The sequence below is a fragment of the Allochromatium humboldtianum genome, from assembly GCF_013385175.1.
Classification (GTDB): domain Bacteria; phylum Pseudomonadota; class Gammaproteobacteria; order Chromatiales; family Chromatiaceae; genus Thermochromatium; species Thermochromatium humboldtianum.
Map to the genome: position 1 here is coordinate 57672 of NZ_JABZEO010000008.1, position 113645 is coordinate 171316.

A 113645-nucleotide genomic window follows, 5' to 3' on the forward strand; every position below is an offset into this window, starting at 1 on the left:
AGGCGGTCGAGGGCACGCGGCTGCTGCGCGACGGCACCGATCTGATCAGCTTCATCGTGCGCGCGCGCGTGCCCATGCCCAAGAGCGCCCGCGAATACGTCGATCGCTGTCAGCAGTTCAGGCGCACCTATATCGAACCCTATCTGAGCCGTCCCGTCTGAGCCTGTGACCCGTAACGCTCAGGTCAACCGCCGGCATGGATCAGACGCTCGACGACGCGCAGGCCGGCGACATAGGTGCCGATTCCGGCGCCCAGGCTGCTCAGGACGAAGACGACCAGCACGCGCGAGACCCGGTTGCGCCACCAGCCGGTCCAGGTGGCCACATCGGCGCGCAGACGGCTGAAGTCCCCGACGCTCGGCTTGCGCAGATAGAGTTCGACGGCGCCCGTGATCATGCCGGCGCCGATGGCCGGATTGAGCGTGGTCAGGGGCGCGGCGAGGAAGGCCGAGAGGATGGTGAGCGGATGCCCGGCGGCGAGCAGGGTGCCGAGCGCCGAGAGTCCGCCCGTGATCAGCGCCCAGCCGATCAGCAGATCCAGCCCCAGTTCGGGACTGACAGCGAATCCATAGCCGAAACCGGCCAGGATCAGGACCAGCAGCGTCCAGCCGAACACGGCGGGCCAGCGACTCGGCGGCGGCACCCGTTCGAGCGTGCTCAACACCTCGCCCGGATCGGTGCGATCCGTCTCCAGCGCCTCGGCCACGCCCTTGAGATGACCGGCGCCGATCACGACCAGGGCGCGTTTGGCGCCCACGCGCGCCAGCTCACGCCGGAGCTTGGCGGCCATATAGCGGTCGCGTTCCTCGATCAGGGGGACATAGAGATCCCGACGCTCGGCGGCGAACTCAGCGAAGGCCGTTTCGAGCACATCGCCCTCCTTGAGCCGCTCGACCTCGTCCTCGGTCACTTCGTCGGAACTGAGCATGGCCGTCAGCAGACCGGCGAACAGCCCATAGCGCTTCCACCAGCCGAGATTGGCCGAGATGCGCTTGAGCGTGATGCCGATCTCGCGATCGACGAGCAGCAGGTTCAGGCCCTGATCCTTGGCCAACCGCAGGGCGGTGCGCTGCTCGGCGCCCGGCTCGATGCCGAACTGGTCGGCGAGCCGCTGCTGATAGGCCGCGAGCACCAGATTGGCGACGACCATATAGACGCGGTTCTGGCGGATGACCGAGAACAGATCCATCTGCGCCAGGGTGCGCGGGTCCATCAGGGCATTGAAACGGCTACGGCAGAGTTCGACGGCCACGCTGTCGTAGTCGCCGGACTGGATCAGCTTGCGGACCTGATCGGCGCTGGCGCGCGAGACGTGGGCCGTGCCGAGCACCGTCAGCTCGACCCCATCGATCACCAGATCGCGCCTTGGTTCCATCGAATCGGCCATGGTTTCTCGTGACTCGTGTTGGACAAAGGGCGGCATGATACCGAGACTTGGGGGCGTTTCCCAAACCGAGCGACCTGGCTCGGCGCCGTCGCCGAGCCTTGGTGCGTATCGCACCGATGCCGTATCATCGCGCTCGAAGCCCGCTCCCAGGGAATACCGTTCAGCCTTCTCACCAGACGCCGAGCCGCTATGAGCACCACAGCCGTTGGAGCCTCCAGGATCGCTTCGATCATTCCGCTGTCCGCCGACCGTCGTTTGAAATCCGTGGTCGCCGTCGCGCTGGCGGCCGCGATGCTGCTTGGCTGCAATCCGGTCAAACAGGATCGGATGACGGACACGCTCCAGAACGCGACCAACGGCTATCAGAACGCACTGCGCTGGGGGTACTACGAGAACGCCTACGGCTATATCCATCCCGACCGGCGCGGCGAGGCGCTCTCGCCCGAGACCCTGGAGGGACTGCGTCTGACGGGCTATGACGTGATCCAGCCGCCGCTGATGAACGCCGAGGCGGAAACCGCGACCCAGATCGTCGCCATCGACTACCTCTACGAGGATCGGCAGGTCGTCAAACAGCTCAAGGACCGTCAGCTCTGGCGCTATGACGCCGAGAAGAAGGGCTGGTGGCTCGAATCCGGCCTGCCCGCCTTCAAGCGATGAGTCATCTGCTCATCGTCTGCCTGTTGCTGCTGCTCGGCTGGTTCTGGCTCGACAGCCTGCGCGCGCGCGAGATCGCGATCGGTCTCTGTCAGGCCGCCTGCCGGCAGCGCGATCTGCAATGGCTCGATCAGACCGTGGCCCTGCGCCGGCTCGGACTGACCTGGCGTTCGGAGGGCGTGCGACTGCGGCGCGTCTATCGCTTCGACTTCAGCGAGGAAGGCATGGAGCGGCGCCAGGGCTATATCGTGATGCGCGGCCTGAATCTGGAGGAACTCAGCTTCGGGTTGCCCGATCGGGTAGCGGACGCCTGAAACGGCCACACCCTATTTGACGACCTTGAGCGTCGGAGCACCCTTCTTGCCCTTGGGGCGATCGGGTGAGGGTTTGTCGCCCGAACCGCCCGGCTTGCTGCTGGGCAACGGCGCCAGCTTGGGACCGGCGGCGGGCGCATTGGCCGCCTGGGTCGGCTCGGGATACGCCGGGTCGGGAAAGACCATGCCCTGCCCGTTCTCGCGAGTGAAGATGCCGACCACGGCCTCGGTCGGCACCAGCACCTCGCGCGCCGTGCCGCCGAAACGCGCCCCGAACTCGATCCACTCGTTGCCGATGACCAAGCCGCGCACCGCGCCAGGCGCGATGTTGAGCACGATGCGCCCGTCGGCGACGAACTCCATCGGCACGCGCGTATCGGGAAAGCCCGCGTCCACCACCAGATGGGGCGTCATCTGATTGTCCAGGATCCACTCATAGATGGCCCGGACCAGATAGGGCTTGCTGGAGGTCATGCTGTCGTCTGTGGTGTCGTTCATCGGCGGAGATCCGCGATCATCTCTTTTTCGGCCTCGGTGAGGCTGCGACGGAAGGCCTCCCAGGTGAAGATCCGTTTCATGTAGACCCGGATCGGATCGGCCTGCTTGGGCAACTCGACGCCGAGCACCGGCAGACGCCACAACAGCGGCGCGACGCAACAGTCCACCAGCGAGAACTCCTCGCTCATGAAGAATTCGTGGGCCCCGAACACGGGCGCGGTGGCGGTCAGACTCTCGCGCAGTTCCTTGCGGGCCTGCTCGACCTCGTCGCCCTCGCCGTGCAGGATGCGCCCCATGAGCGAATACCAGTCCCGATCGACGCGGTACATGAACAGCCGCGCATTGGCGCGCGAGACCGGATCGACCGGCAGCAGCGGCGGATGGGGAAAGCGCTCGTCGAGATATTCCATGATGATCCGCGACTCATAGAGACGCAGATCGCGATCGACGAAGGTCGGGACCGTCCCATAGGGGTTGAAGTCCATCACCTCATCGGGCAGGGCCTTGGCATCGACGTCCACCACGTCGACCGCGATCCCTTTTTCGGCCAGGACCATCCTGACCCGATGGCAATAGGGACAGGCAGGATCGGAATAGAGGGTCATTGCAGTACCGATTGGCAAGGCGGGAACGAAAAGCGGCGGCCTGGGATCAGGCCGCCGCCGTGGCGTCCGATCAGTGGACGTCCTTCCAGAACTCCTTCTTCAGGAGATAGGCGAGGATGAACAGGAAGCCCAGGAACAGGAGCACATAGCGACCGAGACGCTCACGTTCGAGCTGGAAGGGCTCGCCCGCGTAGGTCAGGAAGTTGGTGATGTCCCGGACCATGGTGTCGTATTCCTTCGGCGACAGTCCGCCTTCCTCGACCAGCTTCAGGCCCTTGATGGTCGGCTCGCCGCCCGGCTCGTGCGGCGGCTGCATGACGGCCTCCTGGCGTCCCTGGAGATCGCCCAGGACGTGCGGCATACCGACCAGCGGGAAGAGCACGTTGTTGACGCCATAGGGGCGCGTGTCGTCCAGATAGAAGCTCTTGAGATAGGTATAGACCCAATCCGACGAGCGCCAGCGCGTCACCAGCGTCAGATCCGGCGGAACCACGCCGAACCACTTGAGCGCATCATCGTCGGTCATGGACTTGGTGATGAGATCGCCCGGTTTGGCGTCGCCGAAGAGCAGGTTCTGACGCAGTGCGATCTCGTCGATGCCCAGATCCTTGGCGAGACGGTTGTAGCGCATGTACTGCAGCGAGTGACAACCCGTGCAGTAGTTCATGAAGTACTTGGCGCCGCGCTGCAACGAAGCCTGATCGCGCAGGTCGATGTCGGCGTGCTGCAGGGCCGGACCGCCGCCGGAGGCCAGCAGGGCCGTCGGCGCCAGCAACAACAGGGTGGCAAGGATCAGCTTTCTCATGATGTCACCCTCTCAGGAACGGGCTTGGTCTTGTCCAGCGAGCTGTAGATCGGCATCAGCAGGAAGTAGGCGAAATACAGCACGGTGAAGATCTGCGACAGCAGGGTGTAGAAATCGGACGCCGGCTGGATGCCCAACCAGGCCAAGGCCACGAAGGAGACGACGAAGATGCCGGTCGCCCACTTGAAGATCGGACCCTTGTAGCGCATCGACTTCACCGGGCTACGGTCGAGCCAGGGCAGCACGAACAGGATCAGGATGGCCGCGAACATCACCACCACACCGGGGAACTGCGAGCCATACATGGGCGGCACGGCGCGCAGCATGGCGTAGAAGGGCGTGAAGTACCAGACCGGCGCGATGTGCGCTGGGGTCTGCATGGGGTTGGCCGGCTGGAAGTTCGGCGCCTCCAGGAACAGTCCGCCCATGGTCGGATTGAAGAACATGACGTAGCTGAAGATCGCCAGGAAGACGACCACGCCCATCAGATCCTTGACGGTGTAATAGGGATGGAAGGGAATGCCGTCGGCCGGGGCCTTGTCGCTCCAGCGGTTGCCCTTGGGGCCTTCCTTGATCTCGATGCCGTCGGGGTTGTTGGAACCGACGTGATGCAGGGCGACGATGTGCAGGAACACCAGCCCGGCGAGCAGGAAGGGCAGCAGGAAGTGGAAGGCGAAGAAGCGGTTGAGGGTCGCGTCCGAGATGACGAAGTCGCCGCGCACCCAGACCGAGAGATCCTCGCCGACGACCGGGACCGCCGCGAAGAGGTTGACAATGACCTGCGCGCCCCAATAGGACATCTGCCCCCAGGGCAGCAGATAGCCGAAGAAGGCGGTGGCCATCATCACCAGATAGATGACGACGCCGATCATCCACAGCAGCTCGCGCGGCTTGCGGTACGAACCCCAGAGCAGCCCACGGAACATGTGCAGATAGATGACGATGAAGAACATCGAGGCGCCGGTCGAATGCATGTAGCGGATCAACCAGCCCCAGTCGACATCGCGCATGATGTACTCGACCGAGGCGAAGGCCAGGGTGGCGTCCGGCTTGTAGCTCATGGCCAGCCACACGCCCGTGACGATCTGGATGACCAGGGTCAGGATGGCCAGCGAGCCGAAGAACGACCAGAAGTTCAGGTTCTTCGGGGCATAGTATTCGGAGAGATGGTTACGCCAAGTCTCCGACAGCGGGAATCGCTTGTCGATCCAACTGAGGTTTTCGGTCTTTTCAGCACTCATCAGGCGCTCCCTCGATCCTCACCAATGAGGATGGTGGTGTCGTTGAGATAAACGTGCTTCGGGATCACCAGATTGGTGGGCGCCGGGACGTTCTTGAACACGCGCGCCGCCAGGTCGAACCGCGAGCCGTGACAGGGACAGTGGAAGCCGCCCTTCCAGTCGGCGCCCAGGTCATCGGGTCCGAACTCGGGGCGATAGGTCGGCGAGCAACCCAGGTGGGTGCAGATACCGATCGCGACCAGATACTCGGGCTTGATCGAGCGGGTCGGGTTCTTGCAGTAGTCCGGTTGCTGGGGCACTTCGGATGTGGGATCCACCAGCTTGGGATCGTTGGTGGGCAGGGCCGCCAGCATCTCGGGGCTGCGATGCACCACCCACACCGGCTTGCCGCGCCACTTGACGCGCAGGAGCGCACCCGGCTCCAGCTTGCTGATGTCCGCCTCGACCGGCGCACCGGCCGCCCGAGCACGGGCACTCGGATTCATGGATGCGACGAACGGGACGAGCGCGTAGCCGGCACCCACGGCACCGACCACGCCGGTCGCGGCAACGAGCACTCGTCGCCTCATTTTGTTCACGCCTTGCGCGCTCATAGGCCAATATCCCCCGGCTGATGCGAGCACCGCCCACGGCCAACCCCAGGCGGGTACCTCACGCAGCTTGGATGAAACTTCAGGTGGAAAATTTTGAGAATAGGACGATCGATGCAAAATCGACCGCGCATTCTCCGTGATTTCAGCGGGATTGGTCAAGGACGGAGCGAATACGACCATCCTCGCCGGCGCTGTGCCGGACGTCCGTCACGCTGGATTGTCGATCTCGACGAAGCGATGCCATAGCCCGAACCGGTCGGCCAGATGCTCGCCAAGCGCCTGAATGCCATAGCGTTCCGTTGCATGATGGCCGGCGGCCAGATAGCAGAGATCCAGCTCGCGCGCCTGATGCGTGGTCTGTTCGGAGAGTTCTCCGCTCAGGAAGGCGTCGACGCCGAGACCGGCGGCCTGTTCGAGATAGCCCTGACCGCCGCCCGTGCACCAGGCCACGCGCTCGATGACGCCGTTTTCGCGTCCGACCCGCTGCGCCGGACGTGCCAGCCGTTGCGAGACATGGGCGGCGAAATCCTCGGGCGTCATCGGCTGGGCCAGGCAACCGACCCACACCAGACCATTGGCCAGCGCGGTCGGTTCCATGTCGATGAAATCGAGCCGGCGACCGAGTGTGGCATTGTTGCCGAGTTCGGGATGTGCATCGAGCGGTAGATGATAGGCGATCAGACTCGCCCCCGCCCTGAGCAATGTCCTTGCGCGCCGTCCCTTGATGCCGGTCAGGCAGGGGTTCTCGCTCTTCCAGAACCAGCCGTGGTGGACCAGGATGGCGTCGGCCTGCTCAGCGATGGCCGCTTCGATCAAGGCCGCGCTGGCCGTGACGCCGGAGACGAGGCGCTGGATCGGGCGCTCGCCCTCGACCTGCAAGCCGTTCGGCGCATAGTCGGCAAAGCGCGCGGCTTCGAGCAGGTCGTCGCAATAACGGATCAGATCACGGACGTCGATCATGGCAGTGGTCATCAGGTCGGTGCGTTCGGCGTCACTGGCAGACTGGATGCGCTTGATTCTACCGAAAAAAAAGCCCGGCGGGCGCCGGGCTATAAACGTCTCATGATGAGAGAGACGAGGAGGACTCGGTGAGATCCTGAGCGGTCGGGCTTTGTAATCTGATGGTCGCGCCCGACCGGATCTGAAATCAGTGCATGAACAGACCGCCGTTGACCGGCAGATTGGCGCCCGTCATATAGGCGCTCTCGTCGCTAGCCAGGAAGGCGATGGCAGCGGCGATCTCGTCGGGCTGGGCCATGCGACGCATGGGGATGCCGCTGATGATGCCGTTACGGATTCCATCGTCCATCGCCAGGGTCATGGCGGTCTCGACATAGCCGGGCGAGATGGTGTTGACGGTCACGCCCTTGGAGGCGCCTTCCTGAGCCAGGGCCATGGTGAAGCCGTGCATACCGGCCTTGGCCGCCGAATAGTTGGCCTGACCGAACTGGCCGCGCTGACCGTTGACCGACGAGATGTTGATGATACGTCCGAAGCCGCGCTCCAGCATCCCGTCCCACACCTGACGGGTGACGTTGAAGACGCTGTTGAGGTTGACGTTGATCACGGCCTCCCAGTGCGCCAGCTCCATCTTCTTGAAGGTCTTGTCGCGGGTGATGCCGGCGCAGTTGACCAGGATATCGACCGGGCCGAACTGCTCGGTGATCTCACGGACCATGCGCGCGCTGTCGTCGAACGAAGACACGTCGGCGGTGATGACGGCAATGTCGAACCCCTCGGCCGCGCGGGCCTGCTTCCACTCCTCGGCGGCGGCCGCCTCGGACGGGTGGCAGTTCGCCACGACGGTGCAGCCATCCTTTGCCAGGCGGGTGCAGATCGAGGTGCCGATGCCGCCGATGCCGCCGGTGACGAGTGCGATACGAGCCATGGGGTTCCTCCAGGAGTCTTTGGAATTATTGAAACGTTGGACAGAAACGAACTTCAAACTTCAAGGACACTGTACTACCAAGGGGCGGGGCAGGTGAAGCTTTGGAATCCATTGGGCGTGCTCCCGGCCGGAACCGGAAGCACGCCCAATGGCGATCCATCCGTGGATCGCCGCCGCTGGCGTCGCGTGTCTTAGACGGCGACGCTCTTGCGCAGGTCTTCGCTGACGTCGTTCAGGCTCTTCTCGAACCACACGCGGTATTCGTCGCGGGCATCGCCGAAGAACTGCATGGTGGCCTTGCTCTCGGCCATGACGCGCTCGCTCAGTTCCTTGGTGGCGTCGACCTGCCCCTTGAAGAGGTCGTTGTAGCCCTTGGACTCGGTGGCCAGCTTCATCAGGCGCATGCTGTGATCCATGTACAGGTTCACGGCGTCCATCTGACGGGCGGCCAGCTTCTCGAACAGACGCACGTTCAGCTCACCGAAGCTGGTCATGCGCTCGACGTTCTTGTTGGTCCACTCGTTGACGGTCTTGAGGCTGTCGGTGGTGTTCATGGCTTGATCTCCGAAGGTTTGTGCAGTGCAGCAATGTTGCATTGCACAATAAAGCCGCGACCGATGGCCGTCAAGCGCAATTTTCGCAATCCTCAGTATTGCCAACGGCGTCGCCGCGCCATGAGGTTCCTCGCCTTGTCTTGACGCGCACCGAATCGAACACTCTCCGACCTGAACCTGCCTCATGGCGGACCCTTCTTGCGCGGCGCGACCGGAAAGCCGGCCGCGCGCATGAGTTCGTCCTGAAGATCGGCCCAGATCTCGACGTTCTTATGCGTCAGGCGTGTCACCGTCTCGAATGGATTGTCGGTGAGCGCCTTGGCCACTTCCTGCTGCTGCTTGGCGAACAGGTCGAGTGAGGATTCCAGATAGCGGGCGAAGGTGCCCTGAAGGGTGCCGCCGTAGAAGCGGATGACCTGCGCCAGCATGTTGGCGCTGAACAGCGGCTGACCGCCTGTCTCCTCCTCCAGCATGATCTGGAGCAGGATGGCGCGTGTGATGTCGCTGTCATTGGCACTGTCGAGGACGCGGAAAGGCTGCCCGCTCATCACCAGATCGCGCACATCGGCGAGGGTGATGTAGCGGCTGACCTCGGTGTCGTAGAGGCGGCGGTTCGGATACTTCTTGATGATGCGCTCGCTGTTCATGGGCACCTGGACGGGTTCGGCTGGTCGTTCGAAAAATCTACCCCAATCGCACGAACGCCCCGCCGATCCGGGACCGGCAGGGCGTTCGATGTATGGAGCGAGGCGGGAGGCTCGATCCGCCGGCGGTTCATGACCGGCGGACGACGGCTCACATCCGCTCGACCGCCAGCGCCACGCCCTGGCCGCCGCCGATGCACAGCGTCGCCAGACCCTTCTTGGCATCACGCTTCTGCATCTCATAGAGCAGGGTCACGAGCACGCGCGCACCGGAGGCGCCGATCGGATGACCGATGGCGATGGCGCCGCCGTTGACGTTGACCTTGGACAGATCCCAGCCCATGTCCTGGTTGACCGACATGGCCTGCGCGGCGAAGGCTTCGTTGGCCTCGATCAGATCCAGATCCGCCGGGGTCCAGCCGGCCTTCTCCAGGCACTTGGTCGACGCCGGGATCGGACCCGTCCCCATGATCGCCGGATCGACGCCGGCGCTGGCGAAGGCCACCAGACGCGCCATCGGCTTCAGACCCAGCTCCTTGGCCTTGGATTCCTTCATCACCACGACCATGGCCGCGCCGTCGTTGATACCGGAGGCGTTACCCGCCGTGACGCTGCCGTCTCTGGAAAACGCCGGACGCAGCTTGCCCAGACTCTCGGCCGTGGTCCCGTGACGCGGGAACTCGTCGGCATCGAACACCTTCGGATCGCCCTTGCGCTGCGGGATCTCGATCGGAATGATCTCGTCCTGGAAGCGGCCGGCCTTCTGCGCCGCCTCGGTCTTCTGCTGCGAGGCGGCGGCGAAGGCGTCCTGCTGCTCGCGCGTAAAGCCGTACTTCTGGGCGATGTTCTCGGCGGTCGTGCCCATGTGGTAGTTGTTGAAGGCATCCCAGAGACCGTCGACGATCATGGTGTCCTTCATCGACCAGTCGCCCATGCGCTGACCGTCGCGCGAACGCGGCAGGACGTGCGAGGACTGGCTCATGCTCTCCTGACCGCCGGCGATCACGATGTCGGCATCCCCGCAGGCGACGGCCTGCATCGCCAGATGCACCGCCTTCAGGCCGCTGCCGCAGACCTTGTTGATGGTCATGGCCGGCACCGAATGCGGCAGACCGGCGTTCAGGGTGGTCTGACGGGCGGGGTTCTGACCCACGCCGGCGGTCAGCACCTGGCCGAGAATCACCTCGTCGATCTGTTCCGGCGCGATCCCGGTGCGCGCCAGCAGGCCCTTGAGCACGGCGGTGCCGATCTCGGTGGCCGAGAGTGAAGACAGACTGCCGCCGAAGGTTCCGATGGCGCTGCGACCGGCGTCGACGATGACGATGTTCTCGCTCATGGCGTGGATGTCCTCTGGATTCTGTTTGGAAATGGACGAGCGTCCCCGATATGGGGTCGCGGCGAGCAGATTCTACGCATCTTTGTTGCAGTGCACAAATCCGCATGATACCGTTCGCCCAACACCACGCGCCACGAGGAGGGTACGTCCATGAGCAATACCAATTTCTTCAACGACGACTGGCTCGAACTGCAACGCAAGTACTGGGACAGCTGGACCGACATGAGCCGCAAGGCCATGGGTCTGGACACCGAGACCAAGACGACCACGCCCTGGGAAGCGGCGATGGATCAATGGTGGAAGGCGATGTCGCCCGCCGCGCCGGATCTGTCGCGCACCTTCATGGACAAGATGATGGAGCAGGGCAAGAACTTCTTCCGCCTCGCCGACACCTTCGCCAAGCGCGCCGACGAAGGCAGCGCGGCCAATGGTCTGGAACTCTGGACCAAGACGCTCGAAGACATGCAGAAGCGCTTCAGCGGTTCGCTCGACGACAACGGCAACACCATGCAGCGTCTGATGTCGTTCTGGGAACTGCCGCTCGACAACTGGCAGCGCATGATGTCCTCGCTGTCGCCGATGCCGGGCGACATGCTGCGCAACATGCCCCATGATCAGTTCAAGGACAGCCTGGATCGCGCGCTCTCCGCGCCCGGTCTCGGCTACACCCGCGAGGAACAGAGCCAGTACCAAGAGCTGATGCGCAGTGCCATGGAATACCAGGCCGCGCTCCAGGAATACACCAACGTCTACACCCAGCTCGGCGCAAAGTCGGTCGAGCGCATGGGCGCCTACATCCAGGGCGTCATCGACAGCGGCAAGACCATCGACTCGGCGCGCGCGCTCTATGACAACTGGGTCGCCTGCTGCGAAGGGGCCTATGCCGACGAGGTCGCCACTCCAGAGTACGCCCGTATCCACGGACGCCTGGTCAACGCCCAGATGGCGCTCAAGAAGCGCATGTCGATCCTGGTCGACGAGAACCTGGGCGCGATGAACATGCCGACCCGCAGCGAACTGCGCACCCTCCAGGATCGCCTCCAGGAGACACGTCGCGAGAACAAGGCCCTGCGCCACAGCCTGCACAGTCTGGAACGTCGTGTCGCGGCCCTGGCCGGCGAGGAACCGGCGAGCAAGCCCGCCACCGCGCTCAGGTCGCCCGCCCCGGCCGCCGCCAAGGCCCCGACGCGTCGTCGCACCACCAAGACCAATCCGGCCGATTGATCTTCGAGCAGTCGATCGAACAGCAGGCTCAACAGACAGAATCAGAGGACAGAGATCATGTTCCCCATCGATATCCGGCCGGACAAACTCACCCAGGAGATGCTCGACTACAGCCGCAAGCTGGGTCAGGGCATGGAGAATCTGCTCAACGCCGAGGCCATCGACACCGGCGTCAGCCCCAAGCAGGCCGTCTACAGCGAGGACAAGCTTGTCCTCTATCGCTATGACCGGCCCGAGGGCGCGCCCAAGGCTCAACCCGTGCCGCTGCTGATCGTCTATGCCCTGGTCAACCGGCCCTACATGACCGACATCCAGGAAGACCGCTCCACCATCAAGGGACTGCTGGCCACCGGCCAGGACGTCTATCTGATCGACTGGGGCTACCCGGATCAGGCCGACCGCGCCATCACGCTCGACGACTACATCAACGGCTATATCGATCGTTGCGTCGATCATCTGTGCGAGACCCACGGCGTCGACAGCGTCAACCTGCTCGGCATCTGTCAGGGCGGCGCCTTCAGCCTCATGTACAGCGCGTTGCACCCGGAGAAGGTGCGCAACCTCGTGACCATGGTCACGCCGGTCGACTTCAAGACCCCGGACAACCTGCTCTCGGCCTGGGTGCAGAACGTCGACATCGACCTGGCGGTCGACACCATGGGCAATATCCCCGGCGAGCTGCTGAACTGGACCTTCCTGTCGCTCAAGCCCTTCAGCCTGACGGGTCAGAAGTACGTCAACATGGTCGATCTGCTCGACGATCCGGACAAGGTCAAGAACTTCCTGCGTATGGAGAAGTGGATCTTCGACAGCCCGGATCAGGCCGGCGAGACCTTCCGTCAGTTCATCAAGGACTTCTACCAGAACAACGGCTTCCTCAACGGCGGCGTGGTGCTGGGCGGACAGGAAGTGAACCTGAAAGACATCACCTGCCCGGTGCTCAACATCTTCGCGCTCCAGGACCATCTGGTTCCGCCGGATGCCTCCAAGGCGCTCAAGGGTCTGACCAGCAGCAAGGATTACACTGAGCTGGCCTTCCCCGGCGGTCACATCGGCATCTATGTCAGCGGCAAGGCGCAGAAAGAGGTCACGCCGGCCATCGGCAAGTGGCTGAACGAGCGTTGAACGGCTAACCCGCTATCAGCCGCCGGGGTGATTCCGGCGGCTCAGCATGAAGCCTGGAACTCGCTTTTCCATGGAGTCCCTGGATTCTCGACCCCGAGGCAGGACTCAACCAGACAGGATTCAATCCTGGATGTAGAAATGCCGCCAGCCGATCCCACTGACCCGGATCAACTGCTCGAAGAATGCCGGCGTCGGCACGGCCTCACCGGGAAAGACCTCCTCGACACACACGAATACACGCCCGAATCCGCCTTGCTGTTTCCAGTCCCAGAGCCAGGGCGGGCGCGTCTCGGCACAGGACGGACACCGCACGCCGGCATGTGGATGCGTGGCCCAGTGATCCACCAGTTCACGCCAGCCCGACAGGGGCGCGCGACATCCGACACAGCGAGGTGAACGTGTGTTGCGGCCGACCATCAGTCTCGGGTAAGGACTGACCGGCGGGACACGAATGTGCGAAAAACGTCCAGCGTTCCGATTGTCGCGAATCTGGACGGCGCACCCGGCAAAGGTCAGCAGGCTCAGAAAGCCCGGACCAATGGCGAAGGCACGCTCGCCCCGCACCGACAATGGCTCGCCCAGGAATCCGGACTGACGCAATCCCTCGATCAGCAGATCGACGTCCGGGACGCGATGGGGATCGGCGGGTGTCAGGATCAGGCGCCCCGTATGGAGACGGGCGTCCTGTCCATGGGTGTCGAGATCTCCAGGCATCGGGGAGTCGTTCACATACAGAGGATCGGGTTTCATTGCATCAATGTTTGGAAATCGAAGTCCAGGTCCGGACTCGGCAACTGGAGATAATGTCCCTGGATGAATTCGGGTCGGCACATCCAGACACGCCGCAGATCGTCCGGACCGTCGATGCCGGGCACGATCAAGGAAATATCCTGTGAGCGAAATGCCTGAACCACGTTCGGCAGATAGGCCGGATCCGTCGCCCGCCCAGCCTCGATAGTCAACTTGGCGAGCCTGACACCCAGCTTCGCCAGCAACTGCGCCTCGTCCTCGCGACCCATGACGCCGGCGGCACAGACCTCGATGTCCTGTTCGGCCAGACGCGCAAAGATGGATTCGGCCTCGGCGCGTCGCCGCTGAATCTCCGCGATCTGGAACTCCAGCACGGTGCGCGTATGGAGCGGGGCGATATGGGTCCGTTGCTGTCTCAACCAATTCCACCAATCCGAGATCGCCAATGTGGTGAGGTTCTGATGTACCAGCAGCCGAGGCAGCGCCCCCAAGCCGGCCTGCTCGGCCAGGGTCTGCCAGGTACGTTGCAACACCCAACGGTCGATCTTCGACGTGAGTTCGGCGCGTGCGGCGACGGTCAGGAAATCCGCCGGCGAGAGTTCCTCTCCACCGATGGTCCGCAACCGGACCTGCGCCTCGTAGAGGCCCTCGGCATGGGGATCGACCGGCAGGATCGGCTGAAAGAGCAAGCGTAGTCCATCCTGCTCCAGGGCGGTCCTGACCAGACGCTTGATCACGGCCTCGGTCATGACGGTCGCGCTCTCCGTGGTGACGGGCGACCAGAAGTGCACCCGATCGCCGCCCGCCTGAGCGGCGCTCCGAACCGCCAGCTCGACGCGCGCCAGCAAGGCGGACAGATCCGCCGGCGGCGGATTGAAACAGGACACACCGATGCTCAGCGTCATCGGCTGAATGTTGGCCGAGTCGCGCGGTGCGAGGCCCTTAACATGCTCGTGCAACTGATCGGCCAGTGCCTGGAGCTTCTCGGGACCATCGCGCCTGACCAGAATGGCATAGCGGAAATCGTCCAGGCGCGTGGCCGCCTCGTTCACGTTCAGATGTCGCCCCAACACCTGCTCCAGCTCGCGCAGCCGGCGCTCGAGTCCGCCGTGGCCCAAGCGTTCGAGGAGGCGGCGGCCCGAATCCAGATCCAGCAGCAGGAGCCCTTGGCGTTCGCTGCCCGGCGCCCAGTTTTGAAGTAGATGCTCCAGATACGACATGAAGACCTCGCGCGGCAGGAAGCCGCGCGCACTCTCACGACGATTGGCCAGCCGGAACCGATCCTGGAGCCAGCGAGACAGACGCAGTTGTCGCTCGATCGCCGCGACCAGGGCGTCGCGCCCAGCCGACATCGGGACGAAGCCATCGCCGCCGGCCCTGAGCGCCCACAACTGCCGGATCGGATCTGTCTCGTCGGTCAGAAAGAGGATCGGCAGACCATGGAACTGCTCGTCGTCGCGAATGATGGCCGCCAGCTCGATGCCCGACACCTGCGAGAAGTTCATCTCCAGCAGCAGCAGGTTCGGCCTGAAGGCCGCCATGCGCGCCAGGAGCTTCATGGGGTCGCTGAGGATCAGCGTCTTCATGCCGACGGCGGCGAGCATGTGCGACAGGCGTCGACCCGCGTCGGGATTCTCCACCGCCAGGAGGATGCGATAGCGCGAGGCTTCCAGGAAGCCGCACAGGGCCAGGATCCGACTGGCGAGCCGCCGCACCGATACCAATCTGGGGACATAGCTGACGAGACCGGCCCGTCGAGCCGCGAGACGGCGCGCGAGCGTCTCCTCGCCACGCTCCTGATCGGCGGCCAGACCGATCAGACTCGGGCGCCGGCGCGTGGATTCGGCGATCCGCTCACACAGGGCCTTGAGCCGTTCCTCACCGGGAATCAGAGCGAGATCGAGCACGACGACCTCGGGGGCGCACTCGGCCAGGGTCTGCATGAGACGCTCGACATCCTCGAACACCTCGACCCGGACGCCGTGCGCTTCGAGCAGGGGGCGCAAGGATTCGGTCAGCGTGGTTTGCGTGCTCAACACATGGACGTAGCCACTGGGTCCGGTACTGGTCATCGGCGCTCTGTCACCTGCTGCGATTGGTTCGATCTGGACCGGAAATTGTAGAGAGATTCGGGCGTCTATTGAAATCGCGATCTCCTTTCGTTAGCTTGCCTGTCTGAAATGCCGCTGGGGGTGTCCGTGACGCCATCGTCGATCACGGGCTGAGAGCAGACCCTTCGAACCTGACCCGGATCATGCCGGCGCAGGAAAGCCGGCGCGAGCTTCGACCCCGTCGATCCTGGCCCCAGGCGCCTCGGCGCCCGGCCGCGCTCCACCCGCCTTCACTGTCGCCTCCAGACCGGAACCTCCAGGTCCAGGTTCGGTCATGGACACCGCCGGCGATCCCGATCCAATCCCAGACGCCCGCGCGCGTCGCCCGAGCCGGCCACCGCCGAGGATTTCCGATGAGCGCCATCCCGCACGACTTCGTCCGCAAGACCGCCCAGCTCTCCGAGGAGGTGACACGGCCGTTTCCCAACTCGCGCAAGATCCATGTCACCGGCTCGCGTCCCGACATTCGGGTGCCGATGCGCGAAGTGACCCTGACGCCGACTCAGACCAATCAGGGGCCGGAAGAGAATCCGCCGGTCCTGATCTATGACACCTCCGGTCCCTATACTGATCCGGAAGCGCGCATCGATCTGCTCGCCGGTCTGCCGGACATCCGCTCGGGCTGGATCGCGGAACGCGAGGATACCGAACAGCTCGACGGGCCGACCTCTGCCTTCGGGCGTGAGCGCCAGAACGATCCTCAGCTCGCCCATCTGCGCTTCGAGCATCTGCGCACTCCGCGCCGCGCCAAGTCCGGGCGCAACGTCACCCAGATGCACTATGCGCGTCAGGGGATCATCACGCCTGAGATGGAGTACGTCGCCATCCGCGAGAACATGCGTCTGGACGAGCTGCGTGCCGATCCGCGTTACGCCAAGCTACTGCGCCAGCATCCGGGGCAGTCCTTCGGCGCGGCCATCCCCGAGACCATCACGCCCGAGTTCGTGCGCGACGAGATCGCGTGCGGGCGCGCCATCATCCCGGCCAACATCAATCACCCCGAGCTGGAGCCGATGATCATCGGGCGCAACTTCCGGGTGAAGATCAACACCAACATCGGCAACTCGGCCCTGACCTCGTCGATCGAGGAAGAGGTCGAGAAGATGGTGTGGTCGGCGCGCTGGGGCGGCGATACGCTCATGGATCTCTCGACCGGCAAGCACATCCATGAGACGCGCGAATGGATCCTGCGCAACGCGCCCATGCCGATCGGTACCGTGCCCATCTATCAGGCGCTGGAGAAGGTCGACGGCAAGCCCGAGGAACTGAGCTGGGAGATCGTGCGCGATACGCTCATCGAGCAGGCCGAACAGGGGGTGGACTATTTCACCATCCATGCCGGCGTCCTGCTGCGCTATGTGCCGCTGACGGCCGATCGGCTCACCGGCATCGTTTCGCGCGGCGGATCGATCCTGGCCAAGTGGTGTCTGGCCCATCATCAGGAGAACTTCCTCTACACCCACTTCGAGGAGATCTGCGAGATCATGAAGGCCTATGACGTGGCCTTCAGTCTGGGCGACGGGCTGCGTCCCGGCTCGCTGGCCGATGCCAACGACGCCGCGCAGTTCGCGGAACTGGAGACGCTGGGCGAGCTGACCCAGGTCGCCTGGAAACACGACGTCCAGGTCATGATCGAGGGTCCGGGACATGTGCCCTTGCAGATGGTCCGGGAGAACATGACCAAGGAGCTGGCCGACTGCTTCGAGGCGCCCTTCTACACCCTCGGCCCGATCGTCACCGACATCGCCCCAGCCTACGACCACATCACATCCGGCATGGGCGCGGCCAACATCGGCTGGTACGGCACCGCCATGCTCTGCTATGTCACGCCCAAGGAGCATCTGGGCCTGCCCAACAAGGAGGACGTGCGCGAGGGCATCATCACCTACAAGATCGCGGCCCATGCGGCGGACCTGGCCAAGGGGTTGCCGGGCGCGCAGATCCAGGACAATGCGCTGTCGAAGGCGCGCTTCGAATTCCGCTGGGAGGATCAGTTCAATCTCTCGCTCGATCCCGAGCGCGCGCGCGAATATCACGATGCGACCCTGCCGCATCAGTCACACAAGGTCGCGCACTTCTGTTCGATGTGCGGCCCACACTTCTGCTCGATGAAGATCACCCAGGACGTGCGCGACTATGCCGCCAATCAGCGCATCGAGAACCTGGATGCCGCCGTCGCGGAAGGGATGCGCGAGAAGGCGCGCGAGTTCCGTGAGGACGGCGCGGCGATCTACAAGGCGGTCTGACCGAGGGAGGCACGCATGGACACCCAGGCCACCGATTTCCATCCCATCACCGAACCCTTCGCGGTCCATGAGCTGATCGTCGACAACGGCCATCGGCTCTATGTGGAGGAATGCGGCCGCCCCGACGGCATTCCGGCCATCTTTCTGCACGGCGGACCGGGCGCGGGGTGCGAGCCGGCGCATCGCGGTTTCTTCGATCCCGAGCGCTACCGGGCGGTGCTGTTCGATCAGCGCGGCTGCGGGCGCTCGACGCCGCACGCCTCGCTCATGGCCAATACCACCTGGGATCTGGTCTCGGACATGGAACTGATTCGTCAGCAACTCGGGATCGAGCGCTGGCTGGTGTTCGGCGGTTCCTGGGGGTCGACGCTGGCGCTGGCCTATGCCGAGACCTATCCGGAACGGGTCTCCGCTCTGATCGTGCGCGGGATCTTTCTCTGTCGTCCGCAGGAGATCCGCTGGTTCTATCAGGAGGGGGCGAACTGGGCGTTTCCCGATCTCTGGGAGGATTTCCTGGCGCCGATCCCGAAGGACGAGCGCAGCGATCTGCTCGGGGCCTATCACGCGCGGCTCACCAGCGATGACGAAGCCGTTCGGCTGGAGGCGGCGCGCGCCTGGTCGATTTGGGAGGGGCGTACCGCGACCTTGCTCGCCAATCCCAATGTCCAGGCCCATTTCGCCGATCCGCACGTGGCCCTGAGTCTGGCGCGCATCGAGAGCCATTATTTCGTCAACGGGGCTTTTCTGGCGCCGGATCAACTGCTGCGCGACGCGCATCGGCTGGCCAATATTCCCGGCGTGATCGTCCAGGGACGCTATGACCTCATCTGTCCCATGCGCTCGGCCTGGGAGCTGCATCAGGCTTGGCCGACGGCTGAATTGCAGGTCGTCCCGGATGCCGGGCACTCGGCCTTCGAGCCGGGGATTCGTCGTGCCTTGGTGGCGGCAACCAATCGCTTCGCGCGCGAGCCGGCATGATCGGTCTGCTGCAACGGGTCAGCGAGGCGCGGGTGGTGGTCGCGGGCGAGGCGGTCGGCGCCATAGAGCGCGGGTTGCTGGTGCTGGTGGGCGTGCAGCGCGGCGACGACGAGGCACGCGCCGAGCGGTTGCTGGAGCGGCTGCTCGGCTATCGGGTCTTTCCCGATGCGCAGGATCGCATGAACCTGAGTCTGCGCGACATCGACGGCGGTCTGCTGCTGGTGCCGCAGTTCACGCTCGCCGCCGACACCAAAAAGGGCACGCGCGCCAGCTTCACGTCAGCCGCGCCGCCCGACGAGGGTGAACGGCTATTCGATCATCTGGTCGAGCGCGCACGTGCCGCCCATCCCAGAGTCGCCACAGGTCGGTTCGGGGCCGACATGCAGGTCGGCCTGATCAACGACGGCCCCGTGACCTTCTGGCTCGAAACCTGACTGGAGTCCAGCAAACGTCCTTGGCGATCCGAATGCTCCGATGGTCTGTCTGGTGGCCACGTTCGTCGATGCCCCCCAGTCGATCGAAAACGCGCTTCAGACCGTACCCTCACGCCTGGACTCGGCCAACGCCCGATGCATCTGAATATTGAGCATCCGCATGGTCGCACCAATGGCGGCGAACACCTGATTGGCATGGACGCCACGGGTCCGTAGCTCACCGCGCTCGGTCTGCCAGGTGATACTGCATTCGGTGAGCGCGTCGGTCCGCCCCCCCTTGGGAATGCGAACCTCATAATCGATCAGCGGCGGCAGCCCCAGCCCCTGACGCTTGAGGATGCGCCCGAGCGCATTGGTGAAGGCATCGAAGCCGCCATTGCCCGCGCCCGTGCCGGTGAAGACCTGATCGCCGAGTCGGATCTTGATCCCGGCCATCGACTCCAGATCCAGGCTCGACGAGACCGTGCAGGACAACAGCTCGGCATGGTCGTAGTCCTTGCTCTCCAGCACCTCGGCGATGATGAAGGGCAGATCCTCAGTCGTGATGGTCTTCTTGGAATCCCCCAGCTCGACGATGCGCTGCAAGACCTTGCGCTGATTCTCCTCCGACAGCTCGATGTCGAGCCGTTCCAGATTCTTGGCCAGCGACGCCTTGCCGGCGAGCTTGCCGAGCGCATATTTACGCCGCCGCGCAAAGCGCTCGGGCGAGAGCCGGCTGTGATAGAGGCTGCCCTTCTTGTCGCCATCGGCATGGATGCCGGCGGTCTGGGTGAAGACATCCGCCCCGACGATCGGCGCATTGTCGCTGATCCGCTTGCCCGAAAAGGACTCGACCAGCTCGCTGACGCGCGCCAGATGGGTTTCGTCGATCCCGAGTGCGCAGTCGAGCTGATCGCGCAGATTGACCGCGACCTCGGCCAGCGACGCATTCCCCGCTCGCTCGCCGAGACAATTGACCGTGCAGTGGACCGCCGCCGCGCCGGCCTGGACGGCCGCCAGCACATTGGCGGTCGCCAGCCCGTAGTCGTTGTGCGGATGGAAATCGAACTGGAGCGACGGAAAACGCCCAACCATGTCCGAGATCGCGGTGAAGACCTGATCCGGCGTCATCACCCCGAGCGTGTCGGGCAGCATGAAATGTCCGATCCCGACATCGGCCAAGCGCTCGACCAACCCATAGACATAGTCCGGGTTGTCGCGATAGCCGTTCGACCAATCCTCCAGATAGAGATTGACGCACAACCCCTGCGACTGCGCCAGCGCGATGGTCGCGCGCACGTCGGCGACATGCTCATCGAGCGTCTTGCCGAGCTGACCGCGACAGTGCTTCTCGCTGCCCTTGGCCAACAGGTTGAGCACCTGACCACCGGCCCGCCGGATCCAGTCCACGCTCGCCCCGCCATCGACGAACCCCAGCACCTCGACCCGCTCGGCCAGTCCGCGCTCCCTGGCCCAGTCGATGATCTGGGCCACGGCGCTGGCCTCGCCCGAGGAGACGCGGGCCGAAGCGACCTCGATCCGGTCGACCCGCACCTGTTCGAGCAAGACCTTGGCGATGTTGAGCTTCTCGGCCGGCGCGAATGACACGCCCTGAGTCTGTTCCCCGTCGCGCAGCGTGGTGTCCATGATCAGGACACGCTGTCCGGATAGCTTCCGCGCCGGCTCGTTCACGACCGACGCCTTCAGAACCGAATCCGTCATGCCGCAGACACCGCCTCGAGCGTCGCCTCGATGTGTCCCTTCACGGCCTCAGCGGTCGCCTCCAACTCGGCACAACGCGCCTCCTTCTCCAGCAGACCCTGGAGCGAGGGCGGCGGCGGCGCCTCACACCCGATGGCCTGGACGACGGCTTCACCGAACTTGGCCGGATGCGCGGTGGCCAGACACACGGCCTCGGGCAGATCACGCGCCGCGCGCACCCCGACGGCGGTATGCGGACAGAGGATGTAACCGCTCGCCTCATAGGTCGCGCGGATCTGGTCGAGCGTCTCGGCATCGCTCACAGCCACCGCGTCGAAGTCGGCCTGGGCCTGACGATGCCGCTCGGCAGAGACTTCGAGCCGTCCGGTGCGCTTGAGATCGTCGAGCAGCGCGCACACCCGCGCCTGATCGCCGTCGTGCAGATAATAGAGATAGCGCTCGAAGTTGGAGGCGATCTGGATGTCCATCGCCGGGCTGAGCGTCTGATGCACGGCGTCCTCGACGGCATAGACGCCGCTGTGGATGAAACGGGTCAGGATGTCGTTGCGATTGGTGGCGATGACGAGGCGATCGATCGGCAGCCCCATGCGCTTGGCCAGATAGCCGGCGAAGACATCGCCGAAGTTGCCCGTCGGCACCGAGAAGCTGACCCGGCGTTCGGTATCGCCGCCCGTGATCCGGCCCCAGGCATAGAAGTAGTAGACGGTCTGCGCCAGGATGCGCGCCCAGTTGATCGAGTTGACTGCACCGAGCCGATAGGCCGACTTGAAGGGCAGGTCGTTGAACAGTGTCTTGACGATGTTTTGCGCGTCGTCGAAGGTGCCGCGCACCGCGACATTGTGGACATTGCCGTCCAGCACCGTGGTCATCTGCCGTTCCTGGATCGGCGAGACCCGGCCCTTGGGATGCAGGATGAAGATCTGGATGCGCTCCTTGCCGCGCACGCCATAGATGGCCGCCGAGCCGGTGTCGCCCGAAGTGGCGCCGACGATGTTGAGCCGACCGCCCTCGCGTTCGAGCAGATACTCGAACAGGTTGCCAAGCCATTGCAGCGCCACGTCCTTGAAGGCCGCCGTCGGACCGTGGAAGAGTTCGAGGATGCGCGTCTCGCCCGCCGCCGCCACAGGCGTGACTTCGGGATGACTGAAGGTCGCATACGAGCGATTGATCAGCGCCTTCAGATCGGCGCGCGGGATCTCGTCACCAATGAAAAGTGTCGACACTTCGAGCGCCAGATCCTGGAAGCTCAAGTCCGCCCAGGCGCGCAGTCGCGCTGGTTCCAGGACGGGTATATCGGACGGAACCAGCAAACCGCCATCGGTCGCCAGCCCCATCATCACGGCTTGCGCGAAACCGATCGGCTCGATTCCGCCGCGGGTACTGATGTAATGCATTGTGTTCTCTACAAGGTGACTAGGGTTCCGGATACGCCGCTCTCACGGCGAATATCGATGGATTGAAACGTTGACAGCACGCCAAGCGCGACCAGACAATGCCGACAATCCGATCGATAAGGCAGAACGAAACGGATGCATCATAACCAACGAGGGGGCTTCTGCCATGTTTTAAGCGCACCGATCCGCGTCCCGGCGGTCCTCGGCTGCGCGCGCCCCGTCACCCCGCCCTTTCACGGCTCATACCGCAAACCTTGAACGGAGTGACATGACATGACACCTGACAAGCGTGCGGACTATTGGAGAGCGAATCTTCGCTATCTAACAGTCCTATTGATCGTCTGGTTCATCGTTTCCTACGGCTTCGGCATTCTGCTCGTCGAACCGCTGAACGCCATCCATCTCGGCGGCTACCCGCTCGGCTTCTGGTTCGCCCAGCAGGGTTCGATCTATGTCTTCGTGGCGTTGATCTTCGTCTACGCGGCCTTGATGAATCGTCTCGACAAAGAATTCGACGTCGGCGAAGAGTGAGGAAACGACCCAATGACCCCACTTGAACTCTGGACCTATTCCATCGTCGGCCTGACCTTCGCGATCTATATCGGCATCGCGATCTGGGCACGCGCCGGCTCCACCAGTGAATTCTACGTCGCCGGCGGCGGCGTGCATCCGGTCGCCAATGGCATGGCGACGGCGGCCGACTGGATGTCGGCGGCCTCCTTCATCTCCATGGCCGGCATGCTCGCCTTCGGCGGCTACGGCGGCTCGGTGTTCCTGATGGGCTGGACCGGCGGCTATGTGCTGCTGGCCCTGCTCCTGGCGCCCTATCTGCGCAAGTTCGGCAAGTTCACGGTGCCCGAATTCATCGGCGACCGCTACTATGCCAACTCGGCGCGCGTGGTGGCCGTCATCTGTCTGATCCTGGCCTCCGTGACCTACGTCATCGGCCAGATGACGGGTATCGGCGTGGCCTTCGGACGCTTCCTCGGCATCTCCTACGAGATGGGCATCCTGGCCGGCATGGGTATCGTCGCCGTCTACGCCATCCTCGGCGGCATGAAGGGCATCACCTATACCCAGATCGCGCAGTACGTGGTGCTGATCTTCGCCTACACCATCCCGGCGATCTTCATCTCGCTGAATCTGACCGGCAACCCCATCCCGCAACTGGGTCTGGGCAGCACCTATATCGGCGACGACAGCGGTGTCTCACTGCTGGCCAAGCTCGATCAGGTCGTGAGCGACCTCGGGTTCAAGGAATATACCACCCAGGTGATGGGCAGCACGCTCAACATGTTCGTCTACACCCTGTCGCTGATGATCGGTACCGCCGGTCTGCCGCACGTCATCATCCGCTTCTTCACCGTGCCCAAGGTTGCCGATGCGCGCTATTCGGCCGGCTGGGCGCTGGTCTTCATCGCCATCCTCTACACCACGGCTCCGGCGGTCGGCGCCATGGCGCGTCTGAACCTGATGGACACCATCCAGATCGGCCCGGTCGGCGAGGAAACCGGCAATCTGGTCTACGACGAGCGTCCGGATTGGTTCAAGCGTTGGGAGACCACCGGCCTCCTGAAGTTCGAGGACAAGAACGGCGACGGTCGTATCCAGTACTACGACGACAAGAACGCCGAGTTCGCCGCCAAGGCCGAGTCCTTCGGCTGGAAAGGCAACGAGATGGTCACGGTCAACAACGATATCATGGTGTTGGCCAACCCCGAGATCGCTCAATTGCCTAACTGGGTGATCGCCCTGGTGGTCGCCGGCGGTCTGGCGGCGGCGCTCTCGACAGCCGCCGGTCTGCTGCTGGCCATCTCCTCGGCGATCTCGCACGACCTGCTCAAGGGCGTGTTCATGCCGCAGATCACCGAGAAGAACGAGCTGATGGCCGGGCGTCTGTCCATGATCGGCGCCATCATCCTCGCGGGCTATCTCGGCATGAATCCACCCGGATTCGCGGCGGGAACCGTGGCCATCGCCTTCGGTCTGGCGGCCTCCTCGATCTTCCCCGCACTCATGCTCGGCATCTTCGCCAAGCGCATGAACAAGCAGGGGGCGATCGCGGGCATGGTCGCCGGTATCACCGTGACCCTGCTCTATGTGTTCCAGCACAAGGGCATCCTCTTCATTCCGGGTACCGACTTCCTGCTGCCCGACATGGGGATGGGCGCCAACTGGTTCTTCGGCATCACGCCCGAGGCCTTCGGCGCGATTGGCGCAGTGGCGAACTTCCTGGTCGCTGCGCTGGTCGCCGCGCTCACGGCCCCGCCGCCGGAGCACATCCAGCATCTGGTCGAGGACGTGCGCATCCCGCGTGGCGCCGGCGCCGCCACGGGTCATTGATCGGCCTCGGCCGCGCTTGACCTGAAAACGAGCCCCGCTTCGGCGGGGCTTTTTCGTGGTGCGAGATCAACCGCTATCCGGGCGTGGTTGTAATCGATACGCCCGACCCAAACCTCGGACTCCGGCGCCATCCGGTGCGCCATTCATCAGGCGATCTTCAGAGAGGTGACGATCATGGCCAATGGCTCTTCCCTGGCGGCGATGGAATTGATGGTGTTCCTCGGGCTGGTCGGCTGGCTGCTCTACTATCAGTACTCGAACTCGCGCAGCGACTCCAGCCAACCCAAGTCGAGCGACGAGACACCGAAAGAATCCGACTGAGTCTCGACATTTCACGACGTTCGGAGGCCGGCTCGCTTATCATTGACGCCGAATCGGCGGCCGGCGTGACCCGCGATGTGCACACCGGCCCCTTGGTGTGTCAACACATTCTCGGCGGATCAAGCAGCGATGAACGTCAACCGGATGGATTTCAGGGACGACCTGAACACGGCCTCGGACTATCTACGCATGGCGGTGCCGCAAATGGTGCGCCGCCGCATCCCGCCGACACCCTACAACTATGCACTCTGGTACGCCCACGTCCAGAACGCCTATCCGGATCTGAGCCGCTCGCTGCTGGCCGAGTTTCCGGAAAACGGCCACTACGACCCCGAGAAGAGCGAATCGCTGTTCTTCGAATATTTCGTCAAGCATTACCTGCCGACCAGCCCCCAGGCGCGGGATCTCATCGCCGATATCGTCACCAAGCTGACCCAGGCGGTCTCACGCAGTCTGCGCGGCACTCAGGATTATGGCGCCAGTCTGCGTGAGGCGATGACGGTCTTCGAGGAGGACGCCATCGATCCGGAACGCATCCGCGCCATGGTCGGTCAGTTGCTCACCGAAACGCGCGATCTGGAGAGCCTGACCCAAGCCTTCCAGAGCGAGCTGCAATCGGCCGGCGCCCAGGTCGAGCGGCTCAAGCGCGAGCTGGAGGAGAGCGAACGGCGCGCGCGTCTGGATGCACTGACCAAGATCCCCAACCGGCGCGGCTTCGACGAGGCGCTGGCCCAGTCGCTCTCGGGCGGCGACGACGAGTCGACCTGTCTGATGCTGATGGATCTCGACCACTTCAAGCGGCTCAACGACACCTATGGTCATCCGATGGGCGATCGGGTGCTGGAGATCGTCGGCAGTGTCCTGGCAAAAGTGCAGAGTGATCGGGTATTCGTTGCGCGCTACGGCGGGGAAGAGTTCGCGGTCATCGTCCATGACGAACTGGAGGTCGCTCAGATGCTCGCCGAGCAGATCCGGCGTCAGGTCGCGGCCCTGCAGATCAAGCGCAAGAGCACCCAGGACACCATCAGCGCGATCACGGTCTCCATCGGTCTGACCCGCTTCCGGCCGGGTGAGACGGCCGAGTCCCTGATCGAGCGTGCCGACACCGGACTCTATCGCGCCAAGGAGGGCGGACGCGACCGGGTGGTGATCGCTTGAGGGTAGGCGCTCCACCTTCGCTGGCGGGAGGGGCTGAACGGTTGCCGGAAATCGATCAATAGAGCGCCGCCGCCTTGCGCGTCTGAGCCGCGACGACGCGGCGCAGATCCGGCGGGGCGATGACCTCCAGCTTGTCGCCAGCCCCCAGCAGCCAGCGCAGCAGTTGTCCGGTCGAGGGTACCCTGGCCCAGACCCTCAACTCGAACTCCGAGTCCGGCGGCTCGTCCTCCAAGCGTTGCCCGGAGGCGAGCGGACAGACCCGCAGCACCTCGGCCAGATAGCCGCGTACCCGTAGCTCCAGGTCGATCGTCTCGCCCACCCCGAAGTCGGCCCGCCCATCGGCGATGGCCGCATCCAGATCGAAGCCATCGGCGGCACGCGCCTCGACCTCTGGCAGGAGTTCGGCGCGCGTCATGCGATGCAGGGCGTAGAGACGCACCGGCGCATCTTCGTCATCCTTGAGCGCAAACAGGTATGGAATCGGGCCGCGCTGGACCAGGGCCTGTGAGTGCAGGTCGGACTCACGACGCTCGCCCGTGGGCTTGAGATAGCGCACCCGCAGCACGCGCCGCTGGATCAGCGACTGGATCACGGCGCGCAGCACACCGTCATGGAGTTCCACTGATTGCAGGCGCAGGGTATCGGGCAGGATGCGCAGACGCGAATCGTCGAGCTTGGGGCCGTCGGTGGTGGTGAGCAGATAGCGCCAGACCCGATCGAGCTGACGTCGCGGCAGGGTGGCTCCGGCCTGGGTGAGCACCTGTTTCCACAGCCAGTTCCAGACGGCCGGATCGTCGTCCGGGTCATCCATCACACGCCGGTAGCGTAGCGGCTTGCCGTTCGGATTGACGACCGCGATCCGACCATCGTGCACCAGTTCCTTCAGATCGCGTTGCAGGGCGCGACGGGTGGCCGATTCGCTCGCGCCTTCGTAGATATCGCCGATCAGGTCGAGTAGGCGGCTCACGTCCGGGCAACGCTCGGCGCGGCCCTCGACCGGCAAGCAGGCTTCGAGCTGTTTGAGCCGCTCGATGCGGCTGAGATGGGCGGCGCTCATGAGGTGCCTCGCGTGCGACAGGGTCTGACGTCTGCGTGTGATTTACTCAAGGCTAACGATACTGGATCGATCCGGCAAGCGGCTTCGGCAGTCTACCGCGATGCAGCACGGCCCGGATCATTGCTCATGGCGGAATCCACTCTATCACTGCTTGAGGTTCGGACGATGGCCCATGGATTATCGAAATCGCGTCTGATGGACTGGCGCCAGTGCCCGCGCAAGCTGTGGCTGCGCCTCAATCGGCCCGATCTGGTCGAGCATTCCGCCGACACCGAGACGCGCTTTCGACTCGGCTTCGAGGTCGGTGAAAAGGCGCGCGAGTTGTTTCCCGACGGACGGCTCATCGATTCGCCCGATCCGACCGAGGCGCTGGAGCAGACGCAGCAGGCGCTGGCGACCGATCCGGGCCAAACGCTGTTCGAAGCCGCGTTCGCGCGCGATGGGGTGCTGGTGCGTGTCGATGTCCTCCGACCGGAGGCCGGCGGGTATCGGCTCATCGAGGTCAAGGCCTCCACCCAGGTCAAGGACGCTCAACTCAGCGATATCGCCATCCAGCGCTGGGTCGTTCAGGACAGCCTGACGATGACGGCGACGACGCTGGCCCATGTCGACAATCAGTTCGTCTATCGCGGTGCCGGCGACTATCGGGGGCTGTTGCGGCTGGCGGCGGTCGAGACCGAGATCGCCGAGCGGCTGGCGGAGATCCCGGACTGGGTCGCTCAGGCCCGTGCCACGCTGTCGGGCGCCGAGCCGTCGATCAAGCCGGGCGTGCACTGTCAGGATCCCTATGACTGTCCTTTTCAGGGGCATTGCGCCCCGGTGCAACCTCAGCCCGCCTATCCGTTGAGCGATCTGCCGTATCTGAGCGGTTGGCGTTTGCAGGGTCTGGAGGCGCTGGGCATGACCGAGGTCGGCGACATCCCCGAGGACTATCCGCTCACCGAGCGTCAACGCCGGATCGCGGATGTCGTGCGCACGGGGCAGGTCTTCTGCGATCCGCAGGCGGCGCGGGTGCTGGAGCGTCTCGGCTGGCCGCGCTATTACCTGGATTTCGAGACGCTGACCTGTGCAGTGCCGCCCTGGGTCGGTACGCGACCCTATCAGCAGCTGCCGGTGCAGTGGTCCTGTCATGTGCAATGGTGGCCGGGGTCGACCGCGCCTTCGCTCTATGTGTTCGACGGCGAGGCGGAGCCGTTGCGCGCCTTTGCCGAGACGTTGATCCAGGCGGTCTGTCAGCCCATCGATCCGGCGCGGATTCGTTATCCGCTCGAATTTTCGGGTCCGGCATCGATTACATGGGAGTGTTTTCCGGAATGGGCGGCGAGCGGTTCGATCCTGGTCTACAACGCGGCTTTCGAGCAGCGCATCCTGCGTGAGCTGGCTGAGGCGCTGCCCGATCTGGCGCCGGAACTCGAAGCCATTGGCGCGCGTATCGTCGATCTGCTGCCGATCGTGCGGGAGTACTACTATCATCCGGATCAGCATGGTTCCTGGTCGCTGAAGGCGGTGCTGCCGACCATGGCGCCTGAACTGAACTATGATGCTCTTGTGATCGGTAATGGGAGCGAGGCCAGCGACGCTTGGCGCGAGATCCTGCATCCGGAGACGCCAGAGTCACGCCGGGAGGAATTGCGTCGGGCGCTGATCGATTACTGTTTGATGGATACCTGGGCGTTGATTGCGATTGAGCACTATTTGATGCGAGCAAGTGTTCAATCGTGCTGTAATGACAAATAGCAAGTCACAATCATTCGAAGAGAGAAAACCATGACAATCTGGAGAATGGCTATTGATACGGACTACTCAAGCTATGCGGAAATTTACAACCGTCATGTCGTCGCGGCGGGATGGTCAGGACTGGGAGATATTTCTTGCTTATATCATTCCTGTCGAGCTGGCAATCTAGATTGGGATCAAGCGCATAGCATTTTGACTCATCTCGCAGGAGTTCAAGTAGGACACGACCCTAACGAGACCAAGTTTTGCAATACTTTTTCTCGATTGCTTTTTGAAATTCAGGCTGGAGACATCATTATTGCCTATGAAGGAACTCAAGCTTGCGGAATTTGCCAGATATGCGATTGTTTTACCTATATTTACGACGGCCAATTTGAATATGCGCAATGTTTGTATGGTGTAAATTGGTTAGACTGGAATGATTTTAATCAATTTATAATCGACTTAGGTAGCAATCCAATTCCCGACCGCGGAGGAGCTTACGGTCCAATAGGAATTGATCGCAGGAAGCAGGATATTCATGAAATCCAACGTCATTGGGCTAATTATTTCATAGCACATGCTGAACAGACATGCTCACGAGAAATATTACAACACTGCGAGGAAAGCCAAGCAAAGCTTGAAAAGCTTACAAATCAATGCGCTAAAAAAATCGCATACTGGAGAACCATGCTGATGCACGCAAAAATTGAAATCATACTCAAGCTGGCGAAGCAGATTATTTTATATGGCCCACCTGGAACAGGAAAAACATATCTTGCCAAGCAGTTTGTCGAACGACACTGGAATCTGTCTTCTGACCGATATAAAATCGTTCAATTTCATCCGGCCTACAACTACGAAGACTTTGTTCGTGGCATTCAAGTCAGCACGGAAGATGGGCAGGTTCAATACAATACTGTCCACCGCGTCTTTAGCAATCTATGCAACCTTGCTTTGCATGACCCGAAAAGCAAATTTGTTCTGATTATCGACGAAATCAACCGCGCCAATCTCGCTGCTGTTCTGGGCGAGCTAATTTACGGACTCGAATACCGTAACCAGGCAGTGCATACGCCTTATGAAGTCGGTGGCAGCTTCGATTTGATTATCCCGAAAAATCTCTACATCATCGGCACCATGAATACCGCAGACCGCTCGATCGGCCATATCGATTATGCAGTGCGGCGGCGGTTTGCTTTCGTGCCAATGACGCCTGATCGAAAAGTCATTGGGCAAACCGTTGCAACACATGGAGATCTTCAAACATCTGCACTGCAACTCTATGATGCGGTTGCATTGTTGTTCTCAGGAGACAACGCAAAATTGACGTCCGACTTCTTCGTCGATGATGTCCAACCGGGGCATACTTATTTTTTAGCCGAATCTTGCGATGAGTTGCTGACCAAATTCGTTTATCAAGTTCTGCCCTTGCTGCATGAATATGTGAAGGATGGCGTCTTGGATCCGGATGCAAATCTAACGATTGCGGATCTTGCAATAGAGCTTAAGCAACCGATTCGCCCAATGCAAATCGCAAAACAACTGCGTAGCACCCTCCCCTGCTTCCAAAATCAACCTCAAGCAGATGTCGCCAACGGTGCAGAATGATGCGCTATCCGGTCGATCCAGCAGCACTCAAAAACGCGCATGAGTGGAAACCACTAGAACTCCTTGAACAAGGGGGCGTCGATTTGGCGAATGTTGTCGGCCTGCAAACGGATCATGCCTGGCGTCAAGTTTATGCTAAAGCCGATGACCCGGTTTATACCGATAATCCCTGCACTCTGGGCCTGCATTGGAGCTATGATGGAAAGATCAAACCATCACATTTTATCGGCGCGGTCAATCTGTCATTCGGCGTTGAACAGCATCCCTTCGTGGTGAAACCGCGCACCTTACTGGAAAATCAAGCACCAGTCGACTACGGCGCGATGTTCGCATCTGTTCTCGCTACCCCAAGCCACGTCACCGGCATGGAACTGAATTGGCTGTTTGGCTGCGATCCGGATGCTCGGCCGATTCGGGCTGTCGGTCTGCCACAGCTCACGCTACTGGAGGTCACAGCCTTTCTAGCCACAACCGCCCGCTTTGTGAAACGGCATCTGCGCCAAGGATTCGTGCAGGTGCGCGAAAATCTAACGGGACGCGCACGCGGACGGATTCTAATCGCCGACCAAATCCGGGAAAATCTGGTACGCGCACGACCTGATCGAATGGTCTGCGCCTATCAGCAATTCAATCTGGATACGCTGGAGAACCGATTGCTGAAGGCCGCGCTCGAAGTTTGTACTCGCTGGATTGCCTCCAACCCGCATTACCCGCCTCAATTGCAACACTGGGTCTGGGCAATTCGCGCAGCACTGGCTTCAGTACCTGAATATCGCCCCCATCCGAGCGACTGGTCGCGCGTTCGCAAAAAAGGATTGATGGCTACCTATGAGCAACCGCTGGCCATGGCACGCCTGGTGCTCACGCGGCTGCATCTGCGGCCGAATGGTCAAGCTGAAGAATCTGAGCGGACGCTGCCGTTTTTTCTCGATGCCAATCGTCTCTTCGAAGGCTGGGTTGGGGTATGCTTGAATAAAGTTTGCAATTTAGTACAGGCACAGGAATGGAAAACGCTGAATATTTACGGACATTCTTACAATTTTAGACCGGATTTCATTATCAAATATAATGAACAGCAGATCGTCGTCGATAGCAAATATAAACCTGGTGGTCCCGAATTACAGGATCTGTACCAAGTTATCGGTTACGCGCGACTGCTTGCCAACCCCGAGCCCATAGGTGGAGACTGCAATCAGCGCATAGAGGGATTGCGCGAAGCCTGTCTGGCGATTCCAGGACAACCGGCTAACGACGCTAACCAAGCCTTGGAGCAATTTGCTGAAGCTTGGCCTGAACGATTCAATAAAGGGCGCTGTTGGCCTGATGGGTTTCAATTGACCCTAGTCGAAGTACCGCTTCCCCAAACCTGAAAAGCTGATTGCAACGATAGAACAGCGTCACGATCGGCTTGGAAGAGGATCCGCGACTTGAAACACACCACGATTGATGAAGACACCTCGGACTTAAAACAATCCGAGCACTCACCCTCGTCGCCACTGGTGGTGATCGCCGATCTGCACGGTCATCTGGATCTGTTGGAACGCCTGCTGGCAACAATCGATCAATACGATCCCCAAGCGCGGATCGTCACGCTTGGCGATTATGTCGACAACGGCCCTCAGACCCTTGTTCATGCCCGACGCGCTTCGCGACAAGCAATTGGCCATGGTAGACGACCCAACCTGGGAGCGAACCGTAGTCAGCGCCCATACGCACTTGCCCGGACATTCAGTCTGGTTCGGCGAGCGGCGTGTCACTGTTTCGGCGACGTCGGACCATGGCGGCGGTCTCCTCGCCGTCGCCTTGGCCGAGCGACGGTGCTGGCGGGCGACGGAGGATGGAGTTCGGGAAATAGTACTCACATGACAGCTAGTTTCACGCCTTTAGCCAGCACTTTTTGTGCTTTTCAAGGGCATGGAGATCAAGCCGCATGCATCGCCGAACCTTCTTAAAAACCTGTGGCGTGGGGGCATTGCTCGCTTCGGGCGCGGGTCGCGTGTTCGCCCTCGACATCCCAGGCACGTGTTCAACCGAGACGACAACCGGATCATCAATCACCAGAGTGGCAACCGGCTTTGCCGAACTCGACCGGATGACCATGGGACTGCACTCTTCGGAACTCACACTCGTTGCAGGACGCCCTGGCATGGGCACTGGGAGCTTCGTTCAATGCGTCGCTGAGGAAGTCGCGGTTCAGGCACAGCGTCCCGTCGCCTTCTTCAGCCTGCGGTTGCCACGGGAGACGCTCTTCGAGCGCCTGTCGGCCTCACGAGCCCACGTCCTTCTCGGGGACGGGCGCGCGCATCCGTTCCAGACCGATGAGCGTGAACGACTCATCGCCGCCAAACACCGTCTGCTCAGCGCTCCCCTGTACATCGATGATACCCCGGCAATATCGCCCTCGGAGGTACGCGAGCGCGCGACGGCGCTCAAAGACAGGCACAACGACCTCGGGCTGATCGTGGTGGATTATCTGCAACTGATGTCGGGCGCCAACGCCCTGAAGGAGCACGCCGCCACCGAGACCGTGGGTAGCCGCGCCCTGGAACTGTCGGATATCGCCCAAGCACTACAGGCAGTGGCACGCGAACTCGAGGCGCCGGTACTCGTGCGTGCCCTGCTGGCTCGCCATATCGAATACCGTTCAGACAGACGCCCAAGACTGACGGATCTGAGCCGATCCGGCCCCATCGCACCACACGCGGATCTGGTAATCTTCCTCTACCGCGACGAGGTCTATGAACAGGACAGTCCGGACGCCGGACTCGCCGAGATCACCGTCGCCAAAACGCACCACGGCACGACCGGCACCGTGCGTCTGGCTTGTTCGAGCCTCCGATGCCGGACATCCTGAACGTCTGTCGCCCACGCGCCCGGAGGGAGGTATTAGCCGCTTCAGTCCACACGCGCGAAAAGCGCGTGCGCCCCCTTCTCCGAATCCAGGACAGGAACCGCCGATGACGCCCGCCCATGCGCTCGTGTTGAGCTTGGCCAAACGCTGGCTGAGCGATGTGCTGCCACCCTCCGTCAAGCAGGAGCTGGACGCGGACTTCTCCATTGCCGAGGACGTTCTGGCCAACCATCCCGCTGCCTCGGCCTGGCTGGAGAACACCCGGCTCCAGCAACACTGGGACGAGATCCTCGAAGAGCCGCCCGCCGATCCCGCCCAGGCCGATGCGTTGCGCCAAGCCCTGTTCGAAGACCGTCAGATCGAGGTCGATTACCGCAAGCAGGGCACGACCCAGCGGGCGCGGCTGCATCCCTTCGGCTGGACCCAACGCAATGGCGTGCACTATCTGGCCTGCACCTTCTGGAACTTTGGCAATCCGCGCTGGCTGGCCGTGCATCGGGTGCAGTCCGTGACGCCCCTTGATGCACCCGCACGCCCGCCGCTCACCCCGGAACAGCGGGCGGCGTTTCTCGACCGCTCACCGGTTCCGGCGACCGCCGCGCACGGCGCCGTGATCGCGCTGGACGTCGAGTTCCAGTCCGCGCTCTATGACGCCATTCGTGAGCGCCCGCCGCGCGGTACTCAGAAGATCGATCCGCCCGCCGACGGCTGGTTTCGTCTGCGGGCCGAGGTGCCGGATACGCTCGGGCTACGCTGGTGGCTGCTCGGGTTCAACGCCCAGGTGCGGATCCTGCAACCGGAGTCGCTCCAACGCGAATTACAGGGGCTGCTGTTCGACCGGCTGACCGGGCTGGTCAACCGTCACGAAGGCGAGCGCGTCCTGCAGCGGCGTCTGGCTGAGACCCAACGCACCCATCAGCCGCTGTCGCTGGTGCTGCTGGATCTCGATCACTTCAAACAGGTCAACGACGGCTTCGGGCACGACTTCGGTGATCGGGCGCTGCAGCATGTCGCGCAATGCCTGAGCCGGACCTGTCGCGCGATGGATCTGGCGGTGCGCTATGGCGGCGAGGAGTTCCTGATTCTGCTCCCCAACACCACGGGGGCAGACGCGGTCGTGATCGCCGAGCGCCTGCGCGGCACACTGGAACAAACGCCCCTGACGCTGACGCCGGAGGCTATCGAGCACCACGCCCGTCTCGGACCGGACCGGCTGAGCGAGATGCGCCTGAAACGGGAAGGCGACGCCCTGTACCTGACCGCCAGTCTGGGCGTGGCGAGCGAGACGGGGCAATCGGATGAGTCGCTCGATGACCTGGCCAAACAGCTGCTCGATCGCGTCGACCAGGCCCTGTATCGGGCCAAGCATGAAGGGCGCAATCGCGTCTGCGCCGATCCGGCTTGAGCGCCCGTCGGCGCTCCTCCGCGTCCCCTTCCCCACGTTTGAGCCGCTCAGTGCGGCGCGAATGGTTGGCGCTGAAAGGTCGTATGCGACAGGGTCTGACGTTGGGGTGTGCTTTACTGGTGGCTGATGCTCAACCCACTGAGGATGGACCATGTCAGACTCCAATCCGCGCGATCTCATCCGGCAGGACATCGACGACAGTCGCCGCGATGGTCTCAGTCTCGCTACCGCAATCGTGATCCGGGCGGAAGACTCCTGGATCGGGGTCGGGATGGAGTACGAGGCGATCCGGGCGCGGCATGGCCGGATGCATGAAGACTGGACGCCGACGTCGCAGCGGCTGTTGTCCAGGGACGAGAACGGACGGTCTTACGATCAGGTGAACATCGTGCTGAGCGACGGGCGGGAGTTGTCGTATTTCTTTGATATCACGGATTTTTATGGTCGAGAGGTGTCGATGACTGACGACATCAGGGCGATCCTGGAGGATGAGGGCGCTGAGCCGGGCAGTCGGAGCCTGGGTAATGAAGAGGCGTGCTTTGAGACAGCGGTGGTCATCCGGGCCGATACGATCTGGAGCAGTCTGTGTGAGGAGTACGAGTATCTGAGTCGCCTGCATCCGCTCAAGCATCGTCAACACTGGAAAGACTGGACGGTGCGGGTAGAGGCCTGCCTGTGCAGAAACGGTCGGTATTACGACCGGATCGCGGTTGTCTCGGCGTCTGGAGCGTCGCAAACCTATTGCTTCGATATGACCAACGGCTACGAAGACGGTCTGCACACGGTTGACGTCAAGCAAGGGCTGATGGAAACGATCCGGAATCCATCGTCCTATTTCCGGGTCAAGCTCGACATGGCCGCGACGGCGCGTTTGATGCGCTACCCCGAGGCTGAGGTCATGTGGGCCGAGGTCGTGGCGCTGGCGCATCAGTATTTCGAGCGCAAGAAGGCCCGAGCGGTGTTGGCGGAGGCGCTGGTGCGGGAGCGGGCGTTTTTGCGCGAGTGGAACGATTCCGATTAGGACGTGAGCCGTTTTTCGGCGGACGAGTCCGGGTCGACGGCGCGGGAGAGGTCGTCGTTCTCGGTCCCGCGGCGGTTCGTGAGGTGAGCGGCGTTTTCTGCGATGTCCATGTACCAAAACGGCCATGAAACCAGCGACAAACAGTTCAGGGAGCAGCGTCAACCAGGGTCAAGCAGGCCTCTTTTGGTTTTACAAACATCGGCTCATGGCCAGTCCGATTCCGCTGGATCAGGCGGAAGCGCGTGGCGCCAAGCGTGATAGTCCCGAGGCGCATATCGCTGTCTGGCCGAGCATGGTGGCACGGTACAAGGCCGAGTGGCCGATCCTGAGCATCCTGGAATACGACGAGGTGCCGCGCGGGCGGGTGATCTTCGACACGGCGACGCAGACGTTCATCGTCTACATGGATGCGACTCTGTTCGCCGAGCCACGCCTGAGCCTAAACGTAGTTCGGGAGGCGCTCAGCGCGGCGTTTCAACTGCATGGACAGCGCGTCTGTTTTGCGACCGATCCGCATTATTGCGTCGATTTCTGGGAGGAGTATGATCAAGCCGTTTTTCCACACGGGCGATGAAGTCGCGCGCGGATGTTCGGTGCCAGAATGAAGATCCGCGCCTTGAAAAGGCAATGATCATCCAGGCCGATATGGTGTCATCAAAAAGTGACGCATGTCGCGTTTCGTTTCAACCACTATTCCCTTAAGTCATATTGTTGCTACACTTCTGACGCAGTGTGCGGCATCGACTTGGCCGTGACGTGTCTGCGGCCTTGCTGACTTCAGTCTGTTGCGGCAGATATGAACTTGTAAGCCAACATCTTTTGAGATTAGGAGGAACCGTGTTCAGCAAAAAATTTTTGTTTTTTATTGCATTTTTACTAGTAGCGCCACAGGCTAATGCTTTTTGGGGGTTCGCAACAAAATCAATAGCTGCAATTGCAAAAAATACAAAAGTGCTGGATGAAAGTGAAATTATCAGGCTTTCAGCGCTTTCAGATGAAATACAGGGGACCGCTAAAGTTGGGAAAGAGTTAGGCAAATTGAATTTGCCTGACGAAGTTCTTGAAGATACATTTTTAAGAATTGCTATTCATCAGAACAAAATCAGCAGGGAAGCAGCGGAAGAGATGTTCCCAAGATTAAGTGGCGTGCCAGGGTTTCGCTCAACCTTAAGAAAGATAATAGGCAATAGTGATGCAGGGACGGCCGGGCATTTAAACGAGATTCAAATCGCGGATTCTGCTTTAACCAATGGATTCAAGGCTTTAGGAATAGGAGAGAAATTTATTGACGGATTAAAAAAAGGGCCTACAGATATTGATGTATTGCTTGGAAAAGAAGGCAAGATATTCGCTATTGAGGCAAAAAACTATGCTGCAACAACAAAAATACCAATGGATAAATTTAGAGCCGATTTAGACAGCTTGGTTATGTACAAAAAAACGGATAAAAATATTATCCCAATATTTACCATAACCAATAAACCAAACGATCTAGGTTATTTGAGAATGTTACAGCACGAGGCTGATAAGCGAGGGGTTCAGATTTTATTTGGCTCGCCTCAAGAACAAGTTGAACAAATTAGAATGCTTGGGGAAATATTATGAGATCATCTATTTTCTTAGTAATTTTGATATACGCTCTTCCAGATATAGCAAGCGCTGCAACCGAATATGCTACTTTCGGAGCTTTTTATAAGGAGTCTTCTGCGATAGGTTGGGTTTTAGCTGCTGTAGTAGCATTGTTTATCGGCGCTATAATATTTTTTACAGGTGGCACGGCAAGCCCCATTGTTCTGAGTATTGGATCATGGATTGGCGGAATGATGGGGCTATCGGGCATTGCTGCTACTAACGCAGGTCTCGCTTTACTTGGCGGTGGCTCAATCGCATCTGGTGGTTTTGGCATTATTGGTGGGACAGCATTGTTGACTGCTGCCTTATCTTTTGGAACCGATGTTGTAATTGACTACACTATAGGAAAAGCCGTTAGTGAGTATAAATACAGCAATCTTGTTGAAAACAGTAAAAACATGCCTACCCTTCCATTGCCTATGAATGATTCTGGGCCAAAGGCATATAAAAATGCGATTAAAATATTAGATAAATCAAACGAAGAATCGCCAATATTTTCTAGTGAAAATCAAGATTTGATAAAAAAATCTATAGCAATGCTTGAAGAAAGCGCTAGAGATTCACCAGACACAGATGATCTATCAAAAAATCTTTCCCTTTTATCTTTGCTTTATTTTGTTTCAAATGACTATATTGAAGCAAAAAAATATTCAAATTTGGCAATAGATTCCGCCAGAAAATCCAACATCAGGAGGACTCTTCCGGCATTTGTTTATGCAACAAGCACGTTGTACGAAAACGAATTTGATTTTAGCGCGACAACAAATAATTACTTCAGGTACTCAGTCCTTGCTGAACCGGATAACCCATTAGTTCCGCTGCTTTTTTCTATATATTTAGATAGATTACTGCTTAGGTTCAATGACGGGTACTTAGATGAAAAATCTTTAAATGAGATTTTCGAAATAATGAAATCGCCCGCACTTGAGGATGTAAGGGTGCTAAATTATACCGCATTGATTTCGAGGTACTTTATTCGCTTAAAGCTAGAGCAGCAAAAAATAACATCTTTAGCGTCTACAGCCAATGAAACGATAAAAAACAATCCAAAAACATTGGCAGTCGTGATTGATTCACTAAATCGATACACCATCCTTGCACAAGATTCAAGCAGCATTATGAGTCATTTTCTGGCATTGGATTTAGGCGAAGAAGATAGACTAAAGGCGTCCGAATTCCATAATTTGATAGTAAATTATATTCAAGACAAGGAAAGGCTTGCGTCGCTTGTTGATAATTTAAAAAATCATCAGGAAAATCTGCTAAAAAACAAACATTGGTGGTCAAGATAAATCTGTGCATAATTCTGCGCTTGTCGTAGCGATCTGGACAGCGGCTTCTCTAGCTCCTACGCTTCGGCGTGGGAGCAAAGCCCCGACGCTCCAGCGTCGCGGCGTCAATACGCACCGCCAGCGCGAGGCTAATCATGCAATCCATCGAATTCGAGACCCGGTTGCAAGACGGCGTGATTCATCTGCCCGCCCTTTATCGGAATTGGCGGGATAATCGCCCCGTCAAGGTCATTCTTCTCGCCGCCGATCATGAATCACAGACAACGCCGCTCGATGCGACTCAACGGCTTTGCGCCATTCTGGAGATCGGCCGGCTCTGCGCCGCTGCGCCGGAGCTTGATCCGCGCAGCACGGATGAAATCATTGGCTATGACGCCAATGGCCTGCCGACCTGAAAGTTGCTTGCATGGTCATCGATACATCAGCGCTGATCTGCATCCTGCTCGACGAGCCGGAAGCCGAACGCTATGCAGGTTGTTTGGCGGAGACGGATGCGCCGTTTGTCATGTCGGCGGCAACCTGGCTGGAAACCATGCTTGTCATGAGCGGGCGGCGGGGTGAGGTGGGCGTGCAAAGTCTCGACGCATTGCTCAAACTCGCATCGATCGAAATTGTCCCCGTGGATGCCGCGCTAGCGGGCATCGCCTATCAGGCTTGGCTGCAATACGGTAAGGGTCGGCATCCCGCCGGTTTGAATTTTGGCGACTGTTTTTCTTATGCCCTGGCTAAGCAACGTCAGGAATCTCTGCTGTTTAAGGGCGAGGACTTTTCCAAGACTGATATCAGCAGAGTGCCGTCGATTCCGTAGAGCGGCATCCCCACCTTCCGTGACGCCCTGACGGGCCTCTGGTCGCAGTTCGAGGCCGAACGGCTGGCCACTGGATCGCCTGGCCGCCGTCAATCTTCGTGACACAGCGGCGCAGATCCTGCCTGAGCTGGTCGCGCGGGCTTTCCAAAAACACGCAAGCGCCCACCTCTCCTAATGCCCACTTCAAAGCCGCTTGGCCATCTCACTGAGCGGAACGATCCGAATCCCGGCGGCAGTCACGGGCGCGGCTCGGTCAAGCGACGATAGCGCTCGATGGCGCGCTCCATGGAAGGCGTCAGCGGCTCGGGATCGAGCACGGATTCGGCAAAGCGGCGCTGATCTTCCACCGACAGGCGAATCAGGCCGACTTCCTCAATGGTCCGATAGGCCATCTCTTGCGCCGCCGCCACAACGAAGTCACTGACACTGCGTCCCTGGAGTTCGGCGGCACGCTTGAGCACGGCCAGCACTTCGGGGGTCATCCGAGCCTCGAAGCGGGCGGTGCGGATCGACTCTCTGGGCATCTCGATATCCTCGTGTTGTTCTCACTGAAAGTACGTAATCGAGCCGTACCTTTCAAGCGAATTGCTCCTTTACGACAAGGTCTGACGTCGGACTGTGATGTACTGAAGGCTCGCGACCCCGAACCGATTCAGCCGACCGCGTTGCCCGAAAACCGGACAAATAGGGTTCCGTCACTGAACGCGGCTCGCTCGCCGGCGGCCGTGCTCGCGCTCCACCCGCTCCAGGCTCTTTGACAATACGGATCCATACTGCGCGCCCGCCCCACGGACAGGCCGGACGCGCCACGGTGTTTTCCATCTCCAAACGTACAACCCGGAGGTCTCCGCGATGAAACAGCGTCCCAACCACCTCTCCTCGCGCGAATTGCTCGCACGCATCGGACTGAACGAAGACGACCCGCGCTCCCTGCTCGACGACGACGAACCTCTGGAGGATCTCAACGGCGATCTCGGCGCCGCGTTGCGCGATCGCTACCGGCTCCTGACCACGGCGCATCGCTTCGCCCCCGGCGATCTCGTGACCTGGAAGCCGGGACTCAAGAACAAGCGTCATCCCCACTACGGTCAACCGGCGGTGGTGATCGAGGTGCTCGACACCCCGGTCCTCGACCGCGAGGACGAAGCCGGCAGCACCTATTTCCGCGAACCGCTCGATCTGGTGCTCGGCCTGATCTGGGACTCCGATCCCGGACGCGGCGAGCTGATCAGCTTCCATTACGACAGCCGCCGGTTCCAACCCTGGCAGGAGTAACGATGAACCCGAATACCAGACCCCATCGCACCCTGTGGCGCCGTGATTTCAGCCCCGTGCCCGCCGCTGAGCGCCGGTTGGCGCATCTGGCGCTGAACTGGCTGCGCGTCGAGTCGCCTCTGGCCGACCAGCCCTCTCCGCATCTGGCCGACCAACTCTCCGAGGATCACAACCTCACCGCCCTCTGGCAACTGACGCGCCCGCTGCTCGACGCCGAGGCGGTCAAACACTGGATGCTGGGTGTGGTGTTCGAGCAGCACGCGGCCAATGAAGCGGAAGCGGAAGAGGAGAATCAGGAATCCTGGCTTCGTGAGCTGCAACGCCAACGCCACGAGACGGAGTGCGCCGACTTCGATCCCAACGCCGATCCGATCCAATACTCGGGCATGTCACGCGCCTTGCGCGAGTTCTTCAAGACCGTGCCGAGCTGGGTGTATCAACGCCTCGCCGCACTCGACACCGAACCGGCCCTGTCGCCGACGCTGATCCTGCTCGGGGAGGCGCTGGAAGTGGAGGCCACCAGTCTGCGCGTGCTCGATTTCCTGGAGCTGCGCGAGCAGTCCGAACCCCTGCGCATCCTGCTCGGGCGCTCGCGGCGTCACGGATTGCGGCTCAATCTGGAGCGTCTGTCTCGACTGCTGGGTCTAGAGCTGAGCCTGATCCGCAGCGCGCTGTCCCGCCGCGCCCCGCTACGCGCCCTGGGGCTGCTCGAACGCGAACGCCATCCGACCGACCTGGACGACTTCCTCTCGCCCAGCCCGCTGTTGCGCGAGGTGCTGGAGGCGGCGCCGACCGATATCGAGGGTCTGCTGGCGTTGCTGATCGAACCGGCGCCGCCCGGTCAGTGGCGCGTGCCGGACTTCCCGCATCTGGCTGAGGCCGCCGAGCGCACGCGCACCGTGCTGACCCAAGCGGCGGCCACGGGCACGGCGGGCGTCAATGCGCTCTTCTATGGTCCGCCCGGCACCGGCAAGACCGAACTGGCGCGCGCGCTGGCCTCCGCCGCCGGTCTGCGCGCCTATCAGGTGCGCAGCAGCGATGAAGACGAAGATGGACTCGACCGCGAGGGACGGCTGTCGGCCTATCTGGTCGCTCAGCGACTGTTGGCGCGGCGACGCGATGCGGTGCTGATCTTCGACGAGGTCGAGGATGCCTTCGAGTCGGGCGACAGCCTGTTGTCGCTGCTGCGCGGCGAGTCGGTCACGGGACATCAGAAGGGCTGGATGAACCGCATCCTGGAAGAGAACCCGGTCCCGGCGATCTGGATCAGCAACCGCACCTCGGGGATGGACGCGGCCTTTCTGCGTCGCTTCCTGCTGCCGCTGGCCTTCACCCTGCCGCCGCGCTCGGTGCGTCGGCAGATGGCCGAGCGTCATCTCGGGGATCTGGGGCTGAGTCCGGATCTGCTCGACGAGCTGGCGGCGGATACGGCGCTGGCCCCGGCGCAACTCGGGGCGGTGCGGCGGCTGCTGGATCTGCAACCGGAGTCGGCCCCCGAGCCGACGGTGCGCGCCGGGATCGCGGCGTTGCGGCAGCTGCTGCATGGGGCGCCCGCACCTCGCCGGCGCACGGCGGCCACGCGCTTCGATGTCGCCTATCTCAACCTGGGCGGCAGCCTCAATCCGAGCGCGCTGGTGCGGGCGCTGGAGCGTCAGGGGCACGGGCGGCTGTGCTTCTATGGCCCGCCCGGCACCGGCAAGACCGCCTTCGCCGAGGTGCTGGCCGAAGCGCTCGACCGCGAACTGGTCGCCCGTCAGGCCTCTGATCTGCTCTCGCCCTATATCGGCGAGACCGAGCACAACCTGGCGCGCCTGTTTCGCGAGATCGATCCCCGGCATACGGTGCTCCTGCTCGACGAGGTCGACAGCTTCCTCGCCGACCGGCGTCAGGCCCAGCGTAGCTGGGAGCGCACCCAGGTCAATGAGCTGTTGCAGCAGATGGAGCGCTTTCCAGGCATCTTCGTTGCCGCCACCAACCTGATGGCGGGACTCGATGGCGCGGCCCTGCGTCGCTTCGACTTCAAGCTGCACTTCCGGGCGCTGACCGGCCCGCAGCGGATCGCGCTCTTTGCCCGCGAGGCGCTGGGCGATGAACAGGCGCCGGTCCCGCCAGCCTATGGGCGTCATCTGGAGACCCTGCAAGGACTGACGCCGGGCGATTTCGCCACCGTCTGTCGTCAGCAAGCCCTGCTCGGCGAGACGCTCACGCCCGAGCAGTTCCTCAAGCGCCTCATGGCCGAATGGCGCCTCAAGAGCGAGGAGGCGCGGATGGCCTGACGGAACCCTAATCTGCCCTCTTGATCGGCTCCGGAAGTCCGGACATTCAAGCCAGGCTTTGAATGCCGTGCTTCTCGATGACGGTCAGGAGGCGCAGCGCCGGTCCGCCGGGGCGCTTGACGCCGCGCTCCCAGTCGGAGATCAGGTTTTTGCTGACGTTGAGATAGCGGGCAAAGACCGGCTGTGAGAGATGTTCGCGTTCGCGCAGGGCACGAATCGCCTCGGGCGGAAAGGACGCCACCGGCGTCAGGCAGGCGTCGTCGAACTCGCGCAGGGTCTGCTTGTCGATCGCGCCTAGATCGTGCAGGGCTTCCATCGTCTCATGAATCGAGGCCAGCGCTTCACTGCGGTACTGTTTAGTCATGACCATCCACCTCCCAAAATTGCCCGCTCTGGATCAGGGCTGCGATTTGCTCGTCCGTCAGATCCAGGACATGACGGGCGGATTTCTTGAAGGCCGCGTCTTCCTCGGCGCTGATGTTGGCTTGGTCACTCTTGGCGAATCCGTAGACGAAGAAGGCGCGATGGGCCTGGCGATACAGGATCAGTGTGCGATAGCCGCCTGAGCGTCCTTGTCCAGGGCGAGCCACGCGCTGCTTGATGACGCCGCCGCCGAGGTCTGCATCGATCAAGCCACGTTCGGCTCGCTGGACCGCCTCGCGTAACATCGCCGCCGGAATCTTCTGTTTGCGCGCGAAGCGCTCGAACCAGGCATTTTTGAAGATCCTCACACGCCGTTGCTCTCTGCTTTTATATCACACTAAGTATCATACAATAGTGATCTCTGCTCAACCTGCATGCAAGCCATCGAATTTGAGGCCCAATTGAAAGACGGCATGATTCGCCTGCCCACCCCATACCAACATTGGCGGGACAACCGTTCGGTCAAGGTCATCCTGCTCGCCACGGAAGACGCCCCCCAAACCAGGCCATCCGACGCGAGTCAGCGGCTCACCGCCATTCTGGAAATCGGCTGCCGCTGTGCCGCCGCGCCGGAACTCGATCCACGTAGCCCGGATGAAATCATCGGTTACGACGCCGACGGGCTGCCGGCCTGAAGTTGAACTCCATGGTCATAGATACCTCGGCACTGATCTGCATCCTCCTCGACGAGCCGAAAGCCGAGCACTATGCGCGCTGTTTGGCCGAGAAGGACTTTTCCAAGACCGATATCATCAGTGCGCTGTAGGCTTCGCGACAAATTTTGTCGCGCCAATAGGCTAGACTTCGGTTTCCCGATCTCATCTTGGAGTACGGCTTCGATGACCAACACGCCCCGTCATGCAACCGGCGCGCGCCCGGCCCTCTGGATGCTGCTGATCCTGCTCCCGCTGAGCACACTGGCCGACTCGGCCCTGAGTCCGGCACCAATCCTGAAACACGGCGCCTGTCCCAGCGGCTACAGTCCAAGCGGCGCCTATTGTGTCCCAGGCTCGAAAGCGCGCCTGGCCATCGACAAGCTCGGCGCCTGCCCCAGCGGCTACACGCCCAGCGGCGCCTATTGTCTGGCGGGTTCACAGGCACGCGCGGCCATCGCCAAGATCGGCAGTAGCTGTCCGTCCGGTTGGTCGCCGAGCGGGGCCTACTGTCTGCGCCGACGCTGAGGACGACACGCATGATCACAGCCACCACCACCGAATCAATCATCACCCCGCGCGTCATCGCCTCACCGTCGAGTTGGATCGAGGGCGAAGCCATCCGCCAGCTGGAGCAGACCGCCCGTCTGCCGGGGATGCGCGCCGCCGTCGGCCTGCCCGACCTGCATCCAGGCAAGGGCTATCCGATCGGTGCGGTCTTTCTGAGCGAACGGATCTATCCGGCGCTGGTCGGCAACGACATCGGCTGCGGCATGGCGCTGTGGCAAACCGAACTGACGGCCCGCCGCTTCAAGCCCGAGCGCGCTGCCGAACGCTTGCAGGGACTCGAAGGCCCCTGGGACGGCGATCTGGACGCCTGGCGCGCCGACTGGAATCTGGAGCCGACGCCCTTCGACAGCGCGCTCGGCACCATCGGCGGCGGCAACCACTTCGCCGAGTTGCAGGTGATCGAAAAGGTGCTGGACGAGACCGCGCTCGCCGCCCTGGAACTGGAGCCCGAGCGCCTCTGCCTGCTCGTCCACAGCGGTTCGCGCGGCTTGGGCGAGTCGATCCTGCGCGCCCAGGTCAACCAGTGGGGCCATGCGGGTCTGGCACCGGACAGCCCGGAAGCCGAGGACTATTGCGCCCGTCACGATCAGGCGCTGCGCTGGGCCGAGGCCAACCGCGCCCTGATCGCCGCACGACTGCTCGACGCGCTGGGCACGGAGGCCGAACAGCGGCTGGCGGTCTGGCACAACGGCGTCGAGCCGGTCGACTGGCACGGCGAGCGGCTGTGGCTGCATCGCAAGGGCGCGGCGCCCGCCGATCGCGGACCGCTGGTGATCCCCGGTTCGCGCGGCAGCCTGTCCTATCTGGTCGCACCGACGGGCGACGGCGAGACGAGCCTGCGGTCGCTCGCCCATGGCGCCGGACGCAAATGGAAACGCGGCGAGGCGCGCGCGCGACTGAGCGGACGTCAGCGCCCCGAGGATCTGGCCGTCACCGCGCTTGGCGGACAGGTGATCTGCGAGGACAAGGAACTGCTCTATGACGAAGCGCCCGAGAGCTACAAGGGTATCGAGCGTGTGATCGGCGATCTGGTCGCGGCCGGACTCTGTCATCCCATCGCCACCCTGTGTCCGGTCCTCACCTACAAGGTGCGCAAGGCGGAACACCAGCGCCCTGGCCGCGCACGTCAGACCGAGAGGCGTCGGCGATGAGCACTCCGACTCTATGGCTTCAGATGTCCGCCGGACGCTGTCCGTCCGAGTGCGAATGGGTGGTCGGACGGCTGGTTCCGGTGCTGACGCGCGAACTGACAGCGCGCGGACTGGCCGTCGAAGAGATCGACCGCGCCCCTGGCACGAACACCGGAGACGCACGTTCGGTACTGCTGCGGGTGAGCGGACCCGAGGTCGCGTCTCGGGTCGCCGACTGGTTGGGCACGGTTCAATGGATCGGCGCCAGTCCTTATCGACCGCATCACAAGCGCAAGAATTGGTTCGTCAGCGTCGCGGCTTTCAGTGAGCCGTCAGCCGAGCACTGGAACGAACGCGAGCTGAGCATCGAGACCCTGCGTGCGAGCGGTCCAGGCGGACAGCACGTCAACCGTACCGAGAGCGCGGTGCGCATCACCCATCGTCCGACCGCGTTGAGCGTGCTCGCCCAGGAAGAACGCTCGCAGCACCTCAACCGCCGACTGGCATTGGCGCGACTCGCCGCGCTGCTGGCCGAGCGCGCCGAGCAGCAATCCCGCGCCGCCGAGGATCAACGCTGGCGCCAGCACACCCAGCTCGAACGCGGCAATGCGGTTCGGATCTATCGTGGCGCCACATGGCAACGCGAGCGCTGATCGCAACCACATCGATTGCAGAACCGCCTCAATCGATCCCCTTCGAACTGGCCTGCCGCTTCAGGTGGATGAGCAGCAGCGACACCGCCGCTGGTGTGACACCGGGAATACGCGCGGCCTGTCCGATGGTCGCCGGACGCACCCGCATCAGCTTTTCGCGCACCTCGACCGAAAGTCCGCGCACCTGCGCATAGTCGAAGCTATCGGGCAGCGGCTTGAGTTCCTGCTCGCGCTGGCGCTCGATCTCAGCGCGCTGGCGGTCGATGTAACCGGCGTAGCGGGTCTGGATCTCCAGTTGCTCGGCGACCTCGGGCGCGACCGGCTCGGGCGGTTCGCCGGTCAGCGCCCGGATGCCGTCATAGCCGACATTGGGCCGCGCCAGCAGATCGAGCGCACGGGACTCGCGGCGCAACGGCTCGCCTAGCACCTGCGTCGCCAGCACCGGATCGAGCGTCTCGGGTCGCACCCAGGTCTCGCGCAAACGCTGACGCTCGCGCTCGATAGCCTCGTGCTTGCGCTCAAACTGCCGCCACTGTTCATCGCCGACCAGACCAAGCCGACGCCCGATCTCGGTCAGACGCAGATCGGCATTGTCCTCGCGCAGCAGCAGCCGGTATTCGGCGCGACTGGTGAACATGCGATACGGCTCATTCGTCCCGCGCGTGATGAGATCGTCGACCATGACCCCAAGATAGGACTCATCGCGGCGCGGATGCCAGGGTTCGCGCTCCTGCACCTGGAGCGCGGCATTGGCCCCGGCCAGCAGTCCCTGAGCGCCCGCTTCCTCATAGCCGGTGGTGCCGTTGATCTGACCGGCGAGAAACAGCCCCGACAGGGGTCGCGTCTCCAGCGAGGGTTTCAGATCGCGCGGATCGAGGAAGTCGTACTCGATCGCATAGCCGGGCCGGGTCAGATGCGCGCGTTCCAGCCCGACGATCGAGCGTACCAGCGCCTCCTGGATGTCATAGGGCAGACTGGTCGAGATGCCGTTGGGATAGACCTCGTGGGTCGTGAGTCCTTCCGGCTCCAGAAAGATCTGATGCGAAGTCTTGTCGGCAAAACGCACGATCTTGTCCTCGATCGAGGGACAGTAACGCGGCCCAACCCCTTCGATCACCCCGGTGAACAGCGGCGAGCGCGATAGCCCCGAGCGGATGATGTCGTGGGTGTGCTCGCTGGTGTGGGTGATGTGGCAGCTGACCTGACGCGGATGGTCCTCGGGCCGGCCCAGGAAGGAGAACACAGGCACCGGATCGTCGCCCGGCTGCTCGGCGAGCCGGCTGTAATCGATACTGCGCGCATCGAGGCGCGGCGGTGTCCCGGTCTTGAGCCGCTCGATGCGAAACGGCAGCTCGCGCAACCGTCGCGCCAGCCCGTTGGAGGGTGGATCGCCGGCCCGACCGCCCTCATAGTTGGACAGACCCACATGGATGCGACCGCCGAGGAAGGTGCCGACCGTGAGCACCACGGCGCGTGCCTGGAATTCCAGCCCCATCTGAGTGCGCACGCCGGTCACGCACTCGCCGTCGACCAGCAGATCCTCGACCGACTGCTGGAAGATCGACAATCCCGGCTGGTTCTCCAGCGCCGCGCGCACGGCGGCCCGGTAGAGCTGACGGTCGGCCTGGGCGCGGGTGGCGCGCACCGCCGGCCCCTTGCTGGCGTTGAGGATGCGGAACTGAATGCCGGCACGATCGGCGGCGCGCGCCATCAGGCCGCCCAAGGCGTCGATCTCGCGCACCAGATGCCCCTTGCCGATGCCGCCGATGGCCGGGTTGCAGCTCATCTGGCCTAGAGTCTCGATGTTCTGGGTCAGGAGCAGGGTGCGCACACCGCCGCGCGCAGCGGCCAGCGCGGCCTCTGTGCCGGCGTGGCCGCCGCCGACCACGATCACGTCATAGGTATCGCTTGCAAGCATCGAAGAGCAGGTCCGTGGAGGGTATGACAAAAGAGGGGCAGGCAGTGTAGGCGATTTGCCGCCGATCTTGCACCCTGCCCGAAGCGCGTGCGGCCTGGAAAACAACACGGAAATCCTGTGGAATTCAGTCATTCCCGATTCAAAACCCGCGTTTCGGCCCCGAACCGAGCGCCAGCGATCTCACCGAGTCCCAGATGAGCTTACATCCGACATCCAGTCCCGCCCGACCCAATCTCGCCGAGAGCATCCTGCTGGAGGCCGGCGCCGTCATCCTCGGCAAGGATCGCGAACTGCGTCTGGCACTGGCCTGTCTGCTCGCGCGCGGTCATCTGCTGGTCGAGGATCTGCCGGGCGTCGGCAAGACCACGCTCGCGCATCTGCTGGCGCGACTGCTCGGGCTGGACTATTCGCGCATCCAGTTCACCAGCGACCTGCTGCCGGCCGATGTCATCGGCGTCTCGGTCTATGATCGCGCCTCCGAGAGTTTCCGCTTCCATCCCGGCCCGATCTTCTCGCAACTGATCCTCGCCGACGAGATCAACCGCGCCACGCCCAAGGCGCAGAGCGCGCTGCTCGAAGCCATGGAGGAACGTCAGGTCACGGTCGAGGGCGAGACGCGGCGGCTGCCCGAACCCTTCTTCGTCATCGCGACCCAGAACCCGCTGTTCCAGGTCGGCACCTTTCCGCTGCCCGAGTCGCAGCTCGACCGCTTTCTGATGCGCATCCATCTCGGCTATCCAGCCGCCGAGCAGGAAAAGGCGCTGCTCGCCGGCGAGGATCGGCGCGAGATGGTCGCGCGCCAACGACCGGCGCTGACCAACGCCGAGCTGATCGAATTGCAGAAGTCCGTGATCCGTATCCATGCCGCATCGCCGATCATCGACTACATCCACGCCATTCTTCAGTTCACGCGCGGCTCGGAACGCTTCGCCTATGGACTCTCGCCGCGCGCCGGGCTGGGTCTGTTGCACGCGGCCAAGTCCTGGGCTCTGCTCGCCGGGCGCGACTATGTGATGCCTGAGGACGTGCAGGCGGTGCTGCCGGCGGTGGCGGTGCATCGCTTGACCGGGGGCGAGCCGGGGCAGCGGATCGGGGACGACGAGGTAGCGCGCTTCATCCTGACCAACGTGCCGGTTTGAATCGAACGGGATGGGATGCCACATCCTCAGTCAAACCAACATCCGAACCGAATCTTGAGCGCAACGACACGCCCTGACAGCCATGTCCCAAGTCTCCGACAGCCTCCGCGAGCGCACGCGCCGCTATTTCGACAGCCTGCTGCGCCGGGTGCCGCCCGGACCCGATGGCGTGGCGCGCGTCGGCGGGCGTCAGATCTATATCGTGCCGACCCGCGCCGGGTTCATGTATGGCGCGGTGATGCTGGTGATGCTGCTCGGATCGCTGAACTATCAGAACAACCTGGGGCTGCTGTTGACCTTCTTCCTGGCCTCGGTCGGGCTGGTGGCCATGCATCATGCCTGGTTCAATCTGCTGGGGCTGGCGGTGCAGGCGCGCGGCGGCTCGCCGGTGTTCGCCGGGGAACGGGCGCGCTTCGAGGTGGCCGTGCGCGCCGAGGGCGAACGTCCGCGCCATGACATCCGTCTGCGCAAGAACGGCGAGACGCCGACGCCGGTTCATATCGGCGCCGGGGATCAGGCGCTGGTCGCCCTGGCCGTGCCGACCGAGAAGCGCGGCTGGCATCGGCTGATCGACGTGATGGTCGAGACGCGCCATCCGATGGGACTGTTTCGCGCCTGGACCTATGTCGCCACCGAAGCCAAGACCCTGGTCTTCCCCAAACCCGCGCCCCAGGCGCCCGAACCGGGCCATGATGCCGGCGACAGCCCACGTCCGCATCGCACCCGGCACGAAGGAGCGGAAGATTATCTCGGCTCGCGCGGCTATCGTCCGGGCGATTCGATCCGGCACATCGACTGGAAGGCTTACGCACGCGAACGCGGGCTGGTGGTCAAGCAATACGGCGGCGAGCAGGGCCAGGAGGTCTGGATCGACTGGGCACGGCTCAACGCGCCCGATCCCGAGATCCGGCTCGGTCTGCTGACGCGGCAGGTGCTCGACGTCAGCGCCGGCCCGACGCGCTTCGGTCTGCGTCTGCCCGGCGCGGTCGAGGGGTTGTCCCAAGGCGCCGCCCATACCGAACGCTGTCTGACCCGACTGGCACTCTTCGGCCATGCACAAGACTGATTCCATGACGCGCAAGACCAATCGCATCCCAGCGGACGAACGGCCCGAGCGTCATCAGATCTTCTGGACCACGCTGCTGGTCGCGGCGGCCTGCGCCCCGTTCGCGCGCTATCTCGACGGTCAGGTCACGGCTTTCCTGGCCCTGATCCTGGCCATCCGGCTGGTGGCGCTGCGCTGGCCGGCGGCGCTGCCCAACCGCTGGATTCGCGCCCTGCTGGCTTTCGCCGGTCTGGGCAACTGTCTGGCGGCCTATCACACAGTCACAGGCCAGGACGGCGGCTCGGCGCTGCTGGCGACCATGCTCGTGCTCAAGCTGCTGGAACTCGACACCAAGCGCGACCTGCGTCTGGTGCTGATCCTGCTCGGGTTTCTGAGCGTGGTGCAGTTCCTGTTCGACGAATCCTTCCAGCTCACCCTCTATCTGGGACTGATCGCTCTGGGTCTGGTCACGCTGCTGACCGAACTCAATGGCGGACTGGGGGCGGCGGGTCTGCGTCCGGCGCTGCGGGTGAGTGCGCGACTGGCGCTCCAGGCCATCCCGCTCACCCTCGTTCTCTTCGTGCTGTTTCCGCGTCTGACCGCCCCACTCTGGAGCCTGGGGATCGACAGTTCCAGGGGCTTGATGGGCATGTCGGACAGCATGGAGCCGGGCAATATCAGCGAGCTGGTGGTCAATGGCGAGCTGGCCTTTCGCGCGCGTTTCGCTGGCCGGCGGCCGGATGCCAATCAGCTCTACTGGCGCGGCCCGGTCCTGTGGAAGATGGATGGACGCCGCTGGACGCCGGACGCGCCGCCGTCTGGCTGGCAGCGACCGGCACGGCTGATCGAATCGTCCGACCCGATCGAGTACGAAGTGGTCATGGAACCGACCAAGCAGCGCTGGCTGTTCGCGCTCGACATGCCGGTCAGCGAGCCGGAGGGCACGGCGATCAGCCCGGACCATCAGTTGCTGTCGAACCAGCCGGTGACAGCGCTCAAGCGCTACAACGCGCGCTCGGTCCTCAGCTATCGCACCGCCGAGCCGGACGAGCGGGTGCGCGCGCTGGCGCTCGAACTGCCCGCGAACGTCACGCCCCGGATGCGCGCCCTGGTGGAAGACTGGCGCACTCAGGTGGCTGATGGTCGCGAAGAACGCGCCGACGACTGGACACTGGTCCAGCGGGCGCTGGCCCATTTCAACCGCGAGAACTTCTATTACACCCTGCTGCCGCCCAAGCTCGGCGCCAATCCGGCCGATGAGTTCCTGTTCGAGACCCGCCGCGGCTTCTGTGAGCACTATGCCAGCAGTTTCGCGCTCCTGATGCGGATTGCAGGCATTCCGTCGCGCATCGTGCTCGGCTATCTCGGCGGCGAGACGAACGACTTCGGCGGCTATACCATCGTGCGTCAGTCCGATGCCCATGCCTGGGTCGAGGTGCTGATCGAGGGACGCGGCTGGGTGCGGGTCGACCCGACGGCGGCGGTCGACCCATCGCGAATCGACAATCGCCTGGCCACCGAGCTGCTGGGGGCCGGCGCCTCGGTGCGCTTCGATCTCGGCGAGGCCGCTGCACTGGCGCGCTGGATGCGCGATCTGCGTCTGCTGGGCGACACTCTGGAAGCGACCTGGCAGAACTGGGTGCTGGATTTCTCGGCTCAGGATCAGCGCCGGCTCATGGATCGGCTCGGGCTGGGCGCCTGGCAGGAATATGGACTGGCGGTGCTGATGGTGCTGGCCGTGTCACTGACGCTGGGCGGCATCCTGCTGGTCCTGATGCACGAACGCACCGAGCGCGATCCGCTCGAACGGCTCTATGCGCGTCTGTGCCGGCGGCTGGCCGGTGTCGGACTGCCGCGCCTGCCGCACGAGGGACCGGGCGACTATGGCCAGCGCGTCACCGCCGCGCGGCCGGATCTGGCCTCGACTGTCGGCGGTTTCCTCGCGCTCTATGTCCCGGCGCGCTATGGCGAGCGGTCCACGCCGGAGACGCTGCAACGGCTGTCCAATCTGCTACGTGACTTCGATCCCAAGGCTCAGTCGGTCCAGAGCGCGTTCAGGGGGAAGGTCACAGCCTCGAACGGCGGCTGACTGACGGGACTGTCGTCCTTGAGCGTATCGAGCAGCAACCAGTGCCCGTCGGCCTGGAGTCGGTAGACCTCCAGCGTCCGCGCCTGCGGATCGATCAGCCACAGATGTTCGACGCCCTCGCGCGCATAGATCGGCCGCTTGATTGCGCGATCCTTGGCAGCTGTGGAGGGCGAGAGGATTTCGCACACCCAATCAGGAGCCAGATCGAACCAGGCCGTATCCGGGATAGCGGGCATCCGCTCGCGCCGCCAGCCGGCCAGATCCGGCACCAGGACATCCGCCCCCAGATGCAGTTCAGGTTCATCGAGTATCCACCAGCCGCCCGGTCCACCGATGCCGCCATGAAAGGGACCGCCAACCAGAAAACCGAGCGCCGAGTAAGCCAGGGCATGTTTCGGAGCCGGACGCGGCTGCGCATACAGGGTGCCGTTCAGAATCTCGCCCACCAGATGCTCGGGCAGGTCGAGGATATCGTCGTAACAGGCCAGCTTGAGGGCGGCTTGAGACATTAGGCGTCTTCCTCCAGACTGAATGTCGAGGCTCAAGATAGCGCACGAACCGCCGCTGTGCGCGTGCGCGCGACCCACTGCGCCACGGCTGCATGCAGTTCCTTGAGTCCGAGCGGCTTGGTCAGATAGTCGTCCATGCCGGCCTCCAGACACTGTTCACGATCACCAGGCATGGCGAGCGCGGTCAGAGCGATGATGGGAACGGTCCGCAGCGCCGGATCGGATCTCAAGCGGCGCGTGGTTTCGAGACCGTCCATCCCCGGCATCTGCACGTCCATCAGGATCACATCCGGTCGCGGCGCATGTACCAACCTGATGGCCTCTGGCCCACTGCCGGCTGTGTGCACCTCGCAGCCGCGAATGCGCAGATAGGCCGAGAACATCTCCAGATTGCCCGGATTGTCGTCGACCAGCAGCACGCGCCAGGGTTCGCGCGCACCGGCCTCGATCCCTGACTCACCCGCCTCGGTGGAGTCGGGTTGCAACCGATCGGCCCGTTGCGCCGCCGGATCCCAGGGCAACCGGATCTCGAACCGGCTCCCCTGCCCCACTTCGCTCTCGACCTGGATGCGCCCGTGGTGCAGCTCGGCCATCCCAGAGACGAGCGCCAGCCCCAGTCCGGTACCGTCGTACTGACGCGCCGGGCGGCTGTCGAGCTGCACGAAGGGTTGGAACAACCGCTCGAACTGCTCGCGCGGAATGCCCACACCCGTATCCCAGATGCCGAAACACAGCTCACCACGCTCGGCATCGGCCTGGACATCGAGTCCGATCGAACCGCCTTCTGGGGTGAACTTGACCGCGTTGCCCAACAGATTGACAAGCATCTGTTTGAGCCGCCGACTGTCACCGCGCACCAGTCGCGCCTTAGGATCGATCACCAGCGAAACCCTGAGTCCCTTGCGCTTGGCTGCCGGTCCGATCAGACGCAGACTGGCCTCGCAGAGCTGATCGACCGGCACCTGATCCCAGCGCAGATGCATCTGGCCGGAGGCCACGCGCGACATATCGAGAATATCGTTGATGAGTTCCAGCAGATGGGTGCCGTTCTCGTGGATCATGCGCGCCGCCTTTTCCTGCTGGGCGCTCAGCGGACCGAGCAGGCCATCACCCATGGTCTCGGAGAGACCCAGGATCGAGGTCAGGGGCGTGCGCAGTTCATGGCTCATGGCGGCGAGGAACTCGTCCTTGGCCTGGGCGGCGCGCGCCAACTCAGCGTTCGCGTGATCCATCTGACGCGCCGCCTCCTCCGTGGTCGCGATCGGGCGTCCGATGGAACGATCGACCAGCCAGATCAGCAGCAGCGCCGTGCCGCTCATCAGGGCGCCGGTGAGGATCAGGGTCCAGAACTGATGCCGGCGGGCGGCGAGCTGCACCTGCGCTAGAGTCGTCTCACGATGCGCGAGCGCTGAATCGACCAGCCGATCGAGCAGATCGGTCGGTTCGCGGTCGATGCCGCGCACCTGCCGGTCGACCTCAAGCTGGGGCGCGGCATCCTCGGGCCGGTAGACGGCGAGCGCAGCGCGATATTCGCGTCCGAGCCGGTCGTGCGCCGCGAGAAACTGCTCGGCCTCGGCGCGCGCCTCGGGATTGGGCTGCAACAGTCCGACCAGTCGCTCCAGATACGCGCGTGTCGCGCCCTCCTCCTGCTCGAACTGCGCGACATAGCGGGCGCGCAGTTCGGCATCGCTGCCGCGCAGCAGGATGTTCTTCCATTCCTGGACCTGCTTCTTGAAATGCACCTGGGCGGTCAGGGCCAGCGTCAGGATGTCCGACGAGGTCTCCAGGATCTCGGCCTCGCGGCTCGCGGCCTGGGTGAGTCGGTGGAAGCCGTGGAGACTGGCGAGCAGGTTCAGCGCGAGGATCGCGATCAGCCCGAGGGCGAGCTTGGTTCGGATCGACATGTCCATCCCGGTTCGGGCAGCTCACCCTCGACCATGATCGGCTTGAGGGCGTGGAGGATACTGGAGAAGAGCGTGCTGTGTTCGGCTTCCTCGCGCGCCAGCAAGGCTTTCATGTGCTCGCGGCGGGTCGGCATGGTGAAGCAGGCCGGGCAGGAATCCGGGATCACGGGCAAGCCGGCGCGACGGGCGAAGTCGGCCGTCTGGCGCTCGCGGCAGTAGACCAGCGGGCGGATGATGCGCACATCGCCGTCCTGGTTGCGATAGTGCGCCTTCATGGTGCGCAACTGACCGCCGTGGAACAGCGACATCAGCAGACTCTCGGCCAGATCGTCGAGATGCTGGCCCAGCGCCAGCACGTTGTAGCCATGTTCGCGACAGAGCCGGTACATGATGCCGCGCTTCATGCGCGAGCAATAGGCGCAGAACGAATCGCCGTCCATGTGCGTCTTGGCCTGTTCCATCAGCGGCTGCTGTTCATAGTGCCAGGTCAGACCGAGCTGGTCGTAATAGTCTTTCAAGGCCTGAGGATCATAGCCCGGAACCTCGGGGTCGACGGTGAGGACCGCCAGCTCGAAACGGACCGGGGCATAGGTGCGCAGATGGGCCAGGATCTGGAGCAACGAGAGCGAATCCTTGCCGCCGGAGACGCCGAGGAGGATGCGATCCCCCTCGCCGATCATGCGGAAATCAGCGATGGCCCGCCCGACCTGGCGTAGCAACGACTTGGGTGGTTTGACCGATGGGGTGCTTGGAGTGTTCATGGCGCGGAGTGTAGCGCACTCCCCGTCTCGGGACCGACAGCGGAAAGCGGTAGCTCTCGACACGCCACTCGTCGGCGTCGGCGATCAGCACCAGACAGGATGGTCCGCCATGGGTGCGCGAGCGTCCGGCCGCGCCTGGATTGAGCACCCAGGGTTGCGCATCGAGATCTGTTTCCAGCTGATGACTGTGGCCATAGACGATGGCGCGCGCCTCGGGGAAGCGTGCGCGCAACAGGGCATGGCGGTTGCGCGCCGGCAGCTGATGACCGTGGATGAGCACCAGTGAGCCGCCGGGCAGCGGCTGCTCCAGCCACTCGGGCAGATGCACCAGCAGCCGCCGGTCTTCCTCCGGCCACTTGCGCGCCACATCGTTGTTGCCGAAGACCGCCAGCACCCGTCCCAGACGCGGCTGGAGCTGGGAGAGGATGGCGGCATGACCGATGTCGCCGCCGTGCAGCGCCAGATCGCAGTCGTCGACGATCTCGCGCACACGCGGATCGAGCGCGCCATGGGTATCGGAGAGCAGCGCCACCCGCACCCGCTTCAAACTCGGCAGGGTGTTCAAGCACACCTCGATCGGATCATCAGCCTCACCAGACTCACTCCAGATTCAACACCAGCTTGCCCGTCACATGGCCCTGTTCGAGCAGACGATGCGCCTCGGCGGCTTCGGCGAGCGCAAAGGTCTGTGAGACATGCACCCGCAGATCACCGCGATCGATGAGATCGCCGCAACGGCGCAGGATCTGGCCCTGATGCAGCCGGGCGCGCGGCAGATCATAGAGCATCGGGGTCAGCATCAGCTCCAGGCTCAGACGCAGATTGCGCAGCCGGGCTTCCTTGAGATCCAGCTCCGGGCCGGGATCGAGGATCGTCACCAGATCGCCATAGTGCGCCATGGCCGGGATGGTGCGACGGAAGACCTCGGGACCGACGGTGTCCAGGGCGATGTCGACGCCCTGCCCTTCGGTCCAGTCCATGACCGCCTCGACCAGATCCTCATCGTGATAATTGATGCAGAACTCAGAGCCGAGTTCATGCGCGAGCGCGGCCTTCTCAGGTCCGCTGACCGTGGTGCAGACACGCGCACCGGCCAGCCGTGCGAGCTGGATGGCGACATGACCGACGCCGCCGGCCCCGGCATGGATCAGCACCCGCTGGCCCTCGGCGAGCCGCGCGCGGTCGTGCAGCGCCTCCCAAGCCGTCAGCAGCACTAGGGGCGCGGCGGCGGCCTCGACCATGCCGACGGCGCGCGGTTTGGCCTGGACGAACTGCTGATCGATGACGCGATACTCGGCATAGTTGCCGGCCGCACCGCCGAGTCCGCCATGACAGAACCAGACCTCGTCGCCGGGCTTGAAGCGTGTCACATCCTCACCGACGGCCTCGACCACACCGGCCCCATCGCAGCCGAGCACGGCGGGCAGTCCCTCCGGGAGCATCGGGCCGCGTTGGCGGATCTTGGTATCGATCGGATTGACACCGGCGGCACAGAGTCGGACACGAATGTCGTCCGGCCCGGTCAGTTCAGGCTGCGGACGTTCGACCAGTCGCAACACCTCGGGGCCGCCGGTTTCCTGTATCTCGATGACATTCATCCGGAGAAATCCTCTCGTTTCAGGTCTCGCCTCCCCGAAGCGCACGACGGGGCGGCTTGAGACATCAATGACTTGGATGTAGGGTGGATCGCGTGTTCAGACAAGTCCACAGACTCAGTATGACGCACGAGGCGACCGAGGACCGAAAATCGTTCTACAGTCGACCCATGCGCCGATCCCGCCTTCATCACTTCACGACCGGAGAATCTCCATGTCCGACACCGCCGGAGCCAGCGCCGAAAAACCGCGCCTGATCGTGCGCAACGCCCGTATCCGCGACATCGCGGCCATCCGCGCCCTGGTCGCCAAGGTCTATGCGCCCTCCGGGATGAGCAGCTATTCGCCGGCCATGCTGCGGGGTCAGATCAACAACTTCCCCGAAGGCCAATTCGTGGCCGAATACGATGGGGCCATCGTCGGTTATTGCGCCACCTTCCTCATCGACGGCCAGAACGCCCTGAAACCTCACACTTGGCGCGAGATCAGCGGCGGCGGCTATGCCTCGCGCCATGATCCCGACGGCGACTATCTCTACGGGATGGAGGTCTGTGTCGATCCCGACCACCGTGGTTCGCGCATCGGTCAGCGTCTCTACGACGAACGCAAGAAGCTCGCCCGCTCCTGGGGAGCCAAGGGGATCGTTTTCGGCGGACGTCTGCCGACGCTCGCCCGCCGTGCGCGCCGCTTCGACAGTCCGGACGCCTATATCGAGGAGGTCCGCCAGAACCGTCAGCGCGATCCCGTACTGAGCTTCCAGATGCGCAACGGATTCGAGATCCTGGGCCTGCTGCCCGACTATCTCCCGGAGGACAAGGACTCGCTCGGCTATGGCGTGCATCTGCTCTGGCGCAATCCCAATGCCCCGGACGAACGCGAGGAGAAACGCGCCAAGCGCTATGGCGGACGTCTGCCCGATACGGTGCGCGTGGCCACGGTGCAGTACATGCAGCGGCGCGTGCGCTCGTTCGAGGAGTTCCTGGATCTGGTGCGCTATTTCGTCGACGTCACCGCCGACTACCGGGCCGATTTCGTCGTCTTCCCCGAACTCTTCTCGCTCCAGCTCCTGTCGATGGAAGACGAGCAGCTCTCGCCGGCCGAGTCGATCGAGGCCCTGACCAAGTACAGCACCCCGCTCAAGGAGGCCCTGCGCGACATGGCGGTGCGCTACAACATCAACATCATCGGCGGCTCGCATCCGACGCGCATGCCCAACGGACGGGTCGAGAATATCTGCTATGTCTGTCTGCGCGGCGGCGAGATCCACGAGCAGGCCAAGATCCATCCCACGCCCAACGAGGTCTACTGGTGGAACATCGAGGGCGGACACGCGCTCAACGCCATCAACACCGACTGCGGTCCCATCGGGGTGCTCATCTGCTATGACTCGGAGTTCCCCGAACTCGGGCGTCATCTCGCTGACCAGGGGGCCAACATCGTCTTCGTGCCCTTCTGTACCGACGAGCGTCAATCCTATCTGCGGGTGCGCTACTGCTGTCAGGCGCGCGCGGTCGAGAACCAGTGCTATGTCGTGATGTCGGGCAACGTCGGCAATCTGCCCAACGTGCACAACATGGACATCCAGTACGCCCAGAGCTGTATCCTGACGCCATGCGACTTCCCCTTCGCCCGCGACGGTGTGGCCGCCGATACCACGCCCAACGTCGAGACCGTGGCCTTCGCCGATCTACGGCTGGAGGCGCTACGGGCGGCGCGCAACGGCGGGACGGTGCAGAACCTCAAGGATCGCCGGCACGATCTCTACACGACCGTGTGGCGCGAGAAGGGGTAGGCTTTTAGGTTTCAGGCTTGACCGAGGCGTTGACGGCCCGAGTGTCGACCAGCGGGGGACGCCGTGAATCCGTCCCTGGAGGCTTGATGGCCGCATCCATGCGGCCAACACCCCCGCTGATCGACACTCGGGCCTTGGGCTGTCGTGGTCGAACCGAACGCGATCAGGCGTGATAGGCGCGGCTGAGTTCGTGCACGGCGGCGATCATGGCCGCCGGGCGCTCGGGATCGACGTCCGGGGTGATGCCGTGGCCCAGGTTGAAGACATGGCCCGAGCCGTGACCATAGCTGGCCAGGACGCGCGCGACCTCTTCACGGATGCGCTCGGGCGAGGCGTAGAGGGTGCAGGGATCCATGTTGCCCTGGAGCGCGACCCGATCCTCGACCATCCGGCGCGCGTCGGCCAGATCCGTGGTCCAGTCGACGCCGAGCGCGTCACAGCCGGTCTTGGCCATGTCGCCGAGCCACTGACCGCCGTTCTTGGTGAACAGGATCACCGGCACCTTGCGGCCCTCGGCCTCGCGGGTCAGACCCTCGACCACGCGCTGCATGTAAGCCAGCGAGAACTCGCGATAGTTGGCCGGCGCCAGCGAGCCGCCCCAGGTGTCGAAGATCATGGTCGCCTGGGCGCCGCGCGCGACCTGGGCGTTGAGATAGGTCGTCACCGAGTCGGCGACCTTTTCCAGCAGGCGGTGCAGCAGCGCCGGCTGGTCGAACATCATCGCCTTGATCTTGGAGAAGTTCTTGCTGCCGCTGCCCTCGACCATGTAGGTCGCCAGGGTCCAGGGGCTGCCGGAGAAGCCGATCAGCGGCACCCGGCCGTTGAGCGCGCCGCGAATGGTGGAGACGGCGTCCATGACGTACTTCAGCTCGCCCTCCGGGTCAGGGATCGGCAGTCGATCGACGTCGGCGGCTGTGCGCACCGGACGCTCGAAGTTCGGACCCTCGCCCTCGGCGAAGTACAGACCCAGGCCCATGGCATCGGGCACGGTCAGGATGTCGGAGAACAGGATGGCGGCATCGAGCGGATAGCGGTCGAGCGGCTGGAGCGTCACCTCGCAGGCCAGCTCCGGATTCTTGCACAGATCCATGAAGCTGCCGGCCTTGGCGCGCGTGGCACGGTACTCGGGCAGATAGCGTCCGGCCTGGCGCATCATCCAAACCGGCGTGTAATCAACGGGTTCGCGCATCAGGGCGCGCAGGAAGGTGTCGTTTTGCAGCTGGGTCATGAATCGGGCTCGATCTTGAATGGGGTGAAAACCAGGGGTCGAGCCGTGCATTCTACTACGGCGAGGGCGCTCGGGTACGCCCTTGCGCGAGAACTGTCGCAGGCGTAGATTGTGGGCTAAATTTTGATCTTGAAAATCAATGACTTGAAAATGGATAACCTGTTGACAATCCTGTGGATAACTTGTTGATAATGCGTGCACAAAAAATCAGAGCGTTTTCTATGCACATTTCACTCACAGGTTATCCACAAACGCATAAGGCTTTAAATATTTGATAAATATGGTCAAATCTGACTTATCCACTTATCCACAGGCCTTATAACTACTATCTTTATATCTATCTTATAGATAGTTATTGAGAGGACGCCGGTTTAAAATCGCCCGATGGACGTTTCCCCCCTGCTCGACTCACTCAACGCGGCGCAACGCGAAGCCGTTTCCGCCGATCCGGGTCATCTGCTGATCCTTGCCGGTGCCGGATCGGGCAAGACGCGCGTGCTCGTTCATCGCATCGCCTGGCTGCTTCAGGTCCAACAGGTTCAGCCCTGGTCGATCCTGGCCGTCACCTTCACCAACAAGGCCGCGCGCGAGATGCGCGGTCGACTCGACGAGATGCTCGGCACTCCGGTCGGCGGCATGTGGGTCGGTACCTTCCATGGTCTGGCTCATCGCTTTTTGCGCGCGCACTGGCAGGACGCGGGTCTGCCCCAGCAGTTCCAGATCCTCGACTCGGACGATCAGCTTCGGCTCATCAAGCGGCTGCTCAAGGAGATGCAGATCGACGAGGCTCGCTGGCCGCCGCGTCAGATCCAGGGCTTCATCAATCGCCAGAAGGACGAGGGACTGCGTCCGCATCACCTGTCCGAGACCGGCGACTTCGTTCAGGACAGGATGATCGCGGTCTATCGCGAATACGAGGCCGCGCGCATTCGCAGCGGTTCGCTCGACTTCGCCGATTTGCTGCTGTGCACGCTGGAGCTGCTGCGTGAGCGGCCGGACATCCTCGGTCATTATCAGCGACGCTTCGCGCATATCCTGGTCGACGAGTTCCAGGACACCAATGCCATCCAGTACGCCTGGCTGCGTCTGCTCGCCGGTAGTGACAATCATCTGTTCGCTGTCGGCGACGATGATCAGTCCATCTACGGCTGGCGCGGAGCCAAGGTCGAAAACATCCAGTCGTTCCAAAAGGACTACCCGACGACCCGGACCATCCGGCTGGAGCAAAACTATCGCTCGACGGGCACCATCCTGGCCGCCGCCAATGCGTTGATCGCCAACAACCCCACGCGACTGGGCAAGAACCTCTGGACCCAGGACGGCGCCGGTGAGCCGATCCGCCGCTATACGGCCTTCAACGAGGTCGACGAGGCGCGCTTCGTCATCGAACGCATCCGCCGCTTCGTCGACGAGGGTCATCGGCGCGATGAATGCGCCATCCTCTATCGCACCACGGCCCAGTCGCGGCTGTTCGAGGAAGCGCTGCTCCAGGCCGGCATTCCCTATCGGGTCTATGGCGGACTGCGCTTCTTCGAGCGCGCCGAGATCCGCGATGCACTGGCCTATCTGCGTCTGATCGCCAATCCGAACGACGATGCCTCGTTCGAGCGCGTGGTGAATCTGCCCACGCGCGGCATCGGCGAGCGCACGGTCGAGCTGGTGCGCGAGCAGGCACGTGCGGCCCGCGTCTCGCTGTGGCGTGCGGCGCGTGAACTCAGTGCAAGCGGAGCGCTCAGCCCACGGGCGAGCAATGCGCTACGGGGTTTCCTCGACCTGATCGAGAGCCAGCGTGATGCGAGTGAGGATCGCGCACTCAGCGAAATCGCTGACCGCGTGATCGAAGTGACCAGACTGATCGAGCACTTCAAGAACAGCAAGGACGGCAAGGGACAGGATCGGATCGAGAACCTGGAGCAGCTTATCGAGACCGTCAGCCGGTTCGAGCAGGATCTGCCCGACGAGGAAGGTGATCCGCTCGGCGCCTTCCTGGCCCATGCCGCGCTGGAGGCGGGTGAAGCCGAAGCCGATCCGTTCGAGGACAGCGTGCAGCTCATGACGCTGCACAGCGCCAAGGGACTGGAGTTTCCGCTGGTGTTCCTGGCCGGACTGGAGGAAGGGCTGTTTCCGCACAGTCTCTCGGCCGACGATCCGGCACGCCTGGAGGAAGAGCGGCGGCTGTGCTATGTCGGCATGACGCGCGCCATGCGCCAGCTCTATCTCACCCAGGCTGAGAGTCGGCGGCTCTATGGACGTGAGGAGTATCCGGCGCCGTCGCGCTTCCTGCGCGAGATCCCGGCCGAATTGATCGAGGAAGTCCGCGGTGGCGGTGTCGCCCGACCGGCGTTTGCGCCGAAATCCGCTACCAGTAGTCCGGTCAAGCATTCAGCCGGCGCCCAGGCGCCCGAAGGCTACCGGCTCGGCCAGCGCGTGCGTCATCCCAAGTTCGGCGAGGGCGTGGTGCTCAACAGCGAGGGGCGCGGCGCTCAGGCACGCATCCAGATCGACTTCAAGGGCAGCGTCGGGGCCAAATGGCTGGTGCTGACCTATGCGCGGCTGGAAGCCGTTTAGACGCGCTTGGACGCTTCAGAGATAGCCTTGGAGATCGCCCACATGCACAGCTACGAATCCGACATCATTGCCTGGGCCAACGAACAGGCCGGACTGTTGCGCGCCGGACGATTCGATCTGCTGGACATCGCACATATCGCCGAGGAGATCGAGGACGTGGGCAAGAGCGAACAACGCGAGTTGGCCAATCGTATGGCCATACTGCTGAGCCATCTGCTCAAGTGGCGCTATCAGCCGGAGCGACGCGGCGCGAGTTGGGAAAGTACGATTCGCGAACAGCGGCGCGCCCTCGCCCGCCGTCTGCGCAAAACGCCCAGCCTCAAATCCTGTCTCGACGATCCGGATTGGTGGTCCGATGCCTGGCTGGATGCTCGCACCCTGGCGACCAATGAAACCGGTATTGCGTTCGATCGCTTCCCATCCGATTGTCCCTGGACGAGCACCGAGGCGCTCGACGAGCACTGGCCATCCGAATAATCCGCGATCTCAAGCACGATCCGCCCTACAATAGTCCGTTTCATCCATCTCCCACGGCGTTCGTCCAACCATGTCCGAGTCCGCAAGCTTCGAAGATCTGCTCAACGAGTTCGACCAGACCCATCCACAGGCCCAGAAAGGCGAGCCGACCGTGGGTGACAAGGTCAGCGGCATCCTGATCGCGATCGGCGAGGAGTTCGCCTTCGTCGACCTGGGCGCCAAGTCCGAGGGTCGGCTTGATCTGGCCGCGATCCGCGACGCCGAGGGTCAGTTCAAGTACGCCGTCGGCGACACCGTCGAGACCCATGTCACCGGCAAGGACGAGGAGAGCGGGATGCTGCTGCTCGGCAGCCAGCACGGTCACAAGTACCATGGTCTCGACGAACTCGAACGCGCCTATCGTCAGGGCCTGCCGGTCCAGGGGCAGGTGACGGGCGCGGTCAAGGGCGGGTGCGAGGTCCAGGTCGCCGGTATCCGTGCCTTCTGCCCGGCCTCGCAGATCGATATCCGCTTCATCGAGGATCTGTCCGAATTCGTCGGCCAGAAGCTCGACTTCCGGATCACCAAGTTCGAGGGCGGACGTCGGCCCAATCTGGTGGTCTCGCGCCGTGCGCTGCTGGAAGAAGAACAGCGCATCAAGGCCGAGGAACTGCGCGCCCAGCTCAAGGAGGGCGCCGTCCTCACCGGCACCGTGACCTCGCTCAAGGACTATGGCGCCTTCGTCGACCTCGGCGGACTGGAAGGCATGATCCACATCAGCCAGCTCGCCTTCGGTCACGTCAAGCACCCGAAGGAGGTGTTGCAGCCCGGCCAGCAGGTCGAGGTCAGCGTGCTGCGCATCGAGCCAGCGACCGACGCCAAGAAGCGCGAGAAGATCGCGCTCTCCATCCGCGCCCTGAGCCGCGATCCCTGGCTCGATGCCATCGAGCAGTTCCCAGCCGGCACGCGCATTCAGGGACGTGTCGCGCGCTTGCAGCCGTTCGGCGCCTTCATCGAGCTGGCGCCCGGTGTCGATGGTCTGGTCCATATCAGCGAACTGGGCGCCGGTCGGCGCGTCCAGCATCCGAGCGAGGTGCTCAAGGAAGGCGATGAGGTGACGGCGACCGTGCTCGGCGTGGATCTGGAGCGTCGGCGTATCAGTCTCTCGCTCGACGAGAGCCGCGAGGTCGATCCAACGGCCGCCGTGGTCGTCGCCGCCGCCAAACCGCCGGCGGCCAAGCCGGCCGAGAAGACCATGGGCAGCTTCGGCGCCCTGCTTCAGGAAAGCCTCAAAAAAGGGCGCTGAGCGGATCAGGCGAGCGCCATAGCCCGTGGATTCGTTCGAGCCTTCACAGCGACCGCCGGCGCTCTACGTCCATCTGCCCTGGTGCGTGCGCAAGTGTCCCTATTGCGATTTCAACTCGCATCCGGGCGGCCGGGAGGCGCCGCCGTTCGACGCCTATGTCGAACGGCTGCTGCTGGATCTCGACCTGGAGCTTCGCGAGCCGGCGGCGCGTCGTCCCATAGGCTCGATCTTCATCGGCGGCGGTACGCCGAGCCTGTTCCCAGGCGCGGCGATCCGTCGTCTGCTCGACGGCATCCGCGAGCGCGTCGAGCTGCTTCCGGACGCCGAGATCAGCCTTGAGGCCAATCCAGGTACGGTCGATGCCGCGCATTTCGCCGCCTATCGCGAGGCCGGCGTCGATCGGCTCTCGATCGGGGTGCAGAGCCTATCGGCAGGGCATCTGGAACGACTCGGACGCATCCACACGCCCGCCGAGGCCAGCGAAGCGGTGCGCATCGCGCGCGCTCAGGGGTTCGACAACCTCAATCTGGACCTGATGTTCGGTCTGCCCGGTCAGACGCTGGAGACGGCGCGCGCAGACCTGGATGCACTGATCGCGCTGGAACCCGAGCACGTCTCCTACTATCAGCTCACCGTCGAAGCCGGCACCGCGTTCGGCGCCTGTCCGCCCGAACTGCCGGAAGCCGATCTCGTCGCCGAGATGGGCGTCGAGGGCGTCGAGTGTCTGGAGGCCGCCGGTTATGGACGCTACGAGATCTCGGCCTATGCGCGTCCCGGACGCCGGTGCCGGCACAATCTCAACTACTGGCGTTTCGGCGACTATCTGGGCATCGGCGCCGGAGCGCACGGCAAGCTGACCGAGCACCAGACGTCGGAATACGACTCCACGCCTTGGCGCATCCAGCGCACCGAAAAACCGGCTCGCCCGGACCGCTATCTGGAGGCCGATCCCCGCCGACCACTCGGAACGCGGCGCGTCCTGAGCGAATCGGATCTGGTGCTCGAATTCGCCCTGAACGCCTTTCGGCTCACCGATGGGTTCGAGACGGCGCTCTTCAGCGCGACCACCGGGCTGCCCTGGTCACGGATCGCACCCGAAATACAGGCCGCCGTGCGCGATGGGTTGCTCGATCTCAGCAGCGATCATCTCACCCCTACCCCACTCGGGCGTGATTTTCTCGACGATCTGGTCGCGCGGTTCGTCTCCTGACCGATCGCGCATCGCTTGCAGTGATTGCGTGCCTGGATTCGAACTGGTAAATTGCCGCGTTTTACAAGAATTTTTACGCCCATGTGGGCCAAAGGGTCATCATGAAAGAAGGAATCCACCCCGAATACCATGACGTGAAGGTGGTCTGCAGCTGCGGCAACGAATTCACGACGCGCTCCACCAAGGGCAAGGAGATGCACGTGGAAGTCTGCTCCGCCTGCCATCCCTTCTATACCGGCAAGCAGAAGGTGCTCGACACCGCCGGTCGCGTCGACAAGTTCCGTCGCAAGTATTCCCGCTGAGATCCACGGGATTTGCCGGCACGGTCTTCCCGCGCATCGACCGTCCGGCTCGGATCCGAGATCGCCCTTCGCCGACAGACGCCGCACCAGCTCCCTGGTTCGGCGTCTGTCCGTCTGCGCGTGAGACTCCGTGGGAACCGCGCGCGCATTCATCATCGGGATCGCCCGCCTCTCGGGTGATTCGATATTGCCCCACTCTATCGATTCGGCGTCATCCATTTGACTCGCCGCCCGTGCGCGACGATCATGGCGACCTGTTCGTCCGCCCGCGCGCGCGTTCCGCCTTGTCACCCCAGCCTCATTGACTCGGAAGCTCGTCGACCCTGGGCGCCTTCCCCATCTCATGCGGAGACTATCGTGACCGATTCGCAGAACAAGGCCCATCTGGATGCCGACATCAATCGCCAGGCGCTCGACTTCCACGCCCTGCCGCGACCGGGCAAGATCGGCACCGAGATCACCAAGCCGGCGGCGACCCAGCATGATCTCTCGCTGGCCTATACGCCGGGCGTGGCCGAACCGGTACGCCAGATCCACGCCGATCCGGATCTCGCCTACAGCTACACCAACAAAGGCAATCTGGTGGCGGTCATCACCGACGGCACCGCCGTGCTCGGTCTGGGCAATGTCGGCGGACTGGCCGGCAAACCCGTGATGGAAGGCAAGGCGGTGCTCTTCAAGCGCTTCGCCGGCATCGATTGTTTCGACATCGAGGTCGACGCCGAGAGTCCGCAGGCCTTCATCGAGACCGTGGCGCGCATCGCTCCGACCTTCGGCGGCATCAATCTGGAAGACATCGCCGCCCCGCACTGCTTCGAGATCGAGCAGGCGCTCATCGAACAGCTCGACATCCCGGTCTTCCACGACGATCAGCACGGCACCGCCATCATCATCGCCGCCGGTCTGCTCAATGGGCTGGAGCTGCAAGGCAAGACGCTCGCCGACGCCCGCATCGTGGTGCTGGGCGCCGGCGCGGCCGGAATCGCCAGCGTGCGGTTGCTGCTGGCGCTCGGCGCGCAACGCAACAACATCTTCTGCGTCGACCGTCAGGGCATCATCCATCTCGGGCGTCAGGATCTGAATCCCTACAAGTTCGGCGTAGCGGTCGAGACCGAGAAACGCACCCTGGCCGAGGCCATGGAGGGCGCGGACGTCTTCATCGGCGTCTCCGGGCCGGATCTGGTCGCGCCCGAGATGGTCGCCGCCATGGCGCCGCGTCCGATCGTCTTCGCCCTCTCCAATCCGGTGCCCGAGATCCGCCCGGCGGCGGCGCTGGCGGTGCGCGACGATCTGGTGATGGCTACCGGGCGTTCGGACTATCCGAACCAGATCAACAACGTGCTCGGCTTCCCCTTCATCTTCCGCGGCGCGCTCGACGTGCGGGCCTCGCGCATCAACGAGGCCATGCAGATCGCCGCCGTCGAGGCGTTGCGCGCGCTCGCCCGCGAACCCGTCCCGGCCGAGGTGTTGGAGGCCTATGGGCTGAAGGAACTGAGCTTCGGCCCGGATTACATCATTCCCAAGCCGTTCGACCCGCGCCTGCGCGAACGCGTACCGGCGGCGGTCGCGCGCGCGGCCATCGACAGCGGCGTTGCCCGACTTCCGGCCGACCACTGAAATCGACCCGCCCGCAGGCGTCGATTCGGATCTATGGACCACTAACCGGCAGGGTTCGGCGCCCGACGCATGTCGGCGTCGAACGACTCGTCCAGGAGCGAGCCCATGACGAACGAAACCATCACCGTCACCAACAACGTCACCGGCGAGAGCCATGACTTCCCCTTGCGCCAAGGCACCCTAGGGCCGCCGGCGGTCGACATCTCCTCGCTGTACAAGGAGGCCGGATTCTTCACCTATGATCCGGGCTTCATGTCGACGGCCAGTTGCAACAGCAACATCACCTACATCGACGGCGAACAGGGCATCCTGCTCTATCGCGGCTATCCGATCGAGCAACTGGCCACCAAAGCGAGTTTCCTGGAAGTGGCCTATCTGCTGCTCTACGGCGATCTGCCGGGCGAGAAGGAACTCGTCGGCTTCGAGCGGTTGATCATGCGTCACACCATGCTCAACGAGAACCTGAAGAACTTCCTCAACGGGTTCCATTACGATGCCCATCCCATGGCCATGCTCATGGGCGTCGTCGGCTCGCTCTCGGCCTTCTATCACGACTCGCTCAGCGTCAACGACCCGCGCCATCGCGAGATCGCCGCGCATCGTCTGATCGCCAAGATCCCCACCATCGCGGCGGCGGCCTACAAGCACAGTGTCGGCGAACCCATCATCTATCCGCGCAACGATCTGCGCTATTGCGCCAACTTCCTGCGCATGATGTTCGCCACGCCCTGCGAGGACTACAAGCCGACCCTGATCGCCGAGAAGGCGATGAACCTGCTGTTCATCCTCCATGCCGATCACGAGCAGAACGCCAGTACCTCGACCGTGCGTCTGGCCGGAAGCTCGGGGGCCAATCCATTCGCCTGTATCGCTGCCGGCATCGCCTCGCTCTGGGGACCGGCGCATGGCGGGGCCAACGAGGCCGTGCTCGACATGCTGCTGGAGATCGGCGACGTCAAGAACGTGCCGAAATACATCGAGAAGGCCAAGGACAAGGACGACCCCTTCCGTCTGATGGGCTTCGGCCATCGGGTCTACAAGAACTACGACCCGCGCGCCAAGATCATCCGCGAAGTCTGTTATCAGGTGCTCGACGAGCTGGCCGACAACGACAACCCGCTGTTCGAGCTGGCGATGAAGCTCGAAGAGATCGCGCTCAACGACGAATACTTCGTCGAGCGCAAGCTCTATCCGAACGTCGACTTCTACTCCGGCATCATCTATCAGGCGCTCGGCATCCCGCGCAACATGTTCACCGTCATGTTCGCCGTGGCGCGCACCGTCGGCTGGGTCTCGCACTGGATGGAGATGATGGACGATCCCAACAACCGCATCGGCCGGCCGCGTCAGATCTACCGTGGGCCGAACCAGCGCGACTATCTGCCGATCTCCAAGCGCTGACGCCGGCGCGACTCAGGCCTCGTCGTTCAGCATCCGCTCCACGTCCGCGAGATCCGCGCCCAGACTGGGCCGATCCGTGACAGGATCGAGCGGAGGCTGACGGCGAGCGCGCGACGGCAGCACGATCAATTCGAACGGAATCCCGCCGGCCAGGAATCCGAAGGCCGGATGGGCCGTGCGCTGTCCGCCCGCATAACGCAGTGTGCGCTCACCCTCACGCCAGGGGATGCCCTGATCGGCGAGCTTGAAGAGTACGTCTTCCGGTCGGTCGGCGAACAGGAACAGCTCCACGCCATGCTGCCGATCCGTCACGCCGTGCAGCGCCAGACCGATCAGGCGCGGCTCGAACTCCGACAGCATCCGCATCGCCTGCACGGCCTCGCGCTTGAGCAAGCGGCGCTCCTCGCCGTGCTCCGGACCCATGAATAGCCGGCGTTGGGCGAGGACCGCCTCCTTGAGCACTTCGTTCGAGGGCCACTGACGCCGATCCGAGATGCCCGTGCGCTCGGCGGCCTTGCGCCGCGCCGACTCGAAGTCGGTCAGCCCCTGCTCGACCATGATGCGCGCGGCCTCGTAAGCCAGATGTTCGCGTTGGCTGTTCGAGCGATCGGGATTGGGCATCGGGCGACCTCCAGTGTGTCGTTTTGGTGCAACAGTTGGTATTCCTGTCAAGGCGGGAGAGGGCGTCGCAGCGAAAAAATTGCAGGAGCCTCGGCCATACGCGCCTAACTGACTGATGGATCGAGTTTAACGTACTCGGCTGCGGCCTCGACAACGGAATCGACATCGGGGCGGATGTGTCTATAATGAGTCGTGGTATTTCTCGAACCTTGGTATCTTCATAACCGTTACGCGTCTGTACGATCATCCACTTCGCGACGGATACGACCAGCGAGATCACTATGTTTGGCCTCACGCGCAAAAACAGTCCGCTCCTGGGGATCGACATCAGTACGACAGCCATCAAGTTGATCGAACTGTCGCGGACCGCCACGACGCCCGTACCACGCTTTCGGGTCGAGCACTATGCGGTCGAGCCGCTTCCGGGCACGGCCATCGTGGAGAAGAGGATCGTCGAGCACGAGGTGGTCGGCGACGGCATCCGACGCGCGCTGGCCAGGTCCGGCGCCAAGACCAAGCGGGCGGCCGTCGCCCTCGCCGGCGCGGCCGTCATCACCAAGGTCATCAACTTGCCCGCCGCTCTCAAGGACGCCGAGATGGAGAGCCAGATCCAACTCGACGCCGACCAATACATCCCCTATCCGCTCGAAGAGGTCAACCTCGATTTCAGCGTCCTCGGCCCCTCGCCCAGTGATCCGGCGCTCGTCGAGGTATTGCTGGCCGCCTCGCGGCGCGAGAACGTCGACGACCGCATCAGTGTCCTGGAGATCGCCGGACTCACACCCCTGGTGGTCGACGTCGAGGCCTATGCCATGGAGCATGCCTGTTCGATGTTCCTGGACGGCAAGGGCGACGGCAAGGAGGCGCCCATCCTGGGGGTCGTGGACGTGGGGGCGTCCACCACCACGCTGCATGTGTTCAGCGAGGGGCGGATCATGTACACGCGCGAGCAGAACTTCGGCGGCCGGCAGCTCAGAGATGAGGTGCAGCGCCGTTATGGTCTCACGGACGAGCAGTCCGCACAGAAGATCCGCGACGGCGATGTCGCCGACACCTATGAGATCGAAGTGCTCAACCCCTTCAAAGAGGCCCTGGCCCAGCAGATCGGACGGGCGCTCCAGTTCTTCTATTCCGGGACGACCTTCAGCCGTGTCGACCGGATACTCCTGGCCGGCGGCTCGGCCGGCATTCCGGGAGTCGATGCCCTGGTGGAGGAGCGGCTCAGGATCCCCGCCACGGTCGCCAATCCATTCAGCCAGATGTCGTTCGCGCCTCGCGTCAATTCCAAGTCACTCATGCGAGAGGCGCCGGGAATGATGGTGGCCGTCGGCCTGGCCTTGCGAGGATTCGACTGATGGCACGCATCAACCTGCTTCCCTGGCGCGAGGCGGCGCGTCAGCAACGCCGGCAGGAGTTCCTGACGGCCTTGGGGATCGCGCTCGGCCTGACCGCCGTGGTCGTCGCCCTGGTGCATTTCTATTTCGAGGACCGGATCAGCGGTCAGCAGGCGCGTAATCAATACCTCAAGACCGAGATCGCCGCACTCGATCGCAAGATCAAGGAGATCGACGAGATCGAGAGAACCAAGGCCGACCTGCTCTCGCGTATGGACATCATCCAGCGTCTGCAGAAGAGCCGGCCCGAGATCGTGCGTCTCTTCGACGAACTGGTGACGGCCCTGCCCGAGGGCGTCTACCTGACCAAGCTCGAACAGTCGGAGCGCTCGGTCACGCTCGAAGGGCGCGCCCAATCGAACGCGCGCGTCTCGGCCTTCATGCGCCGGATCGAGGGCTCGCAATCCATCGGTCAGCCTCGCCTCATGCTGATCGAGAACAAGGACAAGACGGGGACCGGACTCAGTCATTTCCGTCTCTCGTTCAATCAGATCAGTCCGGAACCCGAGCCCCCGGTCAAGAAGCCGGCCAAGCCGACCAAACAGGCTCGCAAACCGGCCCGCAAGACCTGAGCCGCTTCGAGGCGAGTCACCCAGCCATCCGAACGGGAGCCGGCGCATGGATCTCAACGAACTCAACGAACTCGATCTGAACAGCTTCGGTGAATGGCCGACCCCGATCAAGGCGGTCGCCATCCTGATCGCCTGCGTCGCCCTCGGCGGTCTGGCCTACTATTACGACACCAGCGGTCAGCTCGAACGGCTCGCCCAGGAGCAGAAGACCGAACAGGATCTGCGCACCAGCCTGCAGACCAAACAGCAGAAGGCCGCGAACCTGCAAGCCTATCGCGATCAGCTCGCCGAGATGCAGGAGTCCTTCGGGGCCATGCTCAAGCAACTGCCCAATCGCACCGAGGTCGCCGGATTGCTCGTCGACGTCTCACAGACGGGATTGGCCAATGGGCTGGAGTTCGAACTCTTCCAGCCTGAGAACGAGATCGCGCGTGAGTTCTATGCCGAACTGCCGATCCGCGTTCGGGTGCGCGGCAACTATCACGATTTCGGCCGGTTCGTCAGCGGGCTGGCGGCCCTGCCGCGTATCGTCACCATTCATGACGTGCAGATCTCCGGCGGTAGCGGGCAAGGCACAGTGGGCGAGCCGCTCGCCCTGGAGGCCACGGTCAAGACCTATCGCTATATGGAAGAGGAGACGAAGTGATGATCACGCATCGACTCCTGTGGCTGCCCGCCGTCTTGCTGCTCGCCGGTTGCGGCGCTCGCGACATGAGTGATCTCCAGTCCTATGTGCGGCAGGTCAATGCGCGTCCGCCCGGTCCCATCGAGCCGCTGCCCGAGATCGAGCCGGTCGAGACCTTCGTCTATGAGCCGGGCGAGCGGCGCGATCCCTTCCACTCCGATGCGCAGTCTGAACCCGAGCAACTGGCGGCGATCGATGACGGTCCGGCGCCGGACCCCAATCGCCCCAAGGAAGAACTCGAAAGCTATCCGCTCGACTCGCTGCGCATGGTCGGTACGCTCGAGCAGGACGATACGCGCTGGGGCCTGATCCGCACCAAGGAAGGGGTCGTGCATCGCGTCACGGTCGGCAATTACATGGGACAGAATCATGGTCAGGTCATTTCGATCGGCCTGGACGCGATCCAATTGAACGAAATCGTCTCCGACGCCCCCGGCCAATGGCGCGAGCGCGCGGCCTCGGTGGCGTTGAGCAAATGAGATCCTGGAGGGGGACCACATGAACAGTCCATGTCAGAGAGATCGTGCGGTCGGAGTCGATCGTTCAAGGGGGGGGCGCGTGCGTTCCTGGATGGCCTCCATCCTGCTCGTGACCCTGGCCATGCCGACTCTGGCGGCTGATCTGCAGGACGTGCAATTCGCCGCGCTTCCCGGCAATCAGGTCCAGATTCAGTTGAACCTGAGTGGTCCTGTCGCTCAACCCCAGACCTTCGCGACCGAGTCGCCCGCCCGCATCGCCATGGATCTGCCGGGCGTGAACAGTCGACTCGCGAGCAAGTCGGTTCCGATCGGACTCGGTCCCGTGCATAGCCTGATCGCGGTCGAGGCCAGCGGACGCACTCGCGTGGTGCTCAATCTCACCGATCCTGTGCCCTATGACGTCAGTACCTCGGGCAACCAGATCACGATCAAGGTCGCGACTCAGGGGCGCACCGCGTCGACGCCGGTCCCGGCTCCCGCCGCCACGCAAGCGGTGCCGACCGCCGCGCGGGCCGAGGCGCGCGCCTGGAGTCAGCCGCCCCGATCGCGTCAGGCCGCCGGTGCGGGACCGGCGGTGCGCGACATCGATTTCCGGCGCGGCTCGACCGGCGAGGGTCGGGTCGTCATTCGGCTGCCGAGTGCCGATACTCGGGTCGCTGTGCGCGAACAGGCCAGCCGCGTCTATGTCGATCTCTATCAGACCTCGCTGCCCCAGCGGCTTTTCCGTCGACTTGATGTGGTCGATTTCGCTACCCCCGTGACGCTGATCGAGTCGCGTCCGAATGGCGCCAACGTCGAGGTCGAGGTCCAGACTCAGGGCGATTTCGACTACATGGCCTATCAGACCGATGAGTTGTTCACGCTCGATTTCAGGGCGCTGACGGCGGCGGAGAAAGAGGAGATCGCACGCCAGAAGGTCGTCTACGATGGCGAGCGTCTGTCGCTGAACTTCCAGGACATCGAGGTCCGGGCGGTGTTGCAGGTGCTGGCCGATTTCACCGATCTCAATCTGGTGGCCAGTGACAGTGTCGGCGGCAACATCACGCTGCGCCTGAAGAACGTCCCCTGGGATCAGGCGCTCGATATCATCCTCAAGACCAAGGGATTGGATATGCGGCAAAATGGTAATGTCATGATGGTCGCGCCTGCAGAAGAAATTGCTGCAAGAGAAAGGCTTGAGATGGAATCGCTGAAGCAAGTCGAAGAACTTGCTCCGCTACGGACCGAGTTTGTAAAAATAAATTATGCCAAAGCGGCTGACATTGCTATTTTTCTTCAGGGAGGAGGAAGTCAAAGCACAGGTGTTTCTCGTGAGCAAGAGCAAAAAGACAACAGATCGGGGAAAACTGAAAGTGTAGCCGCGAAAGAAACATCCATGAATTTTTCTCAGGAGAGAATGCTTTCTCCGCGTGGGAGTGTAACAGCTGATATACGAACGAACACGCTTGTCATAGTCGATACAGCGGCTCAGATTGAAAAGATACTGCAAATTATTCCAAGGCTTGATGTTCCGGTTCGGCAAGTCATGATCGAGTCTCGTGTGGTGATAGCAAACAACAGCTTTGCACGAGACCTTGGGGTGAGATTTGGAGTCTCGGGTTCTATGGGGTCGTTTCAGGGGAACGAGCTTCTTATTGCTGGCGGTCAAGATGGGAATCTCGGCCTTTCCGGATTCGATGCAGGGCCATTTGGTCTTAATGTAGACACAGGAAGTCGTTATAATTCTAATCTGGCCGATAGCGCGGGCAATTCGACTTTGATTACTAATTTGCCGGCGATAGATGCTTCTGGTTCGGTCAACTTTTTGATAGGTAAAGTAGGGTCTTATCTTTTGCAGCTCGAACTGTCAGCGATGCAGCGTGAAGGTCGCGGTGAGATCGTGTCGAGTCCAAGGGTTATCACGTCGGATCAGGCTCCTGCTGTCATCGAGGTCGGAAAGGACATACCAGTGACGACGCCGGGCACATCTAATGAGCCGGCGACTGTAGAATACCAAGCTGCGACTCTAAAATTAGATGTGACGCCACATATCACACCGGACAGCAAAATCATCATGGATTTGTTGATAAACAAAGACGAACCGGATTTCACTTACACGGTTCAGGGGAATCCGTTGATAAACAAACGCCAAGTCAAAACGTCTGTGCTGGTCGACAATGGCGAAACCGTCGTTCTTGGTGGTGTATTCGAGCGTGAAAAAACGTTTAGCAAGGAGCAAGTGCCTTGGCTGGGAGATGTCCCGGTTCTCGGCCGCTTGTTCAAACAGGAAGCTCGTCAAGACAACAATTCCGAGTTGTTGATCTTCGTGACGCCCAAGATCCTGAAGACCGACTTGGTCGAGCGATGAGATCCGTGTCCCCATCGAATCGAGTCACCCTTGTCTCCAGCCTTGCCTAAGCGCCCAAAATCTGGCATACCTCTCTCCATGTTACGTGCACAGAACATCTTCATCGTCGGCCCGATGGGCGCCGGCAAGAGTACCGTCGGACGCCAACTGGCCGAAGCGCTGTCCTATACCTTCAAGGACAGCGACCACGAGATCCAGCGCCGAACGGGTGTCGACATCCCCACCATCTTCGAGTTCGAAGGCGAATCCGGCTTTCGCGCCCGCGAGCGTCAGGTCATCGAGGAACTGGTCGCCGAGGAGCGGATCGTCCTCGCGACCGGCGGCGGCGCCGTGCTGAACCCCGAAAACCGCCAGGATCTCTCCGCGCGCGGCGTCGTCATCTACCTCCATTGCAGCCCCGAGCAGCAATACGCCCGCACCGCCCGCGACCGCAACCGCCCCCTGCTCGAAACCGAAGACCCGCTCGAGCGCCTGCGCGAGATCATGGCCGAACGCGAACCGCTCTACCGCCAGGTCGCCGATCTCGTGGTCTCGACCGAGAAGCGCGGCACCAGCTCGGTGGTCAAGGAGATCTGCCGCCGTCTCGAATCCGAGGACGTCTGACCTATGCGAACCCTGACCGTCGAACTCGGGACACGCAGCTACCCCATCCACATCGGCTCCAGCCTCCTGAACGATCCCGATCTCTACCGCCCCCATGTGCGCGGTTCGCAGGTCATGATCGTCACCAACGAGACGGTCGCCCCGCTCTACCTGGAACCCGTCCGCCAAGCCCTCGACGGGCTGCATGTGCGCGAGGTCATCCTGCCCGATGGTGAGGTCTACAAGACGCTCGAAGTCTGGAACCGGATCTTCGATGCCCTGCTCGCCGAACGCTTCGCGCGCGACTGTACCCTGATCGCACTCGGCGGCGGCGTGATCGGCGACATGACCGGCTTTGCCGCTGCTTGCTACCAGCGCGGCGTCGACTTCATCCAGGTTCCGACCACGCTCCTGGCCCAGGTCGATTCCTCGGTCGGCGGCAAGACCGGCCTCAATCACCCCGCCGGCAAGAACATGATCGGCGCCTTCCATCAGCCGCGCGCCGTCATCGCCGACACAGATACGCTTGGTACCCTGCCCCAGCGCGAACTCTCGGCCGGACTGGCCGAGGTGCTCAAATACGGCTTCATCCGCGACGCCGAGTTTCTCGACTGGCTCGAATGCCACATGACCGGGCTGATGTCGCGCGATCCCGACACCCTGGCCCATGCCATCCAGCGCTCGTGCGAGGTCAAGGCGCAGATCGTCGCCGAGGACGAGTTCGAGTCCGGCAGCCGCGCCCTGCTCAATCTCGGTCACACCTTCGGCCACGCCATCGAGACCGGCGTCGGCTATGGCGAATGGCTGCACGGCGAAGCGGTCGGCGCGGGCATCTGTCTGGCCGCCGCGCTCTCGGCACGGCTCGGCTGGCTGACCGAGGCCGAGGTCGAGCGCACCCACCGTTTGATCGCCGGCGCCGGCCTGCCGACCGGGCGTCCGGCGGACCTGGCGCCCGAGCGAATGCTGGAGCTCATGGCCGTCGACAAGAAGGTGCTCGCCGGGCAGTTGCGTCTGGTGCTGCTCAAGCAGCTCGGCGAGGCCGTCGTCACCAGCGATTTCGATCGCGACGCCTTGGCGCACGTCCTGGCTTGAGCGGTCGCCGCCCACGTCGGCGGCGATCTGCGTCGATCCCCTGAACCTCGATGCTCCCAGGCCGAACCCGCCCCGGATCGTTTGTGTTCCAGGGACGTCTCTGCTAATCTCCGCGCTCGCTTTGGCGGCGCCCGTCGCCGAGCGACCGTCATGGTGGCCCTCGCCGGTCCCCTCGCAACGTGAAGCCGTGAACCCGGTCAGGCCCGGAAGGGAGCAGCCGCAGCGGCGGAATCGTGTGCCGGGGTGCGGCTGGCGCGGGTCGCCACCCATCCTCGGTTCCCCCGCGATTCCTCCACGCCGCCCAGGCCCGGACTGATATAATCGCGCGATGTCCTATCAAGTGCTTGCCCGCAAATGGCGTCCCCGGTCGTTCGACGATATGGTCGGGCAGCAGCATGTCGTGCGCGCGCTCTCCAATGCGCTCGACCGCGATCAGCTCCATCACGCCTATCTGTTCACCGGCACCCGCGGCGTCGGTAAGACCACGCTCGCGCGCATCCTGTCCAAGGCGCTCAACTGCGAACAGGGCGTCGGCTCGCATCCCTGCGGCGTCTGCTCGGCCTGTCGCGAGATCGACAGCGGGCGCTTCGTCGACCTGCTCGAAGTCGACGCCGCCTCGCGCACCAAGGTCGACCAGACCCGCGAACTGCTCGAAAACGTCCCCTACGCCCCGGCGCGGGCGCGCTTCAAGGTGTACCTCATCGACGAGGTTCACATGTTCTCGGGCCACAGCTTCAATGCGCTGCTCAAGACGCTCGAAGAGCCGCCGCCCCATGTGAAGTTCCTGCTCGCGACCACCGACCCGCAGAAGATCCCGGTCACGGTGCTCTCGCGCTGTCTCCAGCTCAATCTGCGTCGGTTGCTGCCGGGCGAGATCGTCGAGCGGCTGCGCTATGTGCTGGAGCAGGAAGGGCTGGCGTTCGAGTCCGCCGCCCTGCCCCTGCTCGCGCGCGCGGCCGACGGCAGTCTGCGCGATGCGCTCAGTCTGCTCGATCAGGCGATCGCCTTCGGCGGCGGACGGGTCGTCGAGGCCGAGACGCGCGCCATGCTCGGCACCGTGAGCGGCGATCTGGCGCTCGACATCCTCGATGCCCTGGCCGCCGGCGACGGCGCCGCCGTGCTGGGCGCCGTCGAGCGCGTGGCGGCGATGACGCCCGATTTTGCCGAACTGCTGCGCGAGCTGATCGGACTCCTGCACCGACTGGCGCTGATCCAGCAGGCGCCCAAGACTCTGGCCGAGGACGACCCGGACCGTCCGCGTCTGCTGGCGCTCGCCGAGCGGCTGACACCGGAAGACGTGCAGCTCTTCTATCAGGTGGCCCTGACCGGCCAGACCGACCTGCCGCTGGCGCCCGATCCGCGCGGCGGGCTGGAGATGGTGCTGTTGCGCGCACTCGCCTTCCGTCCGGTCCCAGGTGCGAGGTCTGTCGAAACATCCCGGCTCGGAGCGGATGCAACTCCAGCCGCCCGGCCGGCAGCGAACGTCCAGGCCGCACCAGCGCGACCCGTTCCGCTTCAGTCGTCCGATGCACCGCCACGGGCCGACTCCCGCGCTGGAGCCACGGAGCCGACGCCCATCCAGTCCGGCACGAAGACACTCGAAAACGCCGCCGACTGGCAGCGACTCGCAGCGCAGCTGTCGATCGGCGGCATCGCCAACCAGCTCGCTCATAACTGTGCCTTTTGCGGATACAGTGACGGGCGGCTCAGTCTCCAGCTCGACCCAACGGCCGCCGGCCTGCGGACTCCAAGCACACTGGAGCGTCTGAAGAGCGGGCTCGAGCAGGCGCTCGGTCGCTCGATCGAGCTGGAGATCAAGGTCGCGCGCCCCGAGCAGGAGACCCTGGCGCAGCGGCGCACGCGCGAGGCCGGAGAGCGCCAACAGACGGCCGTCGATCAGATGCACGCCGATCCGGTCGCCAGCTCGATGCGCGAGACCTTCGACGCGGATTGGGCGCCGGGGAGCATCCGTCCGGCCGACTGAGACCGGCGGCTTGGACATCACAGCGCGATCACCTATCGCCGCGATGCGCATTTCAGGCATGATTGGCCCCGACGGGCTCGATCGAATACGAGCGCCCGGAGCCGCCGGGCGCGCTGTCACAACCCTTGAGGTGAACACATGAAGGCACTGGGTGGCCTGCTCAAGCAGGCGCAGAAGATGCAGGAAGACATGCAGCAGGCGCAGGCGCGTCTGGCGCAGGAAGAGACGACCGGCGAGGCCGGCGGCGGTCTGGTCAAGGTGACGCTGAACGGCCAGCATCAGGCCAAGCGCGTCGAGATCGACCCCTCGCTCATGGGCGACGATAAGGAGATGCTCGAAGACCTGATCACGGCGGCCATCAATGCCGCCAGCCAGCGCATCGCCGAGAAGGCCAAGGAGACCATGTCCGAGCTGACCGCCGGGATGCCGCTGCCTCCGGGCATGAAGCTGCCCTGGTCCTGAGCCGGGTGGGCGAGCGTTCACTGCTGAACCAGTTGATCGAGGCCCTGCGCTGTCTGCCGGGCGTCGGTCCCAAGTCGGCGCGGCGCATCGCCTTCCATCTGCTGGAGCGCGACCGTGAAGGCGGTGCGCGTCTGGCGCGGGTGATGGCCGAGGCCATGGTTGCGATCCGGCGTTGCTCGCGTTGCCGTACCCTGACCGAGCACGATGTCTGCGCGCTCTGCGCCAACCCCAATCGCGACGGTTCGCTGCTGTGCATCGTCGAGCAGCCGTCGGAAGTGGTGGCCATCGAGCAGGCAACCGATTATCGTGGACGCTATTTCGTGCTCGGCGGGCGACTCTCGCCGCTCGACGGCATCGGTCCGGACGAACTCGGACTCGATGTGCTCGAAGCGCGTCTGCGCGACGAGGCCATCGCCGAGGTCATCCTCGCCATCAGCCCCACGGTCGAGGGCGGTGCCACGGCGCATTTCATCGCCGATCGTGCCGCCCGTCATGGCGTGCGCGTGACCCGCATCGCCCACGGCGTGCCACTGGGCGGCGAGCTGGAGTACGTCGACGGCGGAACCCTGGCGCTGGCCTTCTCCGGACGGCGGGCGCTGTGATCGATTGTTCGAGGGAGCAAACCCATGTCCGACACCATTTTCGGTAAGATCGCCTCCGGCGAGATCCCCGCCGATCTCGTCTACAAGGACGAGGATGTCGTGGCCTTCCGCGACATCAGCCCGCAGGCGCCGACGCACCTGCTGGTGATTCCGCGCAAGCCGATCCCGACGCTCGACGCCGCCGGCCCGGAGGATGCCGAACTGCTTGGCAAGCTGCTGCTGGTCGCGGCCCAGGTCGCGCGCGAGGCCGGCATCGCCGAGCGCGGGTATCGAACGGTCATCAACTGCAACGCGGAGGCCGGGCAGACCGTCTTCCATCTGCATCTGCACGTCCTCGGCGGGCGTCCGATGCAATGGCCGCCGGGTTGATCCGTCTTTCGTTCCAGGCACGATTTGCTTACTCTTAGTGGCTCCAGCCCAGCCCCCGCGCTGACGACTGGATGCGTGTCGAACCCAGCCGGAGACCCATAGCGCTCGTCGCTCGACCCCAACGACATGGCCGCGAAATCGACTTCTTCAACGAACGCCTCTGATGGCGCCGGCACCTTCGAGCTCAAGGCGGCCAGCTTCACCCTGCCCATCATCCGCCTGCTCGACAGCGACATCGAGACCGTGGCGTCGCGGCTGGGCGCCAAGGTGGAGAAGGCGCCGGACTTCTTTCGCAACACCCCGGTGGTGATCGACCTGAGCGATCTGCCCAGGGACCGGGCGCCGATCGCGCTCCCCCAACTCGTCGGTCTGCTGCGCGGCTATGGCATGATCCCCTTCGGTGTGCGTGGCGCGAACGCCGAGCAGACGGCGGCGGCCGAGGCGCTGGAACTGGCGATCCTGCGCGAGTCCTATGTGCGACGCACCAAATCGGTCGGCGAGCTGGCAGCGGAGACAGAACTCGAACCTGATCCAGTCACGGCGCCCAAGACAGCCCAAGCGCCTGAGAAGGCCCAGCCGTCCGCTGAGACGACTCAGCCGCGCGCCGCCGGACAATCCGGCTTCATGCTGATCACCAAGCCGGTGCGCTCCGGCCAGCGTATCTATGCCGCCGGCGGGGATCTGTCGATCATCGCCCCGGTCAGCTCGGGCGCCGAGCTGATGGCCGACGGCAATATCCACGTCTATGGCCCGCTGCGCGGACGCGCGCTCGCCGGCATGAGCGGTAACATGGAGGCACGCATCTTCTGCCACGATCTCCAGGCCGAACTGATTTCGATCGCCGGACACTATCGTGTCAGCGAAGGTATCCCAAATGAACTGCGCGGTGTCCCGGTCCAGATCTTCCTGGACCAGAAGATCCTGCGTATCGAGAAACTTTGAACATCCGCCGCGCCCGTCGAACGGAGCGGAACCCCCGAAGGAGGGTGTGACCTTGGCAAGAATCATCGTGATCACCTCAGGCAAGGGCGGGGTCGGCAAGACGACCACGGCCGCCGCGCTGTCCATGGGGTTGGCTCAGCGCGGCAAGCGCACCGTCGTCATCGACTTCGATGTCGGTCTGCGCAATCTGGACCTGATCATGGGGTGCGAGCGGCGCGTCGTCTATGACTTCATCAACGTCATCAACGGCGAGGCCAACCTCAATCAGGCTCTGATCCGCGACAAGCGCTGCGACAGCCTCTATGTGCTGCCGGCCTCACAGACGCGCGACAAGGATGCCCTGACCCGAGAGGGTGTGGAGCGCGTCCTGAACGATCTGGGGGACAACTACGACTTCATCGTCTGCGATTCGCCCGCCGGCATCGAGCATGGCGCCTACATGGCCATGTACTTCGCCGATGACGCCATCGTCGTCACCAACCCCGAGGTGTCCTCGGTGCGCGACTCCGACCGGATGCTCGGCATTCTCTCCAGCCGCTCCAAGCGTGCCGAGGAGAGCATGGAGCCGATCCGCGAGTATCTGCTCCTGACCCGCTACGATCCGATGCGCGTGGCCAACGGCGAGATGCTGAGCGTCGACGACGTCCAGGAGATCCTATCGCTCAAGCTGCTGGGCGTGGTCCCCGAGTCCAAGGCCGTCCTCAATGCCTCCAATGCCGGTATCCCGGTCATCCTCGACCGCGAGAGCGACGCCGGCCAGGCCTATGGCGACATGGTGTCGCGTTATCTGGGTGACGATGTTCCGCACCGTTTCCTGCATCCGGAGAAAAAAGGCCTGCTGAGCCGCATCTTCAAGGGGTGAACCATGGGTCTGCTCGACTATTTCGTATCCTCGCGCCCCAAGACGACGGCGGGCAATGCCAGTGTGGCCAAGGAGCGCCTGCAGATCCTCGTCGCCCATGATCGCGTCGCGCGGGACAAGCCTTCCTATCTGCCGCAGCTCCAGCAGGAGATCCTGGCGGTGATCCGCAAGTATGTCGAGGTCGACATGGACGCCGTCTCGGTGACTTACGAGCAGGAAGAGTCGCACGAGGTGCTGGAACTCAACATCATCCTGCCCGAGTCGGCGGCGGCGCGCGGAGTCTGAGACGGGTTCGGCGGCGGATCAGTCCGCCGCCGGCAACAGCAACTGCTCGATCACTCGTCCGTAGATCCGGTGCAGCTGATCGAGATCCGCGACCGCGACACATTCGTCGACCTGATGGATGGTCGCGTTGAGCGGCCCGAGTTCGAGCACCTGGGCGCCGGTCGGGGCGATGAAGCGTCCGTCCGAGGTGCCGCCGCTGGTCGAGAGTTCGGTCTCGATGCCGCAGACCTCGCGGATGGCCGAACGCGCGGCGTCGACCAGCTCGCCGGGCGTCGTCAGGAAGGGATGGCCCGACAGACGCCAGGAGAGTTCGTAGTCGAAATCGCCCTGGTCCAGGATGGCGCGCACGCGGCGCTTGATGGTTTCGGGGTCGAGTTCAGTCGAAAAACGCAGGTTGAACTGCGCCTCCAGCTGGCCGGGGATGACGTTCTCGGCACCCGTGCCCATGTTGAGATTGGCGATCTGGAAGCTGGTCGGCGGGAAATAGGCGTTGCCCTGATCCCAGACCACGGCGCAGAGTGCCGCCAGTGCATCCGCCGCCGCATGGAAGGGATTCTTGGCCAGATGCGGATAGGCCACATGGCCCTGTTTGCCGTGGATGGTCAGGAAGCCCGAGAGACTGCCGCGCCGCCCATTCTTGATCGAATCCCCCAGTTGCTCGCGACTCGACGGCTCGCCGACCAGGGCATAGTCGATGTGCTCGCCGCGCTGCTGGAGCCGCTCGATGACCTTGGCCGTGCCATTGACCGCCGGTCCCTCCTCATCACTGGTGAGCAGGAAGGCGAGCGAACCCGGATGGCCCGGGTGCGCGGCGACGAAGGACTCGACCGCCGTCACCATGGCCGCGACCGAACCCTTCATGTCCGCCGCGCCCCGACCATGGAGCATCCCGTCGCGAATGACCGGGTCGAAGGGGTCCGAGTCCCAGAGATCCAGCGGTCCAGCCGGCACCACATCGGTATGTCCGGCCAGACAGAGCAGCGGGCCTTCACTTCCGCGCCGCGCCCAGAGATTCGTGACCTCGCCGAAGGGCATCGGCTCGACGGTGAAGCCGATTGCCGCCAGACGCTCGGCGATGAGTTCCTGACAGCCCTGGTCCTCGGGCGTCACCGAGGGACGGCGGACGAGTTCACAGGCCAGTTCGAGCGTGGGCGACATCGCGGCAATCTCCGATCGATCAGATATCACGCAGCAGTTCGTTGATGCCGACCTTGCCGCGCGTGCGCTCGTCGACCTGTTTGATGATGACGGCGCAATAGAGGCTGTGGCTGCCGTCCTTCGCCGGCAGGTTGCCCGAGACGACGACAGCGCCGGGCGGGACGCGACCATAGGTGATCTCGCCGGTCTCGCGGTTGTAGATCTTGGTGCTCTGGCCGATGTAGACGCCCATCGAGATCACCGCGCCCTCGCCGACGATCACGCCCTCGACGATCTCGGAGCGCGCGCCGATGAAGCAGTTGTCCTCGATGATGGTCGGTGCGGCCTGCACCGGCTCCAGCACGCCGCCGATGCCGACACCGCCGGAGAGATGGACGTTCTTGCCGATCTGGGCGCAGGAGCCGACCGTGGCCCAGGTGTCGACCATGGTGCCCGAGTCGACATAGGCGCCGATGTTGACATAGGACGGCATGAGCACGCAGCCGGAAGCGATGTAGGAACCGCGCCGTGCCGTGGCCGGCGGCACCACGCGCACCCCGCCCTCGCGGAACTCGCGCGAGTTGGCGTCGGCGTACTTGGAGGGCACCTTGTCGTAGTAGTTGGTGAAACCGCCCTTCATGAAGGCGTTGTCCTCGATGCGGAAGGACAGGAGCACCGCCTTCTTCACCCACTCGTTGACCACCCAGTCGCCGTCGCGCTTCTCGGCCACGCGCAGCGTGCCCTGATCCAGACGCTCGATGACGTCCTGTACCGCGTCGCGGACATGGGTCTCGACGTTGCGCGGGGTGATCTCGGCGCGGCGCTCGAAGGCTTCGAGGATGATGTTCTGCTGGTCGCTCATGATGGGCTGATACCTGTTGGGTCTGTGGGAGTGCGGTTGGATTCAGAGACGTTCGACGAAAGCACGGATGCGCCGGGCGGCGTCGACGCACTCGTCGAGCGGGGCGACCAGGGCGATGCGCACCCGGCCGGCGCCTGGATCGTAGCCGTCGATCGCGCGCGAGAGGAAGCGTCCCGGCAGCACGGTGACGTTCTCCTGCGCATAGAGATCACGCGCAAAGTCGGTGTCCGGGATGGGCGTCTCCAGCCAGAGGAAGAATCCGCCGGCGGGCGTCGTAACCGGCATCACCGGGCCGAGGATCTCGGTCACAGCGGCGAACTTCTCGCGATAGAGACGCCGATTCTCGCGGACATGGGCCTCGTCGCGCCAGGCGGCAAGGCTCGCGTACTGGGTCGGCAGCGGCATGGCGCAGCCGTGATAGGTGCGATAGGCGAGGAAGTCGCGGATGAGTCGGGCGTCACCGGCGACGAAGCCCGAGCGCAGTCCGGGCGCATTGGAGCGCTTCGACAGGCTATGGAACACCAGACAGCGCTCGAAGCCGTCGTTGCCCAGCGCCGCAGCGGCCTGGAGCAGACCGGGCGGCGGGGCGGCCTCGTCCTGGTAGATGTCGCCATAGCACTCGTCGGAGGCGATGACGAAATCGTGCCGTTCGGCCAGTTCGATCAGTCGGGTCAGGGTCGGCCGGTCGAGCACCGCTCCGGTCGGATTGCCGGGCGAGCAGAGATAGAGCAGCTGGCAGCGATCCCAGGTCGCGGCATCCACGGCGTCGAAATCCGGGATGAAGCCGTTCTCGGGCCGGCAGGCCAGATACTGCGGCTCGGCGCCGGCCAGCAGCGCCGCACCCTCATAGATCTGATAGCAGGGATTGGGCATCAGCACCAGCGGCGCGGGGTGCGTGCGATCGACGACCGCCTGGGCGATGGCAAACAGCGCCTCGCGGGTGCCGTTGACCGGCAGGACGTGGCGCTCGGGATCGACTGCCAGCGGCGCGCCGCCCTCGGGCCGGAAGCGCGCCCCCAGCCAGTCGGCGATGGCCCCGCGCAGCTCGGGCAGACCACGCGTGGTCGGATAGACCGACAGCCGGTGCAGATGCGCGATCAGCGCCTCGGCGATCAGACTCGGCGTCGGATGCTTTGGCTCGCCGATCTGTAGACCGATCGGGTCGCGTTCGCGCGGCGGATCGATGCCCTGCTTGAGCGCGGCGAGCTTCTCGAAGGGATAGGACTGGAGTCGGCCGAGATCCGGATTCATCGATAGCCATCAAAACCTGAGTGGAGGCGCCGGCCGCTGGATCGGGCCTGAACGCTGAACGAAGCGCGCTAGTATAGGCCAACCGGCCCCCTCGGCTCCATGGCACGACCAGAGGGGCGCATCCGCGGCGGATCTCCGGTACCATTCCGGCTCATACCCACCGACGGCCCGAGCGCCGCGTCCTGCCACCCTTGCCAGTAGTGATGCCTCGTCCGATGACCTTCATGAACACGCCCGACTATCGTCACGACACCCCGGAACGGCTCGGGGTGCTGCTCGTCAATCTCGGCACGCCGGACAGCCCGAGCGTGCCGGACGTGCGCCGTTATCTGGCCGAGTTCCTCTCCGACCGGCGTGTGGTGGAGATGGCGCGTCTGCCCTGGATGCTGCTGCTGCATGGGATCATCCTGCGCACCCGCCCGGCGCGCTCGGCGCATGCCTATCAGTCGATCTGGACGCCGGAAGGCTCACCGCTGCTGGAGATCTCGCGCCGTCAGGCCGCCGCGCTCCAGAGCCGGCTCGACGCGCGTCTGGGCGGGCCGGTCACGGTTGCGCTCGGGATGCGCTATGGTCAGCCGTCGATCGCCTCGGGGCTGGCTGAGCTGCGTGCGGCCAATGCGCGGCGGGTGCTGATCCTGCCGCTCTATCCGCAGTATTCGGCCACCACCGTCGGCACCGTCTTCGACGCCGTGGCGCGCGAGCTGATGCGCTGGCGCTGGCTGCCCGAGCTGCGCTTCGTCAACCAGTACCACGATGAGCCGGGCTATATCGCCGCGCTGGCCGCGAGCATCCGCGCCCACTGGACCGAGCACGGTCAGGCCGAGCGGCTGCTGCTGTCCTTCCACGGCATCCCCAAGGACTATTTCGACCAGGGCGATCCCTATTTCTGTCACTGCCACAAGACCGCGCGCCTGCTCGCCAAGGCGCTGGAACTGCCGGCCGAGCGCTGGGGGCTGTCGTTCCAGTCGCGCCTGGGCAAACAGGAATGGCTCAAGCCCTACACGGATGCGACGCTCGAAGACTGGGGGCGGTCCGGGGTGAAATCGGTCCAGGTGCTCTCGCCCGGATTCTCGGCCGACTGTCTGGAGACGCTCGAAGAGATCGCGGTCGAGAATCGGGAGCTGTTCCTCGAAGCGGGCGGACAGTCCTACGAGTACATTCCCTGTCTCAACGACAACGCCGATCACATGGAACTGATCGCCGATCTGGTGGTGAGACATTGCAGCGGCTGGCCCGAGATCGAGCGTCCCGCCGCCGACGTCGCTGAGTTGGCTGGACGTGTCGAGCGCGCACGGGCACTGGACGCCGCCGAGTGAGTGCGATTGGCGGCCAGGGGGCCGCCCGCGCCAAGCGTTCCGGCCGGCTGATGATCGTCGAACCCAACCCGCGTAGACTGGCCGCTCATCATCCATGAGCTTGGAGTCTTCCATGCGCCCGCTATCAGTTCCGTTTCGCCTCCTGTCGCTGCTGTCCGTATCGCTCGCGGCGCTGTCGGCAGGTTGTTCCAACCCCGGCGAGGACGTTCGGGTCACGCTCTGCCGCGACATGGTGCGGGTGACGCTCGGCAGCGAGCCGAACTGGAGCGGCCAGAACATCGAGCCGCGCCGCCAGTCGGAGGCCGTGGTCCGTCTGAGCTGGACGGGCGCTGACGGCAAGACTGGACAGGCGAGCTGCCACTACCCGCACAATGCCGTCGAGAGTGATATGTTCACCGCCGCCGATCCGCTGGCGGCCTATTCGACCTCGCCAACGCGCTTCGTGCTCGATGGACGCTCCATCGGCAATCCCGAGCTGGCGCGCGTGATCGGACAGGCCATGCGCAAACAGGGTCGCGAGTTCGTCGATCGCGCCCGCTCGACCCTGGAAGGCCGATAGCCTCCCTCACGATCGCCCGCGACCCGATGGGATTCCGGACCAGGGGCTGACTCAGACACCTCGATCCATGCCCTGAAACGCCTGCGCGCGCTCACGCAGACAGACCCCGAGCGCCTGCGTGGCCGGACCGGCGCCCGTCGGATCGGCAAAGACCAGATAGAGCGTCTCGGGCCGGTGGCCGCCGGATTCCAGCGGCAGCGGACGCAGTTCGCCGCGCGCCAGTTCAGCGCGAATCGATGATTCCGGAATCCAAGCAAAGGCCAGACCGCGTTCGATGAGGGCGATGGCCGTGCGCAGATGCGACACCGTCCAACGTTCCTCGGCCTCCAGCCAACCGCTGTCGACCGGACGCCAATGCCCGGTGTCGCGGATCACGACCTGGCGGTGTGCGCGCAGATCGTCGAGCGTGAGCACGCGCCCCAGACGATGCAAGGGATGGTCGTGTCGGGCGACGGCCACGAAATCGACCCGCAGCAGCGGATCGCCGATGAACCCCGGCGGAATCAGCCCCGTGATGGCCAGATCCACCTGATGCCGCACCAGCGCCTCGCTGGTTCCCGACAGCACGGTCTCGACGAGCTGAACCTGCGTCTGCGGAGCCTGCTCGGTGAACCGCGCCAGTGCCTCCAACAGCGGTTCGAGCGGCATCACGATCTCCACCGCCAGCCGGACCGTCGTCTCCCAGCCCTGCCCCAGCGTCGCCGCCAGATGCTCCAGCCGTCTGAACTCGTGCAGCAGCACGCGCGCGCGTTGCAGCAGGAGCCGGCCCGACTCGGTCAGGACCGTGCGGCGTCCTTGCGGCTCCAGTACCGTCACAGGAAGCTGTTCCTGGAGTCGCTTGAGCCCGTAGCTGACCGAAGACTGCGTGCGGTTCAGCGACTCGGCGGCCGCCTCGAAACTCCCCCGCTCGTCGAGTGCGTCCAGGAGCGCCCATTGCTCCAGCGTGGTGCGCGGTGATGTGTTGGACATGGTTCGATCGAATAAGGCGATGAATAAGGGTTGAAATCAGCATCAATTCATCGTCGATTCTGACCTAATCTGATCGCCACTCCAAGGCATCCACATCACGCGAGGACATCTCCATGACCCACATCCTGCACATCGACAGCAGCCTCTTTTCCGGCGAGGGCGTCTCTTCGACCCTGGCCGCACGTCTCATCGCCCGCTGGCGCGCCGAGCAACCGGCACTCCAGGTCACGCATCGCGACCTGGGCCGCGAGCCGATCCCGCATCTCGACGCGGCGCGTCTGACGGCGATCCAGACCCCGGCTGAGCAGCGCACAGCCGAGCAACAGGCCATCGCCGAGTTCGCCGAGACGCTGATCCGCGAACTCCAGGCGGCCGAGTGTCTGGTGCTCGGCGTGCCCATGTACAACTTCGGCATCCCGAGTCCGCTCAAGGCGTGGTTCGATCATGTCGCACGCGCGGGCGTCACCTTCCGCTACACCGAGCAAGGCCCGCAGGGGCTGCTGACCGGCAAGCGCGCCGTGATCCTCGCCAGTCGCGGCGGACAACATCGTGGTCAGCCGACCGACACCCAGAGCAGCTATCTGCGCACCATGCTCGGGTTCCTCGGGATCACGGACGTCGAATTCGTCTATGCCGAGGCGCTCAATCTGGGCCAGGAGCCGCGCCGCGCGAGTCTGGCGGCCGCCGAGGCCGACCTCGAGCGTCTGCCACTGGCCTGGGGAGGTGTCTCATGAACCCGATGTCGATCGAACGAATCCTGACGGCACAGCCGGCCGCCGATGGCGGCGGCGTCCGACTCCATCGCCTCGTCGGGCCGGACGGGATGCGCGGTTTCGATCCCTTCCTGCTGTTCGACGAGTTCGGCTCGGACGAACCGGACGACTACATCGCTGGCTTCCCGCCTCACCCGCATCGCGGATTCGAGACCGTCACCTATATGCTCGAAGGGGAGATGGTGCATGAGGATCATCTGGGCCATACGGTGACTCTGACCGCCGGCGGGGTGCAATGGATGACGGCCGGACGGGGCGTGATCCATTCCGAAATGCCGCGCCAGACCTCAGGCCGGATGCGCGGCTTTCAGCTCTGGATCAACCTGCCGGCGCGCGACAAGCTGACCGATCCGGCCTACCGTCACATTCCGGCTGAGGCGATCCCGGTGGTCGCGCGCGCCGATGGCGTCGCGGTACGGGTGATCGCCGGGTGTTTCAGTCAGGGTGAGTCCGTGGTCCAGGGCGCCGTGCGCGGGATCGTCACCGAGCCGACCTATCTGGATGCGCGCCTGCCGGCCCGCACCCGGCTGGAGGCGCCCATTCCAGCCGGCCAGCGCGCGCTGGTCTATGGGGTCTCGGGACGGATTCAGATCGCCGGACATTGGATCGAGCCACGCCAAATGGCGGTGCTGGCCGCCGGCGAGGTGATCGAACTTCAGACCGACGATAGCGCGGCTCAGGTCTTGATCCTGGCCGGACGTCCGCTGAACGAACCCATCGTCCAATACGGCCCCTTCGTGATGAACACACGCGCCGAGATCCGGCAGGCCATCGCCGACTATGAGCAGGGGCGGCTGGTCACGCCCTGAACGCCGTCGAAGAGGACAGGTCTAGGGCGGCGCCGGAACATCCACTCGCTGTCCGGCCGACTCAGACACGTATCGCCATGCCTGGCTGATCCATGCTTCAATGCGTCTTCCAGACGGTCTGGTTTGACATCATCAGGGGGACTATCGACATGAAGCCTGCATTCTGGATGCCTGCCATGCTGGCGGGCGGGTTGGCCTTGACGGGGTGCGTCACCTTGCCCACGGACTCGTCGGACACGGCGAGCACCCAGGTCGAGGCGCCATCCACGGTCGCGCCCGATCCCACGGCGATCCTCAAGGAGATGGCGGCCTATCTGCGCTCGCTCGAGCGTTTCAGCGTGCGGGTCGATAAGCTCACCGAATACATCCTGCCGAGCGATCAGTCGCTGCACAACGATCAGACCATCGAGATCGCCATGAGTCGGCCCAACCGCTTGCGGGCCGATTTCAAGTCGCTCGGCGGCGGGCGCCGACTCTTCTACGACGGTGAGAACTTCGCGCTCTTCACGCCCAGCGAAGGCGTCTATGCCACGGCTTCGGCGCCTTCGACCATCGACGAGACGCTGGAGATCCTCTACAACGAGTATCAGATCGAGCTGCCTGTGGCCGATCTGCTGGCCGCCGATCCGGCCAGCCGGCTGGTGCAGGATCTGAAGTCGCGCACCTATGTCGGGCGCATCCTGGTCGATGGCGCGCCCTGCCATCACCTCGCCTTCCGCACGCCCGACCTGGACTGGGAGATCTGGATCGAGGCCGGTCCCAAGCCGCTGCCGCGTCGTTTGCTGCTGACCGACCGCAGTGTCGAGGGCGCGCCGACCCTGATGGCCAATCTGACCGACTGGGACGTCTCGCCGTCGTTCGCGCGTGGCTTCTTCACGTTCACGCCGCCGAAGGACGCGCGTCGCATCCCCTTCATGAAGGAGATGACCGCGACCCTGACCCCTACCCCCAACCGCTGACCGGAGGATTCCGACATGCGTCAATCGATCTGGAGCTTTTGGAAACGGGCGGGACTCGCCGCCCTGGTCCTGGGACCGACACTCGCCCTGATCGCGGTCGATGTCGAGGCGCGACGTGTTGGTGGAGGCGGGCCGGGCGTCCGGGCGCCGCGCGGCAACATCGGGGGTGGTCATGCCATGCGCCCGCCGGGCGGCGGTGGCGGAGCGCGACCGGCCAGACCTTCGGGTGGGCCGCCGAGCGATGCACGTCCGCCACGGCCGGGCGGTGGAGGCGGCCCCGTGGCTCGACCGCCGGCGGGTGGTGCTGGAAAACCGCCGGCCGGACCTCCGCCGATCGGCGGTCCCGGAGGTGCACGTCCGCCGGCGGGCCGTCCGCCACTGGCCGGACCTCCACCCGGCGGGCAGCGGCCACCGCCGCCTCCGCGCCCGCGTCCGCCCGTCGATCCCTACTGGGGGGCGCCGCTCGGGGCCGCCGCGGCCATCGGGACGGCGATCGCCATCGGCTCCATCGTCTACAGTCTGCCGCCGAACTGTCGCACGGTCACTGTCTATGGCGAGAGCTACCGGCAGTGCGGCAGTGACTACTATCTGCCGCGTTACGAGGGGTCCACGGTCGTCTACGAGCGCGTGCCGTCGCCGTATTGAGCGGGAGGCGCCCGGCGTTCAAATACGATAGGGCGCAAACAGAAACACCCAGGTGAGCCCAAGCAGTCCGACGAGCGTCGCGCCCACGGCGAGCTTGTAGACCAGACGCCAGCCGGCATTGGCCTTGCGCGTGATCTGGAAGTCTTCGACATGGATGGTCTCGCAGGCGCCATTGCCGGTGTCGTCGCGGGTGATGCTGGTGCCGCGCCTGAAACCGCCGTCGTGTGAATAGCTGGCGAGTTGGCCGCGCAAATGGATCTGATCGCCGATCTCGGCCGATTTGATCGCCTTCTGCACGAAACCGACGTGGCTGAGCAGATGATTGTTGGAGAGCTGATTCCAGGCGAAGTCCCGCGCCGCCTGCGGATCGTCGGTCGAGATCCAGCAGGTCCAGGTGCTGTTCTCGTAGCGCATGGCGCGGAAGACATCGCGGGCGACGTTCTCGCCCCAGACCACGCACAGGTCGCGGATGTTGATGAAGTCCTTCCAGTCCTTGGTGTGGTAGATGTCCCAGAAGACGTCGCTGTCGTGCAGACTGACCACCACGCCATCGAGTTCGTAGTCGAACTTCGGCTCGATGCGGTAGCGGATGCCCTCGGCCTCGATCTCGAACGGCTCGGTGAGAGTGCGCGTCTGACGCGGCTCGACCAGCCGTTCGAGATCGTAGAACTCGGGCGGCGGGAACTGATCCTTCTTCCAATGGCTCCAGATCGCCAGACCCAGACTGGCCAGGAACAGCAGCAGAAAGAGCTGTTTGATCAGACGCCAGGGAAGCCGTGGTTCATCGAACGAGGCCGAAGGCATCCAGATACCCCCTTGCGCTGACCTCCAGCCGATCGTCACGCACCGCCTCGCGCAACACATCGGGCGCCAGCGGCCGACTCAGCGTCTCTTCCATCGCTCGCGCCAGGGCGTCGACGTCGCCGACCGGCACCAATGGACCATAGCGACCGTCCTGCAGGATCTCGCGCGGCCCGCTCGGACAGTCGGTCGAGACCACGGGCACGCCCAGTGCCAGCGATTCGGCCAGGACATTGGCCCAGCCCTCCCAGCGCGAAGAGAGCACGAACAGTCCGGCGCGGGCCAGAAAGCGGTATGGATTGGGATCGAATCCGTGCAGATCGACTGAATCGGCAACGCCAAGCTCTGCGGCTAGACGCCTGAGTCGTTCGCGCTGGCGGCCCTGACCGAGGATGAGCAGCCGACAGGGGCGGCGGCGGTGTAGCTGGGCGAAGGCGCGGATGAGGGTTTCGAAGTCCTTCTGGAGCCGCAGCCCACCCACGCCCAGGATGACCGGCGGCTGTCCCTCAGCGAACCAGGGATGATCGAGCGGCGCGCGCGCGTTCTGCTCCAGCTCCGGCGTGATGTTGGGATTGCGTACGACGCGGATGCGATCGAGCGCCAGACCCGTGATCGCGGCAATGTCCTCGGCCACGCCGTGCGAGACCGTCACCACGCCATCGGCACGCTGGTAGAGTCGGCGCAGACGCCGCCTCTCCCACCAGCGTTTGAGCGCGTTCCCGCGCGCACTCCAGCGCTCGGAATGGTTGGTTCCAGGACGCAGAAAGTAGCGCGTGTCGCCTGGGCAGGACGCCTTGACAGCGAGCGCGACACGATCGTCCGTGTTCTTGGCCGTGAGCACGATCGACGGACGCTGGCGCTCGACATAGTCGTGCAGGAACCGCTGGCGTGCGCGCCGGTCACTGTCGGTCAGGTGATGCAGACGCACGCTCGCCGGCAATGTGTCCAGATAGGGCGCGTCGGGTGGGCCGACCACGAAGTCGACCGTGAAGCCCTGTTCGGCGATGCCTCGGGCGATGTTGGTCATCATGCGTTCCACGCCACCATCGCCGAAGCTCGGCAGGAACAGACAGATGGGACGCGACGGCGAGAGGGCCGCGGTGGGGCTGGGATCGGATGACAAGGCGGATCTCCATCCAGGCGGCGCGCGGCCGCGTCGAGTTGAGCCTGAAGGGCTGACGGCAAAGCGTCCACAAATCAGGCGGAGCGCACTATTATATCGGCTCCAGCGCCCTTCCCGTCCCCCACCCACGCGAGAATCCGCATGTCATCGACGCTCGATCGCTCACTTCCGCTCGTGCCCCCGGATGGCGTGGAGCGTCTCGGTCTGTTCGGACTCTATCTGTTCGCCGCTTTCGCCTGGCTCGGCACGACGCCCGCCACGCTCGGGCTGGCGCTCCTGACCCTGGCCTTCGTGCTGCACCGCCCGGACTGGCGTGCGCTGGGGCGTGATCCGGTCGCGCGGCTGAGCCTGATCCTGATCGGCTTTCTGATCGTCCACAGCCTCGTCCTGGCGCTGTCGGCGCCCAGCGCGGAACGGGCGGCGACCATCCTCGGCGGCGGCGGGGACTGGCTCAAGCTGATGCTCTTCATCCCGCTCGCCCACTGGTGCGTCGGTCGGCCCGAGCGGGTGCGCGGACTGCTGCTGCTCGCCGCGCTGGGGTTCACGCTCGCGGTGCTGCGCAAGATCGACTGGGCGAACTTCGGACTGGAATTCTTCTCGACCCGCTTCGAGTCCTATCTGCCGGCGATCGCCTTCGGCATGTTCACCGGGCTGGGCGCGCTCGGGCTCATCGTCCTGCGTCAGGCGTTCTGGGGACGCTTCGCGTCGGGCTGGCCGCGCCGGTTGGGCATGACGCTCTGGGCGCTCTGGCTGCTGTTCATGCTCGAAGGGCTGCTGCTGTCGCAGTCGCGCGGCTCCTGGCTCGCCTTTCTCGGCGCGCTGGCGCTACTGATCGTCCTCGAATGGCGCGCACACTCAGCCGCGACGGGCGCCTGGATCAGACGTCAGGGCTACCGACTCATCCTGCCCGTCGTCGGACTGGCGCTGCTCGGCGGACTGCTGGTGCAGACGGAGATCGTTCAAAAACGCTTCACCGAACACACGGGCACCGTGCTCGAGATCGTGCGCGGTGAGACATCCGCCGTGGAGTCCGACCCCGTGGGACTGCGCTTCAAGGCCCTGCTGTTCGCGCGCGACACCTGGAGCGAGCGACCCTGGTTCGGCTGGGGCGCCGGTACCAGTCGCGAGCTGATCGCCAACAGCGGACGTCCCGAGGCGCTGTTCGATTACGACCATTGGCTGCCGCATCTGCACAACACCTATGCCGAGATCCTGGTCCAGTTCGGCCTCGTCGGTCTGATCCTGATCGCGGCCCTGGTCTGGACACTCGCGCGCTCCGGTTTCAGGGCCGGCCGCGCTGGACGTCTGCCCGCCGATCTCGGGCGTTTCTATCTGGCGGCGCTCGTCTTCGTGCTGATCTGGTGTCTGTTCAACTATCGCGTCGTGCGCACCGACTGGATGTTCTTCTGGATCCTCGTCGCCGGCACGCTGTATGGACTCGGTCGCGGCGCCGACACGCCCTCCCCCGACGCTCAGGCCCAGGCCGGCAATCCCATGGCGTCGAGATAGGCGCTGGTCGCAGCCTCGATCTCGAAGCGGCGGGCCGCCCGCTGGAGCTCTTCACGCGGCAACGGGTCGTCGAGCGTGGCGCTCATGGCCTCGGCGAGCGCTACGTCGTCGCCGATCGGCACCAGGGGGCCATAGCGTCCGCCATCCAGGATCTCGCGCGGACCGCTCGGGCAGTCGGTCGAGACCACAGGCGTACCGACCGCCAGCGCCTCGACCGGCACGAAGGGCAGTCCTTCCCAGCGCGATGAGAAGGCGAAGAGCGCGGCATGGGCCATGTAGGCATAGGGCTGGGGTACGAAACCGGGAAGCGCGAAGTCTTCTCCGACCCCGAGGCTCGCAGCCAGCGCCAGCAGGCGCTCGCGATGACGCCCCTCGCCGAGGATCATCAGCCGCGCCGGACGTCGGGCGCGCAGACGGGCGAAGGCGCGGACGAGCGTGGCGAAGTCCTTGCGCCCGCAGAGTTCGCCGACGCTCAGGATCAGCGGCGGCTGTCCGGGCGCGAACCAGGGATGATCCGGCGCCGGCAGGGCTTGGTCGAACAGACGCGCCGGCGCCACGGGCGAGGGCACGGCCCGGATGCGCGCACGCTCCAGCCCGGTATAGGCCGCCATGTCGTCGGCAGCCCCGAGACTGGGCACCAGCACGCGATCGGCGAAGCGATACAGCAGCCCCATCGATCGACGCTGGACCCAGCGGTCGATCACGCCGCGCGAGGCCAGATCGACCGAGATGGTGATCCCGGAACGCAGGATCAGCCGCGTCGACGTACCGGCCAGGGCGCGTGCCGCCAGCGCCAGCCGGTTGACGCGATCCTTGTCCGAGAGCATGACCGTCGGGCGCTCGCGGCGCAGATAGCGCACCACGGCCGGCAGCGCCATCAGGGTGTGCGCCGTCCCGAGATCGACGATCCGAGGAGCCGGATCACAGTGTTCGAGATGCGGCCCGTGCTCGCGCACCTTGAGCAGATCGACCCGATAGCCGCGTCCGACGAGCGCCGGCAGCAGATGGCGCGCGAGCCGATCGACGCCGCTGTGACCGGAGGTGGAGAGAAAACAGGCGATGCGGGGTGGCTGTGACATGGCGCCGATCTTAATCGTCTCATCGGCGCGGCGCGACTGCTTCGATCGAACGTCCGCCCGGGCCGGTCGTCTCTGGGTGGAACTTGACCGATTCCGGAGCCCCAGCTACCCTCGAAACTCCAAACATCCTGGGCGGTGCCATGGCGCTCGAATGCCCGATCGCTCCCCGTCCGCGGACGGTCGGAATCGACCCAAGCCCGCTCGCGCCGCTCGCCGGCAGGGTCGCGCGGCCAGCGATTCCACCCCATAGGTCGCCAATCACGGATTGCCTCTGATGATCGATCAGCCCGCCCAGCCGGCCTCCCGGCCCGTGCCCGACGCCGTCGAATCATTCTGCTCGCTCTCGGAGGCCTATGCCCCTGAGGCTCGCCATGAGTCGCTGTTCATCGAAGCCATGCGGGCCATCACGCACTGGCATCTCGAACGTTCTCCCTGGTATCGGGCTTTCGCGCACCGTCACGGCGTAGACGCGGATCGGCTCGATCGGCTGGAGGCCGTGCTGGCCCTGCCGCCGGTCCATGCCAATTTCTTCAAGGCACACGAGATCCGCTCGATCACCCTGTCCGAAGTCACGGCCCATCTGACCTCCTCCGGGACGACGGGACAGAAATCGCAGATCTTCTTCGACGCCTTCACGCTCGGTCATGCGCGTGCCATGGTGGATCAGGTCATGCAGGTGCGCGGCGTGGTCAGCCAGACGCCGGCGCACTATCTGGTCAATGCCTATGAGCCGTTCGAAGGCTTGCAGCTCGGCACCTCCAACACGAACCAGTATCTGATGCGCTATGCGCCCGTGGCCGAGCAATTCTGGACGCTCAGACACATCGGCGGGGGGCGGCACGAGTTCGACCCCTTCGGCGCCATTCGTCAACTGGAGCAGTGGGCGACGGGCGATCTGCCGGTACGCCTCATCGGGTTTCCGGCCTTTTTGCATTTCATCCTCGAACGGATGCGGGACATGGGACATCCTGGACTCAGACTGCCGGCCGGGAGTCTGGTCGTGTTCGGCGGCGGCTGGAAGGGTCATGCCGACCGGGCGATCCCCAAGTCCGACCTGTACCGGCACATCTCGACCCAGTTGGGCATTCCGGATGAGCGTGTCATCGAGACCTTCGGCGCCGTGGAGCACAGCGTGCCCTATGTCGACTGCGCCGAGCACCATCTGCACCAGCCGGTCTGGTCGCGCGTGGTGATCCGCGATCTCAAGACACTGGAGCCGGTGGCGGATGGCCAGCCCGGCTTCCTCTCGTTCGTCTCCCCCTACATCACCTCGGCGCCCGCGCACAGCGTGGTCATGGGCGATCTGGCGGTGCGCCATCCGGCCGGATCCTGCGCCTGCGGCGATCATCCCACGCCCTGGTTCGAGGTGCTGGGTCGCGCCGGCGTCTCGACCAACAAGAGCTGCGCGGCGGCGGCCTCAGAGCTGCTCAAGCGCGCCTGAACAGGCATCGAACGGCCATCGGCGGCCCTTGGCGATCCGGCGAACCCTTTGGTTGGAATCACACGCATGAACCGACATTTCTGGTTTGGTCAGTGGCTGGACGATGCGCAACTCGACGCGGCGATCGAGCGTTTGGATCAACACCTGGAACGGGTGCTGGAGTCGCCGTTTCCGTTCGAGGATCTGTTGACGGCGGCCCAGACGGTGTCCGACGGGTTGCGCGCCGGTCGACCGCTGCACGCCCGTCTGGCCGCGCTGGCGCGCGAGACCACGCCGGACGAGGAGGTGGACGCCATGCTCGCCGGGGCCTCGGCCTCCCTGACGCGGGCGTCCCTGCTGACCCGAGTGCGTGCCGAACTGGGCTGTTCCAGACCGGGCATCCCGACGCGCCGCTATCCCGATCGTCAGTTCGAGGCCTGGTCGCCGGTCGGCTGCGTGGTGCATGTCATGCCGTCCAACGTCTTCACCCTGGCGGCGCTCGGACTGGTCGAGGGCCTGCTGCCCGGCAATGTGAATCTCGTCAAGCTCAGCGCGCGCGATTCCAGCTTCGCGACCGAGTTTGCCGCCGCCCTCTGCGACGCCGATCCGGGCGGGCGTCTCGCCGACTATCTCGCCGTGGTCCATGTCGCCTCATCTGAATCTCGGCGTCTTTCGGCGCTCTTCGAGCGTGCCGATGCCATTTCGGCCTGGGGCGGCGAGCGGGCCATGGCCGCCGTGCGCGAGGCTGCGCCGCCGGGCGCCCGGCTGATCACCTGGGGGCACAAGGTCTCCTTCGCCTATGTCGCGGCTGAATGTTTGCGCGAGCCGGCGTTGCTGGAGGCCGCGCTCGATGGCGTAGCAACCGATGTCTGCCGGCTCGACCAGCAGGCCTGCTCCAGCCCGCAGACCCTGTTCGTCGAGGCCGATCGCGAGGGCGTCGAGCGCTTCGCCACGGCGCTGGCCGAACGTCTGGCCGTGCGCTCGCCCGAGATCCCGGGACAGGCGCCCGAGGGGGCCGAACAGGCCGAGATCACCAGCGTCACGGCCGTGGCGCGCGCCGAGGAGGCGCTTGACCTGACCCGTGTCATCGAGGATCCGGTGCACGGGCGCTGGCGGATCCTCGTCGATCATCGTCCCGGTCTGCGCCCCTCGCCCCTGTACCGCACCCTCTGGGTCAAGGGTCTCGAGCGCGAGGCCATCATCGGCACGCTCCGCCCGATGCGCGCCTGGCTCCAGAGCTGTGGTCTGGTCTGCGGACTGTCTTCGCTGGCGACCCTGTCGCGACGGCTGTTCGCGGCCGGCGTGACCCGCATCGCACGTCCAGGTCAGATGGTCGACAGCTATGCAGGTTCACCGCACGACGGCGTCTATGCCTTGCAACAGTTGGCGCGGCGCATCACCCTGGATCCGCCCGAGTCGGCGCGCCAGGTGGGCAGCTTCTCGGAGCTGGAGGCGCATCCGCCCTTGCCCGTCGCCGGTCTGCCGATCATGGACAAGACCCGTTTCCAGGCCGAGTCCCAGTCCGTGCGGGAGGTCGACCTGCTGTTCCGCAGCGGCGGTTCGAGCGGGCGGATCGTCTACTCCAGCTTCAGTTGGGAGGATTATCACGACCAGATGACCGTCGCGGCCCACGGACTGGTCGCCGCCGGCCTGGAGCCGGACCGCGATCGGGTGATGAATCTGTTCGCCGCCGGTCATCTGTACGGCAGCTTCATCAGCTTCTGGACCATCCTCGAAACCCTGCGGGTACGCACCCTGCCGATGGGGATGATCCATGACTACGAGGAGATCATCGAGACCCTCCTCGGTACGGGCTGCAATACACTGATCGGCGCGCCTTCGCATCTGCTGGCCTTGTTCATGGCCGCCGCCGGACGACTCACCGGCCGGATCGATAAGGTCTTCTATGGCGGCGAGCGACTCACGAACGCCCAGCGCCGATACCTGATGGAGACCTGCGGCGTCTCGATCGTGCGCTCCGCCGCCTATGGTTCCAACGATGCCGGCCCCATGGGCTATCAGTGTCCCGAATGCGAGGGCGGAGTACATCATCTGGCCAGCGCCATTCAGCACCTGGAGATCGTCGACCTGGACGAGGATCGCCCCGTCGCCGAGGGCGCCGTCGGTCGGTTGCTGTTCAGCTCCCTGGCCCGCGAGCAGCCACGGGTACGGCGTTACGAGATCGGCGACACGGGGCGCTGGATCCCCGGCGACTGCCCCTGCGGACGCACGGATCCGCGCTTCGAGCTGCTGGGCCGGACAGGCGATTTCTTCAAGGCCGGCGGTCCCTTCCTCAACTACCGGCGTTTCGTCGATATCCTCGGTGAGCAGCTGGGGTACGACGGCCCGGTGCAGGCCCATATCCACGAGGACGGCAACGACACACGGCTGGAGATCCGACTGGCCCGGCGGCCTGGGCTGGAGGCAGCGGCGGCCGAGGCCTGTCTGCGCGCCCAGTATGCCGAGATCGATTTCATGGAGAAGGAGTTCGGTCTGGCCTTCAGGTTCGAGGTCAGCGTCGTCGAGTCCGATGCCGACTTCGTCTTCGTCCCGGTCAGCGGCAAGCTCAAACCCATCTGTGATCACAGGAGCGCAGCCGGATGAGCGACCCCGTCCCCAATCCCAGCCTGACCGAACATCTGCGCTTCGTGCGCGCGCACTCGCCCTGGTTCGCCGAGCAGTGGCGCGGGTTGCCGGACGAGATCGGCCTGGAGACCCTTCCAGTGACCGATCATGCCGCTTACTGGGCCGCCAACACACCGCAGGACAACCGGCTGCTGACCGCCCCGCATCGCGACGGCCTCGTCTTCAAGAGCGGCGGCACGACGGGCAGCCCCAAGTTCTCCTTCTTCAGCAACCAGGACTGGCAGCAATTCTGCCAAGTCTTCGGACAGGGGCTGCGTCGGGCCGGGCTGCGCGAGGGCGAGAAGGTCGCCAATATCTTCTATGGCGGACAGCTCTACGCCTCGTTGCTGTTCATCACCCGCTGCATCGAGGAGGCCGGCGGCGGCCTGTGCTTCCCGATCGGCGGCAGCGCGCCTCCCGAGGAACTCATCGACACACTGCGTCTGTTCCGCATCGAGACCCTGGCCGGCGTGCCGACATCGCTGCTGGCGCTGATGCCCCATCTCGCGGCCCTGGAGCCGGGAGCCTTGCAGGTGCGCCGGTTCATCTACGGCGGGGAAGCCATGTACCCGGATCAGATCGCCGAACTCAAGCGTCTGCTGCCCGAGTGCGAGGTGGCCTCGATCGGTATCGCCGGCGTCGACTATGGCGAGATGGGCTGGGTGGACGCCAGTTGCGAGCCGGGTGTGCATCGCTGCTTCGACGAGAGCACGATCCTGGAGATCCTCGACGAGGAGCAGCGCCCGCTGGATGAGCCGGAGGCCGAGGGGCTGCTGCACATCACCAATGTCCGGCGCCGGCTGATGCCGATCATTCGCTATCCGGTCGGTGATCGGGGCCAGTGGATCGACCCGCCGGGAACACCGGGGCGGCGTTTCCGCGTGCTGGGACGAACCGACACCGGCGCCCGCGTCGGCCCCATGACCCTGTACCTGAGCGATATCGAGCGCCTGCTCGGACGACTGAAGCTCGATCAGCACGTCAGCGGCTTCCAGCTCCTGATCGAACACAGTGAACGGCGCGACCGCTGTACCCTGCGCATCGCCGTCCAGAGACCGCTGGAGATCCCCGCCGGACTGTCCGAGCGGCTGGCCGACACCCTGTACGCCGAGCGTCACATGTACGCCGACCTCATCGCCCAGGGCATCGTCCATCCGTTGAGCGTGGAATGGGTCGCCGTCGGCGAACTGCGGACCCATCCCCGGACCGGCAAGCTCCAGCGGGTCATCGACCGGAGGCTCGACCCTTGACGTCATCCGGCACGCTCTGGGCACGCCTGCAGATCCCGGCCCTGGCCGCCATGCTGCCCTTGGTCCGGGGCGCGGCGCGCGAGCTGGCCCGTCAGTACGGGCTGGACGCCCAGACCCTGCCACGGGTCGAACTGGCGGTCGAGGAGGTCTTGAGCACGCTGCTGCGCGTCGCCTTCGACGAGGACGAGCGCGGCGAGCTGGCGATCGAGATCGATTCCACGCCGTCGCTGTTCCGTCTCTCGGTGCGCAGTCTCGGATTACCCTTCGATCACTCGCTGATCCCGGATTTCGATCCGCGGGCGTCCGAGGACGAATTGGCGGCCGGGCTGGAGAACGGCGGCCTGTCGGCCTTTCTGCTCAAGCAGATGACGAACCGTTACCGGCTGGTCAACGACGGCCGGCAGGGCTGCCGGTTCGAGCTGGAGTGGTTCATTCCCGGCCCGCACATCGCTGAGCTGGACAGTGCGCCCGAGGTCTCCCGGATCGCCGCCGCGACAGCACCGGAGCCGGTCGAGTGCGTGCGCCCGCTACGCGAGGAGGAGGCCATCGGTCTGGCGCGGCTGGTGTATCGCGGTTACGGCTACTCCTATGTCTACGACGACATCTACTATCCCGACCGCCTCATCGCCCATCACCACGAGGGTCTGCTCAAGTCCTGGGTGGCGGTGACGGCCGCGCGGCGTCTGGTCGGCCATGTCGCCTTGATGAAGGCGCAGCGGGACGATCCGGCGGTGGAATGGGCGATCGCGGTCGTGGATCCGGATTGGCGCGGCCTTGGTCTGATGAAGCAGCTCCTGGCGGCGGCCATCGAGGATGTGCAGACACGCGGCGAGACGGTCATGTACGCGCACGCGGTCACGGCGCATCCCTTCACGCTCAAGACCGCGCGCTACTTCGGTTTCCAGCCGACGGCCCTGCTCTTGGGATATGCACCGGCGAGTCTGAGGTTTCGGCATATCAGCGAACAGCTCGCCCAGCGGGAGAGCACCTTCCTGACGGTCCGCTGCATGAAGCCGCTGACGCTGCAGAGGCTGTATCTGCCCGCGCGGCACCTGGAGCCTCTGCAACGACTGTTCGCGGCCCTTGGACTCGATCCCGACATCGAGTCCGGTCCGGGACTGGAGCCGACCGAGGAACGGACGACCTTCACCAGCCGCATCAGCGCGGCCGTCAACGTCGCGCAACTGGATGTGACGCGGATCGGCCCTGATGTCCGCCAGGCCATCGCGCTTGAACGGCACCGACTCTGTCTTGAGCACGTCGATGTCATCGATCTCAGTGTCGATCTGGCCGATCCCGCCGCACCGGCGCTGATCGAAGCCGCCGAGTCCTGTGGATTCTTCATGGCCGGCCTCTCGCCCATGCTGCCCAAGCCGGCCAGTCTGACCCTGCAATACCTGAACAACATCAGCGTCGATCTCGGGGCCATCCGGACCGACGGCGACCTGTCCGCCTGGATCAGCCAGTGGGTCGCCGCCGAGCAGACGCGCGTGGAGGGTCTGGCGTCGGGGATGCCGTCCTGAATTCGGGCGTCTGACCGGCGCTGGGCGATGAGAGACGCGCATGGAACCCGCGAACAGGATCGAATCATGCTCACCGAAGACTTGACGAGCGTCGCCGACTCAGACTGGCCGACCGGCTTCATGCTGATCCAGGGCAACCGGCTGGAGGAACTACGCGCGCTCCTGGTCGCCTGGATGCGCCGTCATCCGCTCGCGCCGCTGGAGAACGAGGCCATCCTGGTGCAGAGCAGCGGCATCGCGCAGTGGCTCAAGCTCGCGCTGGCCGCCACGCCCGACGCCAACGAGACCGAGGGCGGCCTGGGCATCGCCGCCGCGCTCGATGTGATGTTGCCGGCGCGTTTCATCTGGCGCGTCTACCGCACCGTGCTCGGCGACCTGCCCGAGACCTCGCCCTTCGACAAGGCGCCCCTGAGCTGGCGGCTGTATCGTCTGCTCGAACGGCTCACGGGCGAGGCGCCGCTCCAGGCGAGCGACACCCACTTCGAGGCGCTCGCTCCGCTGCGCGGCTTTCTGGCGGTCGATGGCCTGGAAGCCGCCCCGCGCCGGCGCTATCAGCTCGCCGAACGGCTCGCGGATCTGTTCGATCAATATCAGGTCTATCGTGCCGACTGGCTGGCGGCCTGGGGCCAGGGTCGCGACATTCTCATCCGCCACGATGGCAAGCCGGCCGCGCTCCCGGCCAGTCAGGGCTGGCAGCCGGTGCTCTGGCGTGCTCTGCAAGCCGACGTGCGTGACGAGTATGGCCCGGACGCGCCGTGGCTGCTCCAGGCCAGTCGCGCCGAGGTCCATCGGGCCTTCCTGGAGCGTGCCGGTCAGGCGGAGGATCGCACCCCGGAACGCCTCGCGAATCTGCGCGCGGTCGGACTGCCGCGCCGGGTCATCGTCTTCGGTCTGTCCTCGCTGCCGCGCCAGATGCTGGAAGTGCTGGAGGCCATCGCGCCCGTGTGTCAGGTGATGCTGTTCGTGCTCAATCCCTGCCGGCACTACTGGGGCGACATCATCGAGGGTCGCGATCTGTTTCGCCGGCCCTATCGGCGCCGGTCGGAACGCAAGGCGCCGACGGATCTCGACGAGTCCGAATGGCATCTGCACGGTCATCCGCTGCTCGCGGCCTGGGGCAAGCAGGGACGCGACTATCTGCGACTGCTCGACGAGCACGATGACCGCGCTCGATACGAGCCCTATTTTCAGTCGCACAGTCTCAAGATCGATCTCTTCGACTCGCCCGGCGCCGACTGTCTGCTGCACCAGTTGCAGGACGACATCCTGGAGCTGCGTCCGCTCCAGGAACGCCGGGACCAACCGACCCTCATCGATCCCGAGCACGACCGCAGTCTGGAGTTCATCGTCGCCCACAGCCCGCAGCGCGAGATCGAGATCCTGCACGATCGGCTGCTCGACGAGTTCGAGCGCTCGGCGCGGACCGTCCGTCCGTTGCAGCCGCGCGAGGTGCTGGTGATGGTGCCCGACATCGCCGTCCATGCGCCGCACATCCAGGCCGTCTTCGGGCGCTTCGATCCGGACGATCGGCGTTACATCCCGTTCCAGATCGCCGATCAGGGCCAGCGCCACCGGCATCCGCTGGTGATCGGGCTGGAACATCTGCTGAATCTGCCGCAGGCGCGCTTCTCGGTCAGCGAGCTGCTCGACCTGCTCGACATCCCGGCGATCCGCGCCCGGCTCGACCTCGACGAGACCGATCTGCCGCGACTGCGCGCCTGGATCGCCGGGGCCAATGTGCGCTGGGGACTGGACGCCGAACAGCGCGCCAGTCTCGGGCTGCCGGAGGGGCTGGAGCAGAACACCTGGCGCTTCGGACTGCGCCGGCTGCTGCTGGGGTTCGCCAGTGGCGGGGCCGGACCCTGGCGCGGCGTGGAGCCGCACGACGAGGTCGGCGGACTGGAGGCCGCGTTGCTGGGTCCGCTGGCGCGTCTGCTCGAACGGCTGGAGGATACCTGGCGACGTCTGAGCGAGCCGCGTTCGCCGTCCGGCTGGGTCGATCTGGTCGGCAGGCTGCTGGACGACTTCTTCGCTGAGTCGAGCGAGTCCGATGGGGCCATGCTCGCGCGCATCCTGCTCGAACTCGATGCCTGGGAGAGCGATTGCATCCAGGGCGGTCTGGGCGATGAATCCATCGCGCCTGAGATCTTCCGCGATGCCTTTCTCGCGCGGCTCGATCAGCCGAGTCTGAATCAGCGTTTTCTGGCCGGGGCGGTCAACTTCGCGACCCTGATGCCGATGCGCTCCATTCCTTTCCGTCAGATCTGGCTGCTGGGCATGAACGATGGCGACTATCCGCGCCGGCGGGTGCCGGCGGACTTCGATCTGATGGCGAACGATTATCGGCCGGGGGATCGTTCGCGGCGTGAGGACGACCGTTATCTGTTTCTCGAAGCGTTGCTGTCGGCGCGCGAGAAGCTGGTCATCGGCTGGGTCGGGCGCGGCATCCGCGACAACAGCGAGCGTCCGCCCTCGGTGCTGGTCGGACAGTTGCGCGATCATCTGGCGGCCGGCTGGCGTCGGCCCGATGGCGACGGCGCCAAGCTGCTCGCCGCGCTGACCAGCGTGCATCCGCTCCAGCCGTTCGGGCGCGGCTATTTCGAGCCGGGGCGGGCGAAGACGCTCTTCACCTATGCGCGTGAGTGGCGGGCGGTGCACGATGGCGCCGGAGCGACGGCGGTCGGCGCCGAGCGGCTCGCGCCCTGGCTGCCCGAAACGCCGGTCGATCTCGATCAACTCCAGGGCTTTCTGCGCGATCCGATCATGGCGTTGTTCGATCAGCGCTTGCGGATCAAGGCGCCGGGCGAGGTCGTCGCGCCGCCCGATGTGGAGACCTTCGCGCTCGACGGTCTCGGGGACTGGCAGATCAAGGACGAACTGATCAGCCGGACCTTCGAGCCGGGGCTGGACAGGCCGGCGCTGGAGCAGCGTTTGCAGGCGGGTATTGCGCGCTTCCAGGCTCAGGGGCGGCTGCCGGACGGGAGTCTGGGCGAGCGTCTGGGGCGGACGGTCATCGCCTATCTGCCGGTGCTCCATACCGCTTGGGACGCGGCCCTGAGCGAATGGCCCCGGAGGCTCGATCGTCCGATTCCGGTCATGGTGGAGGTCAATGTGCCGGCCGGTCGGCTGGTGCTGGAAGATGTGTTGAGCGATCTGCGCGAGGGCGACGATGGGCGCGGTCAGATCATTCTGCAAACCAGCGGGCTGACCAAGGACAAGCATTATCAGTGGCGCAATACACTGCGCGCCTGGGTGCGGCATCTGGCGGCTCAGCTCGATGGCGAGCCGGTCACGACCCGCCTGCTGACGCCTTCAGGCGATGCGCGTCTGGAACCTGTGCCCGTCGATGAGGCCCGCGAGCGGCTCGAATCGCTGCTCGTCGTCTGGTGGGAGGGGATGCAGCGACCGCTGCCGGTTGCGCTCAACGCCGGCATGGCCTGGCTCGACAAGGATGGGCCTGAGACCTTGGAGGACGGCACGGCGCCCGAGGAACTCAAGGCCTGGAACGCGGCCCTTCAAGCCTTCGACCTGGATCACACATACAACGCCTATGTCGGTCGCTGTTACGACAGCTTCGAGGCGCTCTGGTCCGGGGGGGAGTTCGCGCGCTGGGCGCATCGGCTCTATGGCGGTCTGCGCAAGACGATCAGCCGTTAGCGGAACCTGCGGCGCTTGCTTTCGGCTACGCGCAGATAAACGCTCGCTCGAATTGCGCAGTGTTACATGAAACAATGTTCGTGGTATGTTTCGTTTCATGTAACAAACCGGAGGGGATTCGTATGGCCACCACTCATGTCAATGCAAGAGTTCAAAAGCACCGTGATGCGCTGCGCAAGTCCGGGCTTCGTTTGGTGCAGATTTGGGTGCCCGATACGCGACGACCGGACTTTGCCGAAGAATGCCGCCGCCAGTCTCGCCTTGTCTCTCAAGCGGACATGGCCGACACGGACATGCCGCCGTTCCTGGATAACGTTTTGGCTGACCTGGATGGTTGGACCGATTGATGCGCGGCGACTTAGTGACAGTCGCCATGCAAGGCGACTTCGGCAAGCCTCGACCTGCTCTGGTGATCCAAGCCGATCAGTTCAATGAGCACGCGACTGTGACTGTGTTGCCGCTGACCAGCGTGCTCGTTGCGGCACCGCTGTTGCGCATCACCATTGAGCCCAGCACGGAAAATGGTTTGCAAAAGCCATCGCAGGTGATGTTGGACAAGGCCGTAACGGTGAAGCGCGACAAGATCGGTGCGGCCTTTGGGCGCATTGATGCCAATGCGATGGTGGAGGTTGAGCGTTGTCTGGCCGTGTTCTTGGGAATCGTAAAGTGAGCAAGTCTTCGCCGGCTTCTGAATGGACGAACCTTGCACTGTCCGGTGGAGCCGAGGCTAACGACCAAGCTCAGCCGACCCGCACGCACGGCCACGCTTGAAATCAACTCACGGCACCGGTCGCACGGGGTCGGCTGGAGCGGCTTGTCGGGCGGAATTTTTATCAATACAACTACGCTGCTTCTCGGCTGACGCGATATCCAAGCATGCTCTCAATGCTGAGTTGGTAATCGAGATCTTCCCACTCTATGCCTGTTTTTCGGCAGATAAACTCATATTGCGAAAGTTGTTTAAGGGTGGCTGCTTGCAATTCTGGATACCAATCCATAGGGGTAGAAATTACTCTGCCATCTTCGAGTTCAACATGCAGGTGCCGGTCATCGAAGTGAACAGCCTTACCTTTTAGCGTGCCATTCATCCCATTTTTCCTCGAATTGCTGATTGTTTGCTTTGATGATAGCCAGGGCTTTCTTTAATTCTTTAGGCTTCATGAAGTCTTGGGATACGCGAAAAGTGTCAAGCTCAACCTTTGCATAGTCGTCGCCTTTAGAGACATGAACGTGCTTCGGTTCATGCTCGTTAGCGTAGAAGAAGAACTTGAATCCGTCTTGAACCAGCAACGTGGGCATCAGAATTCTTGAAATTTTCGGATGTCAGGCCAGGGGTCGGATTTGAGCTTTGACGCCTAACGCCAAGCTCATCCGAGCCGGTTGAGCGAGAGCGAAACCGGCTTCGGCTGGAGCACCGTGTTAGGCGGTTTGAGGAGTTGGATTCCATGCCGAGAAAGAAACAAAGCCAGACCTTTTTGATTATCTATCTCGATGCGTATTCCAGCCTGGGCCGCAAACACGCTGAACGAAGGTTGCTACGCCAGGATCACACAGTTCGGCAACATTTGGCTCAAACATTTCGCTGGGTCTTGCGCTACGCATCCAATACAAAACTGTTGCACTATCACCTCCCATTTCGGAAATGTAATTCCCGATGATACTGTACACCGGGTCACTCAATGATGATGCTTGGCCTGAAGAATTTGTAACTTGATGAAAACCAAGTCGATGTGGAGACGCCCACAAGGTTCTTTTCACTCCGCCCATAAATACAAGGGGGCAAGCCGAGAAGCAATTACCATGTAGCGAGGTTTCTAAACCGAGATCACGGATTAATTTGCCGGACAAGATAGCATCGCGAACACTTCCTCCACCGCTCCCAAGTACAATTTTCCTTATATTGGGAGACAGCTCAAGTTGCCTTTTGAATCGCTTTGCAAACCCAAAGTCAATATCTCCGTAAACAAAGAGAGTCTCACCATCGGCCCAAAATTCGGCGTCAGGCTTATCGCTGCGACTTGCGACATTCTTGGGGATTCCTTGCCTGCCAACACAGTCTAGGTTCCAGCGGTTCTTGCGAGAATCTTCGTTTACATCAAGCGCCCATTGCGCTGCTGCCACCCAATTTTCGAGGGAAATAGAAAAAATTAGAATTTCGTGAGGATCTACAGATCCGTCCAATGGGGGATATTTCAGCTCTTCAAGGTGTGCGACTGAATGCTCATAACCGAGCATTCGTCCGAGAATTGCGCACCGATGCCTCTCAAGGTGATAGCCATTATACATGGTCCCAGCCCAGGAGGTACCATTGGCAACTGCGTAAGCCCTGTATCTTTCTGCCGCTTCTTGAACCGAATTAATAGAATCACGCCACCCCGCTCCAAAGACTGGCAGCATTATTAAGTAGAGGGCTATTAATAAGGACAGAAAATTTAATTTCTTCATGTATTTCTTTACTTTTGGATAATTGGTTGGCTAGCTCAATCCGATGGTTCAACACCAATACAGCTTAGATTGGTGCGTAGGAAATTGGTGCAGCGAACCTCAGCAAAGGCTTCCCGCGATTCCCGGTAAATTATGGATGCGCTGCCTAACGTTGCCGCTCAGCCGCGCGCGCCTTTGGCGCGTCGGCTGGAGCGGCCTTGTTATGTGCTTAATGCTCTTTATCTCTTGGAGGTAATGGATCATTTCCTGGTGGAATTGTGTCTTTGCTTCTAATATTTCCATCCCTACCTTTCGTCGTTAGTTCGCCCCCACCTTGGTTTTTTAACATACCCCTTGCAGCATCATTTGCTTGTTTTTGTGTATCGTGGACGCTTGACGCTTTTCCGGCGTCGTTTCGTTTATTAACCCACTTACCATCATCTCTTTTATAAACGGTTCGATCTCTATCTTTGCTCATGACAAAAGCTCCTATCTATCCATTTCAAAGGTGCGGTACTCGCCTGCGTCAGAGTCGTATACTTCGACTTCCACAGATGAACCGTAACTATTTATTGATTCAACATCGCCATATTTGTATTCACCCGACCCGTAATCGTAATATTCGATTTCCCTACCCGGACGAACGAGATTTCCTTTTTCAATTTCCACGTAACTACCCCTGTCATAATCATAACCATCCCACGCGTGGGTTGTGGCCGTGAACAAAAGTAGAATGATTGTTGGTGTCAGTTTCATAGTGAGGTCTCCTTTTGCATATAACGCCCCGCATCACCGGAAGCAAAAAGCAGAGCGAGGAACGAGCGGCGCTTTTTGCTGTCCGAGTGCATGCGATTGTTAGTTGAATTCACTTAACCGTACTCCAAAGTGAAGAACTAAGTTTCTGTACCAGATCATCAGAATAGGCAAAAGGCATTACCTGAATTGTGACTACTCGCCAAAATTCTGAACCGTGTTGTCTTATTTCAACGGTTAGTCGGTTCGTCCCGCTATCAACCATGCTGCCTGTACCACTCCATGCATTAACCCCTTGTTTTTGGAAGAAACGACCGCCGTCAGAGAACCTTATATTGGAGGCTGTGCTTTTTCGAAAGGCAGCAACATAATCCTGAAGACTAAACCCGGGTGCGTTTTCTTCAGCAAAAACAACTACTGCCCTGTCAGCAATCTCATTGAACATATATATTTCTTGCTGATCTTCATTCTTACTGGCTGAGTGTTTCCAGTTTGATTCTATTTCAGCACTTTTTTTCGTGGCAGGGTTTTCCCATGAATAATCATTCTGGCTGTAATTTAGTATTGCATTCCGTTGAGCAGCTTGCTCCATGCTGTTGAGAACAGCCATAACGAAAAATAGAGAAATAAACGCTAAGGAGAAAATAGTTATTCTAATCCATCCTGATGGCTTCGCATGAACCCTATATCCCGTTGACTCATCGTAGCTTGCTTGTTTTCCTTTGCCAAGGCGGCTCGATTGATTTGCAAGAGTAAAAAGATTTATCAGCGGAAGGCCAAATGCAAGACCACTTGCCCATAAAGACAAATTGCGGCCAAGATATTGCCCGAGGCTTAATGGTTGTCCATTTAAAGTTGTAACCTTTAGCCCAAGTATTGCTTTTCCAGGCGTATTGCCTGCGGCCTTGTAGATCAAAGCATCGAGCATTAACGCCACAGGCAAACATGCAATTCCAAATAGTTGACTTGCCCCAGGACCATTAAGCCATTCAACAAATCCTGCAGAGTAAGTACCGAGCGTATAACCTGCGACGAGGGAAACAGCCAAAATTTGCCACCACACATCAAATATTCGAGCAAAGAACCGTGGCCATCTATTAGCCAACGGAAGACTCAGCACATCAGGTTCAGACTTTGGAGGGAGTGGCGGCGGAAGAGTTGCCTTTAGAGACTCAAGCGCTTCTACATTGCCGAGAGGCTTCCATTCGGGCATTCCTTCTTGCCACACCATAGTATTCGGAGTGATTTTTCCATTTTGAAATAGCTTTAAAAGCTCTTCTTGTTGGATTGGCCCAATCTTTTTGCTCTTTTCTGTGTACCACCATTCACTCATAGGTGCTCCTTGTTTTTTTCAGCTAACCAGTAGTTGTATGGTTTCGGGCCAACCTAACACACGAAATGCAGATTTGACAATATGGCCATGGATAAAAACAATTCTGCGGGATAACATCCGTAAAGCACAGTTTATCCCGCAGCGTTTTGCCGATGCGGAGATCCATCCAGCTCTAGCGTCCCACTTCGATTCATCCTTGAACACCACCAGAATCGCGGAGAATCATCAGCCATATTTTCACCGCCGGCTGCGGTTCTATCTGGACTTTCGCCGGAAGTACCAACAGGATTCCCCCATCGTTTAAGCTGCACCGCCTTCGATGCAACGCTCCGGGACACAAGACAAAAACCGTGGAAGCGACAGCAAGCTCAGCAGGCCGTCGCACTATATTGGACACTGTTGACGACCGATGAATACCACCATCCAGCGACTGAACCCGCTCGAAGTCCCCCTACACGGCTCGCGTCTGATCGAGGCCAGCGCCGGCACCGGCAAGACCTTCACCCTGGCCATGCTCTATCTGCGCCTGATCCTGGGACATGGCGGCGAGACGGCCTTCCCGCGTCAGCTCATGCCGCCCGAGATCCTGGTCGTGACCTTCACCAACGCCGCCACCGACGAGCTGCGCGACCGCATCCGGCGCCGGCTGGTGGAGGCGGCGGAGATCTTTCGCGATCCGCTGTCGCCTGATGCGGGCGACCCCCTGTTGCTTGAACTGCGTGACCAGATAGCCCCTGACAATCGAGCGCACTCCGCCCGCCGCTTGGAACTGGCCGCCGAATGGATGGACGAGGCGGCCATCTCCACCATCCATGCCTGGTGCTACCGGATGCTGCGCGAACACGCCTTCGACAGCGCCAACGCCTTCGAGCAGACGCTGGAGAACGACGACGCCGAACGTCTGCAACACGCCGCCGAGGACTACTGGCGCACCTTCCTGCTCGGACTTCCCGCCGAGCGTCTGGAACCCGTACTGGAACAGTGGTCGCAGCCATCGGATCTGGCCAAGGCGGTCCGAGGTCTGCTGTCCCTGGCCGAGTATCTGCCTCCGGTCGCCGACCCGCCGGACGAGATCGTCGGACGCTGTCTGGAGACCCGCCGACACACGATCGCCACGCTCAAGACCGACTGGCGCACACAGGATCATATCGCCGCCCTGGATCGACTCTTCGGGCAGGCGGTCAAGAACAAGGCCTTCAAGCAACCCTCGCTCAACAAGAACCACCGCGCCAAGGTGCTGGATGGATTGCGGGTCTGGCTGGAGACGCCGGATCAGACCGAACCCGACATCTTCGGCGGCCAGTCCTGGCAACGGATGTCATCGCTGGCCATCGCCGAAATCTGGAACGATCCCGCCAAGGCCCCGGTCGACGATCCAGCCTGCCGCGCGCTGGCCGATCTATATGAAACACTCACCACCCTGCCCGATCCCACCGAGGATCTGCTGACCCACGCCGTCCACTGGCTCAAAAGCCACGTCGAGCGCGAGAAGCGCCAAAGCGCGATCATGACCCAGAACGACCTGCTGATCCGGCTCGATCAGGCGCTCCAGGGCGAGGGTCGCGAACGCCTCGCCGCCGCCATTCGCCGACAGTTCCCGGTCGCCCTGGTCGACGAGTTCCAGGACACCGACCCGCTCCAGTACCGCATCTTTTCGTCCATCTACGACATTCAGGCCAATCACGCCGCGACCGGCTTCTTCATGATCGGCGACCCCAAGCAGGCGATCTATGCCTTCCGTGGCGCCGACATCCACACCTATCTGATCGCGCGCGCCGCCACCCAGGGCCGTCACTACACGCTGGATGTCAACTATCGCTCCTCGACCGGCCTGATCACGGCGGTCAACGCCCTCTTCGAGCATGGCGAGCGCACCGCCACGCACGGCGCCTTCCTGTTTCGCGAACCGAACGGTCAGGGCAACCCGGTTCCCTTCCATCCCGCGCGACCGCGCGATCAGGCCGAGCGCACCCTGACCATCGACGGCCGGGCCTGTCCGCCGCTCCAGGGCTGGGTCATCCCACCCGGCCCCAACGGCAAGCTGAACAAGGAGGCCTATCGCGAGCGCAC

110 protein-coding genes, 1 other RNA gene and 1 riboswitch (2 of these 112 cut by a window edge) are annotated in these 113645 nt (G+C 63.3%); of the genes, 71 read left to right on the forward strand and 40 right to left on the reverse strand.

Annotation, left to right across the window (positions count from 1 at the left end; translation table 11 throughout):
• Nucleotides 1–161 carry the 3' portion of a hypothetical protein gene (locus HW932_RS12820; RefSeq protein WP_176976887.1) on the forward strand. Its footprint begins 763 nt before the window's first position, so 161 of the gene's 924 nt are visible here — the last part of the coding sequence; its start codon lies off the left edge, out of view; its stop codon occupies nucleotides 159–161.
• A 23-nt stretch (nucleotides 162–184) separates the two neighbouring features.
• Here HW932_RS12820 and HW932_RS12825 read toward each other — a convergent pair whose 3' ends face one another.
• Nucleotides 185–1387, reverse strand: a complete 1203-nt coding sequence (locus tag HW932_RS12825) for a TraB/GumN family protein (protein WP_176976888.1) — start codon at nucleotides 1385–1387, stop codon at nucleotides 185–187.
• A 189-nt stretch (nucleotides 1388–1576) separates the two neighbouring features.
• Between HW932_RS12825 and HW932_RS12830 the strand changes: the two genes are divergently transcribed.
• Both HW932_RS12830 and HW932_RS12835 read left to right on the forward strand, forming a co-directional pair.
• Nucleotides 1577–2047 carry a hypothetical protein gene (locus HW932_RS12830; RefSeq protein ID WP_176976889.1) on the forward strand — a complete coding sequence of 157 codons (471 nt, stop codon included), beginning with the start codon at nucleotides 1577–1579 and terminating at the stop codon, nucleotides 2045–2047.
• Complete coding sequence (locus tag HW932_RS12835) at nucleotides 2044–2358, forward strand: DUF3301 domain-containing protein (protein ID WP_176976890.1); 315 nt, start codon at nucleotides 2044–2046, stop codon at nucleotides 2356–2358. Before HW932_RS12830 ends, HW932_RS12835 begins: the two co-directional genes overlap by 4 nt.
• Nucleotides 2359–2370: 12 nt before the next feature.
• Here HW932_RS12835 and HW932_RS12840 read toward each other — a convergent pair whose 3' ends face one another.
• The 10 genes from HW932_RS12840 to HW932_RS12885 all read right to left on the reverse strand — a co-directional run bounded on the left by HW932_RS12840 (nucleotide 2371) and on the right by HW932_RS12885 (nucleotide 10522).
• On the reverse strand, nucleotides 2371–2856 hold the full coding sequence (locus HW932_RS12840) for a ClpXP protease specificity-enhancing factor (protein ID WP_176976891.1): 486 nt from the start codon (nucleotides 2854–2856) through the stop codon (nucleotides 2371–2373).
• On the reverse strand, nucleotides 2853–3461 hold the full coding sequence (locus HW932_RS12845) for a glutathione S-transferase N-terminal domain-containing protein (RefSeq protein ID WP_176976892.1): 609 nt from the start codon (nucleotides 3459–3461) through the stop codon (nucleotides 2853–2855). The genes HW932_RS12840 and HW932_RS12845 overlap by 4 nt, the downstream gene beginning before the upstream one ends.
• A 70-nt stretch (nucleotides 3462–3531) precedes the next feature.
• Nucleotides 3532–4266, reverse strand: a complete 735-nt coding sequence (locus tag HW932_RS12850) for a cytochrome c1 (RefSeq protein ID WP_176976893.1) — start codon at nucleotides 4264–4266, stop codon at nucleotides 3532–3534.
• Entirely contained in the window at nucleotides 4263–5507 is a 1245-nt protein-coding gene (locus tag HW932_RS12855) for a cytochrome b (RefSeq protein WP_176976894.1), read from the reverse strand. Before HW932_RS12855 ends, HW932_RS12850 begins: the two co-directional genes overlap by 4 nt.
• Entirely contained in the window at nucleotides 5507–6100 is a 594-nt protein-coding gene (gene petA, locus HW932_RS12860) for a ubiquinol-cytochrome c reductase iron-sulfur subunit (protein ID WP_176976895.1), read from the reverse strand. The genes HW932_RS12855 and petA overlap by 1 nt, the downstream gene beginning before the upstream one ends.
• 207 nt (nucleotides 6101–6307) lie before the next feature.
• Entirely contained in the window at nucleotides 6308–7072 is a 765-nt protein-coding gene (locus HW932_RS12865; protein WP_425485119.1) for a Nif3-like dinuclear metal center hexameric protein, read from the reverse strand.
• Nucleotides 7073–7247: 175 nt separating this feature from the next.
• Nucleotides 7248–7988, reverse strand: a complete 741-nt coding sequence (phbB, locus tag HW932_RS12870) for a beta-ketoacyl-ACP reductase (RefSeq protein ID WP_176976896.1) — start codon at nucleotides 7986–7988, stop codon at nucleotides 7248–7250.
• Between the two features lie 191 nt (nucleotides 7989–8179).
• Nucleotides 8180–8542, reverse strand: a complete 363-nt coding sequence (locus HW932_RS12875; RefSeq protein WP_176976897.1) for a phasin family protein — start codon at nucleotides 8540–8542, stop codon at nucleotides 8180–8182.
• Nucleotides 8543–8724: 182 nt separating this feature from the next.
• Nucleotides 8725–9189, reverse strand: a complete 465-nt coding sequence (gene phaR / locus HW932_RS12880) for a polyhydroxyalkanoate synthesis repressor PhaR (RefSeq protein WP_176976898.1) — start codon at nucleotides 9187–9189, stop codon at nucleotides 8725–8727.
• A 148-nt stretch (nucleotides 9190–9337) separates the two neighbouring features.
• Nucleotides 9338–10522, reverse strand: a complete 1185-nt coding sequence (locus HW932_RS12885; protein WP_176976899.1) for an acetyl-CoA C-acetyltransferase — start codon at nucleotides 10520–10522, stop codon at nucleotides 9338–9340.
• A 150-nt stretch (nucleotides 10523–10672) separates the two neighbouring features.
• Here HW932_RS12885 and phaE point away from each other — a divergent pair, with 150 nt between their 5' ends.
• Both phaE and HW932_RS12895 read left to right on the forward strand, forming a co-directional pair.
• Nucleotides 10673–11746, forward strand: coding sequence for a class III poly(R)-hydroxyalkanoic acid synthase subunit PhaE (phaE, locus tag HW932_RS12890; RefSeq protein WP_176976900.1), 1074 nt, complete (start codon nucleotides 10673–10675; stop codon nucleotides 11744–11746).
• 57 nt (nucleotides 11747–11803) lie between these two features.
• A complete protein-coding gene (locus HW932_RS12895; protein ID WP_176976901.1) occupies nucleotides 11804–12871 on the forward strand; it encodes a class III poly(R)-hydroxyalkanoic acid synthase subunit PhaC in 1068 nt (355 codons plus the stop codon).
• A 120-nt stretch (nucleotides 12872–12991) separates the two neighbouring features.
• On the opposite strand, the gene HW932_RS12900 is transcribed toward HW932_RS12895, so the two are convergent.
• Both HW932_RS12900 and HW932_RS12905 read right to left on the reverse strand, forming a co-directional pair.
• On the reverse strand, nucleotides 12992–13585 hold the full coding sequence (locus tag HW932_RS12900) for a hypothetical protein (RefSeq protein WP_246296813.1): 594 nt from the start codon (nucleotides 13583–13585) through the stop codon (nucleotides 12992–12994).
• A 32-nt stretch (nucleotides 13586–13617) separates the two neighbouring features.
• Nucleotides 13618–15693 carry an EAL domain-containing response regulator gene (locus HW932_RS12905; protein WP_176976903.1) on the reverse strand — a complete coding sequence of 692 codons (2076 nt, stop codon included), beginning with the start codon at nucleotides 15691–15693 and terminating at the stop codon, nucleotides 13618–13620.
• A gap of 106 nt (nucleotides 15694–15799) precedes the next feature.
• Nucleotides 15800–15907, forward strand: a riboswitch (TPP riboswitch).
• Between the two features lie 178 nt (nucleotides 15908–16085).
• On the opposite strand from HW932_RS12905, the gene thiC reads away from it, so the two are divergent.
• The 3 genes from thiC to dtd are packed head-to-tail and all read left to right on the forward strand — an operon-like array spanning nucleotide 16086 to nucleotide 19390.
• On the forward strand, nucleotides 16086–17978 hold the full coding sequence (gene thiC / locus HW932_RS12910; protein ID WP_176976904.1) for a phosphomethylpyrimidine synthase ThiC: 1893 nt from the start codon (nucleotides 16086–16088) through the stop codon (nucleotides 17976–17978).
• Between the two features lie 15 nt (nucleotides 17979–17993).
• Nucleotides 17994–18956 (forward strand): prolyl aminopeptidase, encoded by a 963-nt coding sequence (gene pip / locus HW932_RS12915; protein ID WP_176976905.1) that lies wholly within the window; start codon nucleotides 17994–17996, stop codon nucleotides 18954–18956.
• Entirely contained in the window at nucleotides 18953–19390 is a 438-nt protein-coding gene (gene dtd / locus HW932_RS12920) for a D-aminoacyl-tRNA deacylase (protein ID WP_176976906.1), read from the forward strand. The genes pip and dtd overlap by 4 nt, the downstream gene beginning before the upstream one ends.
• 96 nt (nucleotides 19391–19486) lie before the next feature.
• Here the strand turns inward: dtd and HW932_RS12925 are convergent, their stop codons facing one another.
• Nucleotides 19487–21091 carry an alpha-isopropylmalate synthase regulatory domain-containing protein gene (locus HW932_RS12925; protein WP_425485120.1) on the reverse strand — a complete coding sequence of 535 codons (1605 nt, stop codon included), beginning with the start codon at nucleotides 21089–21091 and terminating at the stop codon, nucleotides 19487–19489.
• The gene (thrC, locus tag HW932_RS12930; protein WP_176976907.1) at nucleotides 21088–22485 is read right to left on the reverse strand and encodes a threonine synthase; all 1398 of its coding nucleotides are present in this window, start codon (nucleotides 22483–22485) and stop codon (nucleotides 21088–21090) included. The genes HW932_RS12925 and thrC overlap by 4 nt, the downstream gene beginning before the upstream one ends.
• 273 nt (nucleotides 22486–22758) lie before the next feature.
• Between thrC and HW932_RS12935 the strand changes: the two genes are divergently transcribed.
• From HW932_RS12935 to HW932_RS12950, 4 genes are all read left to right on the forward strand, one after another.
• On the forward strand, nucleotides 22759–23016 hold the full coding sequence (locus HW932_RS12935) for a DUF4212 domain-containing protein (RefSeq protein WP_176976908.1): 258 nt from the start codon (nucleotides 22759–22761) through the stop codon (nucleotides 23014–23016).
• A 12-nt stretch (nucleotides 23017–23028) separates the two neighbouring features.
• Complete coding sequence (locus HW932_RS12940) at nucleotides 23029–24828, forward strand: sodium:solute symporter family protein (protein ID WP_176976909.1); 1800 nt, start codon at nucleotides 23029–23031, stop codon at nucleotides 24826–24828.
• Nucleotides 24829–25002: 174 nt separating this feature from the next.
• The gene (locus tag HW932_RS12945) at nucleotides 25003–25149 is read left to right on the forward strand and encodes a hypothetical protein (RefSeq protein ID WP_176976910.1); all 147 of its coding nucleotides are present in this window, start codon (nucleotides 25003–25005) and stop codon (nucleotides 25147–25149) included.
• Nucleotides 25150–25278: 129 nt separating this feature from the next.
• Nucleotides 25279–26307 (forward strand): GGDEF domain-containing protein, encoded by a 1029-nt coding sequence (locus HW932_RS12950; protein WP_176976911.1) that lies wholly within the window; start codon nucleotides 25279–25281, stop codon nucleotides 26305–26307.
• A 55-nt stretch (nucleotides 26308–26362) separates the two neighbouring features.
• Here HW932_RS12950 and HW932_RS12955 read toward each other — a convergent pair whose 3' ends face one another.
• On the reverse strand, nucleotides 26363–27364 hold the full coding sequence (locus HW932_RS12955; protein ID WP_176976912.1) for a helix-turn-helix transcriptional regulator: 1002 nt from the start codon (nucleotides 27362–27364) through the stop codon (nucleotides 26363–26365).
• Nucleotides 27365–27529: 165 nt separating this feature from the next.
• Between HW932_RS12955 and HW932_RS12960 the strand changes: the two genes are divergently transcribed.
• From HW932_RS12960 to HW932_RS13015, 12 genes are all read left to right on the forward strand, one after another.
• On the forward strand, nucleotides 27530–29101 hold the full coding sequence (locus HW932_RS12960; RefSeq protein WP_176976913.1) for a DUF2779 domain-containing protein: 1572 nt from the start codon (nucleotides 27530–27532) through the stop codon (nucleotides 29099–29101).
• 30 nt (nucleotides 29102–29131) lie between these two features.
• Nucleotides 29132–30691: an McrB family protein gene (locus HW932_RS12965; RefSeq protein WP_176976914.1), complete on the forward strand. Its 1560-nt coding sequence runs from the start codon at nucleotides 29132–29134 to the stop codon at nucleotides 30689–30691.
• Entirely contained in the window at nucleotides 30691–32061 is a 1371-nt protein-coding gene (locus HW932_RS12970; protein WP_176976915.1) for a 5-methylcytosine restriction system specificity protein McrC, read from the forward strand. Before HW932_RS12965 ends, HW932_RS12970 begins: the two co-directional genes overlap by 1 nt.
• Nucleotides 32062–32193: 132 nt before the next feature.
• The gene (locus HW932_RS12975; protein ID WP_343047361.1) at nucleotides 32194–32643 is read left to right on the forward strand and encodes a hypothetical protein; all 450 of its coding nucleotides are present in this window, start codon (nucleotides 32194–32196) and stop codon (nucleotides 32641–32643) included.
• Nucleotides 32622–33545, forward strand: a complete 924-nt coding sequence (locus HW932_RS12980) for a replicative DNA helicase (protein ID WP_281358214.1) — start codon at nucleotides 32622–32624, stop codon at nucleotides 33543–33545. The genes HW932_RS12975 and HW932_RS12980 overlap by 22 nt, the downstream gene beginning before the upstream one ends.
• Nucleotides 33546–33648: 103 nt before the next feature.
• A complete protein-coding gene (locus HW932_RS12985; protein WP_176976917.1) occupies nucleotides 33649–34947 on the forward strand; it encodes a GGDEF domain-containing protein in 1299 nt (432 codons plus the stop codon).
• 151 nt (nucleotides 34948–35098) lie between these two features.
• Nucleotides 35099–35968, forward strand: a complete 870-nt coding sequence (locus HW932_RS12990) for a hypothetical protein (protein WP_176976918.1) — start codon at nucleotides 35099–35101, stop codon at nucleotides 35966–35968.
• Nucleotides 35969–36173: 205 nt separating this feature from the next.
• Nucleotides 36174–36542 carry a hypothetical protein gene (locus HW932_RS12995; protein WP_176976919.1) on the forward strand — a complete coding sequence of 123 codons (369 nt, stop codon included), beginning with the start codon at nucleotides 36174–36176 and terminating at the stop codon, nucleotides 36540–36542.
• 263 nt (nucleotides 36543–36805) lie between these two features.
• On the forward strand, nucleotides 36806–37573 hold the full coding sequence (locus HW932_RS13000; protein ID WP_176976920.1) for a hypothetical protein: 768 nt from the start codon (nucleotides 36806–36808) through the stop codon (nucleotides 37571–37573).
• The gene (locus HW932_RS13005; protein WP_176976921.1) at nucleotides 37570–38892 is read left to right on the forward strand and encodes a hypothetical protein; all 1323 of its coding nucleotides are present in this window, start codon (nucleotides 37570–37572) and stop codon (nucleotides 38890–38892) included. Before HW932_RS13000 ends, HW932_RS13005 begins: the two co-directional genes overlap by 4 nt.
• 134 nt (nucleotides 38893–39026) lie before the next feature.
• Nucleotides 39027–39287 carry a hypothetical protein gene (locus HW932_RS13010; protein WP_176976922.1) on the forward strand — a complete coding sequence of 87 codons (261 nt, stop codon included), beginning with the start codon at nucleotides 39027–39029 and terminating at the stop codon, nucleotides 39285–39287.
• A gap of 11 nt (nucleotides 39288–39298) precedes the next feature.
• Nucleotides 39299–39700: a type II toxin-antitoxin system VapC family toxin gene (locus HW932_RS13015; RefSeq protein ID WP_176976923.1), complete on the forward strand. Its 402-nt coding sequence runs from the start codon at nucleotides 39299–39301 to the stop codon at nucleotides 39698–39700.
• A gap of 236 nt (nucleotides 39701–39936) precedes the next feature.
• Here the strand turns inward: HW932_RS13015 and HW932_RS13020 are convergent, their stop codons facing one another.
• Complete coding sequence (locus tag HW932_RS13020; protein ID WP_176976924.1) at nucleotides 39937–40224, reverse strand: type II toxin-antitoxin system TacA family antitoxin; 288 nt, start codon at nucleotides 40222–40224, stop codon at nucleotides 39937–39939.
• A 328-nt stretch (nucleotides 40225–40552) separates the two neighbouring features.
• On the opposite strand from HW932_RS13020, the gene HW932_RS13025 reads away from it, so the two are divergent.
• Nucleotides 40553–40975 carry a hypothetical protein gene (locus tag HW932_RS13025; protein ID WP_176976925.1) on the forward strand — a complete coding sequence of 141 codons (423 nt, stop codon included), beginning with the start codon at nucleotides 40553–40555 and terminating at the stop codon, nucleotides 40973–40975.
• A gap of 2 nt (nucleotides 40976–40977) precedes the next feature.
• A complete protein-coding gene (locus HW932_RS13030; protein WP_176976926.1) occupies nucleotides 40978–43251 on the forward strand; it encodes an AAA family ATPase in 2274 nt (757 codons plus the stop codon).
• A 46-nt stretch (nucleotides 43252–43297) separates the two neighbouring features.
• On the opposite strand, the gene HW932_RS13035 is transcribed toward HW932_RS13030, so the two are convergent.
• Together HW932_RS13035 and HW932_RS13040 are read right to left on the reverse strand one after the other, a co-directional pair.
• Nucleotides 43298–43615, reverse strand: coding sequence for a helix-turn-helix domain-containing protein (locus HW932_RS13035; protein ID WP_176976927.1), 318 nt, complete (start codon nucleotides 43613–43615; stop codon nucleotides 43298–43300).
• A complete protein-coding gene (locus HW932_RS13040) occupies nucleotides 43608–43982 on the reverse strand; it encodes a type II toxin-antitoxin system RelE/ParE family toxin (protein WP_176976928.1) in 375 nt (124 codons plus the stop codon). Before HW932_RS13040 ends, HW932_RS13035 begins: the two co-directional genes overlap by 8 nt.
• 66 nt (nucleotides 43983–44048) lie before the next feature.
• Here HW932_RS13040 and HW932_RS13045 point away from each other — a divergent pair, with 66 nt between their 5' ends.
• The 4 genes from HW932_RS13045 (at nucleotide 44049) to prfH (ending at nucleotide 46680) form a co-directional block, all read left to right on the forward strand.
• Nucleotides 44049–44309, forward strand: coding sequence for a hypothetical protein (locus HW932_RS13045; RefSeq protein WP_176976929.1), 261 nt, complete (start codon nucleotides 44049–44051; stop codon nucleotides 44307–44309).
• 204 nt (nucleotides 44310–44513) lie between these two features.
• Nucleotides 44514–44855 (forward strand): hypothetical protein, encoded by a 342-nt coding sequence (locus HW932_RS13055; RefSeq protein WP_176976931.1) that lies wholly within the window; start codon nucleotides 44514–44516, stop codon nucleotides 44853–44855.
• Between the two features lie 11 nt (nucleotides 44856–44866).
• Nucleotides 44867–46048: an RNA ligase RtcB family protein gene (locus tag HW932_RS13060; RefSeq protein WP_176976932.1), complete on the forward strand. Its 1182-nt coding sequence runs from the start codon at nucleotides 44867–44869 to the stop codon at nucleotides 46046–46048.
• The gene (gene prfH / locus HW932_RS13065) at nucleotides 46045–46680 is read left to right on the forward strand and encodes a peptide chain release factor H (RefSeq protein ID WP_176976933.1); all 636 of its coding nucleotides are present in this window, start codon (nucleotides 46045–46047) and stop codon (nucleotides 46678–46680) included. The genes HW932_RS13060 and prfH overlap by 4 nt, the downstream gene beginning before the upstream one ends.
• Nucleotides 46681–46708: 28 nt before the next feature.
• On the opposite strand, the gene mnmG is transcribed toward prfH, so the two are convergent.
• Nucleotides 46709–48598, reverse strand: coding sequence for a tRNA uridine-5-carboxymethylaminomethyl(34) synthesis enzyme MnmG (gene mnmG / locus HW932_RS13070; RefSeq protein ID WP_176976934.1), 1890 nt, complete (start codon nucleotides 48596–48598; stop codon nucleotides 46709–46711).
• A 194-nt stretch (nucleotides 48599–48792) separates the two neighbouring features.
• Here mnmG and HW932_RS13075 point away from each other — a divergent pair, with 194 nt between their 5' ends.
• From HW932_RS13075 to HW932_RS13085, 3 genes are all read left to right on the forward strand, one after another.
• Nucleotides 48793–49737, forward strand: a complete 945-nt coding sequence (locus tag HW932_RS13075; RefSeq protein ID WP_176976935.1) for an AAA family ATPase — start codon at nucleotides 48793–48795, stop codon at nucleotides 49735–49737.
• A gap of 82 nt (nucleotides 49738–49819) precedes the next feature.
• The gene (locus HW932_RS13080; RefSeq protein ID WP_176976936.1) at nucleotides 49820–50803 is read left to right on the forward strand and encodes a DUF58 domain-containing protein; all 984 of its coding nucleotides are present in this window, start codon (nucleotides 49820–49822) and stop codon (nucleotides 50801–50803) included.
• Nucleotides 50790–52871 (forward strand): transglutaminase TgpA family protein, encoded by a 2082-nt coding sequence (locus HW932_RS13085; RefSeq protein ID WP_246296814.1) that lies wholly within the window; start codon nucleotides 50790–50792, stop codon nucleotides 52869–52871. The genes HW932_RS13080 and HW932_RS13085 overlap by 14 nt, the downstream gene beginning before the upstream one ends.
• Here HW932_RS13085 and HW932_RS13090 read toward each other — a convergent pair.
• Genes HW932_RS13090 through HW932_RS13110 form a run of 5 tightly spaced genes read right to left on the reverse strand, consistent with a single transcriptional unit; the run spans nucleotide 52817 to nucleotide 57643 of the window.
• Entirely contained in the window at nucleotides 52817–53380 is a 564-nt protein-coding gene (locus tag HW932_RS13090; RefSeq protein WP_176976937.1) for a Uma2 family endonuclease, read from the reverse strand. The two genes, HW932_RS13085 and HW932_RS13090, sit on opposite strands and share 55 nt — an antisense overlap.
• Nucleotides 53381–53412: 32 nt before the next feature.
• Entirely contained in the window at nucleotides 53413–55284 is a 1872-nt protein-coding gene (locus HW932_RS13095; RefSeq protein WP_176976938.1) for a hybrid sensor histidine kinase/response regulator, read from the reverse strand.
• Nucleotides 55251–56045 (reverse strand): PP-loop family protein, encoded by a 795-nt coding sequence (locus HW932_RS13100; RefSeq protein WP_176976939.1) that lies wholly within the window; start codon nucleotides 56043–56045, stop codon nucleotides 55251–55253. The genes HW932_RS13095 and HW932_RS13100 overlap by 34 nt, the downstream gene beginning before the upstream one ends.
• Entirely contained in the window at nucleotides 55972–56610 is a 639-nt protein-coding gene (locus HW932_RS13105) for a metallophosphoesterase family protein (protein ID WP_176976940.1), read from the reverse strand. The genes HW932_RS13100 and HW932_RS13105 overlap by 74 nt, the downstream gene beginning before the upstream one ends.
• A 34-nt stretch (nucleotides 56611–56644) precedes the next feature.
• Nucleotides 56645–57643, reverse strand: coding sequence for a zinc-dependent alcohol dehydrogenase family protein (locus HW932_RS13110; protein WP_176976941.1), 999 nt, complete (start codon nucleotides 57641–57643; stop codon nucleotides 56645–56647).
• Between the two features lie 211 nt (nucleotides 57644–57854).
• Here HW932_RS13110 and HW932_RS13115 point away from each other — a divergent pair, with 211 nt between their 5' ends.
• Nucleotides 57855–59432, forward strand: coding sequence for a GNAT family N-acetyltransferase (locus tag HW932_RS13115; RefSeq protein WP_176976942.1), 1578 nt, complete (start codon nucleotides 57855–57857; stop codon nucleotides 59430–59432).
• A gap of 163 nt (nucleotides 59433–59595) precedes the next feature.
• Here the strand turns inward: HW932_RS13115 and hemE are convergent, their stop codons facing one another.
• Complete coding sequence (gene hemE, locus HW932_RS13120) at nucleotides 59596–60660, reverse strand: uroporphyrinogen decarboxylase (RefSeq protein WP_176976943.1); 1065 nt, start codon at nucleotides 60658–60660, stop codon at nucleotides 59596–59598.
• 384 nt (nucleotides 60661–61044) lie between these two features.
• On the opposite strand from hemE, the gene uvrD reads away from it, so the two are divergent.
• From uvrD to HW932_RS13155, 7 genes are all read left to right on the forward strand, one after another.
• A complete protein-coding gene (uvrD, locus tag HW932_RS13125; protein ID WP_176976944.1) occupies nucleotides 61045–63228 on the forward strand; it encodes a DNA helicase II in 2184 nt (727 codons plus the stop codon).
• Nucleotides 63229–63270: 42 nt separating this feature from the next.
• Nucleotides 63271–63705 (forward strand): DUF29 domain-containing protein, encoded by a 435-nt coding sequence (locus tag HW932_RS13130; RefSeq protein ID WP_176976945.1) that lies wholly within the window; start codon nucleotides 63271–63273, stop codon nucleotides 63703–63705.
• A 70-nt stretch (nucleotides 63706–63775) separates the two neighbouring features.
• On the forward strand, nucleotides 63776–64990 hold the full coding sequence (locus tag HW932_RS13135) for a 30S ribosomal protein S1 (protein ID WP_176976946.1): 1215 nt from the start codon (nucleotides 63776–63778) through the stop codon (nucleotides 64988–64990).
• Between the two features lie 25 nt (nucleotides 64991–65015).
• Nucleotides 65016–66200, forward strand: a complete 1185-nt coding sequence (gene hemW, locus HW932_RS13140; protein ID WP_176976947.1) for a radical SAM family heme chaperone HemW — start codon at nucleotides 65016–65018, stop codon at nucleotides 66198–66200.
• A gap of 101 nt (nucleotides 66201–66301) precedes the next feature.
• A complete protein-coding gene (rpmE, locus tag HW932_RS13145) occupies nucleotides 66302–66502 on the forward strand; it encodes a 50S ribosomal protein L31 (protein ID WP_176976948.1) in 201 nt (66 codons plus the stop codon).
• Between the two features lie 357 nt (nucleotides 66503–66859).
• On the forward strand, nucleotides 66860–68119 hold the full coding sequence (locus HW932_RS13150) for a malic enzyme-like NAD(P)-binding protein (protein ID WP_176976949.1): 1260 nt from the start codon (nucleotides 66860–66862) through the stop codon (nucleotides 68117–68119).
• A 105-nt stretch (nucleotides 68120–68224) separates the two neighbouring features.
• Complete coding sequence (locus tag HW932_RS13155) at nucleotides 68225–69520, forward strand: citrate synthase (protein WP_176976950.1); 1296 nt, start codon at nucleotides 68225–68227, stop codon at nucleotides 69518–69520.
• Nucleotides 69521–69532: 12 nt separating this feature from the next.
• Here the strand turns inward: HW932_RS13155 and HW932_RS13160 are convergent, their stop codons facing one another.
• Nucleotides 69533–70141, reverse strand: coding sequence for a hypothetical protein (locus HW932_RS13160; RefSeq protein ID WP_176976951.1), 609 nt, complete (start codon nucleotides 70139–70141; stop codon nucleotides 69533–69535).
• Nucleotides 70142–70422: 281 nt separating this feature from the next.
• Here HW932_RS13160 and HW932_RS13165 point away from each other — a divergent pair, with 281 nt between their 5' ends.
• The 15 genes from HW932_RS13165 (at nucleotide 70423) to minE (ending at nucleotide 82798) form a co-directional block, all read left to right on the forward strand.
• A complete protein-coding gene (locus HW932_RS13165) occupies nucleotides 70423–71496 on the forward strand; it encodes a pilus assembly protein PilM (protein ID WP_176976952.1) in 1074 nt (357 codons plus the stop codon).
• A complete protein-coding gene (locus HW932_RS13170) occupies nucleotides 71496–72107 on the forward strand; it encodes a PilN domain-containing protein (RefSeq protein WP_176976953.1) in 612 nt (203 codons plus the stop codon). Before HW932_RS13165 ends, HW932_RS13170 begins: the two co-directional genes overlap by 1 nt.
• Nucleotides 72108–72153: 46 nt before the next feature.
• A complete protein-coding gene (locus HW932_RS13175) occupies nucleotides 72154–72753 on the forward strand; it encodes a type IV pilus inner membrane component PilO (RefSeq protein WP_176976954.1) in 600 nt (199 codons plus the stop codon).
• Entirely contained in the window at nucleotides 72753–73271 is a 519-nt protein-coding gene (locus HW932_RS13180; protein WP_176976955.1) for a pilus assembly protein PilP, read from the forward strand. Before HW932_RS13175 ends, HW932_RS13180 begins: the two co-directional genes overlap by 1 nt.
• 19 nt (nucleotides 73272–73290) lie before the next feature.
• Complete coding sequence (locus HW932_RS13185; RefSeq protein ID WP_176976956.1) at nucleotides 73291–75618, forward strand: type IV pilus secretin PilQ; 2328 nt, start codon at nucleotides 73291–73293, stop codon at nucleotides 75616–75618.
• A 78-nt stretch (nucleotides 75619–75696) separates the two neighbouring features.
• Entirely contained in the window at nucleotides 75697–76221 is a 525-nt protein-coding gene (gene aroK / locus HW932_RS13190; protein WP_176976957.1) for a shikimate kinase AroK, read from the forward strand.
• 3 nt (nucleotides 76222–76224) lie between these two features.
• Complete coding sequence (gene aroB, locus HW932_RS13195; RefSeq protein ID WP_176976958.1) at nucleotides 76225–77292, forward strand: 3-dehydroquinate synthase; 1068 nt, start codon at nucleotides 76225–76227, stop codon at nucleotides 77290–77292.
• Between the two features lie 161 nt (nucleotides 77293–77453).
• Nucleotides 77454–77550: signal recognition particle sRNA small type (ffs, locus tag HW932_RS13200), an RNA gene on the forward strand.
• Nucleotides 77551–77620: 70 nt separating this feature from the next.
• Nucleotides 77621–79276, forward strand: a complete 1656-nt coding sequence (dnaX, locus tag HW932_RS13205; RefSeq protein WP_176976959.1) for a DNA polymerase III subunit gamma/tau — start codon at nucleotides 77621–77623, stop codon at nucleotides 79274–79276.
• A 138-nt stretch (nucleotides 79277–79414) separates the two neighbouring features.
• Nucleotides 79415–79738: a YbaB/EbfC family nucleoid-associated protein gene (locus HW932_RS13210; RefSeq protein ID WP_176976960.1), complete on the forward strand. Its 324-nt coding sequence runs from the start codon at nucleotides 79415–79417 to the stop codon at nucleotides 79736–79738.
• A gap of 5 nt (nucleotides 79739–79743) precedes the next feature.
• On the forward strand, nucleotides 79744–80340 hold the full coding sequence (recR, locus tag HW932_RS13215; protein WP_176976961.1) for a recombination mediator RecR: 597 nt from the start codon (nucleotides 79744–79746) through the stop codon (nucleotides 80338–80340).
• 24 nt (nucleotides 80341–80364) lie between these two features.
• Nucleotides 80365–80709 (forward strand): histidine triad nucleotide-binding protein, encoded by a 345-nt coding sequence (locus HW932_RS13220; RefSeq protein ID WP_176976962.1) that lies wholly within the window; start codon nucleotides 80365–80367, stop codon nucleotides 80707–80709.
• Nucleotides 80710–80835: 126 nt separating this feature from the next.
• Nucleotides 80836–81651, forward strand: coding sequence for a septum site-determining protein MinC (gene minC, locus HW932_RS13225; protein ID WP_176976963.1), 816 nt, complete (start codon nucleotides 80836–80838; stop codon nucleotides 81649–81651).
• A gap of 52 nt (nucleotides 81652–81703) precedes the next feature.
• Nucleotides 81704–82513, forward strand: a complete 810-nt coding sequence (gene minD, locus HW932_RS13230; RefSeq protein WP_176976964.1) for a septum site-determining protein MinD — start codon at nucleotides 81704–81706, stop codon at nucleotides 82511–82513.
• 3 nt (nucleotides 82514–82516) lie between these two features.
• Entirely contained in the window at nucleotides 82517–82798 is a 282-nt protein-coding gene (gene minE, locus HW932_RS13235) for a cell division topological specificity factor MinE (protein WP_176976965.1), read from the forward strand.
• A gap of 18 nt (nucleotides 82799–82816) precedes the next feature.
• Here the strand turns inward: minE and dapE are convergent, their stop codons facing one another.
• Genes dapE through dapC form a run of 3 tightly spaced genes read right to left on the reverse strand, consistent with a single transcriptional unit; the run spans nucleotide 82817 to nucleotide 86048 of the window.
• Nucleotides 82817–83956: a succinyl-diaminopimelate desuccinylase gene (gene dapE / locus HW932_RS13240; RefSeq protein ID WP_176976966.1), complete on the reverse strand. Its 1140-nt coding sequence runs from the start codon at nucleotides 83954–83956 to the stop codon at nucleotides 82817–82819.
• Between the two features lie 19 nt (nucleotides 83957–83975).
• Complete coding sequence (gene dapD, locus HW932_RS13245) at nucleotides 83976–84797, reverse strand: 2,3,4,5-tetrahydropyridine-2,6-dicarboxylate N-succinyltransferase (RefSeq protein WP_176976967.1); 822 nt, start codon at nucleotides 84795–84797, stop codon at nucleotides 83976–83978.
• 42 nt (nucleotides 84798–84839) lie between these two features.
• Nucleotides 84840–86048, reverse strand: coding sequence for a succinyldiaminopimelate transaminase (dapC, locus tag HW932_RS13250; protein ID WP_176976968.1), 1209 nt, complete (start codon nucleotides 86046–86048; stop codon nucleotides 84840–84842).
• Between the two features lie 215 nt (nucleotides 86049–86263).
• Here dapC and hemH point away from each other — a divergent pair, with 215 nt between their 5' ends.
• Together hemH and HW932_RS13260 are read left to right on the forward strand one after the other, a co-directional pair.
• Nucleotides 86264–87364 carry a ferrochelatase gene (hemH, locus tag HW932_RS13255; RefSeq protein WP_176976969.1) on the forward strand — a complete coding sequence of 367 codons (1101 nt, stop codon included), beginning with the start codon at nucleotides 86264–86266 and terminating at the stop codon, nucleotides 87362–87364.
• 112 nt (nucleotides 87365–87476) lie between these two features.
• Nucleotides 87477–87923: a hypothetical protein gene (locus HW932_RS13260; protein ID WP_176976970.1), complete on the forward strand. Its 447-nt coding sequence runs from the start codon at nucleotides 87477–87479 to the stop codon at nucleotides 87921–87923.
• 51 nt (nucleotides 87924–87974) lie between these two features.
• Here the strand turns inward: HW932_RS13260 and HW932_RS13265 are convergent, their stop codons facing one another.
• Nucleotides 87975–88892 (reverse strand): LysR family transcriptional regulator, encoded by a 918-nt coding sequence (locus HW932_RS13265; protein ID WP_176976971.1) that lies wholly within the window; start codon nucleotides 88890–88892, stop codon nucleotides 87975–87977.
• Between the two features lie 113 nt (nucleotides 88893–89005).
• On the opposite strand from HW932_RS13265, the gene HW932_RS13270 reads away from it, so the two are divergent.
• From HW932_RS13270 to HW932_RS13285, 4 genes are all read left to right on the forward strand, one after another.
• Nucleotides 89006–89626 carry an FMN-dependent NADH-azoreductase gene (locus HW932_RS13270; RefSeq protein WP_176976972.1) on the forward strand — a complete coding sequence of 207 codons (621 nt, stop codon included), beginning with the start codon at nucleotides 89006–89008 and terminating at the stop codon, nucleotides 89624–89626.
• Nucleotides 89623–90474, forward strand: a complete 852-nt coding sequence (locus tag HW932_RS13275) for a pirin family protein (protein ID WP_176976973.1) — start codon at nucleotides 89623–89625, stop codon at nucleotides 90472–90474. The genes HW932_RS13270 and HW932_RS13275 overlap by 4 nt, the downstream gene beginning before the upstream one ends.
• Nucleotides 90475–90623: 149 nt before the next feature.
• Nucleotides 90624–91433 carry a DUF2092 domain-containing protein gene (locus HW932_RS13280; protein WP_176976974.1) on the forward strand — a complete coding sequence of 270 codons (810 nt, stop codon included), beginning with the start codon at nucleotides 90624–90626 and terminating at the stop codon, nucleotides 91431–91433.
• Nucleotides 91434–91448: 15 nt separating this feature from the next.
• Nucleotides 91449–92078: a hypothetical protein gene (locus HW932_RS13285; RefSeq protein WP_176976975.1), complete on the forward strand. Its 630-nt coding sequence runs from the start codon at nucleotides 91449–91451 to the stop codon at nucleotides 92076–92078.
• An 18-nt stretch (nucleotides 92079–92096) separates the two neighbouring features.
• On the opposite strand, the gene HW932_RS13290 is transcribed toward HW932_RS13285, so the two are convergent.
• Together HW932_RS13290 and HW932_RS13295 are read right to left on the reverse strand one after the other, a co-directional pair.
• Complete coding sequence (locus HW932_RS13290; RefSeq protein ID WP_176976976.1) at nucleotides 92097–92882, reverse strand: hypothetical protein; 786 nt, start codon at nucleotides 92880–92882, stop codon at nucleotides 92097–92099.
• A complete protein-coding gene (locus HW932_RS13295; protein ID WP_176976977.1) occupies nucleotides 92860–94002 on the reverse strand; it encodes a glycosyltransferase in 1143 nt (380 codons plus the stop codon). The genes HW932_RS13290 and HW932_RS13295 overlap by 23 nt, the downstream gene beginning before the upstream one ends.
• 141 nt (nucleotides 94003–94143) lie before the next feature.
• On the opposite strand from HW932_RS13295, the gene HW932_RS13300 reads away from it, so the two are divergent.
• Complete coding sequence (locus tag HW932_RS13300) at nucleotides 94144–95511, forward strand: O-antigen ligase family protein (RefSeq protein ID WP_176976978.1); 1368 nt, start codon at nucleotides 94144–94146, stop codon at nucleotides 95509–95511.
• Here HW932_RS13300 and HW932_RS13305 read toward each other — a convergent pair.
• A complete protein-coding gene (locus tag HW932_RS13305; protein WP_176976979.1) occupies nucleotides 95475–96590 on the reverse strand; it encodes a glycosyltransferase in 1116 nt (371 codons plus the stop codon). The two genes, HW932_RS13300 and HW932_RS13305, sit on opposite strands and share 37 nt — an antisense overlap.
• A gap of 274 nt (nucleotides 96591–96864) precedes the next feature.
• On the opposite strand from HW932_RS13305, the gene HW932_RS13310 reads away from it, so the two are divergent.
• The 7 genes from HW932_RS13310 to HW932_RS13340 all read left to right on the forward strand — a co-directional run bounded on the left by HW932_RS13310 (nucleotide 96865) and on the right by HW932_RS13340 (nucleotide 107735).
• Complete coding sequence (locus tag HW932_RS13310; protein WP_176976980.1) at nucleotides 96865–98031, forward strand: LuxE/PaaK family acyltransferase; 1167 nt, start codon at nucleotides 96865–96867, stop codon at nucleotides 98029–98031.
• A gap of 66 nt (nucleotides 98032–98097) precedes the next feature.
• Nucleotides 98098–100614, forward strand: coding sequence for an acyl-CoA reductase (locus tag HW932_RS13315; RefSeq protein WP_176976981.1), 2517 nt, complete (start codon nucleotides 98098–98100; stop codon nucleotides 100612–100614).
• Nucleotides 100611–101885: a phenylacetate--CoA ligase family protein gene (locus tag HW932_RS13320; RefSeq protein WP_176976982.1), complete on the forward strand. Its 1275-nt coding sequence runs from the start codon at nucleotides 100611–100613 to the stop codon at nucleotides 101883–101885. The genes HW932_RS13315 and HW932_RS13320 overlap by 4 nt, the downstream gene beginning before the upstream one ends.
• Complete coding sequence (locus tag HW932_RS13325) at nucleotides 101882–103408, forward strand: GNAT family N-acetyltransferase (RefSeq protein WP_176976983.1); 1527 nt, start codon at nucleotides 101882–101884, stop codon at nucleotides 103406–103408. Before HW932_RS13320 ends, HW932_RS13325 begins: the two co-directional genes overlap by 4 nt.
• 66 nt (nucleotides 103409–103474) lie before the next feature.
• The gene (gene recC / locus HW932_RS13330) at nucleotides 103475–107065 is read left to right on the forward strand and encodes an exodeoxyribonuclease V subunit gamma (protein WP_176976984.1); all 3591 of its coding nucleotides are present in this window, start codon (nucleotides 103475–103477) and stop codon (nucleotides 107063–107065) included.
• Nucleotides 107066–107187: 122 nt separating this feature from the next.
• Nucleotides 107188–107412, forward strand: coding sequence for an antitoxin MazE family protein (locus HW932_RS13335; RefSeq protein WP_176976985.1), 225 nt, complete (start codon nucleotides 107188–107190; stop codon nucleotides 107410–107412).
• Nucleotides 107412–107735 (forward strand): type II toxin-antitoxin system PemK/MazF family toxin, encoded by a 324-nt coding sequence (locus tag HW932_RS13340; protein WP_222932372.1) that lies wholly within the window; start codon nucleotides 107412–107414, stop codon nucleotides 107733–107735. Before HW932_RS13335 ends, HW932_RS13340 begins: the two co-directional genes overlap by 1 nt.
• 172 nt (nucleotides 107736–107907) lie before the next feature.
• On the opposite strand, the gene HW932_RS13345 is transcribed toward HW932_RS13340, so the two are convergent.
• The 6 genes from HW932_RS13345 to HW932_RS13370 form a co-directional block, all read right to left on the reverse strand.
• Complete coding sequence (locus HW932_RS13345; RefSeq protein WP_176976987.1) at nucleotides 107908–108153, reverse strand: DUF2442 domain-containing protein; 246 nt, start codon at nucleotides 108151–108153, stop codon at nucleotides 107908–107910.
• Nucleotides 108131–108364, reverse strand: coding sequence for a DUF4160 domain-containing protein (locus HW932_RS13350; protein ID WP_176976988.1), 234 nt, complete (start codon nucleotides 108362–108364; stop codon nucleotides 108131–108133). The genes HW932_RS13345 and HW932_RS13350 overlap by 23 nt, the downstream gene beginning before the upstream one ends.
• Nucleotides 108365–108544: 180 nt before the next feature.
• A complete protein-coding gene (locus HW932_RS13355; protein WP_176976989.1) occupies nucleotides 108545–109510 on the reverse strand; it encodes a COG3904 family protein in 966 nt (321 codons plus the stop codon).
• 208 nt (nucleotides 109511–109718) lie between these two features.
• Nucleotides 109719–109967, reverse strand: coding sequence for a DUF2188 domain-containing protein (locus HW932_RS13360; RefSeq protein WP_176976990.1), 249 nt, complete (start codon nucleotides 109965–109967; stop codon nucleotides 109719–109721).
• An 11-nt stretch (nucleotides 109968–109978) separates the two neighbouring features.
• Nucleotides 109979–110245, reverse strand: a complete 267-nt coding sequence (locus HW932_RS13365; protein WP_176976991.1) for a DUF5334 family protein — start codon at nucleotides 110243–110245, stop codon at nucleotides 109979–109981.
• A gap of 109 nt (nucleotides 110246–110354) precedes the next feature.
• Nucleotides 110355–111575: an RDD family protein gene (locus HW932_RS13370; protein WP_176976992.1), complete on the reverse strand. Its 1221-nt coding sequence runs from the start codon at nucleotides 111573–111575 to the stop codon at nucleotides 110355–110357.
• A 409-nt stretch (nucleotides 111576–111984) separates the two neighbouring features.
• Between HW932_RS13370 and recB the strand changes: the two genes are divergently transcribed.
• A protein-coding gene (gene recB, locus HW932_RS13375) for an exodeoxyribonuclease V subunit beta (RefSeq protein ID WP_176976993.1) crosses the window boundary here: on the forward strand, nucleotides 111985–113645 show its 5' end (the start). It continues 2176 nt past the right edge of the window; only the first 1661 of its 3837 coding nucleotides appear in the window; its start codon is at nucleotides 111985–111987; the stop codon falls past the right edge of the window.

Bases quoted from the DNA above. Each gene is read 5' to 3' on its own strand.
- HW932_RS12825 (WP_176976888.1), bottom strand. From the start codon at position 1,387: ATGGCCGATTCGATGGAACCAAGGCGCGATCTGGTGATCGATGGGGTC.
- HW932_RS12830 (WP_176976889.1), top strand. From the start codon at position 1,577: ATGAGCACCACAGCCGTTGGAGCCTCCAGGATCGCTTCGATCATTCCG.
- HW932_RS12835 (WP_176976890.1), top strand. From the start codon at position 2,044: ATGAGTCATCTGCTCATCGTCTGCCTGTTGCTGCTGCTCGGCTGGTTC.
- HW932_RS12840 (WP_176976891.1), bottom strand. From the start codon at position 2,856: ATGAACGACACCACAGACGACAGCATGACCTCCAGCAAGCCCTATCTG.
- HW932_RS12845 (WP_176976892.1), bottom strand. From the start codon at position 3,461: ATGACCCTCTATTCCGATCCTGCCTGTCCCTATTGCCATCGGGTCAGG.
- HW932_RS12850 (WP_176976893.1), bottom strand. From the start codon at position 4,266: ATGAGAAAGCTGATCCTTGCCACCCTGTTGTTGCTGGCGCCGACGGCC.
- HW932_RS12855 (WP_176976894.1), bottom strand. From the start codon at position 5,507: ATGAGTGCTGAAAAGACCGAAAACCTCAGTTGGATCGACAAGCGATTC.
- petA (WP_176976895.1), bottom strand. From the start codon at position 6,100: ATGAGCGCGCAAGGCGTGAACAAAATGAGGCGACGAGTGCTCGTTGCC.
- HW932_RS12865 (WP_425485119.1), bottom strand. From the start codon at position 7,072: ATGACCACTGCCATGATCGACGTCCGTGATCTGATCCGTTATTGCGAC.
- phbB (WP_176976896.1), bottom strand. From the start codon at position 7,988: ATGGCTCGTATCGCACTCGTCACCGGCGGCATCGGCGGCATCGGCACC.
- HW932_RS12875 (WP_176976897.1), bottom strand. From the start codon at position 8,542: ATGAACACCACCGACAGCCTCAAGACCGTCAACGAGTGGACCAACAAG.
- phaR (WP_176976898.1), bottom strand. From the start codon at position 9,189: ATGAACAGCGAGCGCATCATCAAGAAGTATCCGAACCGCCGCCTCTAC.
- HW932_RS12885 (WP_176976899.1), bottom strand. From the start codon at position 10,522: ATGAGCGAGAACATCGTCATCGTCGACGCCGGTCGCAGCGCCATCGGA.
- phaE (WP_176976900.1), top strand. From the start codon at position 10,673: ATGAGCAATACCAATTTCTTCAACGACGACTGGCTCGAACTGCAACGC.
- HW932_RS12895 (WP_176976901.1), top strand. From the start codon at position 11,804: ATGTTCCCCATCGATATCCGGCCGGACAAACTCACCCAGGAGATGCTC.
- HW932_RS12900 (WP_246296813.1), bottom strand. From the start codon at position 13,585: ATGCCTGGAGATCTCGACACCCATGGACAGGACGCCCGTCTCCATACG.
- HW932_RS12905 (WP_176976903.1), bottom strand. From the start codon at position 15,693: ATGACCAGTACCGGACCCAGTGGCTACGTCCATGTGTTGAGCACGCAA.
- thiC (WP_176976904.1), top strand. From the start codon at position 16,086: ATGAGCGCCATCCCGCACGACTTCGTCCGCAAGACCGCCCAGCTCTCC.
- pip (WP_176976905.1), top strand. From the start codon at position 17,994: ATGGACACCCAGGCCACCGATTTCCATCCCATCACCGAACCCTTCGCG.
- dtd (WP_176976906.1), top strand. From the start codon at position 18,953: ATGATCGGTCTGCTGCAACGGGTCAGCGAGGCGCGGGTGGTGGTCGCG.
- HW932_RS12925 (WP_425485120.1), bottom strand. From the start codon at position 21,091: ATGACGGATTCGGTTCTGAAGGCGTCGGTCGTGAACGAGCCGGCGCGG.
- thrC (WP_176976907.1), bottom strand. From the start codon at position 22,485: ATGCATTACATCAGTACCCGCGGCGGAATCGAGCCGATCGGTTTCGCG.
- HW932_RS12935 (WP_176976908.1), top strand. From the start codon at position 22,759: ATGACACCTGACAAGCGTGCGGACTATTGGAGAGCGAATCTTCGCTAT.
- HW932_RS12940 (WP_176976909.1), top strand. From the start codon at position 23,029: ATGACCCCACTTGAACTCTGGACCTATTCCATCGTCGGCCTGACCTTC.
- HW932_RS12945 (WP_176976910.1), top strand. From the start codon at position 25,003: ATGGCCAATGGCTCTTCCCTGGCGGCGATGGAATTGATGGTGTTCCTC.
- HW932_RS12950 (WP_176976911.1), top strand. From the start codon at position 25,279: ATGAACGTCAACCGGATGGATTTCAGGGACGACCTGAACACGGCCTCG.
- HW932_RS12955 (WP_176976912.1), bottom strand. From the start codon at position 27,364: ATGAGCGCCGCCCATCTCAGCCGCATCGAGCGGCTCAAACAGCTCGAA.
- HW932_RS12960 (WP_176976913.1), top strand. From the start codon at position 27,530: ATGGCCCATGGATTATCGAAATCGCGTCTGATGGACTGGCGCCAGTGC.
- HW932_RS12965 (WP_176976914.1), top strand. From the start codon at position 29,132: ATGACAATCTGGAGAATGGCTATTGATACGGACTACTCAAGCTATGCG.
- HW932_RS12970 (WP_176976915.1), top strand. From the start codon at position 30,691: ATGCGCTATCCGGTCGATCCAGCAGCACTCAAAAACGCGCATGAGTGG.
- HW932_RS12980 (WP_281358214.1), top strand. From the start codon at position 32,622: ATGCATCGCCGAACCTTCTTAAAAACCTGTGGCGTGGGGGCATTGCTC.
- HW932_RS12985 (WP_176976917.1), top strand. From the start codon at position 33,649: ATGACGCCCGCCCATGCGCTCGTGTTGAGCTTGGCCAAACGCTGGCTG.
- HW932_RS12990 (WP_176976918.1), top strand. From the start codon at position 35,099: ATGTCAGACTCCAATCCGCGCGATCTCATCCGGCAGGACATCGACGAC.
- HW932_RS12995 (WP_176976919.1), top strand. From the start codon at position 36,174: ATGGCCAGTCCGATTCCGCTGGATCAGGCGGAAGCGCGTGGCGCCAAG.
- HW932_RS13005 (WP_176976921.1), top strand. From the start codon at position 37,570: ATGAGATCATCTATTTTCTTAGTAATTTTGATATACGCTCTTCCAGAT.
- HW932_RS13010 (WP_176976922.1), top strand. From the start codon at position 39,027: ATGCAATCCATCGAATTCGAGACCCGGTTGCAAGACGGCGTGATTCAT.
- HW932_RS13015 (WP_176976923.1), top strand. From the start codon at position 39,299: ATGGTCATCGATACATCAGCGCTGATCTGCATCCTGCTCGACGAGCCG.
- HW932_RS13020 (WP_176976924.1), bottom strand. From the start codon at position 40,224: ATGCCCAGAGAGTCGATCCGCACCGCCCGCTTCGAGGCTCGGATGACC.
- HW932_RS13025 (WP_176976925.1), top strand. From the start codon at position 40,553: ATGAAACAGCGTCCCAACCACCTCTCCTCGCGCGAATTGCTCGCACGC.
- HW932_RS13030 (WP_176976926.1), top strand. From the start codon at position 40,978: ATGAACCCGAATACCAGACCCCATCGCACCCTGTGGCGCCGTGATTTC.
- HW932_RS13035 (WP_176976927.1), bottom strand. From the start codon at position 43,615: ATGACTAAACAGTACCGCAGTGAAGCGCTGGCCTCGATTCATGAGACG.
- HW932_RS13045 (WP_176976929.1), top strand. From the start codon at position 44,049: ATGCAAGCCATCGAATTTGAGGCCCAATTGAAAGACGGCATGATTCGC.
- HW932_RS13055 (WP_176976931.1), top strand. From the start codon at position 44,514: ATGACCAACACGCCCCGTCATGCAACCGGCGCGCGCCCGGCCCTCTGG.
- HW932_RS13060 (WP_176976932.1), top strand. From the start codon at position 44,867: ATGATCACAGCCACCACCACCGAATCAATCATCACCCCGCGCGTCATC.
- prfH (WP_176976933.1), top strand. From the start codon at position 46,045: ATGAGCACTCCGACTCTATGGCTTCAGATGTCCGCCGGACGCTGTCCG.
- mnmG (WP_176976934.1), bottom strand. From the start codon at position 48,598: ATGCTTGCAAGCGATACCTATGACGTGATCGTGGTCGGCGGCGGCCAC.
- HW932_RS13075 (WP_176976935.1), top strand. From the start codon at position 48,793: ATGAGCTTACATCCGACATCCAGTCCCGCCCGACCCAATCTCGCCGAG.
- HW932_RS13080 (WP_176976936.1), top strand. From the start codon at position 49,820: ATGTCCCAAGTCTCCGACAGCCTCCGCGAGCGCACGCGCCGCTATTTC.
- HW932_RS13085 (WP_246296814.1), top strand. From the start codon at position 50,790: ATGCACAAGACTGATTCCATGACGCGCAAGACCAATCGCATCCCAGCG.
- HW932_RS13090 (WP_176976937.1), bottom strand. From the start codon at position 53,380: ATGTCTCAAGCCGCCCTCAAGCTGGCCTGTTACGACGATATCCTCGAC.
- HW932_RS13095 (WP_176976938.1), bottom strand. From the start codon at position 55,284: ATGTCGATCCGAACCAAGCTCGCCCTCGGGCTGATCGCGATCCTCGCG.
- HW932_RS13100 (WP_176976939.1), bottom strand. From the start codon at position 56,045: ATGAACACTCCAAGCACCCCATCGGTCAAACCACCCAAGTCGTTGCTA.
- HW932_RS13110 (WP_176976941.1), bottom strand. From the start codon at position 57,643: ATGAATGTCATCGAGATACAGGAAACCGGCGGCCCCGAGGTGTTGCGA.
- HW932_RS13115 (WP_176976942.1), top strand. From the start codon at position 57,855: ATGTCCGACACCGCCGGAGCCAGCGCCGAAAAACCGCGCCTGATCGTG.
- hemE (WP_176976943.1), bottom strand. From the start codon at position 60,660: ATGACCCAGCTGCAAAACGACACCTTCCTGCGCGCCCTGATGCGCGAA.
- uvrD (WP_176976944.1), top strand. From the start codon at position 61,045: ATGGACGTTTCCCCCCTGCTCGACTCACTCAACGCGGCGCAACGCGAA.
- HW932_RS13130 (WP_176976945.1), top strand. From the start codon at position 63,271: ATGCACAGCTACGAATCCGACATCATTGCCTGGGCCAACGAACAGGCC.
- HW932_RS13135 (WP_176976946.1), top strand. From the start codon at position 63,776: ATGTCCGAGTCCGCAAGCTTCGAAGATCTGCTCAACGAGTTCGACCAG.
- rpmE (WP_176976948.1), top strand. From the start codon at position 66,302: ATGAAAGAAGGAATCCACCCCGAATACCATGACGTGAAGGTGGTCTGC.
- HW932_RS13155 (WP_176976950.1), top strand. From the start codon at position 68,225: ATGACGAACGAAACCATCACCGTCACCAACAACGTCACCGGCGAGAGC.
- HW932_RS13160 (WP_176976951.1), bottom strand. From the start codon at position 70,141: ATGCCCAATCCCGATCGCTCGAACAGCCAACGCGAACATCTGGCTTAC.
- HW932_RS13165 (WP_176976952.1), top strand. From the start codon at position 70,423: ATGTTTGGCCTCACGCGCAAAAACAGTCCGCTCCTGGGGATCGACATC.
- HW932_RS13170 (WP_176976953.1), top strand. From the start codon at position 71,496: ATGGCACGCATCAACCTGCTTCCCTGGCGCGAGGCGGCGCGTCAGCAA.
- HW932_RS13175 (WP_176976954.1), top strand. From the start codon at position 72,154: ATGGATCTCAACGAACTCAACGAACTCGATCTGAACAGCTTCGGTGAA.
- HW932_RS13180 (WP_176976955.1), top strand. From the start codon at position 72,753: ATGATCACGCATCGACTCCTGTGGCTGCCCGCCGTCTTGCTGCTCGCC.
- HW932_RS13185 (WP_176976956.1), top strand. From the start codon at position 73,291: ATGAACAGTCCATGTCAGAGAGATCGTGCGGTCGGAGTCGATCGTTCA.
- aroK (WP_176976957.1), top strand. From the start codon at position 75,697: ATGTTACGTGCACAGAACATCTTCATCGTCGGCCCGATGGGCGCCGGC.
- aroB (WP_176976958.1), top strand. From the start codon at position 76,225: ATGCGAACCCTGACCGTCGAACTCGGGACACGCAGCTACCCCATCCAC.
- dnaX (WP_176976959.1), top strand. From the start codon at position 77,621: ATGTCCTATCAAGTGCTTGCCCGCAAATGGCGTCCCCGGTCGTTCGAC.
- HW932_RS13210 (WP_176976960.1), top strand. From the start codon at position 79,415: ATGAAGGCACTGGGTGGCCTGCTCAAGCAGGCGCAGAAGATGCAGGAA.
- HW932_RS13220 (WP_176976962.1), top strand. From the start codon at position 80,365: ATGTCCGACACCATTTTCGGTAAGATCGCCTCCGGCGAGATCCCCGCC.
- minC (WP_176976963.1), top strand. From the start codon at position 80,836: ATGGCCGCGAAATCGACTTCTTCAACGAACGCCTCTGATGGCGCCGGC.
- minE (WP_176976965.1), top strand. From the start codon at position 82,517: ATGGGTCTGCTCGACTATTTCGTATCCTCGCGCCCCAAGACGACGGCG.
- dapE (WP_176976966.1), bottom strand. From the start codon at position 83,956: ATGTCGCCCACGCTCGAACTGGCCTGTGAACTCGTCCGCCGTCCCTCG.
- dapD (WP_176976967.1), bottom strand. From the start codon at position 84,797: ATGAGCGACCAGCAGAACATCATCCTCGAAGCCTTCGAGCGCCGCGCC.
- dapC (WP_176976968.1), bottom strand. From the start codon at position 86,048: ATGAATCCGGATCTCGGCCGACTCCAGTCCTATCCCTTCGAGAAGCTC.
- hemH (WP_176976969.1), top strand. From the start codon at position 86,264: ATGACCTTCATGAACACGCCCGACTATCGTCACGACACCCCGGAACGG.
- HW932_RS13260 (WP_176976970.1), top strand. From the start codon at position 87,477: ATGCGCCCGCTATCAGTTCCGTTTCGCCTCCTGTCGCTGCTGTCCGTA.
- HW932_RS13265 (WP_176976971.1), bottom strand. From the start codon at position 88,892: ATGTCCAACACATCACCGCGCACCACGCTGGAGCAATGGGCGCTCCTG.
- HW932_RS13270 (WP_176976972.1), top strand. From the start codon at position 89,006: ATGACCCACATCCTGCACATCGACAGCAGCCTCTTTTCCGGCGAGGGC.
- HW932_RS13275 (WP_176976973.1), top strand. From the start codon at position 89,623: ATGAACCCGATGTCGATCGAACGAATCCTGACGGCACAGCCGGCCGCC.
- HW932_RS13280 (WP_176976974.1), top strand. From the start codon at position 90,624: ATGAAGCCTGCATTCTGGATGCCTGCCATGCTGGCGGGCGGGTTGGCC.
- HW932_RS13285 (WP_176976975.1), top strand. From the start codon at position 91,449: ATGCGTCAATCGATCTGGAGCTTTTGGAAACGGGCGGGACTCGCCGCC.
- HW932_RS13290 (WP_176976976.1), bottom strand. From the start codon at position 92,882: ATGCCTTCGGCCTCGTTCGATGAACCACGGCTTCCCTGGCGTCTGATC.
- HW932_RS13300 (WP_176976978.1), top strand. From the start codon at position 94,144: ATGTCATCGACGCTCGATCGCTCACTTCCGCTCGTGCCCCCGGATGGC.
- HW932_RS13305 (WP_176976979.1), bottom strand. From the start codon at position 96,590: ATGTCACAGCCACCCCGCATCGCCTGTTTTCTCTCCACCTCCGGTCAC.
- HW932_RS13310 (WP_176976980.1), top strand. From the start codon at position 96,865: ATGATCGATCAGCCCGCCCAGCCGGCCTCCCGGCCCGTGCCCGACGCC.
- HW932_RS13315 (WP_176976981.1), top strand. From the start codon at position 98,098: ATGAACCGACATTTCTGGTTTGGTCAGTGGCTGGACGATGCGCAACTC.
- HW932_RS13320 (WP_176976982.1), top strand. From the start codon at position 100,611: ATGAGCGACCCCGTCCCCAATCCCAGCCTGACCGAACATCTGCGCTTC.
- recC (WP_176976984.1), top strand. From the start codon at position 103,475: ATGCTCACCGAAGACTTGACGAGCGTCGCCGACTCAGACTGGCCGACC.
- HW932_RS13335 (WP_176976985.1), top strand. From the start codon at position 107,188: ATGGCCACCACTCATGTCAATGCAAGAGTTCAAAAGCACCGTGATGCG.
- HW932_RS13340 (WP_222932372.1), top strand. From the start codon at position 107,412: ATGCGCGGCGACTTAGTGACAGTCGCCATGCAAGGCGACTTCGGCAAG.
- HW932_RS13345 (WP_176976987.1), bottom strand. From the start codon at position 108,153: ATGAATGGCACGCTAAAAGGTAAGGCTGTTCACTTCGATGACCGGCAC.
- HW932_RS13350 (WP_176976988.1), bottom strand. From the start codon at position 108,364: ATGCCCACGTTGCTGGTTCAAGACGGATTCAAGTTCTTCTTCTACGCT.
- HW932_RS13355 (WP_176976989.1), bottom strand. From the start codon at position 109,510: ATGAAGAAATTAAATTTTCTGTCCTTATTAATAGCCCTCTACTTAATA.
- HW932_RS13360 (WP_176976990.1), bottom strand. From the start codon at position 109,967: ATGAGCAAAGATAGAGATCGAACCGTTTATAAAAGAGATGATGGTAAG.
- HW932_RS13365 (WP_176976991.1), bottom strand. From the start codon at position 110,245: ATGAAACTGACACCAACAATCATTCTACTTTTGTTCACGGCCACAACC.
- HW932_RS13370 (WP_176976992.1), bottom strand. From the start codon at position 111,575: ATGAGTGAATGGTGGTACACAGAAAAGAGCAAAAAGATTGGGCCAATC.